Genomic DNA, 111,972 nt, shown 5'->3' with positions numbered 1-111,972 from the left:
TCCGTCGCCCGCTGGATGCGGCGGGAGCTGGGCGCGGCCACCGGATGGGCGCTGCCCGCCGCCGGGGCCGTGGCGGGGCCGGGGGCGGGGCCCGGGGAAGGCGCGGTCGCGGAGCTGCGGCTGCGGATCGACCCGGACGCCGCGGGGAACCGCGGGCCGGAGTCGTACCTGATCGACATCGGGGAGGGCGGGGCGGAGCTGGCGGGCGCGACGGCCGCCGGGCTGTTCTGGGGCGCCCAGACCCTGCGCCAGCTGCTCGGGCCCGACGCGTACCGCAAGGCGCCGCTGCCCGGCCGCAGGTGGAGCCTGCCGTACGCCCGCGTCGCGGACGGCCCCCGCTTCGCCTGGCGCGGGATGATGCTCGACGTCGCCCGGCACTTCATGCCGAAGGACGGCGTGCTGCGCTACATCGACCTGCTCGCCGCCCACAAGCTCAACGTGCTCCACCTGCACCTGACGGACGACCAGGGCTGGAGGATCGAGATCAGGCGGTACCCGCGGCTGACCGAGGTCGGGGCCTGGCGTGCGCGCAGCCGCCGGGGCCACCGGGCCTCGCCGCTGTGGAGCGAGGCCCCGCACGGCGGCTTCTACACGCAGGACGACATCCGCGAGATCGTCGCGTACGCCGCCGAGCGGCACGTCCGGGTGGTCCCGGAGATCGACGTGCCGGGGCACTCGCAGGCCGCGATCGCCGCGTACCCGGAGCTGGGCAACACCGACGTGGTCGACACGGCGGCGCTCGGCGTCTGGGACGACTGGGGGATCTGCGAGAACGTCCTCGCGCCGACCGAGGCCGTGCTGCGCTTCTACGAAGGAGTCTTCGAGGAGCTGCTGGAGCTGTTCCCGGTGGAGGTCTCGCCCTTCGTGCACGTCGGCGGCGACGAGTGCCCCAAGGTGCAGTGGAAGGCCTCCCCGGCCGCACAGGAGCGGATCCGCGAGCTGGGCGTCGACGGGGAGGACGGGCTGCAGTCCTGGTTCGTCCGGCACTTCGACGGCTGGCTCGCCGAGCGCGGGCGGCGCCTCATCGGGTGGGACGAGATCCTGGAGGGCGGGCTCGCGCCGGGCGCGGCCGTGTCCTCGTGGCGCGGCTACGCGGGCGGTGTCGCGGCCGCGGAGGCCGGGCACGACGTGGTGATGTGCCCCGAGCAGCAGGTGTACCTGGACCACCGTCAGGCCGGCGGCGGGGACGAGCCGGTACCCATCGGGTACGTGCGCTCTCTGGAGGACGTGTACCGCTTCGAGCCGGTGCCGCCGAAGCTGTCGCCGGAGGCCGCCGCCCATGTGCTGGGCGCCCAGGCCAACATGTGGACCGAGGTGACGGAGGACCAGGGCCGCGTCGACTACCAGGTGTTCCCGCGGCTGGCGGCCTTCGCCGAGGTGGTGTGGTCGTGGCAGCCGGCGCCCGCGGAGCGGGACTTCGCGTGGTTCGAGGGTCGGATGGCCGCGCACTACCCGCGGTTGGACGCCCTGGGTGTCGGCTACCGGCCTCCGGGCGGTCCGTTGCCGTGGCAGCGCAGGCCGGGAGTGCTCGGGCGCCCGATCGAGGGCGCGCCCCCGAACGTGTGACGCGCGCCGGGTCGGGTCGGCCCGAACGGAAAGGCGACGCCTCCGGAACTCTCGCTGGAATTCCCGCTATACGGGGAAAATCGGGCAATAGGGGAGGGGGCTGTCAAAGGCCGCGTGAGGGGGCCCTCCGTCTCGTACGGGACGCCGCGCGCGGCGGCGGGGCGCCGGGCGGACCCTCGCGCCGAGCGGCCCGGAAGATGTGCCAGAGTTGCCACGTCCCGGCGGTGAGCACGTACCGTACGGCGGACAGGCGTGAGCGCCAGGACCGGGACATCGGGAAGGGGCAGCTGGGTTGACCACGCACGCACCGCACGCACCGCACGCACCTGATTCACCTCAGGGGGCTCAGGGGCAGCAGGCGGCGCAGTCCGTGACGCTGCCGGCCTCGCTCGACGAGGCCGTCGCGGCGCTCACCGCCATGCCCGCCGCCGTCCCCGTCGCGGGCGGCACCGACCTCATGGCCGCGGTCAACGCCGGACTGCTGCGGCCCGCCGCCCTCGTCGGCCTGGGCCGGATCAACGAGATCCGCGGCTGGCAGTACCAGGACGGCCACGCGCTGCTCGGCGCCGGCCTCACCCACGCCCGGATGGGCCGGCCGGACTTCGCCGCCCTGATCCCCGCCCTCGCGGCTGCCGCACGCGCCGCCGGGCCCCCGCAGATCCGCAACGCCGGCACCCTCGGCGGGAACATCGCCACCGCCGCGCCGACCGGGGACGCGCTGCCCGTGCTGGCCGCGCTGGAGGCCGTACTGGTCATCGTCGGCCCGGGCGGACGGCGCGAGATCCCCGTCTCGCACCTGCTGGCCGGGCGGGAGATGCTGCGGCCCGGTGAGCTCATCGGCTTCGTGCGGGTGCCGCTGCTGCACGCCCCGCAGGTGTTCCTCAAGGCCACCGGGCGGACGGGACCCGGGCGTGCGGTGGCGTCCGTGGGCCTCGTGCTGGACCCGGCGCGCCGCGGTGTGCGCTGTGCGATCGGCGCGGTGGCCCCGATGCCGCTGCGGCCGCTGGAGGCCGAGCAGTGGGTGGCCTCGCTGATCGACTGGGACGGCGGGCGGAGCCTGGCCCCCGAGGCGCTGGAGGCCTTCGGCGAGTACGTCGCGGCCGCCTGCGTCCCCGACCAGGGGGAACCGGTGGCTCCCGGCGTACTGCACCTGCGGCGGACGGTGGCCGTACTGGCACGGAGGGCCCTCGGAAGGGCGCTGACCTCATGAGCGAGAACGAGAACGAGAACGTGACCCAGGGGAACGGCACGGCGGGCTGGGGCTGGGAACCGGTCCCGCAGGGCGGCGAGTACGACTCGGACGCCACGGCCTTCGTGAAACTGCCGCAGGACATGCTCGACGCGCTCGGCACCGGTGAGCCGCTCGCGGCTCCCGGGCACGGCTACGTGCCGCCGCCGATGATCGTGCCGCTGGGCTCGGCCAGCACGGACCCGGCGGCCACGGGCACGTGGGCGATCCCGGTGCAGTGGCCTGAGGCGGGCGGCGACGCGTCGGCGTCCGGCGCGGGCTCGGGTACGGGCACGGGTGCGGGCTCCGGTGCGGCTTCCGGTCCGGCGTCCGGGTCCGTGGGCGGCCCGATCCCCGCTTCGATCCCCATCCCGGCATCGGTGGCGGCCGCGTTCGCGGAGCCCGACCCGGAGGCCGAGCCGGCGCACGACCCCGGTGCCACGGCGGAGTGGCGGTTCCCCGAGGGAGTGCACGAGCCCGAGGCGGCTCCCTCGACGACCGGCCAGTGGGCCGTACCGGACTTCGCGCAGCAGCAGGACTACACGCAGCAGGGCGACTACCGCACGGGTGGCGGGCTGGACGCGGACTGGAGCCAGGCCCCGGCGACCCTGCCGGGCGGGGCCCCGGCCCCGTGGGCGTACCTGACGCAGCAGCCGGCCGCAGAACCCGACCAGGGCCAGGGCCCGGGCTCGGGCCGCACGCACGGCCAGGACACCGGCGTCCTGCCGGGCACGGACGAGGCGGCGGCCGCTTCGGCCGCTGCCGCCGCGACGGCGCACGCCGCCGGACGCCTGCTCGGCGGGCCCGGTGTGGGCGCCGCGGGCCGCGGGCCGCGGGTGCTGGGCGGACCCGGCGTGGGCACCGCGCTGCAGGAGGCCGAGCCCGCACACCAGGCGCCGCACGACATCGAGGCCGCGCACGGCCCGGCGGCGACGGTGCACGCGGGGGAGCGGCCGCACCCGGGAGCCGCGGCGCAGGAGCCGCCCGCGGCACCCGGCGGCGTGGACCTCTTCGGCGGAGCGCGGGTCGAGGCGCCGGCCGAGGCGCCGGCCGCGGACGCCGCGCAGCCGGCCGAGCCCGAGCACCCGGCCCGGCCGGGGCACGGCGAACACGGCGAACACGGCGAGCCGTCCGATCTCTTCGGGAACACCGGGCACACCGACCATGTCGCGCACACCGGCCATGCCTCGCATGCCGGTCATGTCGCGCATGCGGAACACGGCGAGCATTCCGACCTGTTCGGGCACTCCGGGCTGTCGGCGCACTCCACTCAATTCGCACACTCCGCGCAGCCCGCCGACACCGACGGGCACGGCTTCGCGGCCTTCGGCCAGGCCCCGGAGCCCGCGTCCGAGCCCGCCCAGGACGGCCGCGCCCCCGAGGCGGAGGCCGCCGCCCCGGCGGACGGCCACGGCTTGGCGGAGCCGGGCCGCACGCCCGCACCGGACCACGCCGACGCCGACGGGTCGGCGCCCGCCGAAGCCGCCCCGGCCCGCGCCGAGGGCCCGGCCGGGTCCACGCCGGAGGCGGACACCGCCGACAGCGCGGCGGAGCTCCCGCCCGAGGAAACCGGCGAAGGGATCCCGGCGGAGGTGCCGGCGTACGAGGAAGAGACCGGGCCCGCCGCCGTCCACCACGAGCACCCGCACGCCTCCTACGTGCTGCGCGTCAACGGCGCCGACCGCCCCGTCACCGGAGCCTGGATCGGGGAATCCCTGCTCTACGTGCTGCGCGAGCGCCTCGGCCTCGCCGGCGCCAAGGACGGCTGCTCGCAGGGCGAGTGCGGCGCCTGCGCCGTGCAGGTCGACGGCCGGCTCGTCGCCTCCTGCCTGGTCCCGGCCGCCACGGCCGCGGGCAGCGAGGTCCGCACCGTCGAGGGCCTCGCGACGGGCGGGGAACTCTCCGACGTTCAGCAGGCGTTGTGCAGGTCGGGCGCGGTGCAGTGCGGATTCTGCGTGCCCGGCATGGCCATGACCATCCACGACCTGCTGGAGGGCAACCACGCCCCCAGCGAGCTGGAGACCCGCCAGGCGCTCTGCGGCAACCTCTGCCGGTGCTCCGGCTACGCGGGCGTCGTCGAGGCCGTGCGCGAGGTCGTGGCCGGGCGGGAGGCCGCCTCGGCCGCCCCCGCGGACGGGGCACAGGCCCCGACGCAGGGGCAGGGGCAGGGGCACGTTCAGGCGCAGGGCGAGGGGGCGCCGGAGCCGCGCATCCCGCACCAGGCAGCGCCCGGCGAGGGCGGCATCCACCACGGAGGCACGGCGTGAGCGGGCAGGACGCGGCGACGGCGACGGCGACATCGGCCGTGAACGCCACGGTGACGGCCATGACGGTCCCGGGGGCCGAGGCCGCCGAACCGCAGGCACCGCGCGGCATCGGAGCCTCCGTGGAGGCCACCGACACCCGCGCCAAGACCGAGGGCACCTTCCCCTACGCCGCCGACCTGTGGGCCGAGGGCCTGCTGTGGGCCGCCGTGCTGCGCTCCCCGCACGCCCACGCCCGGATCCTCTCCATCGACACCAAGGCCGCTGCGGAGATGCCCGGCGTGCGCGCCGTCGTCACCCACGCCGACGTGCCCGGCGCCACCACCCACGGCCGCCGGATCGCCGACCGGCCGGTCTTCGCCCACGACGTCGTGCGCCACCACGGTGAGCCCATCGCCGCCGTCGCCGCCGACCACCCCGACACGGCACGCCTCGCCGCGGCCGCGATCGCCGTCGAGTACGAGCTCCTCGACCCGGTCACCGACCCCGAGCAGTCCTTCGGCGCCCCCGCCCTGCACCCCGACGGCAACCTGATCCGGCACATCCCGCTGCGCTACGGCGACCCGGACGCCACCGGCGAGGTCGTGGTCGAGGGCCTGTACCGGATCGGCCGCCAGGACCCCGCCCCCATCGGCGCCGAGGCCGGACTGGCCGTGCCCCGCCCCGACGGCGGCGTCGAGCTCTACACCGCCTCCACCGACCCGCACACCGACCGCGACCTGGCCGCCGCCTGCTTCGGCCTGGAACCGGACCGCGTACGCGTCGTCGTCACCGGCGTGCCGGGCGCGACGGCCGACCGCGAGGACGCCGCCTTCCAGCTGCCGCTCGGCCTGCTCGCCCTGCGCACGGGCTGCCCGGTGAAGCTGGCCGCCACCCGCGAGGAGTCCTTCCTCGGCCACACCCACCGCCACCCGACCCTGCTGCGCTACCGCCACCACGCGGACGCGGAGGGCCGCCTGGTCAAGGTCGAGGCGCAGATCCTGATGGACGCGGGCGCGTACGCCGACGCCTCCGCGGAATCCCTGGCGGCGGCGGTGGCCTTCGCCTGCGGCCCGTACGTCGTCCCGCACGCCTTCGTCGAGGGCTGGGTCGTGCGCACCAACAACCCGCCGTCGGGCCACGTCCGCGGCGAGGGCGCCATGCAGGTGTGCGCCGCGTACGAGGGCCAGATGGACAAGCTCGCGGCCGCCCTCGGCATCGACGGCGCGGAACTGCGCCTGCGCAACGTCCTGGCGACCGGTGACCTCCTTCCGACCGGCCAGACGGTGACCTGCCCCGCACCGGTGGCGGAACTCCTGCGCTCGGTCCGCGACTTCGAGCTGCCCGCACTCCCCAAGGACGCCCCCGAGGACGAGTGGCTGCTGCCCGGCGGCCCGGAGGGCGCGGGCGAGCCGGGCGCGGTGCGGCGCGGCGTCGGCTACGGGGTCGGCATGGTCCACATGCTCGGCGCGGAGGGCACCGACGAGGTCTCCACCGCGACGGTGAAGGTGGTGGGCGGCGTGGCCACCGTCATCTGCGCCGCGGTCGACACCGGCCAGGGCTTCGGCACGCTGGCCCGCCAGATCGTCCAGGAGGTCCTGGGCGTCGACGAGGTGGCGGTGGCCCCGGTGGACACCGACCAGCCGCCGGCCGGCCCGGCGGCGCACGGCCGCCACACGTGGGTGTCGGGCGGCGCGGTGGAGCGGGCCGCGAAGATGGTCCGCACCCAGCTCCTCCAGCCGATGGCCCACAAGCTGGGCATGTCGACGGAGCTCCTGCAGATCCAGGACGGCCGCATCACCTCGTACGACGGCGCGTTCTCGATGTCGGTCACGGAGGCCATGGCCGGCAAGGAACTCTGGGCGACCGCGCAGTGCCGCCCCCACCCGACGGAACCGCTGGACGCGGACGGCCAGGGCGACGCGTTCGTCGGCCTCGCCTTCTGCGCGATCCGCGCGGTGGTGGACGTGGACATCGAGCTGGGCTCGGTACGGGTGGTGGAGCTCGCGGTGGCCCAGGACGTGGGCCGCATCCTGAACCCCCGCCAGCTGGAGGCCCGTATCGAAGCGGGCGTCACCCAGGGCGTCGGCGCGGCCCTGACGGAGAACCTCCGCACCGTCGCCGGCCTGGTCCGCCACCCCGACCTGACGGGCTACGCCCTGCCGACCGCGCTGGACGCCCCGACGGTCCGCATCGTGAAACTGGTGGAGGAGCGCGACGTGGTGGCCCCGTTCGGCGCGAAGGCGGCGAGCGCGGTCCCGGTGGTGACGACCCCGGCGGCGATCGCCTCGGCAGTCCGCGCGGCCACGGGCCGCCCGGTCAACAGGCTCCCGATCAGGCCGTCCGCGGCGGTGGCGGCGCCCAACTCGTGACCGTCTGACCGGCATTGCACGTGCAACCCGGACTTGGGGCTGTCGGTGCCGATCGCTAAAGTGCTCGGCGAGAGTGTGCGCGCGCACGTGCGAACGGGTGCGAACGGGGACGGGGAGTCGGCGTGGCAGAGGACAGCGGCGGGGTTCTGGCGGTAGGTCTGTCGGGAGATGTCGCGGCATCGATCAGAGCCCAGGCGGACGCGCAGGCGCGTGCCGCGGCGCTGCGGATCGAGTACGACGACATGAAGGCCTATCAGAAGCTGGTGGACGGCCTCCTGACGAAGCTTCAGGAGTCCCCGGCGCACCACGGCACCCTGGCGGACGGCACGATGCCGGCCGGAGTCCTGGGCACGGGCTTCCCTGCGGCCGAGAAGCTCAACAAGTCCTACACCACAGTCCATTCGGAGCTGCAGAAGCTTTCGAAGGGGCTCGCGGTGCAGATCGAGGCCCTGGGCATCGCCGTCCAGTCCGCCGGCAAGGGCTACAGCGAGGTGGACGAGGAGACGAAGCGACGCATGGGTCTCCTGGCCAAGCAGGCCCACGACGAATACGTGCGCGAGCGTGACCCGTACGCGGAGAAGAAGGGCGGCAGCCCGGAGGCGACCGGGAAGAAGGGGGCTGTCTACGGATGAGCGGATTCGAGAGTTACACGCACGCACAGCTCTACGCGATGATCGCGGCGCTTGACGACGAGGCGGTCAGTGCCCGGGGTACGCAGCTCACCGAAGCCGCCAAGACGATCAAGGAGATCGGCGAAAAGCTCAAGAAGCACAAGGTCAAGGGCTGGGAGGGTGAGGCGGCCGAGGCGTTCCAGAACTGGGTGAACCAGGCGGGAAGCGCCACGCTGGTCTTGGCCGACTACAGCGAAGCGGGCGGCAAGTACCTGACGCAGACGGCCCAGATCATGCGCGAGGTCAAGCCGAAGAACGGCACCGGGGACATGCCGAAGTACAGTGCGTCGGCGGAGGCGAGCCTCAAGGAGGACCTCGCCACGTCCCGTGAGTACCACAACGACCCGGACGCGGTGCAGCTCGGGCAGCAGGCGTGGTCGAAGCTGAGCGGAGACCACGCGCGAGCCGTGGACGCGATGAACAAGCTGTCCGGGTCGTACGAGCAGTCGGCTGCGCAGATGGACAAGGCAACGATCCCGACCTTCCCGCCGCCGCCTCAGGTGTTGGTGCCGGACCACAGCTACGCCATGGACGACATGGAGAGGCCTGGAGGAGGCTACGGCGGGGGAGGCGGTGGAGTCAGTTCCTCGTACACCTCTTCGAGTTCAGACTTCGGTCCGCGGTCGGGTGAGGGTTCTTCGCCTGGGTACCAGCCGAGGCCGGACAACACCGTCCCGTCGGTCTCTGCGCCATCGACCCCGGATCGCGATGTGGACGTGCACCTCGACACCGTCGCCACGCTTCCGCCCCCGACCACGCCCCCTGTGACGACCACACCCGGCCTTCCGACGACCACGAACCCGGTGGGTCCTACTCCCGGCCCGTTCGTCCCGCCTGTGACCGTTCCGCCGGTAGGCGGGCTCAAGGGTGGGCCTGCGCCGTTTGCCACCGGCCCCGGTATCGGTCCGTACCCAGGTACAGCCGGTCCCGGTCTTCCCGGCGGCAAGGTGATCGGCACGCCCGGCATGCCCCCGCGTGACGCCGGCATCACTGGTGGCCGACAGGTGACTTCCACCGGCCCGAGCACAGGCATCCCGCGCGGCACGGTCATCGGCGAGGGTTCTCAGGCAGGTCGTCCGATGGGTGGCGGTATGGGCCACGGTGTGGGCGGCCACTACGGAGGCAGCCAGGTAGGCTCCCCGGTCGGCCGCCGACTGGCGTCGGAGCCCGGAGGCGTGGTCGGCGGACGTCAGGCCGGTGCTGTCGGTCACCCGATGGCGGCCGGCCAGCCGTTCACCCAGGGCGGTTCGGGGCTCGTGCGCAACGGCGCGGGCCCTGTGGGGCATGCGGGGTCGCAGACCCCGGGGCGACGTCGGGACAACCAGGGGGGCGAGCGCCCCGACTATCTGACCGAGGACGAAGAGACCTGGCAGGGCACCCGTCGTGTTGTCCCGCCGGTGATCGACTGAGCAGAACGGACGTTGCACGGGATGTACATGCGTAAGGCGACCGCGGCCCTGGTGGGCCTTCTGCTGGCCGGGGTCGCCGCGACCCCGGCTCACGCGGACACCATTCGATCGCAGCAGTGGCATCTCGACGTGATGAAGGCCGAAGATGCCTGGAAGCTCAGTACAGGCAAGGGCGTCACCGTTGCTGTGATCGATTCAGGTGTCAACCGCATCCCGGAGCTCGAAGGGCAAGTTCTCCCAGGCACCGTGTTCCCCGTCGGCGATGCGCCGAGCGGCAGAGACAACGACTACGACGGCCACGGCACGGGCATTTCCGCGATGATCGCTGGTACTGGAAAGCATCCGAGTGGTGACGGCGCTTTTGGGCTCGCTCCTGGGTCCGCGATTCTTCCGATTCGAGTGCCCGATGTGAACGAGGCGGCGAAGGCCCCCTCGATGGTCGCAGCCATCCGGTACGCGGCTGACTCGGAAGCCAAGGTAATCAACATCTCCAAGGCGATCGGAGGGAACCCAGAAGATGACCGTGACCGGGCTGAAGCGGTGAAGTACGCCCTCTCTAAGGGCAAATTGATCTTCGCTGCGGCTGGCAACTACGGGAATTCCACCAACAATCTTCTCTACCCGGCCGCGACTCCCGGAGTGGTGGGTGTGGGAGCTGTGGATGCCAATGGCGAGCCAACCAAAGAGTCGCAGCACGGCCCCCAGGTGGACATGGCTGCACCCGGCATGGACATCGTCACGGCGTGCACTGGGAAGTCAGGGCTTTGCAAGACGCGCGGCACCAGTGACTCCTCCGCCCTCGCGTCCGCCTCAGCCGCCTTGCTGTGGTCCGTCCACCCCGAGTGGACCAACAACCAGGTCCTGCGCGTCCTGCTGAACACCGCGGGCAAGCCGGTCGACGGGTCCCAGCGGAACGACTACGTCGGGTACGGCATCGTCCGGCCCCGGGTCGCGTTGCAGACGCCCGGGGATCCCGGTCCTGCTGACGTCTACCCGTTGCCCGACCTGGCCGCCGCATCCCAGGCGGGGGACAAGCCCGCGTCGACGTCCAAGACCGACGCTCCCCAGGCCGCCGAGGAGGAGAAGAGCGGCAACCCCCTGCTCTGGGTCGGGCTGGGGCTCGGGGCTTGTGTGCTCATCGGTGGGGCCGTGACCGCGGTCGTGGTCCGCCGCAACCGTTGATCTGATCTGCCCGATCCGTACCGACTCGGAGGTCCACGCGATGTCGTTCGACGAAGAATGGTCGGCGGCTCGCGCCACGGCCGCCGCAGGCGTCACCATGCGGCTCAACCAGGCCCCCGCCGACCCCGCCCCCGGCGGTTCCGGCGGTCCCGGCGGCGCCGATCTCGCGCTCGACCAGGACCGGATCGGAGCCGTCGGCTCCGAGGCGTACAAGCTGCACACCCGCCTCCAGACCGACGGCAAGCACGCCGCCACCGCGACCGCCGAAGCCGCCGGGGCCCTCACCAGGGAGGGCTTCGCGAGCGGGGCCGCCCTGCTCAAGGCCGGCAACCTCTGGGAGACCCAGGTGAAGACCCTCGTGGCCGCCTGCGCCACCATCTCCAACGGCCTGAACTACTCGCTCGCCTCCCACGCCAAGGACGAGCAGCAGCTCCACGCGGACTTCACGGCGTCCGCCATCGACAAGTACCTGAAGTAGGCGAGGCGTTCCGCATGCTGACGTACGAGAACGTGATGAACGCGCCCCTGGACAAGCTCCAGACCGCCGTCGCCGACTGGACGGCCATGGCCGGCAAGTTGGACGAGATGGCCGAGGACGCCCGCAACGGCATGAAGGCGAAGTCCGACAAGGCCGAGTGGAGCGGGGTCACCGCCGGGGTGGCGCGCGGGTTCGTCGACAAGACGGCCAAGGAGTTCGAGGACGCGGCCAAGGCGGCCAAGGGGATGCACCTGGTCCTCGCCGACGCGCACGCCACCTTCAAGGCCGCCCAGGACGAACTGAAGAGGCTCGCCGCGGAGGCCCCGGCGGCCGGCTTCCGGATCGACGCCACCGGGCGGGTCGGCGCCGTCCCCCTGCCCACCGAGGCCGAACGGAACGCCGCCCGCCACGACCCCGACTACCAGCAGACCCTCAACGCGAACCGCAACGCCTGGCAGTCCCAGGTCGACCGGGCCGTCGAGAACGCCCAGGACGCCGACGACTCCCTGGTCCGCGTACTGCAGGCGAACGCGACGGACGAACACGACTTCAGCGGACCGAAGTTCACCACCCTCGACGCCGAACAGGCGGCCCGCGCAGCCGGCCTGATGAAGAAGGTCACCGGCCCGGGCGGCACGGCACGCAACGTCGAGGCGCTGCGCGAGCTGGAGGAACTGCTCGACGACAACCGCGAGGACCCCGAGTTCTCGACGGGCCTGTTCCGGACCATCGGCGCCGAAGGCACCCTGCAGATGTACTCCGCGATGTCCCTGGACGCGACGAGCCTGGGCGCCGCCGGCAAGGACCGGGCGCTGATGGTCGCCAACATCCAGAGCGACATGGGCGCCATGCTCGGCCTCGCCACCCACAAGGACGTCCCGGGCCACCTCGACGCGGCCTGGACGACCCAGCTGATGAAAGCCGGGCGCAAGGAGATCGACGTCTTCGGCGGCGTCCGGCAGATCTACGGCTACCAGGCGCTCGGCGCGCTGCTGCGCGAGGGGAAGTACGACACCGAGTTCCTGACCTCGGTCGGCCGGGACATGATCGCCATGGACCGCAAGGACCCGGACGCCTGGGAGTTCCACACGCCGATCGGCCTGGAGACCGTACTGAACCAGGGCCCGGAGGGCGGCCGCGGCTTCTACCCGCTGACCGGGCTCATGGAGGCGCTGGGCAACAACCCGGACGCCGCGACGGCCTTCTTCAACGAGCCGGTCCGGGAGGACACCAACAAGGACGGCATCGTCACGAAGGACGACAAGCCGGTCGGCGGCCAGCACGGCAAGGACCGGGGCATGGTCGACTACATGCTCGACAAGAAGCCGTACATGGACGGCTTCGACATCACCCCGGCCGGTGACCTCCGCCCGGCCCACCAGGCACTCGGCGACGCCCTGATGGCGGCCGTCTCCCACCGCGGCCCCGGCGAGGAGGACGCGCCGCCGGTCGCGCACACCAAGGAGATGGCGGCGGTCATGGAGCGGATCGTCGAGAAGATCGGGGACAAGCCGGAACTGGTCGACGCGAAGCCCGGGGACCCGGACGGCCCGCTGAACGGCCTGTCCGGGCACTTCGGGCAGATGGCGGCCGAATACATGCCGGACATCCAGGCGGCCGCGGACAACACCGGCCGAATGATCAAGGCCAACGGCGTGATGGCCGAGTTCAACAAGGCCGACATGGCAGCGTTCGTCGGCGCAGTGGGCCAGGACCCGGACGCGTACGGAGCCATCACCAACGCCCAGCGGGCGTTCACCACCACACTCATCAACGACGTCATCGCGCACCGTACCGAGTACGAGGAGATCGACGCGGCGATCACGGTCGCCGTCCACCCGGGAGGCCAGATCGCGGGCATCCTCTCCGAGGCCAGGGCCGAGGGGACCTTCGCCGAGAACGGCCACAAGGCGGAGGAGTACGTCAAGGGCGTTGAGGACAACGCCAAGTGGATCAACCGCGCCATCAGCGCGGCGGGCGGCAAGTACCTGGAGATGGTGCCGCTCGCCGGAGACGTCGTGGAATGGCTCCAGGAGGACATCACGGAAAGTGTGGTCGAACGGGCCAAAAAGGATCAGGCGAGCAAGGTGGGCGACGCCGACCACGAGGCTGTGCTCAGTTATACGCAGGCCCAGGTGGAGGCCGGCGAGTCCGCGGCGCAATCCGTCCGCAAGGCCGCCGAGGGCACGGGCATGAACCAGCGGAGCATCGATGCCCTCGCCGGCACGGCCTCGGCGCAGACGGCCAACGCGCACGCTGTGGGCCGCGGTCAGGTCGTCACGTCGAACGGCGGCTCCTGATGGGTTGCGCCCCCGATACCCTGCGCCTGCTCGCAGGGAGCCTGATCGTCGCGGCCGCGCTCGCGGGGTGCGCCGACGAGAAGAAGGCGGCGGCCCCGCAGCTGCCGGAGCGCACCTGCTTCGGCGTCTTCACCCGCTCCGACCTGGAACCGCTGATGGGCCACGGGGACACGGTGACGGTGTCCGGTCCGGCCGACACCCGGCTGAACGCGCAGCGCCGCGCGGCCACGTGCAACGTCGACGTGGACGGCAGGGGGCGCGTCCTCGTCGCGGCCACCCGCCAGCCCCTCGGGCAGAGCTTCTTCTGGCCCCCGACGGACCAGAGTGAACCCGCGCCCGAGCCGCTCGCTCTCGGCGACAAGGGGATCCTGTGGAACACGGGCGCCCGCGTCACCCTCACCTGCAAGGGGGCCGAGGACTCCTTCGAGCTGGAACTGGCAATCAGCGGCTCCGTGGAGCACATGAAACCGGGCACGTCCCGCGCCCTGTTCACCTCGCTCATGACCAAGTACCTGGAGTCCGCCAAGCAGCAGACCCGCTGCGGCTCCTAGCCGGTTCCGCGAAGGCCGAGGCCGCCCGGGGGTGCGCCTGCCCCCGGGCGGCCTCCGCCTCGGCGCCGTGGCCGGGGAGACCGGGCGCACGGCCGTGGCGATGTCCCCGACCGTACGCGGGCGGTCGCGGGACGGGGAAGGAGACGGCCCGGGATGCAACAGGGCTGCCATGCCGCGTTCACGGACGGGCCCGGCCGGCGGGTCCTAGGACCCGGGGACGAGGCCGGGATCGGTCGAACGGACAGGGTCGAAACAGGGCTGCGCACCTTACGCTGGGGCGATGAGCGCCCTCGAACCCCGCGTGCCCCAGAGAACCGCACCCCTGCCGACCCCGCCGCAGGGCGGGGTCATGGGGCCCGCGTACCGGACGCTCAGCATCGGGATCATCTCGGTCGTCTTCCTCATCGCCTTCGAGGCGACCGCCGTAGGCACGGCCATGCCCGTCGCCGCCCGCGAGCTCGACGGGATCGGGCTGTACGCCTTCGCCTTCTCCGCCTACTTCACGACCAGCCTCTTCGGCATGGTCCTGTCCGGGCAGTGGGCCGACCGGCAGGGGCCGCTCAGGCCGCTGACCGTCGGGATCGCCGCCTTCGCCTCGGGGCTCGTGGTCTCCGGGACCGCCGGCGCCATGTGGGTGTTCGTCCTCGGCCGCGCCGTGCAGGGCCTCGGCGGCGGGCTGGTGATCGTCGCGCTGTACGTCGTCGTCAGCCGGGCCTACGAGGAGCGGCTGCGGCCCGCGATCATGGCGGCCTTCGCCGCCAGCTGGGTCGTCCCCTCCATCGTCGGGCCGCTCGCCTCCGGCACGGTCACCGAGCACCTCGGCTGGCGGTGGGTGTTCCTCGGCATACCCGTGCTCGTCGTCGTCCCCCTCGTCGTCGCGCTGCCCGCCATACGGCGCAGCGCCTCCGGTCCCGTGGGCGGCGGGCCCGCGGCCTTCGACCGGCGGCGGATCCGGCTGGCGCTCGGCATCTCCGTCGGCGCGGGCCTGCTCCAGTACGCCGCCCAGGACCTGCGGTGGCTCTCGCTCCTACCGGGCATCGCCGGCGCGGCCCTCCTGGTCCCGGCCGTGCTGGGGCTGCTGCCGCGCGGGACGTACCTGGCCCGGCGCGGGCTGCCGTCCGTGGTGCTGCTGCGCGGGGTGGCCGCGGGGGCGTTCATCGCCGCCGAGAGCTTCGTACCGCTGATGCTGGTCACCCAGCGGGGGCTCAGCCCGACGATGGCCGGCTTCTCCCTCGCGCTGGGCGGCGTGACCTGGGCGGGCGGCTCGTGGGTGCAGTCGCAGGGCCGGACGGCCCCCTACCGGCAACGGCTCATGGTGATCGGCATGGTGCTGGTGGCGCTGGCCATCGCCGCCGCGCCCGCCGTGCTCATCGAGTCCGTCCCCGTGTGGACGCTCGCGCTGGCCTGGGCCGTGGGATGCCTCGGGATGGGCCTGGTCATCGGCTCCACGAGCGTGCTCCTGCTGAAGCTGTCCGCGCCGCAGGAGGTCGGCGCCAACTCCGCCGCCCTGCAGATCTCCGACGCGCTCGCGAACGTCGTGCTGCTCGCCGCCGGGGGCGCCGCCTTCGCCGCCCTCGGCGGCGGAGCGGTCGGGGCCGCGCACGCGGTGACCGCCGGCGGGGCGGGCGCCTCGCACCCCGCCGCCTTCGCGGTCGTGTTCCTGCCGATGGCGTGCGTGGCACTGGTGGGGGCGTGGGTCGCGACCCGGCTGGAGCCCGCGAAGGGCTGAGCCTCCCGCAGAACCCCGGTGCCGCGGCCCCTGACCGGCGGCTACGTTTCCCCCATGAACGAGATCACCATCGGGCTTCCCGGCGCCGAGTGGGCGGAGCTGGCCGATCTGGCCGATGCCACCGGGCGCACGCCCGAAGACGTCGTACGCGAGGCCGTACGGGCCCACCTGCGGGCCGAGCGGGAAAAGGTCGCGGAAGCGGCCGGACGGCTCGCCGAGCAGCACGCCCCCCTCCTGCGGAGGCTCGGCGAGTGAACACCACGAACACCACGAACACCACGAACGCCACCGAGTCCCCGCGGCACCTCACCCTCGCCGAGGTCCTGGACCTGGCGTGCCACGCCTGCCTGGCCCAGGACCAGCCCGTCGAGCTGCGCGCCCCCGGCCTGCTGGAGTCCGCGGTGCACCGGCCCCGGGCGCGCATGTTGGGGACCCCCGCCTACGAGGACACCTACGAGCAGGCCGCCGCGCTGCTCCACGGCATCGCCGCCAACCACCCCCTCGTCGACGGGAACAAGCGCACCGCATGGCTGGCGGCCGCGACCTTCCTGGCGGTCAACGGCATCGATCTCGCCGACGCCGACCAGGAGCTCGCCCACGACCTGGTCATCGACGTGGCGGCCGGGCACGAGACGGAGATCGCCCGGATCGCCGGCCGGCTGCGCTCCCTGTGACGGTTGCGTGTGACGCTCGCCGCACCGCCCGAGGTCACGGGCCTGTCCCTCCCCGAGGGGCGGGCCCGCCCCGGTAAGGTGGCCCGGTTGTCCTACGTACGACCGCCGCCGAGAGCACGAACCGGAGACCGTGACTACTACCGCCTCCCACCATCTCTCACCCGCCTTCCCCGGCCGTGCCCCGTGGGGCACCGCCAGCAAGCTGCGTGCCTGGCAGCAGGGAGCGCTGGACCGCTATATCCAGAACCAGCCCCGGGACTTCCTCGCCGTCGCGACCCCCGGCGCAGGCAAGACCACTTTCGCCCTGACCCTCGCCTCCTGGCTGCTCCACCACCACGTGGTGCAGCAGGTGACCGTCGTCGCGCCCACCGAGCACCTGAAGAAGCAGTGGGCGGAGGCAGCGGCCCGGATAGGCATCCGGCTGGACCCCGAGTACTCGGCGGGTCCGCTCAGCAAGGACTACCACGGCGTCGCCGTCACCTACGCCGGTGTCGGCGTGCGACCCATGCTCCACCGCAACCGCTGCGAGCAGCGCAAGACGCTGGTGATCCTCGACGAGATCCACCACGCCGGCGACTCGAAGTCCTGGGGCGAGGCCTGCCTGGAGGCGTTCGACCCGGCGACCCGGCGGCTCGCGCTGACCGGCACGCCCTTCCGGTCCGACACCAACCCCATCCCGTTCGTGACCTACGAAGAGGGCAACGACGGGATCCGGCGGTCCTCCGCCGACTACACCTACGGCTACGGCAACGCGCTCGGCGACGGCGTCGTCCGGCCGGTCATCTTCCTCTCCTACAGCGGCAACATGCGCTGGCGGACCAAAGCCGGCGACGAGATCGCCGCCCGGCTCGGCGAGCCGATGACCAAGGACGCCATCTCGCAGGCCTGGCGGACGGCCCTGGACCCGCGCGGCGACTGGATGCCCAACGTGCTGCGCGCCGCCGACCAGCGGCTCACCGAGGTCCGCAAGGGCATCCCGGACGCGGGCGGCCTCGTCATCGCCTCCGACCAGGACTCGGCGCGCGCCTACGCCAAGCTCATCAAGGAGATCACCGGGACGAAGGCGACCCTGGTGCTCTCCGACGACACCGGGGCGTCGAAGAACATCGACACCTTCAGCGCGAACGACGACCGCTGGATGGTCGCGGTCCGCATGGTGTCCGAGGGCGTCGACGTACCGCGCCTCGCCGTCGGCGTGTACGCGACGACGATCTCCACCCCGCTGTTCTTCGCCCAGGCCGTCGGACGCTTCGTGCGCTCGCGCAGGCGTGGCGAGACGGCGTCCGTGTTCCTTCCGACCATCCCCTACCTCCTCGGCTTCGCCAACGAGATGGAGGTCGAGCGCGACCACGTCCTCGACAAGCCGAAGAAGCAGGGCGAGGAGGACCCCTACGCCGAGTCCGAGAAGGAGATGGACGAGGCGAACCGGCAGGAGGACGAGGACACCGGCGAGGAGGAGCAGATGTCCTTCGAGGCGCTGGAGTCCGACGCCGTCTTCGACCGGGTCCTCTACGACGGCGCCGAGTTCGGCATGCAGGCGCACCCGGGCAGCGAGGAGGAGCAGGACTACCTCGGCATCCCCGGACTCCTGGAGCCGGACCAGGTCCAGATGCTGCTGCAGAAGCGCCAGTCCCGGCAGATCGCGCACAGCCGGCGCAAGCCCGACTCCGAGGCGGACCTCCTGGAGCTGCCGGCCGACCGGCGGCCCGTGGTTTCCCACAAGGAACTGCTGGAGCTGAGGAAGTCGCTCAACACGATGGTGGGCGCGTACGTCCACCAGAGCGGCAAGCCGCACGGGGTGATCCACACGGAGTTGCGCCGCGTCTGCGGCGGGCCGCCGAGCGCGGAGGCGACGGCGGGGCAGATCCGCGAGCGCATCAAGAAGGTGCAGGAGTGGGCGACCCGTATGCGGTGAGTGCGGTGAGTTCGCCCAGAACGCGTGACGGGGTCCGTGCGGAGGTTCGCACGGACCCCGTGCTCGTCCCGTCATTTCCGCGCCTGTGCGAATCGTTGTCACGAAACGACACTTGAGGCGATCAGGAAACGGCACAAAGGGGTAGCACGCGCCCGGATTCTGGACGAGCCCTTCCGCTGAGCGGACCTGCTCGCTAGATTCCCCGCATCGAACGCACCGTGGCAGCGCCGCCGCGGGAGCGCAGCCGGTGCAATGGCCGCTACCGGCGGCCTCTCCTGTGCGCCGCCGCGGGACCGGCGGCGTGCCACATCGAGAGTCACCGCCGCTCACCGAAAGAGGGAGAGGCGTCGTGACCGCGGAAACCTCCCAGACTCTCGACAGAGGGCTCAGAGTCCTCAAACTGCTCGCCGACACCGACCACGGTCTGACCGTCACCGAGCTCTCCAACCGCCTCGGCGTCAACCGCACGGTCGTCTACCGGCTCCTCGCCACCCTCGAACAGCACGCCCTGGTCCGCCGTGACCTCGGCGGCCGGGCCAGGGTCGGACTCGGGGTCCTGCGACTGGGTCGGCAGGTGCACCCGCTCGTGCGCGAGGCGGCCCTGCCCGCGCTGCGGTCCCTCGCCGAGGACATAGGCGCCACCGCGCACCTGACCCTCGTCGACGGCACCGAGGCGCTCGCCGTCGCCGTCGTGGAGCCGACCTGGACGGACTACCACGTGGCCTACCGGGCCGGTTTCCGCCACCCGCTGGACCGGGGCGCCGCCGGGCGGGCCATCCTGGCCGCCCGTCAGGGCTCCCTCATCGAGCCGGGGTACACGCTGACGCACGGCGAGCTCGAAGCGGGCGCCAGCGGGGCCGCGGCGCCGCTGGTGGGCATCAGCGGGCTGGAGGGCAGCGTCGGCGTCGTCATGCTGGCCGACGCCGTGCCGGAGCGGGTCGGGCCGCGGGTGGTCGACGCGGCGCGCGAGGTCGCCGACGCCCTTCGCTAGGCCGCGGGCCCGGCGGGTCCGAGGGCCTTCCGTTCGCCTGCCGGGTGCGGCGCCGTTGCGGGGGCGCTGCCCCCGGGCCCCCGCGCCTCAAACGCCGGCGGGTCTGATGGGGGGCGGGGGCGGATAGATTGGGCGGGTGCTCTCTCGCCTCACACGTCTGCCGCGTCCCGCCGCCCTGGCCGTCTGCGCCGTGCCCGTGCTCGGGCTGTTCGCCGCAGCGGCGTTCGCGCCGCTGCCCTTCGTGGTCGCCGTGCCCGGGCTGACGGCCGACGTACTGGGCTCCGACCAGGGCAAGCCCGTCATCACCGTCTCCGGGGCGCCCGTCCGGGACACCAAGGGTCAGCTGCGGATGACCACCATCCGGGCCACCGGGCCGTCCTCGACGATGACGCTGCCCGAGCTCGTCGGCCACTGGTTCGAGACCGATGAGGCCGTCCTGCCCCGGGAGGCCGTGTACTCCACCGGCGGAAGCGACGAGGAGATCGAGAAGCACAATCTGGAGGAAATGGCCAAGTCGCAGTCGGCCGCCGCCGACGCCGCCCTCGGCTTCCTCCGCAAGGATCCCAAGGACGTGAAGGTCGAGCTCAACCTCGCCGACGTCGGCGGCCCGAGCGCCGGGCTCCTCTTCTCCCTCGGCATCATCGACAAACTCGACGGCGACGGCAGCGGCGGCGACCTCACCGGCGGCCGCAACATCGCCGGCACGGGCACCATCACCGCCGACGGCAAGGTCGGCGCCGTCGGCGGTGTGGCCCTGAAGACGCAGGCCGCGCGGCGCGACGGGGCCAGCGTGTTCCTCGTACCGAAGGACGAGTGCGCGGACGCGCAGTCGGAGCTGCCGGAGGGGCTGCAGCTGGTGCCCGTCACTTCGCTGACGGATGCGGTGAACGCTCTTCGCGCACTGAACCGGGGAGAGCCGGCCCCGTCCTGCTGACCTCCGGTTCCCGCTCCATCGCGCGCCAGGCCGGGAAGACCAGCGGGGCGAGCGTCGTGAGCAGGTACGTGCCGCCGAAGAGCAGCAGCGCGGTGCCCACCCCGAAGCCGTCGACGAGCAGGCCGGCCGCCAGTCCGCCCATCGGCATGGTCAGCTCGCAGCCCGCGGTGGTCACTCCCGCGACCCGGCTGCGCAGCTCCTCGGGGACCCGCTCGTAGATCACCGTGGACAGGATCGGGTTCAGCATGCCCACGCCCAGGCCGGCCAGCGCCATCGTCACCGCGAGCGGCAGTGTCGTGTCGGTGAGCGCGGCGACCAGGTACCGGGTCGCGCCGGACACCAGGAAGGCCGTCGCGAACACCGCCCGGCGGGGGAACCGCTCGCCCCACATCCCGTAGAGCAGGGCGCCCAGCAGGGCGAAGCCGCCGAAGAGGGAGACCATCAGGCCGATCGTGGTGGCGCCGCCGAGGACGTCCCGGCCGTGCACGGGCAGCAGGACCGAGGACCAGCCCTGGTCCAGGCCGTTGGTCATCATGACCATCACCGTGATGCCCAGCAGCAGCCGGGAGCGGGTCAGGAACGCCCAGCCCTCGGCGAGTTCGGCGCGGTAGGCGGCGAACGAGACCTTGCCCGCGGCCCGTTGCGGCTCGGCGGCCGGGACCCCGCGCAGGAAGGCGGAGACGAGCAGGGCCGACACCCCGAAGGTGGCCGCGTCCAGCAGCAGTACGGTCTCGGCGCCGAACACCGCGATCAGTACGCCGGCCACGGCGGCACCGATCATCCGCGCCCCGCGCGAGACCGCGTCGTAGAGGCTGGCGGCCCGGGCCAGGGTGGTGCCGGCGTGCTCGGCGAGGTTCGGCAGGAGCACGCCCCGGGCGGTCAGCCCCGGGGTGTGCACGAGGCCGCCGAGGGCCATCAGCGCGCACAGCATCCAGAACTCCAACACGCCGAGGTGGTGCAGCAGCGGGATCGCGCCGACCGACAGTCCGCAGATCAGGTCGGAGGCGGCGGAGACCCGGCGGCGGCCGATCCGGTCGATGACCGGTCCGCCGACCAGGGCGGCCACGATGACGGGCAGGGTGGCGCAGAAGGCGACGACCCCGGCCCGGCCGGCACTGCCCGTGGTCTGGAGCACGAACCACGGGACGCCGATGAGCGTGAGCGAACTGCCGGCTGTGGAAACGGTGTTGGCGGCCAGTACGGCGACCAGCGGACGCCGGCCCGTGGGGCGTAAGGCCTGGCTGAGGGCATGGTCGACGGAGGGCACGGCGAACTCCTTCGGGTGCGGTGACAGTCGCGCGGTGTGCCGGTGCGCGGTGCGGTGGCGTGCAGTGCGGTGGCGTGCAGTGCGGTGCAGTGCGGTGAGGTGGTGGTCGCGCGCGGGGCGGCCGGGGCCGCGTGCGGCTGCTACTCCGGCGTGGAGCGCGGGAGGACGTGCGTGTGGATGCGCACGGTCCGGGTGTCCTCCGCCTCGGGCAGGTCCCGGTAGGTGTTGATCACGTCGTGCAGCCGGCCGACCAGTTCCTCGCTCTGCCCGGGCGTCAGCCGCAGGGTGAAGTCGCTGAGGTCGGCGCCGGGTTCCCAGCGGCCCAGCCGGGTCTGGGCCTCGGAGATCCAGGCGGAGACCTCCTGGGTGTGGTTCGTGGCGACGGCCTGCAGGAAGACGGCGGCCGCGCTGCTCGTGGCCGGGTCTGCGTCGTGGATCAGCGATCCGTCGAAGCCGGTGCCCTCGTGCGCGGCCCGCCACCAGCGCTCCCGGCCCTTGCCGTGCCCGACCGCGTCCTCGACGAAGCGGTGCGCGGCGAGTTGGCGCAGGTGGTAGCTGGTGGATCCGCTGGACTCCCCGAAGCGTTCGGCGAGCTGGGAGGCGGTGGCCGGGCCCTTGCGGCGCAGCTCGGCCAGCAGCTGCATCCGCAGGGGGTGGGCGAGGCCGCGCAGGGCGCGGGCGTCGAGCATGCGGAGGGTGGGCTCCACGGGCTCCCGCCCCTCGGCGGGCGTGTTCTCGGGACGGCTCTCGGGACGGCTCTCAGGCATGCCTCGACCCTAGAGATGCAAAGAATTCTCTGCAAGGGTTCCTTTGCATAGGATCGTTTGCATCACTGGGTCCGGGTGTCGTCCTCCGCGGCCTGCTCCACCAGCGGGATGATCCGGAAGGGCACCGGGTTCTCCATCACGATCGCCGTAGAGGCCCTGACGATCCCCTCGAAGCCGACGACGCGGTCGATCACCCGCTGGAGATCGGCGTTCGAGCGGGCCACCAGCCGGCACAGCATGTCCCCGTGCCCGGTGGTGGTGTGCAGCTCCAGCACCTCCGGGACCCCGTCCAGGTGCGCCCGTACATCGGCCCCCTGTCCCTGCTTGATCTCCAGCGTCGCGAAGGCGGTCACGGGATACCCGAGGGCCGTCGGGTCCACCTGCGGGCCGAACCCGCGGATCACCCCGGTGGACTGCAGCCGGTCGAGGCGCGCCTGCACCGTCCCGCGGGCCACGCCCAGCCGGCGCGAGGCCTCCAGCACCCCGATGCGGGGCTCGCGAGCCAGCAGGACGATGAGCCGGCCGTCGAGTTCGTCGATGCCCATGGATGCCTCCGGGTGCCCACGCATGCCCGTGGGTGGTCATAGTGCACAGATGTTTCAGCAATGTTCCGGCCATGCTGCACACTTTGTACAGTCATTCAGGAAACTATTGCGCAGCTTGTGGATCGGCGGGACTCTGCGCTCATGACTGAGTCTCTGGCGAACCTCGAAACCACCCCGCACACCGCGCGTGAGGCAGACCCCTTCCCGGTGAAGGGAATGGACGCGGTCGTCTTCGCCGTCGGCAACGCCAAGCAGGCCGCGCACTACTACTCGACCGCCTTCGGCATGAAGCTCGTCGCGTACTCCGGACCGGAGAACGGCAGCCGCGAGACGGCCAGCTACGTCCTGACCAACGGCTCCGCCCGCTTCGTGCTGACCTCGGTCATCAAGGCGACGAGCGACCACGGCCGCTTCCTCGCCGAGCACGTCACCGAGCACGGTGACGGCGTCATCGACCTCGCCATCGAGGTCCCCGACGTCCGCGCGGCCTACGCGTACGCCGTCGAGCAGGGCGCCCGCGGCCTGGACGAGCCGTACGAGGTCAAGGACGAGCACGGCACGGTCGTCATGGCCGCCATCGCGACCTACGGCCAGACCCGCCACACCCTGGTGCAGCGCGGCGACTACACCGGCCCCTACCTGCCGGGCTACGTGGCCGTCGAGCCGATGGTCGAGGGTCCCGCCAAGCGCACCTTCCAGGCCATCGACCACTGCGTCGGCAACGTGGAACTCGGCCGCATGAACGAGTGGGTCGCCTTCTACAACAAGGTCATGGGCTTCACGAACATGAAGGAGTTCGTGGGCGACGACATCGCGACCGAGTACTCGGCGCTGATGTCCAAGGTGGTCGCGGACGGCACCAAGAAGGTCAAGTTCCCGATCAACGAGCCGGCGATCGCGAAGAAGAAGTCGCAGATCGACGAGTACCTGGAGTTCTACGGCGGCCCCGGCGTCCAGCACATCGCGCTGGCCTCGAACGACATCGTCGCGACCGTCCGCACGATGCGTGCGGCGGGCGTGCAGTTCCTGTCGGTCCCGGACTCCTACTACGACACCCTCGGCGAGTGGGTCGGCGACACCCGGGTGCCGATCGACGAGCTGCGCGAGCTGAAGATCCTCGCCGACCGCGACGAGGACGGCTACCTGCTGCAGATCTTCACCAAGCCGGTGCAGGACCGTCCGACGGTCTTCTTCGAGATCATCGAGCGCCACGGCTCGATGGGCTTCGGCAAGGGCAACTTCAAGGCGCTGTTCGAGGCCATCGAGCGCGAGCAGGAGAAGCGCGGCAACCTCTGACGTCGCGCAGGTGCCTACAGGCCCCCGGCCGTTGCCGGGGGCCTGGGGCGTGCCTTGCCGGACCCGGCCGACGGGATCCGAGGGGCACGGCCCCCAGGCCGCCGTCGGCCCCGGTGCGCGGGGGCGGGCGGGTCGCCGCGTGGTGCCCTCCGGAGGGGAGTGGGCCACAACGCGGCGCACCGCCACCCCGCGCACCGGGCCGCACGGGCGGCCACCCCGAGCCGTACGGCCAGCTGTCCGGCGTCAGCGGGACGGGGACGCCTTCGGCTGCGGCTTGGCCGCCGCGGGCTTCGGCTTCGGCACGGGGTTGGGCTTCGGGAGTTCCGGCTCCACCCACGGCGTGACCGGCTGCAGGTGCTCCGGCCCGCCCGGCGGCGGCTGGCCGATCGCCGCCAGCGCCTCCTTCGCCAGCGGCCCGCGCACCGGCGAGAAGTACGGGTTCGTCCGCAGTGCCTCCTGCAGGTGCCGCCGCGCCCCCGCCTCGTCGCCGAGGGCCCGCTCGATCATCGCCCGGTGATAGGCGAACTCGGCACTGCGCAGCCCCGGCTCCGTCGCCTTCTTCGCGTACTCCAGCGCCGCCGTGTGATCACCCGCCCGGTGCAAGGCCCACCCCAGCGCGTCCGCGGCCTGCATGCTCTTGTGCCGCTCCCACTCCTGCGACAGGCGCCGCACCGCAGCCGCCGGATCCCCGTGGTCCGCCTCGTACAGGCCCAGGACCACGTCGTCGTCCACCCCGTTCGCGCCGTCCCGGACCGCCATCGTCGTCAGCGCCTCGTACTGCGCGCGCGCCTCCTGCTCCCGGCCCAGCGACTCCAGCAGCTCACCCAGCTCCCGGGCCAGCTGCGGCACCGGGGTCCGCCCCAGCGCCATCCGGTAGTCCCGCACCGCCTCCCCGCCGCGCCCCAGCGCCGCCAGCGCCCGCGCCCGGCCCGCCAGGGCCTCCGCCTGCGCCGCATCCGTCCGCAGCGCCCCCTCGTACTGCCGCAGCGCCTCCGCCGGGTCGCCCCGCTCCCACGACAGCTCCCCGAGCCGGAACAGCGCGTACGCCTTCTCCGCCGGGGCCTTCGCCGCGGCCGCCGCCGACTCCATCGACACCACCGCGTCCTCGCGCCAGCCGCGGTCCCGGTACACCTGCGAGGCCCTGACATGGGCCGCCAGCCCCGGCCGCAGCTCCAGCAGCAGCTCCATCGCCTTCTGGGCGCCCTTGTAGTCGCCGAGCCCCGTGTACGCGTCCACGAGCACCGGGTACGCCGTCCACCGCCGCGGCGCCTGCGCCCGTACCAGCTCGCCCCACTTCCTGCCGGTCCCGAAATCCCGCCGGGCATTGGCCAGCGAGCCCATCGCCGTCATCGCGTCGAGGTTGCCCTTCTCCGCGGGGCGCACCTCCAGCGACCGCTTCAGCGCCTTCTCCGCCTTCGGGTACCAGGCCGAGTCCGCGGTCCGCCGCGCCTGTTCGAGGTAGGCGGAGCCGAGCACCGCCCACGAGGCGTCGTCGTCGGCGTGCGAGGCCACCCACTTCTCCCGGTCGGCCACCAGCGCCACCACGTCCGTCGCCGAGGCGGGCGCACCCATGCCCACCGCCGTGGCGGCGCGCTCGCTCGGCCCCGGAGGGCGCGCGTCGTCACCGGTCCGGGCAGGCCGGATCAACAGGGCCCCGGCGATCAGGACCACCGCCACCCCGGCGGCCACGAGCGTCTTGCGGCCGGTGAAGGTCACGGGCGGCGCCGGCGTCTGCGAATCCTCGTCGAAACGGTCCATGGGGTCACTGTGCGTCAATATGAAGAGCGCGCCGAGGTGTCCGAAGACGTGCGCGGGCGTGTTCACACCGATGGCCCCGGCTGCCACGCTGGCCCCATGGATGATGACCTCTCCGCACGTCTGCGAGCGAGCCTCCTCGAAGGGCTCCCCGCCGAGGCCCTGCTCACCGACCCCCAGGTGACCGCCTCCTACGCCACCGACATGGCCAGCTTCTGCGCCGCCGGCACCCCGGCGGTCGTCGTCCTGCCCCGGACCGTCGAACAGGTGCAGCACGTCATGCGGACCGCCACCGCCCTGCGGATCCCCGTGGTCCCGCAGGGCGCCCGTACGGGCCTGTCGGGCGGCGCCAACGCCTCCGACGGCTGCATCGTGCTGTCCCTGGTGAAGATGGACCGGATCCTGGAGGTCAGCGCCGTCGACCGGATCGCCGTCGTCGAACCGGGCGTCGTCAACGCCGTCCTCTCACGAGCCGTCGCCGAACGGGGCCTGTACTACCCGCCCGACCCCTCCAGCTGGGAGCAGTGCACCATCGGCGGCAACATCGGCACCGCCTCGGGCGGCCTGTGCTGCGTCAAGTACGGCGTCACCGCCGAATACGTCCTCGGCCTCGACGTCGTCCTCGCCGACGGGCGCATCCTGCGCACGGGCCGGCGCACCGCCAAGGGCGTCGCCGGATACGACCTCACCCGGCTCTTCGTCGGCTCCGAGGGCAGCCTCGGGATCGTCGTCCAGGCCGTCCTCGCCCTCAAGCCGGCGCCGCCCCGGCAACTCGCCCTGGCCGCCGAGTTCCCCTCCGTGGCCGCCGCCTGCGAGGCCGTCTGCGCCGTCATGGAGGCCGGACTGACCCCCTCCCTGCTGGAACTGATGGACCGCACGACCGTCCACGCCGTCAACGCCCTCGGGAAGATGGGCCTGCCCGAGGCCACCGAGGCGCTGCTGCTCGCCGCCTTCGACACCCCGCACGCCCCCGAGGACCTCGCCGCCGTGGGGGAGTTGTGCACCGCCGCCGGAGCCACCGCCGTCGTGCCCGCCGAGGACCAGGCGGAGTCGGAACTGCTGCTCCAGGCACGCCGGATGGCCTTCCCCGCCCTGGAGGCGCTCCGACCCGCCACGATGATCGACGACGTGTGCGTGCCGCGCTCGCGGCTCGGGGAGATGCTCGACGGGACCGCCGCGATCGCCCGGGCCCAGGGCCTGCTCATCGGCGTCTGCGCGCACGCCGGCGACGGCAACACCCACCCGATCGTCTGCTTCGACCCCGCCGACGAGGACGAGACGCGGCGGGCCCGCGAATCCTTCGGCGAGATCATGGGGCTCGGCCTCTCCCTCGGCGGGACCATCACCGGCGAACACGGGGTCGGCGTCCTGAAGAAGGAATGGCTGGCGCGCGAACTCGGCCCGGTCGGACTGGAGATGCAGCGCGCCGTCAAGCAGGCCTTCGATCCACTGGGGCTCCTCAACCCGGGCAAGCTCTTCTGAGACCCGGGCGAGCTCCTCCGCTATCCGGGCGAGGTCTTCCGGGACCCGGGCGAGCTCTTCCGACCGTACGAGGCGGAGGTGACCGCCGCGCCCGCGGCGGCCGCCCGGTCTGCGGCCGCCGCCCGGGGTCCGGGGGCCGTGCGTCATCACAGGTCCCCGTCCGCCGACTCGTCCGACGGCCACGGGTCGCGCAGCCACAGGTCGTCGGCCGGGGTCGGGGCGAGCAGCTCGGCCAGCGCCGCGTCCAGGCCGAGCCGCTCCGACTCGCTGCCGGGCGGGACGACCCGCAGGGTCCGCTCCAGCCAGGCCGACACGGCGAGGGACGGGGCCTCCAGGAGGGCGTCGCCGTCGGGGGAGCTGAGTGCCATGCAGAGCACGGCCTCGTTGTCGACCTTCGTGGGCCAGATCCGGACGTCACCGTGCCCGCAGGGGCGGAACACCCCCTCGACGAGCAGCTCGCGGGCGAAGGTCCAGTAGACCGGGGTGCTGGAGCCGGTGTGGAAGGTGACGTGGACGGCGTACGGGTCTTCCGTGAGGTAGAGCAGGCGCGCCGGGACGGGGATGCTGCGCTCTGGGGAAAGGACCAGCTTCAGTTCCAGCTCGCGCTCGATGACGGGGTGGTGCATGACTGCCTCACTTCGGTCGGTGCGTGGGGCCGGATGGCACCCCACACCCGCTGAGAGCTCCGATGTGCCCGGGTATGACGCGACTTTCGGCGACGAAAGCGAGATTGGCCGAATCCTGTCGGCTGACCGAAAACAGCCGTGGGGAGTGACGTTCGCTCAATGGCTTGGATTCTCCCGTTACCGGACCTGTCGGGCCACGGTTCTTGGCTATGGTCCTCCCCTTGCACAAGCCTCAAGCCACGATCGGAGTTGGGGACATGACGGCCTCCCCTGGTGACGGCGAGCACGCGGCCCGCGAGGGCTACTACCCGGATCCGTCCATCCCGGGGTACATCCGGTACTGGAACGGCGCGGCCTGGGTCCCGGGTACGAGCCGCCCTGCCCCGGCGGCGCCCGCACCCGTCCCCGTGCCCGTCCCCCTGCCCGCCCCCGCTCCGGTCCGCCCGCTCCCCGCCCCGGCTCCCGTCGCCGCGCCCGCCGTCCGCGCCGACGAGACGGGGCCGGTGTTCCTGGACGAGACCTCCATGACCGAGACGCTGCCGGAACCCGCACCGGCTGCGGAGCCGTCGCCCGCGGCCGCGTCGGCGCCCGTGTGGCAGGCCGACCCCGTGCACCAGGCCGGCTTCGGCGGGCCGCGCGACCGCCGGGTGTCGTGGGGCAGCCCGCAGGAACCCGCGGCCGAGCCGGAGGCCGCACACGCACGCGCAGCCGCCCCCGCTCCGGCACCGTCGCCCGAGCCCGAGCCTGGGCCCGATGCGGAGCCGGGGCAGCCGTCCGCCCGGCCCGCGGGGATCTCCCTGGCCCGTACGCCGTCCTCCGCGGCCGCGCCCGCGCGGCTCCCCGCACCGTCCTCCGCGGGCATCCTGTCGGCGCGCTCCCCGGCCGCGCAGGCCCCTGCGGCTCCGGCCGCCCCGGCATGGCCCGACGCCCCCGGAACGGGCGGCCCCGGCCCCACCGGGGTCACCTCCGCCTGGCCCGAGGCGGCCCCCGCACCCGCCCGCACCCCCGCCGCCGCAACCGCTCCCGCCGCCGTTGCCGCAACCGCTCCTGCTCCTGCTCCTGCTCCTGCTCCTGCTCCCGAGCGTGCCGCCGCTCCCGAGCGGGAGGCCGCGGCCGCGCCCGCCCGCCCCGAGGTGTGGGAGCCCCGGCCCGCGGGAGTCCGCCCGAAGGTTCCCCAGCCCGCCGCGGACCCCGCCCCGGCGGAGCAGAAGCCCGGGGGCTGGGAGCCGCGCGGGTCGCAGGAGGCCCGCACGGGCGCCCGTACCGGCCGCCCCGCCACGCCCCGGGCCGTGTTCGAGCGCATGGCCGAACGGGCCGTGCGCCCCGCCGGGCTGGTACGCCGTACCCTCGCCCGGGCCCTGGACACCCTCGTGTTCGGCGCCGTCGCGGCCGCAGCCGCCCAGCCCCTCCTGCCCGGGGCCGCCGCCCATGTCCAGGCCAAGGTGGACACCGCCCGGGCGAGCGGCCGCACCACCACCGTCTGGCTGCTCGACTCGACCATCGCCGGCAGCCTCGGCCTGGTCTTCGCGGCCGTCCTCCTCTTCGGAGTCCTCTACGAGGTGCTGCCCACCGCCCGCTGGGGCCGCACCCCGGGCAAGAAGCTGCTGGGCGTCCGGGTGCTGGCCACCGCGACCCTGCGACCGCCCTCCTTCGGCGCGGCCCTGCGCCGCTGGCTCGTGTACGCCTTCCTGGGCCTGCCGGGCAGCCTGTGGTGCCTTGTGAACCGCCCCCGCCGGCAGGCCTGGCACGACAAGGCCGCCAAGACGTACGTGGCCCGCTAGGCCGTCTCTTCCGGATCTTGCCGGGCCCGCACCGCCCGGCACCGCACCCGGCCGCGTTGTCGAGGCGCCCGAGTACGTCCAGTACACGGGCGCCCCTCCGCCTTGCGAGGCTTCCCCTGAGCCCTGCGAGCCTGGGGAGACCCCATGGCAGCAGACGCCGCGGTGCCCGCCCTTCGGGCGGCCGGCGCTGCTTCGCGCACACGGCCTGGGCCGTCTCTCCGGAAGAGACGGCCCAGGGGGAGTCCCGGGGTCCCTCCCCCCCCGAATGGACGCCGTCCCGTTGCGGGGGTGGCGGAGCCGGGTTCGACTCGGGCCATGAGTACCGACCAGCCGCCGCCGGGCCAGCCGCCCGAGGAAGACCCGTTCCTCAAGAAGCCCCAGGAACCGACGCCTCCGTCGGGCGGTTCTCCGTACGGACCGCCTCCGCCCGGTAGCGGCGGCCCGCCGCCCCCGGGAGGCCCCGGCCCCGGCGGCGGGGGATATCCGCCCCCTCCGCCCCCGTACGGCGGCGGAGGCGACCCGTACGGCGGTGGCGGCGGCTACGGCATGCCCGACCCGCTGGCCGGCATGCCCCCGCTCGCCGACTTCGGCAAGCGGCTCGCCGCGCGCGTCATCGACGTGGTGATCGTCGCCGTCCCGCTGTTCCTCATCCAGCTGGCCTTCGGCACGAACCGCTACACGGTCGAGACCGACCGGGGCGAGGACGTCAGCGAGGTCTTCACCAAGTCGTACAGCGGCAGCGGTCTGATCATGACCCTGATCTCGATCGTCGCGTACCTCGGCTACGACTGGTGGTTCACCAAGAAGGACGGCCGGACCGTCGGCAAGAAGGCGATGGGCCTGCGCGTCGCCATGCTCAACGACGGATCCGTGCCGAACTCCGGCACGTCCCTGACCCGGGCCGCCGTGCTCTGGCTGCCGACGCTGATCTGCTGCTTCTGCCTCTGGCCGATCGCGCTGATCATCTCGATCCTCGTCGACAAGCCGTACAAACAGGGCCTGCACGACAAGGCCGCCAAGACCGTGGTGGTCCAGGCGACCTAGCGGTCACCGCACACGGGCGCACCTGCGACGCGGGCGGCCTCCCCCGGGGGAGGCCGCCCGCGTCGCGTCGTGCGCGCGGCACGGGTGAAGGCTCAGTGGTGGACGGGGTGTTCCGCCGGCGCCGTCCGCGGCTCGGGCACCCGGGCCTCCGGCGCGCCGGCGCCGCCCGTGCGGGCCGCGTGGCGACCGCGGCGCTTCGGGGCGGGCACGGTGAGGGCGACGAGCAGACCCAGGGCGAGCGCGGCGGCGGAGATGACCGCGACGCCGAGCCCGGTGCTCGTCTGCGAGAGCAGCAGCATGGCGATCGTCGACACGATGACCGTGGCGGACCCGTACGCGAGCTGTGCGGCAGTCGGACGCGGCATGGCGATATCCGTCCTCGGTGAGGGGGAGGGGGAGTCGGCTCAACCAACGTCGCGCGTCAAGTGACTCCATGACGGGATGCCCGGGGCGAGCCCCCGGTAAGCGTGACCTAACACACGGTGCCGAAGCACAGGGGGCGCACGGGATCATTTTTCACGCCCCGCAGGGGGGAGAAAGGGGACGCTACGGACCCGTTCCGGGGTCGGGAAGCGTCCTTCGCCCCGTATGGCAGGGGAACGTCCGGATAGCGGAACTCCCTGACCGCATAGTGCAGTTGTAAGGTTCAAGTCAAGGTCTGTCTTTTCTCGCGTCTCTCCGGTCAAATGTCGTCACTTGAGACGCGCGCCGCGCGGAACCCCCCGCTCCTATGGAGAAGTTCCGAACTCAGACGCTGCGGCCGCGGGAGGGGAACGACATCAAGTGACCAGCAATTCCGCCCGACGGCGTGCGATCCGCGCTGCCGCCGTCACCGTGACCATGGCCGCGTGCGCGACCAGTGCAACCTTCTTCACCGTCACCGCGGCCCAGGCCGAGGGTAAGGCCGCGGCCGCCCCGGTGGCCGACCGGCAGGACCCGACCACTCCTGCCAAGGTCGTCGAGCACGACCTCAAGGGCCCGTTCAGCGAGCAGCAGGCCCAGCAGCGCAAGGCCGCTCTGGACCAGGTGCTCCAGGGCAAGAAGGGCGTCGAGCAGCGCGGCGCCTCGAAGGTCGTCAAGCTGGACGACAAGAAGTACGTCGAGCTCGGCCGCGAGAAGACCGACAAGATCTTCACGATCCTCGTCGAGTTCGGCGACCAGGTCGACAGCACCACCATGCACGACCCGGACGGCCCCGGCCCCAAGCCGGCCGTTCCGAAGTACGGCGGCACCCCCGGTCCGCTGCACAACACGATCGCGCAGCCCGACCGCGCCAAGGACAACAGCACCGCCTGGCGCAAGGACTTCAGCCGTCAGTACTTCCAGGACCTGTACTTCGCCTCCGGTGAGGGCAAGCACTCCCTGAAGACGTACTACGAGAAGACCTCCTCGGGCCGCTACTCGGTCGAGGGCGAGGTCGCCGACTGGGTCAAGGTCCCGTACAACGAGGCCCGCTACGGCTCCAACTTCTGCGGCCAGAGCAACTGCTCCAACGTCTGGGACACCGTCAAGGACGGCGTCACGGCGTGGGTCGAGGCCCAGAAGAAGGCCGGGAAGACCGACGCCGAGATCAAGGCGAAGCTGGCCCAGTACGACCTGTGGGACCGCTACGACTTCGACGGCGACGGCAACTTCAACGAGCCCGACGGCTACATCGACCACTTCCAGATCGTCCACGCGGGCGAGGACGAGTCGGCCGGCGGCGGCGTGCAGGGCCCCGACGCCCTGTGGGCGCACCGCTGGTACGCCTACGGCACCTCCGCGGGCAAGACCGGCCCGGCCGACAACAAGGCCGGCGGCACCCAGATCGGCGACTCCGGCATCTGGGTCGGCGACTACACGATGCAGCCCGAGAACGGCGGCCTCGGTGTCTTCGCCCACGAGTACGGCCACGACCTCGGCCTGCCCGACCTCTACGACACCTCCGGTGGCGGCGAGAACGGCGTCGGCTTCTGGTCCCTGATGTCGGCCGGCTCCTGGCTCGGCACCGGCAAGGACTCCATAGGCGACATGCCGGGCGACATGACCGCCTGGGACAAGCTCCAGCTGGGCTGGCTGAACTACGACACGGCCAAGGCCGCGACGAAGTCCACCCACAAGCTCGGTGTGGCGGAGTTCAACACCAAGGACAAGCAGGCCCTGGTCGTCGAGCTGCCGAAGAAGAAGGTGCAGACGGACGTCGTCGCTCCCGCCGAGGGTTCCACCCAGTGGTGGAGCAACATGGGTGACGACCTCAAGAACACCCTCACCCGCTCCGTCGACCTGACGGGCAAGACGTCCGCCGCCCTGTCCCTCAAGGGCTGGTGGGACATCGAGGCCGACTACGACTACCTCTACACCGAGGTGTCCACGGACGGCGGCGCCAACTGGACCGCCCTCGCCGGCACCGCCGACGGCACGGCCATCCCGGTCGACGCCGCCGGCAGCCCGTCGCTCACCGGTGTCTCGGGCGCCTGGAAGAACCTGAACTTCTCGCTCGACGCCTACGCGGGCAAGAAGGTCGACCTCCGCTTCCGCTACCAGACGGACGGCGGCGCGGGCGGCAAGGGCTTCACGGGCGACGCCCTCACCATCACCGCGGACGGCTCCGCGCTGTTCACCGACGGCGCCGAGAACGGCGACAACGGCTGGACCGGCAAGGGCTTCTCCCGCATCGGCGCCAACTTCACCAAGGAGTACGCGCAGTACTACCTGGCCGAGAACCGCCGCTACGTGTCGTACGACTCCACCCTCAAGGTGGGCCCGTACAACTTCGGCTTCGGCAACACCCGTCCGGACTGGGTCGAGCACTACCCGTACCAGGACGGTCTGCTCATCTGGCAGTGGGACACCAGCCAGAAGGACAACAACACCAGCGTCCACCCGGGCCAGGGTCTGATCCTGCCGATCGACGCCAACGCCAAGCCGATGAAGTGGGCGGACGGCACCCTGCTGCGGAACAAGATCCAGCCGTACGACGCGACGTTCAGCGCGTACTCCACGGACGCGTTCACGCTGCACAAGAACGGCGAGTCGCTGTTCCTGAAGCCGAAGCCCGCGAACCTGGTCTTCGACGACCGCACCCCGGGCAAGTACTACTCCGACGAGAACCCGACCGGATCGGTGAAGGTCACTGACACCAACACCAAGATCAAGATCCTGAAGGAGACCTACGACGGTGAGGTCATGACCGTCGAGGTTGGCCCCTCGAAGAAGTAATTCGGTAAAACTGCAGGTCAAAGCGTGATCGGCCGTCGCCCTCTAGCGGGCGGCGGCCGATCGCGTTTAGATGCCCCGGTACGAGGTTCTTATTGACGGGGGAGATGACCGACATGCCCGGTGGAGGGTTCGTCAGATTGCCAGGCGGCAGCGTGGTCGTTGCGCTCACGCTGCCGAGACCGTCCGGTGAGGGCGGAAATGTCCGCGTGCTGGTGCACGCCGCGAACCGGGCCCGCGCCCTGACCAGGCTGCGGAACCTCGGGATGCGGGCGGTGTACCTGCGGGGCAACGCACAGCCGCCCACACCCGACGAGGTCACGGCCGTCCTGCACCATCCGGACGGCCTGCTGTGGCGCGGCGCACCCGACCGCGCCCAGGAGCTCTGGCACCCCATCCGGGCCCTGCTGGGCACCTGAGGGCGCCGCGGGCCCCGGTTCTAGGGCCGGGGCCCGGCCGTGCCCACGAGGGTCACACCGGCCGCGCGGAGCTCTTCCAGGGCCCGCTCGGTGGTGTGCGGTGCCACGGCCGCCGTCAGGTCCAGCAGCACGCGCGTGGTGAAGCCGGCGCGGGCGGCGTCCAGGGCGGTGGCCTTCACGCAGTGGTCGGTGGCGATGCCGACCACGTCGACCTCGCCGACGTGCCGCTCCCGCAGCCAGGCGGCGAGGCCCTCACCGTTCTCGTCGGCCCCCTCGAAGCCGCTGTACGCGGCCTCGTACGCGCCCTTGTCGAAGACCGCGGCGACCGCACCCGAGGCCACGGCGGGCGCGAAGTTCGGGTGGAACCCGACCCCCTCCGTCCCGGCCACGCAGTGCACCGGCCAGGAGGACTCGTAGTCCGGCTCGGCCGGCGGGTGCGCGAAGTGAGCCCCCGGGTCGATGTGGTGGTCGCGGGTGGCGACGACGTGCCGGTACCCGGCGGTGGCCTGCCCGATCAGCTCGGTGATGGCGGCGGCGACGTCGGCTCCGCCGGTGACCGCGAGGCTGCCGCCCTCGCAGAAGTCGTTCTGTACGTCGACGACGATCAGTGCGCGGTGCATGACGTGTCCCTCTGTTCGTTGTCCTTGTGCGGCGGGCCCTGCGGGGGCTCTTCCCCCACCCCGCCCCTTCCCGAAACGGGGGCTGCGACCCGGACCCCCGACGGCGGGCGGGCCCGCGGGGCTACACGTACTCGGTGGGGATCACGGCCTCGCCCCGCGACAGCTGGGTCGCGCTCAGGGGAAGGGCCGCGCGCGCCGCGCGGTGGCGGTCGCGGGCCGCCTCCAGCGGCTCGCGGGCGACCACCTCGCCCGCCTTGACCAGGTGGGTGAGCAGCTGGTCGTCGGCCAGGGCCGAAGGAACCGGGCCCAGGCCGATCACCTCCGCCTCCGCCACCCCGTCGGCGTCCCGCCGCCGCGCCGCCCACTTGCGGCCGCCGATGGAGGTCTTGCCCCCGGTGGACTTCTTGGCCACCGGGGCCAGCGCCGCCTTCGGGTCCGCCGAGGTGGCCCGCGCCACCAGCTTGTAGACCATCGAGCACGTCGGGTGCCCGCTGCCCGTCACCAGCTGCGTGCCCACGCCGTACGCGTCCACCGGAGCCGCCGCCAGCGAGGCGATGGCGTACTCGTCCAGGTCCGAGGTGACCACGATCTTCGTCGAGGTCGCCCCCAGCTCGTCCAGCTGCTGGCGCACCCGGTGGGCCACCAGCAGCAGGTCCCCGGAGTCGATCCGCACCGCACCCAGGTCGGTGCCCGCCACCTCGACGGCCGTGCGCACCGCCTCGGCCACGTCATAGGTGTCCACCAGGAGCGTGGTGCCGCGCCCCAGCGAGGCGACCTGCGCGGTGAAGGCGTCCCGCTCGCTGTCGTGGACCAGGGTGAAGGCGTGCGCGCTGGTGCCGACGGTGGGGATGCCGTACCGGAAGCCGGCCGCCAGGTCCGAGGTGGAGGCGAAGCCGCCCACGTACGCGGCCCGGGCCGAGGCGACGGCCGCCAGTTCGTGGGTGCGCCGCGCGCCCATCTCGATCAGCGGGCGGTCGCCGGCCGCCGAGGACATCCGGGAGGCGGCCGCCGCGATCGCCGAGTCGTGGTTGAGGATCGACAGGATCACCGTCTCCAGCAGCACGCACTCGGCGAAGCTGCCCTCCACCCGCAGGATCGGCGAGCCGGGGAAGTAGACCTCGCCCTCCGGGTAGCCCCAGATGTCGCCGGAGAAGCGGTACGAGGCCAGCCAGTCCAGCGTTCGCATGTCGACGACGGCCCGCTCGCGCAGGAACTCCAGCACCGCGCCGTCGAAGCGGAAGTTCTCCACCGCGTCCAGCACCCGCCCGGTCCCCGCGACCACCCCGTAGCGGCGCCCCTCGGGGAGCCGCCGGGTGAACACCTCGAAGACAGAGCGGCGGTCGGCGGTGCCGTTGGCCAGCGCGGCCTGCAACATCGTGAGCTCGTAATGGTCCGTGAAGAGCGCTGTCGACGGCACGTCCACCGGCAGGCCCAGGTCCGCAGGGTTCATGCCGGCGATGCTAGCGCACATTTCGTCAGAGTGACGAGATGTGGGTCCCGTTTGTGCAACGGGCCCGTCACGGTGGCAGCATGGGACGAGTGAGTGTTGCTCCCATTGAGATCGAACGCACCGAGTCGGCCGAAGAGACCTTCGCGGTCCCGGAACCTGACGTTCCCTGGGTGACCCTGGTGCACAACGACCCGGTCAACCTCATGAGCTACGTGGCGTACGTGTTCCAGGCGTACTTCGGATACTCGAAGGACGTCGCGCACAAGCTGATGCTCGACGTCCATCACAAGGGGCGGGCGGTCGTATCGAGCGGCTCCCGCGAGGAAATGGAGCGCGACGTGCAGGCCATGCACGGCTACGGCCTGTGGGCGACCCTCTCCCAGGACCGCAACTGATGGGCCGGTCCACCGGGATGTTCGAGTCCCTCACGGGCGGCGGAGCCGCGATCGCGCTGGACGAGATCGAGATCTCCATCCTGCGCTCCCTGGCCGTCCAGATGCTGGAGCTGATCGGCCCCGGCGCCCCCGAGCCCGCCGAGGACGCCGACCCCCTCGCCGCGCTGTTCGCCGAGGGGCCCAGTGAGCCCCCGTCCGACCCGGCGCTGGCCCGGCTCTTCCCCGACGCCTACGGGTCCCCGGACGGCACGGGCGACGAAGGCGTGGACCAGGCCGAGCTGACGGCCCGCGCGGCGGAGTTCCGCCGCTTCACCGAGAACGACCTGCGCGCCCGCAAGCGCGAGGACGCCCTCGCCCTCGTACGGAGCCTGGACACGCTCACCCCGGCCGGCGACGGGGCCGCCGTGCTGGAGCTGACGGGCGAGCTGCCGCTGCGCTGGCTCGGGGGGCTCAACGACCTGCGCCTGACCCTCGCCGCCCGGCTCGACATCACCGAGGACGACGAGAGCGCGGCGCTCTTCCGGCTGCCGGACGACGACCCGCGCAAGCCCATGGTGATGGCCTACCTGTGGCTCGGCGGACTCCAGGAATCCTTGATCGAAACCCTCTGAGGAACCTCAAGGGAAGGCGGCGTTCGCTCAGCGGACGCTCAAATCCGGATAACGATCAGATCACCACCATGCGGTGATCTGTCATGATCACAGACGTTTGTCCGGAAATTTTGATGCCGTGCACCACATTTCTCCCCCTCGGGCGGTCGTAAGCACGTGATAAATCTTCACGACCGCCGAAGGGACGCCACCCATGTCCCCCGGCCCGCTTGAACCGGCAGACCGCCGGCGTGCAACTCCATCCGTATCCGGGGGGATCGAGGACCCGATCCGCAGCCAGTGAAGGCGCGGGTCGGCGTGGAGAAAGGCGCACCAGACATGACCTCAGTGCAGGTCGAGCAGCACGGCAACACGCCCGGCGAGGGCACCCGGGGCGACGGCGGCGAGGGATACCACCGCACGCTCGGCGCCCGCCAGATCCAGATGATCGCGATCGGCGGAGCCATCGGCACCGGCCTCTTCCTGGGCGCCGGCAAGGCGATCTCCAAGGCCGGCCCCAGCCTGATCCTGGCGTACGCGATCGCGGGCCTGGTCATCTTCTTCATCATGCGGGCCCTGGGCGAGCTGCTCATGTACCGGCCCGTCTCCGGCTCCTTCTCGGACTACGCCCGCGAGTTCCTGGGCCCGTTCTGGGGCTATGTGACGGGCTGGACCTACTGGCTGTTCTGGGTGGTCACCGGCATCACGGAAGTGACCGCCGCCGCGCAGTACATGTCGTACTGGACCCACGACAGCTTCCCGCAGTGGGCCTACGCGCTGATCTTCACGGTCATCCTCTACGCCGCCAACCTGATCTCCGTGAAGCTCTTCGGTGAGCTGGAGTTCTGGTTCTCCATGGTCAAGGTCACCGCCATCGTCGGCATGATCCTGATCTGCGCCGGCATCCTCACCATCGGCTTCTCCGACGCCGCCGAGACCGCCTCCGTCACCAACCTGTGGAACGACGGCGGCTTCTTCCCCAAGGGCATCGGCGGCACGCTGATGACCCTGCAGATCGTCATGTTCGCCTTCCTCGCGGTCGAGCTGGTCGGCGTCACCGCCGGCGAGTCCAAGGACCCCGAGAAGACCCTGCCCAAGGCCATCAACACCGTGCCGTGGCGCATCGCCGTCTTCTACGTCGGCGCGCTCATCATGATCCTGTCGGTCGTCCCGTGGACGCACTTCCAGCCGGGCGTCTCGCCCTTCGTCGCCGCCTTCGAGCGCATGGGCCTGGGCATCGGCGCCGCGATCGTCAACTTCGTCGTCCTGACCGCCGCCCTGTCCTCCTGCAACTCCGGCATGTACTCCACCGGCCGCATGCTGCGCGACCTCGCGCTCAACGGCCAGGGCCCGAAGGTCTTCACCAAGCTCACCAAGAGCGGCACCCCGCTCATCGGCACCACCTTCAGCGCCTCGCTGATGCTCGTGGGCGTCTGGATCAACTACGTCGCCCCCGGCAAGGCCTTCGACTACGTCGTCTCCTTCGCCACCATCTCCGGCATGTGGGCCTGGATCATGATCCTCGTCTGCCAGATCCGCTACCGGGCCAAGGCCGACCGCGGCGAGCTGCCCGGCTCGAAGTTCAGGGCTCCGGGCGCCCCGTACACCAGCTGGTTCGCCCTGGCCTTCATCGCCATGGTCATCGTGATGATGGGCGCCGACAAGGACGCCCGCGTCTCGCTCTACTGCGCCCCGCTGTGGGGGATCATCCTGGGCGTCGCCTACCTGGTCATGAAGAACCGCGACCCGCGCGGCGCGGCCTTCACCAAGGCTTCGTAGCAGCGGTTCCCGGCCGCCTGCCACGGCCGGGAACCCTGCCCCCGTGGACACTCTGTCCACCATGCGGGCCCTTCCGTACCACTCCTCGGTACGGAAGGGCCCGTCTGCTTATCCTGTCGCTCATGCTGACCCTCACCCAGGCCCTGTACGACCGGATCGTCGAGCACGCCCGCCAGGACCACCCCGACGAGGCGTGCGGTGTCGTGGCCGGCCCGGCGGGCACCGGCCGCCCCGAGCGGTTCATCCCGATGCTCAACGCGGCCCGCTCGCCCACGTTCTACGAGTTCGACTCGAAGGACCTCCTCAAGCTCTACCGCGAGATGGACGACCGCGACGAGGAGCCGGTGATCGTCTACCACTCGCACACCGCGACCGAGGCCTACCCCTCGCGCACGGACGTCACCTACGCGAACGAGCCCGGCGCCCACTACGTGCTGGTCTCCACCGCCGACAAGGACGGGCTCGGGGAGTTCCAGTTCCGCTCGTACCGCATCGTCGACGGCGTGATCACCGAGGAAGAAGTGCAGGTCGTCGAGGCCTACTGACCACCATGTGAGCGGAGGGCGTCCACGATGCGGGATCACACTCCAAACCGGGGACCGGGAATCGTTAACATGACCGCATGGTTTCCCACGACGTGAGCATCGAGACGCCCGGCAGGCTGCTGCTCGTGGCGCGGCTGCACGTCGACCTGTGCCGACTCGCCAGCGCCATCTGTCCTGCCGCCTGAGCACCGGAGCCCTCTCGCGCGGGGGCCCGCACGAACGCGCGCCCGTCCTCCCACGCACACTTGCCACACCCACGCCCTGACGACTGGAGCCCAGCCATGGCCATCGAGGTCCGCATCCCCACCATCCTCCGCACCTACACCGACGGCGAGAAGGCCGTGAACGGTGAGGGCGCCACGCTCGCCGACCTCTTCGCGGACCTGGAGACCCGGCACAAGGGCATCGAGGAGCGCATTGTCGATGGCGGCCAGCTGCGCCGCTTCGTGAACGTCTACCTCAACGACGAGGACGTCCGCTTCCTCGACGGCATCTCCACCGCCCTCAAGGACGGCGACAACGTCACCATCCTCCCGGCCGTGGCCGGCGGATCGAAGTAATGCGCTACGACTCCCCGCTGGCCGCGGTCGGCAACACGCCGCTGGTCCGGCTGCCCCGGCTGTCGCCGTCGCAGGACGTCCGGATCTGGGCCAAGCTGGAAGACCGCAACCCGACCGGCTCGATCAAGGACCGCCCCGCGCTCCACATGGTCGAGCAGGCCGAGAAGGACGGCCGGCTGTACCCCGGCTGCACCATCCTGGAGCCCACCTCGGGCAACACCGGCATCTCGCTGGCGATGGCGGCCAAGCTCAAGGGCTACCGCATCGTGTGCGTGATGCCGGAGAACACCAGCCAGGAGCGGCGCGACCTGCTGGCCATGTGGGGAGCCGAGATCATCTCGTCGCCGGCCGCCGGCGGCTCCAACACCGCCGTCCGGGTGGCCAAGGAACTGGCCGCGGAGCACCCCGACTGGGTGATGCTCTACCAGTACGGCAACCCGGACAACGCGGGGGCGCACTACGCCACCACCGGCCCGGAGATCCTCGCCGACCTGCCGTCGATCACCCACTTCGTGGCCGGCCTGGGCACCACCGGCACGCTCATGGGCGTCGGCCGCTACCTGCGCGAGAACGTCCCCGGCGTGAAGATCGTCGCGGCCGAGCCGCGCTACGACGACCTCGTGTACGGACTGCGCAACCTCGACGAGGGCTTCGTCCCCGAGCTGTACGACGCCTCCGTGCTCACCACCCGCTTCTCGGTGGGCTCCTCGGACGCGGTCACCCGCACGCGGGAGCTCCTCCAGCAGGAGGGCATCTTCGCGGGCGTCTCCACGGGCGCCGCCCTGCACGCGGCGATCGGCGTCGGCCGCAAGGCGGTGGCCGCGGGCGAGAGCGCCGACATCGTCTTCGTCGTGGCCGACGGAGGCTGGAAGTACCTCTCGACCGGCGTCTACACCGCGGCGACGACGGAAGAGGCCATCGAAGTCCTCCAGGGCCAGCTCTGGGCGTGACGTCGACGGGGCTGGATCGCGCGCAGCGCGATCCAGCCCCGCCGGCGTTTGAGGCGCGGGTCCGGTCAGCGCCCGGGAAACGGCGAAAGGGCGGGGCGGGGAGGAGCTCCGCGCAGCGGCATCCCGCACCCGCCCGCGCAACGGCACGCTAGCCGGACAACCGCTCCGCGAGGATCGCGGCGTGGCTGCAGCCCGGGTCCTTGACCGCGGTCAGCAGGGTCACCGGCCCGTCCCCGATCAGCCCGCGGAGGCGATCCAGCTCCGCCGCCGCCTCCGGCTCCGCCAGCTCCGCCTCGTACCGCTGCCGGAACTCACCGGCCGAGCCCCCGTCGTGGAACCACTTGCGCAGCTCCGTCGACGGGGTGACCGCCTTCGGCCACTCGTCGACCCCCGCCGCCGCCTTCGCCAGACCCCGCGGCCAGAGCCGGTCCACGAGGACCCGCAGCCCGTCCGCCTCCGGCTCCGGCGGCTCGTACACGCGCCGCAAGCGGATCTCCGGCATCACCGACCGCCTCCCAGTCCCTTGACCTCGTCCCACACCGCAGGGTCCAGCATCCCCAGCCGGGCCCGGAACTCCCACAGCGACACCTCGTCCGGCCGGTCCGCCTCCAGGAAGCTGGCCCGGCCCTGAGCCCCCACCGTCCCCGGGGGCAGCGGGATCACCCCGGCCCGCCGGTCGTCGTACTTCGCGGTGATCCACGCGACCCGCGCCCGGTGCTCCCGTACCGGGCCCACGCCCAGGACCAGGCAGGTCCGGCCGTCCGCCAGAGTCCACAGCTCACCCGCCTGCGGGTGCGGCGGCCGGCCGGTCCCGTGCGCGGGCGGGGTCCGGCGGGGGACGCCGAGGCGCCCCCCGGCGATCAGCATCACCAATGCCAGGACCACGACCGCGGCCACCGCGGGCCACCAGGACGTGTCCATGTTTCGACCGTAGCCGCGCGGGAAGACCCCGGCACGGCAACGCCCGTGCCCACCGTCGCTCCCCCGGGTGACAGCGCAGGTGATTCCCCCCACAACGGCCTGCCGCGGAGGAGCGACCGGACGTTTCGCGCCTTACGCTCGACCCACGCACGGCCCGCATTCCGTCCACGGACCGTCCACGGAGGTTCACGCTCCATGAAGCTCACCGTCGTCGGCTGTTCGGGGTCGTTCCCGTCCGCGGAATCGGCCTGTTCGAGCTACCTCGTCGAGGCCGACGGCTTCCGGCTGCTCCTCGACATGGGCAACGGCGCCCTCGGCGATCTCCAGCGCCACTGCGGTCTCTACGACCTCGACGCGATCTTCCTGAGCCATCTGCACGCCGATCACTGCATCGACATGTGCGCGTACTTCGTCGCCCGTTTCTACCGCCACGAGGGCGGCCGCTGCGGCACCATCCCCGTCTTCGGCCCCGAGGGCACCGAGAAGCGCCTGACCACGGCCTACGACGACGTCCCCGACGAGCGCTCGATGAGCGAGGTCTTCGACTTCCGCACCCTGAAGTCCGGGGCCTTCGAGATCGGCCCCTTCCAGGTCCGTACCGAGCGGGTCGCGCACCCCGTCGAGTCCTACGCGATCCGCATCGAGCACGGCGGCCGCTCGCTCACGTACTCCGGGGACACCGGCGTCTGCGCCGAGCTGGGCCGGCTCGCCGAGGGCGTCGACCTCTTCCTCTGCGAGGCCTCCTTCACGCACGGCAAGGAGGACATCCCGGACCTCCACCTCAACGGCCGCGAGGCCGGCGAGTACGCGCGCGGCGGCAACGTCGGGCGGCTCGTCCTCACCCACATCCCGCCGTGGACGGACCCCGCGCAGAACCTCGCCGACGCCCGCGCGGTCTACGACGGCCCGGTCGACCTGGCGTACGCGGGCGCGGTCTACGAGGTCTGAGCGGCCCCCGGGAACACACGCAAGCCCCCGCCCTCCCTTCCGGGAGAGCGGGGGCTTCGTCGTGCGTACGGGTCCTACTTGGCCTCGGCCTTGAGCAGCTCGGCGAGCTCCTCGTCGGACTCGCGGCCCGGGGTGGGCAGGTTCCACTTGACGATCGCGAAGCGGAAGATCACGTAGTAGACGACCGCGAAGCAGAGGCCCACCAGGGCGAGCATCCAGGGCTTCTCGGCGATGCCCAGGTTGAGGAGGAAGTCGACGAGGCCGGCCGAGAAGCCGAAGCCGTCGCGCATGCCCAGGGCCCAGGTGAGCGCCATCGAGACACCGGTCAGCACCGCGTGGATCGCGTACAGCACCGGGGCGATGAACATGAAGGTGAACTCGATCGGCTCGGTCACACCGGTGACGAAGGAGGTGAGCGCGAGGGAGAACATCATGCCGCCGACGACGTTGCGGCGCTCGGGGCGGGCGCAGTGGACGATCGCGAGGCAGGCCGCCGGGAGGGCGAACATCATGATCGGGAAGAAGCCGGTCATGAACTGTCCGGCGGTCGGGTCACCGGCGAGGAAGCGGCCGATGTCACCGTGGACGGCGCCGTTGGCGGTGTCGAACGAACCGGCCTGGAACCACGGGAAGGAGTTCAGCAGGTGGTGCATGCCGATCGGGATGAGCGCGCGGTTGGCGACACCGAAGATGCCCGCGCCGACGGCGCCCGAACCGGTCAGCCACTCACCGAAGTTGTGCAGACCCGTGCCGAGGACCGGCCAGATGAGACCGAAGACGATGCCCGCGACCAGACCCGCCAGGGCGGAGAGGATCGGGACGAGGCGGCGGCCGCCGAAGAAGCCCGCCCAGTCCGGCAGCTTGGTCCGGTAGAACTTCTGGTAGAGCAGCGCGGCGATGATGCCCATCACGACGCCGCCGAGCACACCGGCGTTGACCGGCGCGTCCACCATGACGATCTTGCCGCCGACGACCTTGGCGACCTGCGGCAGGTTGCTGTCGGTGAAGGTGGCGAGGACCTTCTGGAAGACCAGGTAACCGGTGACGGCGGCCAGGGCGGTGGAGCCGTCCGACTTCTTGGCGAAGCCGATCGCGATGCCGACGGCGAACAGCAGCGCCATGTTGTCGAGGATCGCGCCACCGCCGGCGGCCATGTAGCCGGCGATCTTGAGGACGAAGGTCGGGAAGACGTCCTTGTCGCCGAGCATGTCGTCCGCGCCCAGGCGCAGCAGGAGCGCGCCGGCGGGCAGCACGGCTACGGGGAGCATGAGGCTCCGGCCGATGCGCTGCATGACGGCCATCACGCCAGCGCCCTTCTTCTTTTCCGCCGCGGGGGCGGTAGCCGTGGACACAACTTCCTCCAGTGGGCAAGGCGACGCCGACGGGGAAAAGAACGGGGGACGGCGACGTCTCAGAAATGGGGGTACGCGGGCTCGGACAGGCCCGCGTGGTCTACACCAATCGTGGTGTAGACCAGTTGTAGCACGGTGAGGGATAGATAAGGAACCTTCGTTTTCCTGTGGTCTACGCCACACGGAACGGGTGTCGCCGGAGCCGCCCCGGCACCGGTACCTCCGGACAGGACGAAGGCCCTCGGATCCGGGATCCGAGGGCCCTCGGCGGCCGGGCCGAACGGCCCCGCACACCACGCCGGTTACACCTTGGTGTTCTCCGCCTCCATCGCCGCGATCTCCTCGTCCGACTCCCGGCCGGGCGTCGGGATGTCGAACTTCGTGATCGCGAAGCGGAAGATCACGTAGTAGACGAGCGCGAAGCACAGGCCGATCGGGATGATCAGCCAGGGCTTCGTCGCCAGGTTCCAGTTGATGACGTAGTCGATCAGGCCCGCCGAGAAGCTGAAGCCGTCCTTGACGCCCAGCCCCCACGACACCGCCATGGACACACCCGTCAGCACCGCGTGCACCGCGTACAGGGCGGGCGCGACAAAGAGGAAGGAGTACTCCAGCGGCTCGGTGATCCCGGTGACGAACGAGGTCAGCGCCACCGACAGCATCAGACCGCCGACCTCCTTGCGCCGCTGCGGCTTCGCACAGTGCGTGATCGCCAGCGCCGCTGCCGGCAGCGCGAACATCATGATCGGGAAGAAGCCGGTCAGGAACAGGCCCGCGGTCGGGTCGCCGTGCAGGAACATGTTGATGTCGCCGTGGTACGTCTTCCCGTCCGCCGCCGTGTACGACCCGAACTGGAACCAGACCGGCACGTTCAGGAACTGGTGCAGGCCGATCACCAGCAGCGCGCGGTTCGCGACACCGAAGATGCCGCCGCCCCAGGCGCCGAGCCCGCGCAGCCAGTCGGAGAAGCTCTCCAGCGCGTCCCCGACCGGCGGCCAGACCCACAGGCAGAGCGCGGCGAAGGCGATCGCGACGAAGGACATGACGATCGGGACCAGCCGCCGGCCGTTGAAGAAGCCGAGCCAGTCCACCAGCTTCACGCGGTGGTACCGCTGCCAGAAATAGGCCGCCAGCAGCCCCATGACGATGCCGCCGAAGACCCCGGGATTCTGGTACGTGTACGCCACGAAGGTGTCGTTGGGTCCCAGGCAGCCGCCCCCGATGTCCTTGGTCCCCACCGGGCAGGCCTTCTGGAACGCGTGCAGCACCCCCCGGTAGACGAGGAACCCCGCCGCGGCCGCGAGGGCGGTCGAACCGTCCGCCTTCTTCGCCATGCCGATGGCGACGCCGATGCAGAAGAGGAGAGGCAGGCCGAGATCGGGGTCGAGCAGCGCCCCGCCCGCGCCCGCCATCACCTTGGCGACGTCCGTCCACTGCAGGCCGTCCTCACCGAAGACGTCCGGCTGCCCCAGCCGCAGCAGGATGCCCGCCGCGGGCAGTACGGCGATGGGGAGCTGAAGGCTCCGGCCCATCTTCTGCAGCCCCTGGAACAGGTTGTTCCGCCAACTCGGTTGTGGCGCTGCTTTGGAGCTGCTCACGCTCATCCGCGTCCTCCCTGACCGGCCCGTTTTGGCTGCCGCAACACTTGCGGCACACTGGTGTAGACCAGTTGTGGGCAGGTTGCTGCTGATCGTCATCATTCGGCAGGGGCCGGTCATGTGCCTGCATAGATGGGCCAACCGTGCGTTACCGTGACGAAGCGGACCGTGCAGGTGGGTAGCCACGTACTGGCCGCCGAGACTCGTTCTTCGAAACACTCAGGGAGAAACACATGGCCACCAAGGCTGAGAAGATCGTCGCCGGGCTCGGCGGCATCGAGAACATCGAAGAGGTCGAGGGCTGCATCACCCGCCTGCGCACCGAGGTCATCAACCCCGACCTCGTCGACGAGGCCGCCCTCAAGGCCGCCGGCGCCCACGGCGTCGTCCGGATGGGCACCGCGGTCCAGGTCGTCATCGGCACCGACGCCGACCCGATCGCCGCCGACATCGAAGACATGATGTGATCCGGACTCCCTGAGTCCGGGCCCCCGGCCCGAAGCCACGACGGACCCCGTCCCGTAACCCGGACGGGGTCTTCGCGTTCTCGGCCACCCACTAGGCTCGGACCCATGTCTCGCATCGACGGCCGTACGCCCGAACAGCTCCGCCCGGTCACCATCGAACGCGGATGGAGCAAGCACGCCGAGGGCTCCGTCCTCATCTCCTTCGGAGACACCAAGGTCTTCTGCACCGCCTCCTTCACCGAAGGCGTCCCGCGCTGGCGCAAGGGCAGCGGCGAAGGCTGGGTCACCTCCGAGTACTCGATGCTGCCGCGCTCCACCAACACCCGCGGCGACCGCGAATCCGTCCGCGGCAAGATCGGCGGCCGCACGCACGAGATCTCCCGCCTCATCGGCCGCTCGCTGCGCGCCGTCATCGACTACAAGGCCCTCGGCGAGAACACCGTCGTCCTGGACTGCGACGTCCTCCAGGCCGACGGCGGCACCCGCACCGCCGCCATCACCGGCGCCTACGTCGCCCTCGCCGACGCCGTCGCCTGGGGCCAGAAGAAGAAGCTCGTCAAGGCCGGTCGCAAGCCCCTCACCGGCACCGTCGCCGCCGTCAGCGTCGGCATCGTCGACGGCGTCCCGCTCCTCGACCTCTGCTACGAGGAGGACGTGCGCGCCGAGACCGACATGAACGTGGTCTGCACCGGCGACGGCCGCTTCGTCGAGGTCCAGGGCACCGCCGAGGGCGAGCCCTTCGACCGCAAGGAACTCAACGCCCTCCTCGACCTCGCCGCCGGCGGCTGCGCGGACCTCGAGGCCATCCAGCGGGGCGCGCTGGACCTGTAACCGGCAACCGCGGGACGCCCCCCGGCGTCCCTACGGACAACGGGCGCACGGTGTCACCACCGTGCGCCCGCCCCTGTACGCCCACGTCCTCTCGGGAGAACCGTATGAAGCTCCGCATAGCGGCAGTAGCCGTGGCAGCCGTCCTGACCATCCCGGCCCTTTCCGCCTGCGACGCCATCTCCACGGCGATGGACTGCGCGAACACGGCGGTGGCCATCACGGACGGCGCCAACGACCTCCAGCAGGCCGTCTCCCAGGCGGGCAACAGCCCCCAGGACGCCAAGAACGCCCTCGACCAGATCGAGACGAACCTCAAGAAGATCGGCGACCAGACGGACAACGCCGACCTGGGCAAGGCCATCGACTCGATGAACACGGCCGTCAAGAACGTCCGCACCGCCATCGAGAGCGGCAACCCCGCCCCCGACATCAAGCCGGTCGCCGACGCCGCGAGCGAGATCTCCAAGGTCTGCACCCCGGGATAATGGGGGCATGACCTCGACGCCCAGCAGCCTGATCCTCGCGACCCGCAACGCGGGCAAAGTCTCCGAACTGCGCGCCATCCTCGCCGACGCCGGCCTGCCCCACGGGCTGGTCGGCGCGGACGCGTACCCGGAGATCCCCGACGTCAAGGAGACCGGCGTCACCTTCGCCGAGAACGCCCTCCTCAAGGCACACGCCCTGGCCCAGGCCACCGGCCTGCCGGCGGTCGCCGACGACTCGGGCCTGTGCGTGGACGTCCTGCACGGCGCCCCCGGCATCTTCTCCGCCCGCTGGGCCGGCCGCCACGGCGACGACAAGGCCAACCTGGACCTGCTCCTCGCCCAGCTCGGCGACATCGCCGACGAGAACCGCGGAGCCCACTTCTTCTGCGCGGCGGCCCTCGCCCTGCCGGACGGCACCGAACGCGTCGTGGAGGGCCGCCTCCTGGGCACCCTGCGCCACGCCCCCTCGGGCACGGGCGGCTTCGGCTACGACCCGATCCTCCAGCCCCTGGGCGAGTCCCGCACCTGCGCGGAACTGACCCCGGCCGAGAAGAACGCCATCTCCCACCGCGGCCAGGCCTTCCGCGCCCTGGTCCCCTTCATCCGCGCCCTCCTGACCTGACCGCCGGGTCGCCCTGGCGGGTGCCATCGGGCCGTGATCGCGCCGAAGGCCCCGTACGCGACAACTGCGTACGGGGCCTTCGGTGTGGATGTGCGGTTGGGGGGACTCGAACCCCCACGGGTTTTACCCCACTTGGACCTAAACCAAGCGTGACTGCCAATTCCACCACAACCGCGAAATATCGCCCAATTCGGATATTTAGTCCGCCTGTGCTGCACTTAGTCTAAGGGCAGGTCCGCAGCCTTGGGGCGACGGTTTCGGCACCACGTGTCGGTCAGTGAGTGGCAGTTGGGGCACAGGTAGCGGAGGTTCTCGCGTCGGTTGTCGCGCCAGTCCCCACTTATGTGATCGATCTGAAGGGTGATCGGTTGCCCTCGCCACTCCCCGGTGTTGCCGCAGTCGTCGCAGGCGTAGGGGACGCCGATCTCCTGCAGTGCCCGGTGCAGGCGGGGACGGTGAACGCGTGAGGCCCCCTCGGGGAGCACGGTCAGGGTGGTGTCGGCAAGAACCTTCTGTGGGCGTACCGCTTGGGAGGCTGCCCAGGTACGCCGCTTGAAGTGGCTGACGTCGAGTCCGAGCCGGGTGATCAGCCGCCGAACGCGCCGGTGGTTCACATCGTTGACGAGAAGGCCGAGGGCGCGCATGACGTCTGCGTAGCTCAGCGCTGCCGGAACCGCTGCGCGCAGCATGTCCTCGGGAATTCGGATCCGCGCGTTCCTGAAATGGGTGGTGTCTATGCCATGCGCCTTCAGCATCCTTGCGAGGGTGGCGCGGGATCGACTGTCGTCCGGCACGCCCAGGGCGCGAGCCGTGCCGCGCACGCTGTCCGCGGACGCTGCGGCTCCTGCAAGCTCCGCCCTGGTGAACGGGAGCTCGATGCCGATCCGTTGCATGCCGCGGAAATGGCTGATGTCCACACCGGCGGCGGCTATGCGGCGGACGATGTGCGACAGGGTGCCCGTAGCGGGGGGCGCGTCAAGCTTCACGGCAACCTCGCGCAGGGTGGTGGACGTCGCCGCCGCCGCGGCAATGGCCTCGTCGGGGTACTTGCGCCACGGGCTTCGTTTCGCGAAGTGGCTGGTGTCGATCCCGTAGGTGGTGACCTTCTCCTGCAGCGTTCGGCGTCGCCCGCCGCTCTCCTTGAGGTTGAGGCGCCGCATGAGGTCGGCCCAGCCTCTCGATGCGGCGACCGCCGTGGTCAGGGTGCCGCAGTCGTACGGGTCCCTCATGGTGTGCCCCCTCCACATGTCCGGCCGCGTGTGCGGCTCTCGTATGGGGTAACGGGTTCGGCAGGCGGACGGTCACGGGGTGTTTCGTCCGATAAGCGGAGCGGCCCGCCCCGGGTGGGGCGGGCCGCTCCGTGGGGGCAGGGGTGTCAGATGCCCAGGTCCTTGATGATCTTGGCTACGTGGCCCGTCGCCTTCACGTTGTAGAAGGCGTGCTCGACCTTGCCCTCCTCGTCCACGACCACCGTGGAGCGGATGACGCCCGTGACCGTCTTGCCGTACAGCTTCTTCTCGCCGAACGCCCCGTACGCCGTCAGCGTCTCCTTCTCCGGGTCGCCGACCAGGGTGACCTTCAGGTGCTCCTTCTCGCGGAACTTCGCCAGCTTCTCCGGCTTGTCCGGGGAGACGCCGATGACGTCGTAGCCGGCCGTGGCCAGGACGTCCAGGTTGTCCGTGAAGTCGCAGGCCTGCTTCGTGCAGCCCGGCGTCAGGGCGGCCGGGTAGAAGTAGACGATGACCTTGCGGCCCTTGTGGTCGGCGAGCGAGACCTCGTTGCCGTCCGCGTCGGGCAGGGTGAAGGCGGGGGCGGTGTCGCCCGGCTGGAGTCGCTCGCTCATCTGACAGTCTCCTCGGGAGGGGATCGGTACGTCACGAGACTAAGCTGACAGACTGTTCACGGCGGACTACGCCCCCACAGATCACGACCACGACGACGGAGGCAGCGCGGTGTCGGAAGCCAGGACCCCCGCACAGATCGAGGCGGACATCGTCCGCCGCCGCGAGCAGCTCGCCGAGACGCTCGACGAGATCGGCGTGCGCATGCACCCGCAGACGATCATCGGGGACGCGCGGGCCCGGGTCGCCTCGACCGTCGACCAGACCGCGGGGCGGGCCTTCGCCTCCGTGAACCGCCTCGTGACGGACGTGCGGGACGGTCTGCGCCACGAGGACGGGGCCCCGCGCCTGGAGCGCGTCGTGCCCGTCGCGCTGCTCGCGGTCGGTGTCGTCGGGCTGCTCGTGGTCTCGGCGCGCCGCAGGCGCGGATGACCCTGGGCGGTACGGGACGGGCGCGGACAGGTAGGTTCGGGGCGTGAGCGACAACACCACCCACGACAAGCTGCCCATCCGCATGCTGCACGACCGCGTGCTCGTGAAGTCCGACCTGCCCGAGGGTGAGCGGCGCTCCGGCGGCGGCATCCTGATCCCGGCGACGGCCGCCGTGGGCAAGCGGCTGGCCTGGGCCGAGGTCGTCGCGGTCGGGCAGAACGTACGGACCGTCGAGCCCGGGGACCGGGTGCTGTACGACCCCGAGGACCGCGCCGAGGTCGAGGTGCGCGGGGCGACGTACGTGCTGATGCGCGAGCGGGACCTGCACGCCGTGGCCGCGGAGCGGCTGGAGGGGTCGGAGGACTCCACCGGGCTGTACCTCTGAGGTTCTGAGCCTCTGGGTAAGCGCACGGCAGAAGGGCTGGTGGCCGAGGTCACCGGCCCTTTTCGCTGCCTCTTGCTACGGTGGGGGAGAACCCGACGAGACGCGCCGTACCGGGTACGACAAGACGACGCACCCCGTATCGCTCGATGTCTCGGAGGTGCCGTCATGGCCTGGGTTCTTCTTCTCGTCGCCGGTCTGCTCGAAGTCGGCTGGTCGATCGGCATGAAATTCACCGAGGGCTTCACCCGGCTGTGGCCCAGTGTGTTCACGGGTGCCGGGATCGTGGCGAGCATGGTGCTGCTGTCCTACGCGGCGAAGACCCTGCCCATCGGTACGGCGTACGGGGTGTGGGTGGGCATCGGGGCCGCCGGTGCGGCCGTGCTCGGTATGGCGGTGCTGGGTGAGCCCGTCACCGCCGCCCGGATCTTCTTCATCTGTCTGCTGCTGGTCGCCGTGGTGGGGCTGAAGGCGACCTCCGGCCACTGATACCGCTCACTCCAGGAACGCGGACGGCGGGCGGGGGCCTCCGATCGTCCCGCCGCCGTCCCAGCCGCCTCCGCCCGTGCCCCCGCCCGTGCCCGTCCCGCCCTGGCTGCCGGCAGTGGCGCCGCCCTCGTCGCCCTGGCTGGTGCCGCCGTCGTCCTGGCCGCCCTGGGTGCGGCCCCCGGTGTCCCGGCCCCCTTGTGTCTGCCCGCCGGTGTTGCGGCCGCCGTCCTGGCCCCCGTTGTCGCGGCCGCCCTGCGTGCGGCCCCCGTCGCCCTGCCCGCCGTTGTCCTGGCCGCGGGACGGCGGGGTGGGGCGCTGGGGCGGGGTCGGGGTGTCGTCGTCGCCGGGCGTCTCCTGCGGCGGTTCCGACTGCCACGAGGGCGGCGGCGGGGGCTGGGCGGCGCCCGGCTGGAGGTCGAGTTCGAAGTCGACGGGGTCGGTGCCCTCCAGCGCGGTCTTCGTGTACGAGGCCCAGATCCGGGCCGGATAGCCGCCACCGCCGATGCGGGGTTCGCCGAGGGCCCCGTACAGCGACTCCAGGGTGCCGGTGTCCGGGTCCTGGCCCATCATCGCGACCACGCTGACCAGGTTCGGGGTGTAGGCCGCGAACCAGGCGGAACGGTCCAGCTCGCCGGTGCCGGTCTTGCCCGCGGCCGGGTGGCCGGCGGCGAGGGCCGCCGTGCCGGTCCCGTTGTCCACGACGCTGACCAGCATGGACGTGGTGGTGTCGGCGGCCTCGCGGCTGATGGCCTGGACGGGGGTGCGCTCGGGCAGGGGGATCTTGTCGTCGCCCTTCGCGATCTCCTCCAGGAAGGTGTAGGGGGTCCGGCGGCCGTGGTCGGCGAGGGTCGCGTACGCCTGGGTCATGTCGAGGACGCTGGCCTGGAGGGTGCCGAGCGCCATGGCCGGGCCGACCACGAAGTTCGGGGTGTCCTCGGGGATGCCGAGGTCGATGGCGGTCTTCTTGACCCTGGCGGTGCCGACGTCGACGGCCATCTGCGCGTAGACGGCGTTGACGGAGAGGTCGGTGGCGGTGTTGACGGTGATGTTGCCGTAGGAGACCTGGCCCTCGTTCTCCGGGGCGAAGCGGATCCGGCCGCCGACGACGGGGCGCTTGTTGTCGCCGTTGTAGACGGTGTTGGGGGTGATCCTGCGGCCGTCCTGGGTGCGGGAGTCGTTCTCGACGGCGGCCGCGAAGACGAACGGCTTGAAGGTGGAGGCGACCTGGTAGTCGTGCCGGGTCGCGTTGTTCACGTACTGCCTGGTGTAGTCGACGCCGCCGTACATGGCGACGACCTTGCCGGTGGCCGGGTCGATGGAGACCCCGCCGGCCCGGACCACCCGGTCGGCCTTGCGCGCCTCGGGGTCGAGCCTGCTCAGCATCTGGTCGTCGACGGCCTCGACGAAGTCGGCCTGGCGGCGCCGGTCGATGGTGGTCCTGATGCGGTAGCCGCCCTCGGCGAGGGTCTTGTCGTCGAGGATCTCGCGGTCGAGGATGAACTCCTTGATCGCTTCGACGAGGTAGCCGCGCTGGCCGGACAGGCCCGCGGCGGCCCGGACCTTGCCGGGTTCGGGGAACTGCGTGGCCGTGCGCTCGGCGGCGGGCAGCCAGCCCTTCTTGACCATGCCGTCGAGGACGTAGTTCCAGCGGGCGAGGGCGCGGGCGCGGCTCTGCGGGTGGGAGACGACGTCGAAGGCGCTGGGGGAGTTGAGCAGGGTGGCGAGGTAGGCGCCCTCGGCGGTGGTGAGGCTGCTGACGTCCTTGCCGTAGTAGGCCTGGGAAGCGGCCTGGATGCCGTACGCGTTGCGGCCGAAGTAGCTGGTGTTCAGGTAGCCCTCGAGGATGTAGGCCTTGGACTTCTCGCGACCGAGTTTGATCGCGATGAAGAACTCCTTGGCCTTGCGTTTGATCGTCTGTTCCTGGCCCAGGTAGTAGTTCTTGACGTACTGCTGGGTGATCGTCGAGCCGGACTGGGTGCCCTTGCCGGTGGCCGTGTTCCAGGCGGCGCGGATCATCGCCTTGGGGTCCACCGCCCGTTCGGAGTGGAAGTCCCGGTCCTCCGCGGCCAGTACGGCCTCCTGGACGGTCAGCGGGATCTGCGAGAGGGGCACGTTGACCCGGTTGACCTCGCCGTCGCGGGCGATCTGGGAGCCGTCGGAGTAGAGGTAGACGTTGGACTGCGCGGTCGCGGCGGCGTTGGCGGGCGGGATGTCGACCAGCAGGTAACCGGCCACGAGGCCGCCGCCGACCAGGAGGGCGAGGAGCAGTACGGCGCCGAGGACCATGCGCCAGGTGGGGAGGGCGCGGCGCCATCCGGTCCGCCCGCGGCGGGTCTTCTTCCCGGAGCGGTCCGGCTGGTCCGGGTGGCCGGGGCGGCCCGGGCGGTCCGGTCCGCGCTGCCCGTCCTGCCCGTCCTGTCCGCCCCGGCCGCCCGGGCCGCCCGGGCCGCCGCCGGGCGGGGTGTCCGGGTCGCGAGGGGTCCAGCCCGCGGGTGGTGACTGGTCGCTCATCTCCAGGACTCCTCGACGCTGTTCGAAATATCCACTTCTGTACCTCATGGTGTCTACCCGATGGCCGGTGACAACCGCTCCGGACGGGGGTAAATCGGTCGCGTGGCTCGCCCCTCCGCACTAAGCTCGCGCGCTTTGGCCGACGTAGGAACGACGTGGAAAACGGAGGGGATACGGTGCGCCAGAGAGTGGCCCTTTACGGTGCGGTCGCGGCCGGCGGATTCCGGCGCTACGCCACCTACGGGACGGCGACCGCGGCGGGCGTGTTCACCAACACCGTGTTCGGGTTCATCGTCGCGTTCACGTACATCGCGCTGTGGGACCAGCGCCCGGGGCTGGGCGGTTACGACCAGTCCCAGGCCCTCACCTTCGTCTGGGTGAGCCAGTCGCTGCTGGCCGCAGGGGCGTTGATCGGCGGTGGGTTCCAGGAGGAGATCCAGGAGCGGGTCCGCACGGGAGACATCGCCGTCGACCTGTACCGGCCCGCGGACCTCCAGATGTGGTGGCTCGCCGCCGACCTGGGCCGCGCCGCCTTCCAGCTGCTGGGGCGCGGGCTGGTCCCGCTCGCGGCGGGGGCGCTGGCCTTCCGGCTGGCGCTGCCCCCGGACCCGTGGCGCTGGCTGCTGTTCCTGGTCTCCGTCACGCTCGGGCTCGTGGTGAGCTTCGCGCTGCGCTACCTGCTGGGACTGCTGGCCTTCTGGCTGCTGGACGGGGCCGGGATCAACCTGATGGCGACCGTGGTCTCGGTCTTCTTCTCGGGGATGCTGCTGCCCCTGACCGTCTTCCCGGGCGCCTTCGGGGAGTTCGTGCGCGCACTGCCGTGGTCGGCGATGCTCCAGGTGCCGCTGGACGTGCTGCTGGGCGAGCACGCCGGGGCCGGGGCCGCGGCCGGCGCGCTGGGCTTCCAGGCCGGCTGGATCCTCGTACTGCTGGGCATCGGGCGGCTGTTGCAGTCGGCGGCGACGCGGAAGGTGGTGGTCCAGGGTGGCTGAGACGGTCGAGACGGCCGAGACGGCCGAGGCGGTACCGGACGAGCGGGAGTTCGCGGCCCTGGAGGTGCCCCGGGCGCGCGGCCGGGTCCGGGAGGGGCTGCGCGGCTACGGCCTGATCGTGGCCATGTGGATCCGGTCGACGATGACGTACCGGACGTCCTTCGCCCTGTCCACGCTGGGGAACGCGGCGATCACGCTGCTGGACTTCGTCGCGATCTACATCATGTTCACGCACGTGGACGTCCTCGGCGGCTTCACGCTGCCCGAGGTCGCCCTGCTATACGGGTCCTGCTCGGCGTCCCTGGGGCTGGCGGACCTGCTGCTGGGGAACACCGACCGGATCGGCGCCCGGGTCCGCGACGGTTCGCTCGACACCATGCTGGTGCGGCCGGTCCCGCTGCTCGCGCAGGTCGCGGCCGATCGCTTCGCGCTGCGCCGGCTGGGCCGGATCGCGCAGGGGCTGGGGCTGCTGGGCTGGGCGCTCTGGTCGCTGGACGTGGACTGGACGGCGGGGAAGGTGCTGCTGGTGCCGGTGATGGTGCTGGCGGGCGCGGCGATCTTCGCGGCGGTGATGGTGGCCGGGGCGGCCTTCCAGCTCATCGCCGGGGACGCGGCGGAGGTGCAGAACTCCTTCACCTACGGCGGCTGCACGATGCTGCAGTACCCGCCGACGATCTTCGCGACGGAGCTGCTGCGCGCGGTGACCTTCATCGTCCCCCTGGCCTTTGTCAACTGGCTGCCCGCGCTGTACGTGCTGGGGCGGCCCGATCCGCTGGGACTGCCGGGGTGGGCGGCGTTCCTGAGCCCGCTGGTGGCCTTCGCGGTGTTCGTGCCCGCGTCGCTGGCCTGGCGCGCGGGAGTCCGTTCGTACCGGAGCACGGGGAGCTGAGCCGTGGTGGATGATGCGCTGATCTCGCTGGACGGGGTCGAGAAGGTCTTCGACGTACGGCGCCGGGTGGGGCTGATGCGCCGGGAGAAACGCCAGGTCAGGGCGGTGGACGGGATCAGCTTCGCGGTCGCGCGGGGCGAGATGGTCGGCTACATCGGGCCCAACGGGGCCGGGAAGTCCACCACGATCAAGATGCTGACCGGGATCCTCACCCCGAGCGGCGGCCGGCTGCGGGTCGCGGGCATCGATCCGGCGCGGGAGCGGGTCCGTCTCGCACAGCGGATCGGAGTGGTCTTCGGGCAGCGCACCACGCTGTGGTGGGACCTGCCGCTGAAGGACTCGTACGGGCTGATGCGGCGGATGTACCGGGTGCCGCGGGCGCGGTTCGAGGAGAACCTGGAGCGGTGCGTGGACCGCCTGGACCTGGCCGAGCTGCTCGACGTGCCGGTACGGCAGCTGTCGCTGGGGCAGCGGATGCGCGGGGACATCGCGGCGGCGCTGCTGCACGATCCGGACGTGCTGTACCTGGACGAGCCGACGATCGGGCTCGACGTGGTGAGCAAGGCGAAGGTACGGGGCTTCCTGAGGCAGTTGAACGAGGAGCGCGGCACGACGGTGCTGCTGACCACGCACGACCTGCAGGACATCGAGCAGCTCTGCGAGCGGGTGATGGTGATCGACCACGGGCGGCTGATGTACGACGGCGCGCTGGGCGGGCTGCACACGGCGGGGTCGGTGGGGGAGAGCGAGCGGACGCTGGTGGTGGACCTGGAGCGGGAGCTGGGGCCGATCAGCGTGCCGGGGGCGCGCGTGGTGAAGGTGGAGGGCCCCCGGCAGTGGCTGGCGTTCCCGGCGGGGGCGTCGGCCGCGCCGCTGGTGTCGGCGGTGGCTGCGCGGTACCCGCTGGTGGACCTGTCGGTGCGGGAGCCGGACATCGAGGACGTGATCGCGCGGATGTACGCGGGGCGGGGCTGACGGTCGGGGGCAGGCCGGTCCTCGGGGACGCTCTCAGGGTTCGCTCGGGGGCGGTCTCAGGGGCCCGGACCATACAACTCCCGCACGGCGGTGCATAGTCTGGTGCGCATGAGTGACGAGCGGCCGGAGAAGCCGTTGCCGGAGTTGAGGGCGTCGGATGCCGACCGGGACCGGGTGGTGGAGCGTCTGCGGGACGCCGTCGCCGAGGGCCGGCTCGACATGGAGGAGTTCGAGGAGCGGCTGGAGGCGGCGTACAAGTCCCGTACGTACGCGGAGCTGGAACCGCTGACGGCCGACCTGCCGGCGGCCACGGGCGCGGCGGCGCTCGCGCCGGCGGCGGCGCCGGGGGGCGCCGCCTGGCCGGGCCGGATCGGCGGGACGGGCTCGTCGGCGCTGGCCGTCGCGGTGATGTCGGGCTTCCAGCGCAAGGGCCGGTGGACGGTCCCGGCGCGTTTCGACGCGGTGGCGTTCTGGGGCGGCGGCGAGCTGGACCTGCGCGAGGCGGACTTCGCGCAGCGCGAGGTGGTGATCAACTGCGTCGCGATCATGGGCGGCATCGAGATCACGGTGCCGCCGGGGGTGGACGTGGACGTGCGGGGCTTCGGCTTCATGGGCGCGTTCGACCAGCGGGACAGCCCGGGCCCGACGGAGCCGGGCGCTCCGCGGGTGGTGGTGACGGGTTTCGCCTTCTGGGGCGGCGTGGAAGTCAAGATCAAGAAGCCCAAGCGCCCCCTGGACGGCCCGTCCCTCCACAAAAACCCCTGACCCCCGGGCCCCGACCGGTCACCACGGCGCGCCCCTCCGGCACCTGCCGGGGCGGCCGGGTACCGCGGGGCGGGATGGCGCGGTGCGGCTTCCGCCGGGGCCGGCTGGTTGCCGCGGGGCGGGATGGCGCGGTTGGGCTCCCGCCGGGGTGGCCGAACACCGCGGGGCGGCTTCGGTGCGGCGCGGCACCTGCCGGGGTGGCCGGGTACCGCGGGGCGGGATGGCGCGGTGCGGCTTCCGCCGGGGCCGGCTGGTTGCCGCGGGGCGGGATGGCGCGGTTGGGCTCCCGCCGGGGTGGCCGGGTACCGCGGGGCGGGATGGGTCGGGTGGGGCGGTGCCCCGCCGGAGTATCTCCTCGGCTCGGCGCGTGCGGCTGTGTCGCGGCCAGGCGGCCTGGGTCGCGCGCTCGTCCTGCGGGGACACTCCGCCGTGTCCCCACCCCACGCCGGTGCTCCGCTACCCCTGCCCGTGCGGGGGACCTGCCTGTACTGCGTGCTCCGGGCCGGGGCGTATGGCTTTCCGGAACCGGGCTCGTACGGCTGGAGTGGGGACGGGGAGGGGTGTCCCCGCAGGACGAGCGCGCAACCACCGCCCACAGCCGAGAGGTGCCCGCCTGGCGCGAGCCGAGGAGATACCCCTCGGCGGCACCGCGACCCACCCGCACGGTGAACGGAACCCTGCCCGGCATCCCGGACCAACCCGCACGAGCAGCAAGGCAGAGGCCCGTGGCGGCCGAACCCCGCCGCAGAGCGCCATCGCCGTGCCGGGCCCACCCGAACCCCACCCGTGCGGGTACGGAACGAGGGGCCTGGTCCACCCGAACCACCACCCTCTCGGGATCGGGGCGGCGGGGCTCCGGGGCGAGCAGCCCCAGGCCGTACCCCACTGTGGAGTGGCACCGCCTGGGCCGGGTCCCCCGAACCACCACCTCCCGCGGGAGCGGGGCGGCGGGGGCCGGGGCGGGTGGCCCCGGGCTGTACCCCGACGCGAAGCGCCACCCGTGCGGGTACGGAATGAGGTGCCTGGTCCACCCGAACCGCCACCCTCGCGGGAGCGAAAGGGCGGGCAGCCCTGGGCCGAACCCCGCCGCGGAGCGGGTCGGCGGGTGCGGGACCGGCCGGACTGCTGCCCCCGCGGGAGCGGAAGGGCGTGGCGGGAACTCCACCGGCCTCCCAGGAGTCGGATGCTATGCAGACAAAACCGGCGCCCCCGGGGGAAGGCAGGAGACGTGGAAAACAGCAGTACAGCCAGCGGCGCAGCCGGAGGTGCGGCCCCGCCGGCGCCACCACCGCCATCGCCCCCCGTCCGCGGAGCGTTCGTGTTCAACGCCGCCGACGAGGAACGCCGCCGCGGCGTCCGCCGGATGAAGGCCACCGCGACCGGCCTGCTGCTCCTGGTCGCGCTGGTGTACGTACTGGCCAAGTACGCCCAGCACGCCTGGGGCGCCGGCGGCTGGGCCGGCTACGTGGCCGCCGCCGCGGAGGCCGGCATGGTCGGCGCGCTCGCGGACTGGTTCGCCGTCACCGCGCTCTTCAAGCGGCCGCTCGGCCTGCCCATCCCGCACACCGCGATCATCCCGACCAAGAAGGACCAGCTCGGCGTCACCCTCGGCGAGTTCGTCGGCGAGAACTTCCTCTCCTCCGACGTGGTCCGGGCCCGCCTCCACTCCCTCGGCATCGGCGGCCGCCTCGGCGCCTGGCTCGCCGAGCCCGCGCACGCCGACCGCGTCACGGCCGAACTGGCCACGGCTCTGCGCGGCGCGCTGACCGTCCTGCGCGACTCCGATGTCCAGGCCGTGGTCGGCGAGGCCATCACCCGGCGCGCCGAGAGCGCCGAGATCGCGCCGGGCATCGGCAAGACCCTGCAGAAGGTCGTCGCCGACGGCGGTCACCGCCGCGGCGTCGACCTCATCTGCGCCAAGGCGCACGACTGGCTGGTCACCCACGGGGACTCGATCACGGATGCCGTCCAGGGCGGAGCCCCCGGCTGGACCCCGAGGTTCGTGGACCGCAAGGTCGGGGAGCGCGTCTACAAGGAGCTGCTCCGCTTCGTCACGGAGATGCGGGACATGCCGGAGCACCCGGCGCGCGCGGCGGTGGACCGCTTTCTGCGGGACTTCGCGGCCGACCTCCAGTCGGACACGGCGACGCGCGCGAAGGTGGAACGCCTCAAGTCCGAGATCCTGGCGCGCGACGAGGTTCAGGACGTCATCGCCTCCGCCTGGTCCGCGATCCGTTCGATGATCATCTCGGCGGCGGAGGACGAGCAGAGCGAACTGCGCCTGCGCGTCCGCTCCTCCCTGATGTCCCTGGGCGCGCGCCTGGCCACCGACGGGCGCCTGCAGGCGAAGGTGGAGGGCTGGATCGAGGGTGCGGTCGTCTACGTGGTCACCACCTACCGGAGGGAGATCACCTCGCTGATCACCGACACGGTGGCGGCGTGGGACGCCGAGCACACCTCCCGCAAGATCGAGGCCCACATCGGCCGCGACCTGCAGTTCATCCGGATCAACGGCACGGTGGTCGGCGCCCTGGCGGGCCTGTTGATCTATACGGTCTCCCGCGCCTTCGGAGCGTAGGACGTGCCGACGGGCCTCGGGAGTCTCGGGAGCGGCAGCTCCAGCTGGGCGTGTCCGCGGGCCGTGACCTCCGGCGGGGCGGGGCGGGCGGCGCCCAGGGCGAGGAGCGCGCGCAGGGCGGCGATCAGGTCCGCCGGCTCCTCCCGCAGGATCCCGGGCGTCGTGCTGACCACCAGGACGCCGCGGGCTTCCATGCGCAGTCTCCGGCGCAGCGTCGCCTGCCAGGCGTCGCGCGTGTAGTGGTACTCGGCGGAGTCGATCTCCAGTGCCACGCCCTCCTCGGGCCAGTACGCGTCCGGGCTGGCGAGGAAGGATCCGTCGGGTCCGTGGAGCCGGGCGTTCCAGAGCGGAGCGGGCAGGTCCGTGGCCGACAGGGCGTCGCGGGCGCGGCCCTCGGCGATCGACCGGACCCCGGCGACCAGCTCGGCGGCCGCCGTCCGGACGGCCGGGCGGCGCTGGACGCGGCCGGCGCGCAGTTCGGCGTGCAGGTCGTGCGGGTGGCACCAGCCGCCCTGGACGACGTTCGCGAGGACGGAGCGTACGAGGTCGGGGTCGTCGGTGCGGGCGGCGAAGTCGGTGGCCGCGCGGACGGGGCGGGTGCTGGGCACTCCGGCGATGGTGATGGTGGCGGGCCAGCGGGCGGTCGAGGCGGGTCGGACGCGGCCGGTGGCCGCGACCGAGCGCGGGGCGCGGACGAGGACGTCGAGGGGTTCGGGCGGCGCGTCGCGGATGCCGAGGAGCGCGAGGGCGGCGCCGCCGGTGAGCGCGGCCGCGGTCCCGGAGAGCGGGTCCGCGGCGGGCGGGGCGGCGTACAGGACGGCGGAGAGGGCCTGCTGCCGGGTATCGGGTGGGCCGGTCTGCAGGAGGTACACCCGTGGGAGGAGCCGCTGCCAGGGTCCTCCGCGGCGGCTGCGGCCGCTGATGGTGGCGGCCGGGATGCCGGCCTGCCGGAGCTGGTGGTGGGTGGCCATGTTCAGCTGGCGTTGGGCGATACGAGCGGTCATGCCCCCGGTATGCCCGGGCGGTGGGCGGCCGACGCTCAGGCCGAGGGGTGGTTCGGGGCGAGGAAGACGACGACGCCGTTCTCGGTGCCGGGCAGCGGCTTGACCTCGTGCCAGCCGAGCCGGTGGTAGGTGGCCACGGTGTCGGTGGCCACCCGGGCGGTCAGCAGCCAGGCCCGGTCGTCCGGGGCGTCGGCGGTGATCTCGGCGAGCAGGGCGCGCCCGGTGCCGTGCCCGCGCGCGTGCGGGCGTACGGCGAGCTCGTCGATCTCCAGGGCCCCGATGAGCAGCTCCCGTACGCGCTGTCGGCCGAGCTGCGCGGCGACCTGTCCGTAGGCCCGGCCCGTGGGGAAGACGCGGGGGGTCAGCCAGGCGGTGGCGAATCCGTCGACGCCGAGGGGCGACTGCGCGAAGGCGGTACGGAAGCCGGTGCGGCGGCTGTCGGCCTGCAGGCGGACGGCGAACTGGCGAATGGTTTCTTCATCTTCGTTCCACGGCGGGGCGGAGAAGACCTCGCCGTAGGTGTCGGCCAGTTCGTCCGTGAGGTCGAGGACGGCCGGTCCGTAACAGATCACGTTTGCAGCTCCTTGGGCCGGCTTGGGTGGCTTGGGTCGGATCGCCCCTATCGAAGACCGAATCTACGCCCGGTGCGTTCCCTGGAGGGGAGGTCCACAGATCCGGAGGGTGTGCGACAAATCCGACTTCCGTACGGTGTTGCGGGCCACCCGTATCGGCCCGCCCGGCGCGGCGTTGAGCCCGGTGTGCGCAACAGCCTCCTGAGCAGAGCCCTGATGGGTGTCGCCGCCTGCGCGGTGGCGTTCTTCGTGATCCTGGGGGTCATGGCGGTGCTCCCGCGGGCCCTCCAGGACGCGCTGCCCGACAACGTCCTGGGCGGGGCCGCCGTCGTACTGGCGGTGGCGGCCGCGCGCAGGTTCGCCCGCCGGGCGCGTTAGCCTCGTTCGGTGACGTTCGAACGGCAGGAGGCCCCCACGATGGCGCAGTTCCCCACATCGGTCGTAGCCGCAGGCGGCCTGGTCGGCGGATACGCCGCCGCCCGCTGGACCGGCAAGCGGCCCCTCGGCGGCGTGGTCCTCGCAGCGGCCGGCACCCTGGCGGCCCGCGAGTGGCACCGCCGCACGTCGCCGACGACGACGGCGCTGCTGGGCGCGGCCTACGTCGCCGCGTTCGCGGGCTCGCACCCCCTGGCGAAGAAGATCGGCGCCTGGCCGGCGGTCTTCACGGCGGCAGCCGCCATGGCCGCCACCACCTACGCCACGGCGGACCGCTAGCCCGGCCGGCCGGTCGAACCCCGCCTTGCCGAAGCCGAGGACCATCGCCGAGGTCCTGCCCGGTGGACGGTGCACAGGACGCCGGGAGCGGGTTCACCCGCAGGGCGTCAGCGCTCCCGGGGCGGCATTGCCTGCAGTCTGCTCAGGGCGACCTTGCGTGCCACCGCGTCCGGGGACTCGTGTTCCCAGAACCGCAGCACCGTCCACCCGGCGCTCTCCAGGTGGGCGGTCGTTTCGCGGTCTCTGGACATGTTCTTCTCGAGTTTGGCCCGCCACCATTCGGCATTGGCCTTCGGTCGCGTCGCGTGCTCGGGGCAGCCGTGCCAGAAGCACCCGTCGAGAAAGACGGCGATCCTCGCGCGGGTGAAGGCGATGTCGATCGTGCGACGACGCATGCCGGGCACCGGCAGATTCACGCGATACCGCAGCCCGGCCGCGTGAAGGAGACTGCGAACCGCAACTTCCTGCGCGGTGTCGCGCGAAGCCTGTCGGCTCATGCGCGCCGAGACAGCGGCGGAGGAAGGGACGGCACCAGGCATGCACGCATGATGCCAGTCCCCTCGGACACACGATCAGGCGATCTGGTGGCACTCCGAGTACGGCTTGCCCGAGGTGCACCAGCAGGGGGCCGTGGGGGTGGGGGGCCAGGGGGTGGCCTTGCCGCGGGCCGCGAGGGTCGTGGCGTATTCGGCCAGGAGGCTGGGGGAGGCCGGGGAGGTCTTCTCGGAGGCCGCGAAGGCCTCGTACGAGGGGACGCTGGCCGTGACGATGCCGAGGTTGGTGGTGCCCGAGGCGGCCAGGGCGCGCAGGGAGGTCTCGATCTCCCGCAGGTGGGCCTCGTGCGAGGCGTACTCCGAGCCGAGCGTCGGGTAGCTGGTCAGCAGCTCGGACAGTTCGCGCTGCGGCCAGTGGAGGATCGCCACCGGGAACGGGCGGGACAGGGCCGCGCGGCGGTCGCCCAGTTCGGCGCGCAGGCGGGCGATCTCGGCGCGCAGCTCGGCGGGGTCGTCGGAGCCCAGGGCCCAGATGCGCTTCGGGTCGTGGAGCTCGTCGAGCGGGATCGGGCCGATGTGGCGGGTGTCGGCGACCATGTCCCAGTCGTCGTGCGGGCGTCCCAGGAGCCGGCGCACGCGGTGGCGGCCCGTCAGGAGGGCGGTCGTGGCCGGGGTGAGCGGGGTCGAGTCCGCGATCAGGAGCGCGGCGGCCTGGGTGAAGCAGTCCTCCGAGTCCTCCAACTCGTCGTGGGCCTCCAGGGCTTCCGCGATGACCTCCCACGGGGCCGGGTCCTTGGGGGAGGCGGCGCGGATGCCCGCGATGAGGGCGCGGGCCTCGGCCTCGTGGCCGTACTCCCAGAGGTTCGCCGCCTGGAGGGCCTTGATCAGGTGGGGGTCGGACGGTGAGGAGGACAGGAGCTGGTCGTACAGGGCGCTCGCCCGGTCCCGTTCGTCGGCCAGTTCGAGGTGGGCCGCGGCCTGGAGGAGCAAGGGCTCCTGGTCCTCGGGGTAGCGGGTCGCCGTGCGGATGAGGCGCTCGGCTTCGGCGATGTGCTCGGCAGGCGTGTCGGGGCGCATGGTTCACACCGTACTGCCGCTGGTCAGTTGACGGGGGAGGACTTAGGGTGCCGCCCGTGCGGGATCACATACCTGTGGTGGTTCAGGGGAGGGGCCGGCGGGCGCGCCGGGCCGGTCTCGTGGGGGTCCTGTGGGCGACCGCCGAGCTGACCGTCACCGTGGGCGTGGTGGTGATGTTGCTGGTGGTGCACCAGGTGTGGTGGACCAACCGGCAGGCCGCCGCCGCGGCGCAGAAGCAGGTCCGGTCCCTTGAGCAGTCCTGGGCGCTGGAGGGGGCCTCGGTCCCGGAGGGGGCCTCGGTCCCGGAAGGGGTCTCGGTCCCGGAGGGGGTCTCTGGGGAGGATCCGCCCTCCTCCGGTGTTCCTGTTTCTTCGCCCGGTCCCTCCGCTTCCTCCGCGCCCGTGCCGGCTCCTTCCGAGCGGGCGGCCGGGGTGTACGCCGTCCTGCGCATTCCGCGTCTCGGTCTCGTCGTCCCCGTCGCGCAGGGCATCGACAAGCGGGCCGTCCTCGACAAGGGGTACGTGGGGCAGTACCCCGGGACCGCCGGACCCGGAGAGCGGGGGAACTTCGCGCTGGCCGGACACCGCAACACCCACGGCGAGCCGTTCCGGTACATCAACCGGCTGCGGGCGGGCGAGGAGCTGATCGTCGACATGCGGGGGCGCAGGTACACATACGTGGTGGGGAAGATCCTGACCGAGACGACCGAGCGGGACACCGGGGTGATCGCGCCGGTGCCGCGGAGCGTGGTGAAGCCGGGGCACGGGTACTCCGAACCCGGCGCCTACATCACCCTGACCACCTGCACGCCCGAGTACAGCTCGAAGTACCGGCTGGTGGTCTGGGGGACCCTCAGGTCGTGACCGGTCGTGACCGCCCTCCGCCGTTGTCGGCGGGGCCGGTTACCATCGATCGGGAACAGCGTAGGGAGAGGAGGAGGTTCGCGTGGGTCGGTCACGACGCTTCGACGTCACGTTCACGTCCGCCGCCACCCGGATCGCCGCGGTCCTCTCCGTGCTGCTCCCGCTGGTGCTGGTCGGGGGAGCCCTCGGCCTGTTCGCCGGGGAGAGCGGGCTGGGCGCCGTGGTGGTCGCCCTCGCCGCGACCGTCGCCGCCGTCTCCGTGGGCGCCGAGGCCCTGGCCGCCGCCGCACGGCTCGTACGGCCCGTGCCGCCGCACCGCATACGCACCGCGATCCGTGATCGCGAGCAGCGCACGGCTTTCCTGCCGCAGCGCGATCCCGACGCCTCGGGCCGGTCGCGGCCCAGGGCGCCCGGCCGTCTCGTCCCGACGGCCGCGTAGGGGCGCGCAGTTCTCCTCGCCTTCTGCTGACTGATCACTGTTGTCGCCCCTCGTGGGTCGTCACGCCGAAATGCACTTCTTTCGACGTTCGACGAGTCCCTTCGGAGGGCCCACGTGTCCGTTTTCACCCACCTTGTTGCCGAGTTGGGCCGGTTCCTGGAGCCGGTGCTGGCCAAGTCCGCGACCGCTGCCGCGATCGTGCTGTTCACCGTGCTCGTACGGCTCGCCCTGCACCCGCTGAGCAGGGCCGCCTTCCGCGGTGCGACCCCGATGGCCGGCTGCCTGCCGCTGCTGCTCCAGCTGCCGGTGTTCTTCCTCATGTACCAGGCGTTCACCTCGGGGAACGAGCTGCTGAGCCACCGGCTGTTCGCCGCGCCGCTGGGGGCCCGGTGGACCGACGCGCTCGGGGAGGGCGGCCCGTTCGGGGCGCAGGGGCTGGTGTTCCTCGCGCTGTTCGGGGCGATCGCGGTGGTGGCCGCCTGGAGTGCCGTGCGCGGGCGCCGGTCGGCGGCGGCCGCCGCGGCAGCCGCTGCCGCCGCCCCGAAGAAGCCGGTGAAGAAGGCCGGTGCCGGCGTTGCGGCCGGGGTCGGGGCCACCGGTCTGCCCGAGTTGAGTGCCGAGCAGCAGGAGGCCATGCGCAAGCTGGGCGGCGTACTGCCCCTGCTCTCCTTCGGGACGCTCGTCACCGCCGCCGTCGTGCCGCTGGCCGCCGGGCTCTACCTGCTCACCACCACCGCCTGGTCGGTGGCGGAGCGGGTCTGGCTGGAGCACCGCAAGGCGCGCGTCGCGGCACGCGCCGCCGCCACCGCCGCTTCCACCACCACCGCCACCGCCACCACCACCGACCGGCCGGCCGACGGAGCAGCGCGTTCCAGTCTGTGAACAGGGTCTTGCGGATTGGGTGGACATCTTGGAGGATCGACCAATCCTCCGATGGCCGCAACCCATCGTCCGGCCCGGGGCATGCCCATGGGCCGAACCACCCACGACCACGGGAGAATGCCCATGAAGCTGCTGCGTGTCGGACCGGTCGGGTCGGAGCGCCCCGCGCTGCTCGACCACGACGGGACCCTGCGGGACCTGTCCGGCCTGATCACGGATGTGGACGGCGCGCTGCTCGCCGACGACTCCGTGCTGTCCCGGGTGCGGGACGCGGCCGAGTCCGGTGAGCTTGCGGTCCTGGACGCCGAAGGGCTGCGCATCGGTGCGCCGGTCGGCCGCATCGGCAAGATCGTGGGCATCGGGCTGAACTACTTCGGGCACGCGGCGGAGATCGGCGCGGAGCCGCCGGCCGAGCCGATCCTCTTCCTGAAAGCCGCGGACACCGTGGTCGGCCCCGACGACACCGTCCTGATCCCGCGCGGCAGCGTCAAGACCGACTGGGAGGCCGAGCTCGGCGTCGTCATCGGCAGCACCGCCCGCTACCTGGACTCCGCGGAGCAGGGCCTGGCGCACGTCGCCGGCTACGTGCTGGTCAACGACGTGTCGGAGCGCGAGTTCCAGATCGAGCGCGGCGGCACCTGGGACAAGGGCAAGAACTGCGAGACCTTCACCCCGCTCGGACCGTGGCTGGTCACCGCCGACGAGATCCCGGACCCGCAGGTCCTGGACGTGAAGCTGTGGGTCAACGGCGGGCTCAAGCAGGACGGCAGCACCTCTGACCAGATCTTCCCGGTCGGCGAGGTCGTCCGGTACCTGAGCCGGTTCATGACCCTGTACCCGGGCGACGTCATCGTCACCGGCACGCCGGCCGGTGTGGCGATGGGCCAGCCGGAGCCCAAGCCGTATCTGCGGGCCGGTGACGTCGTGGAGCTGGAGATCGAGGGGCTCGGCCGTCAGCGCCAGGAGTTCAAGAGCGCGTAGCCGCCCCGGTGCGGGGGACGGTACGGCAGGAGTGAGGGACGGGCGGGGCCGCCATCGTGGCTGCCCCGCCCGTCCCGCTTCCGCGTTGCGGGGACGTCACGCGGCCCCGGGCCCGGCGGTGGCGGCAAGTTCCACCGCCACGCCCTCCTGGGACGACATGCGGGCCGCCTCCAGTACGTCGAGGCAGTGCGCGGCCTCGTGCGCCGTGACCGGGGCGGGCCCGCCCGTGCGCAGGGCGTCCGCCACCGCCGCGTAGTACGCCGGGTAGTCGCCCTGCTCGGTCGGCACCGGGGCTCCGCCGCCGGTCAGCGGGGACTCGCCCGAGCCCACCCGCCCCCACAGGTGTGGGGGCTCCTCGCCCCAGGGCAGCCGCCCGTCCGGCCGCAGCCCCTCGCGCAGGGCGCCCTCCTGCGGATCCAGGCCGTACTTCACGTAGCCGGCCCGTGAGCCGAGCACGCGGAACCGCGGTCCGAGCTGGGCGGTGGTCGCGCTGACGTAGAGGTGCGAGCGCACCCCGCCGGCGTGGGTGAGGGCGATGAAGGTGTCGTCGTCCGTCTCGGCGCCCGGGCGGCGCGCGTCGGTCTCCGCGTAGACCCGTACGGCGGGCCCGAACAGCACGAGTGCCTGGTCGACGACGTGGCTGCCGAGGTCGTACAGCAGACCGCCGATCTCCTCCGGGGCGCCCGACTCGCGCCAGCCGCCCTTCAGCTGCGGGCGCCAGCGCTCGAAGCGGGACTCGAAGCGCTGGATCTCCCCGAGTTCGTCGTCGGCGAGGAGGCGGCGCAGGGTGAGGAAGTCGTTGTCCCAGCGGCGGTTCTGGAAGACGGAGAGGAAGGTTCCGCGCCGGTCCGCCAGGGCGGCGAGCGCCCGGGCCTCGGCGGCGGTGGCGGCGAGCGGCTTGTCCACGACCACCGGGATGCCGGCTTCGAGGGCGATGGTCGCGAGCGGGACGTGCGTCTTGTTGGGCGACGCGATCACGACGAGGTCGAGGTCGCGCTCCCACAGCTCGTCGGCGGTGGGGACGGTGCGGACGTCGGGGAACTCCGCGCGGGCCTGGGCCTGCCGGTCCGGGTCGGAGGTGACGACCGTGTCGAGGACGAGTCCGTCCGTGGCGGCCACAAGGGGGGCATGGAAGACGGAACCGGCGAGTCCGTAGCCGATGACGCCGACGCGAAGTGGTGCAGTGGAGGCGGGGGTGCTCATGGGGACCACTTTGGCAACAGTGTTGCCGAAGTGCAAGGAAGGTGGACAATGGGCCTGTGAACAGGGGTAGCGGGAGCGGGAACCGCGGGAGCGGGAACAGCGGCCACAGGGACGTCTACGGCCGGCGCGGCGGGGTGAACCTGCCGGCGCTGCGCGGCCACAACGACGCGCTGGTGCTGGACCTGCTGCGCGCCGCCGGACCGGCCGGCCTCGGCCGCACGGAACTCGCCGCCCGTACGGGGCTCACCCCGCAGGCCGTCAGCAAGATCACGGCACGGCTCGGCGCGGACGGCCTGGTCGCGGAGGCGGGCCGCGCCGCGTCCACCGGCGGCAAGCCGCGCACCCTGCTGAGGCTGGTGCCGGATGCGCGGCACGCCGTCGGAGTGCACCTGGACCGCGACGAGCTCCTGGCGGTACGGGTGGACCTGGCGGGGCGCGTCGTCGCCGAGAGCGGCGGCCCGCTCGACTTCGGGGCCGGACCGGAGGCGGCGGTCGAGGCCGTCGTACGGGCGGTCGCGCGGGTCGGCGACCCGTCGGGGCCGCCGCTCCTGGGCGTCGGGGTCGCCGCGCCGGGGCCGCTCGACCACCGGGCCGGGGTGATGGGGCGGGTGACGGGCTTCCCGAGCTGGAAGGACTTTCCGCTGAGGGGGGTGCTGGAGGGGCGGCTGGGCCTGCCGGTGCTGCTGGACAAGGACACGAACGCCGGTGCGGCCGCGGCCGCCGGGGCGTGGCTGCGGGCGACTTGGCCGGATGCGGATGCGGATGCGGATGCGGATGCGGATGTGCATGCGGGCGCGGGCGCGTATGCCGGGCGCGGCGTGGGCGTCGGGCCGGATGCGGAGGGCGCCGAGGGCGCGCAGGTGTATGCCGGGGGTGGGGCCCGTACGTGTGTGTACCTGCACATCGGGACCGGGCTCGGCGCGGGACTGTGGCTGGGCGGCGGTGTCTACCGGGGTGCCCGCTCGGCGGCGGGGGAGTTCGGTCACCAGGTGCTCCTGCTGGACGGCCCGCGGTGCCGGTGCGGGGCGCGCGGCTGCGTCGAGGCGCTGTGCCTGGAGGCCGTGGCTCGGGGCGATGTTCCCGAGGCGGCACGGATCGTGGGCGAGGCCGCGGCGAACCTGGTGGCGTTGCTGGACGTGGACCGTGTGCTGCTCGGCGGGCGTGTGGTGGCGGCGGCGCCGGACGTCTTCGTGGCCGGTGTGGGAGCCGTTCTCGCGGCCCGCGCGCTGGATCCGGCCCGGCCGGTGGTCGCCCTGGCGGGGGCGGGTGTGGCGGAGGGGGCGGCGGAGATGGCGCTGACGCCGGTGTTCGGGCGCGGGTAGCTGCCCCCCGGGCCCCCGCGCCTCGAATGCCCGCGGGGCTGGATGGTGCGGCGCGGCTGGATGTGGTCAGTGGGGCTGGATGTGGTCAGGGGCTGGATGTGGCCAGTGGGGCTGGTCGGGCTGGTGGGGTGGGGGTTGACGCCTGCACCGTTCGGGCGTAAACCGGAACGACTCAGGCGTGGTGTGCGGTGACGGTTCGCGCATGCGTGGGAGGGTGCGGGCAGGCCGGGGTGATTGTCACCTCGTCCGACCATCGTCCTGTCCGGCGAGCAGCGAAGGCCTTCCATGCGACTGCGCAAAGCCCTTGCCCTCACCGCCTTCCTCTCCGCCGTGTTGGCCGTCACCACCGCACCCAGCGCCGGCGCGGACATCGGCACCGGCGGCGGCGCCCGCCCCGCACCCGCGATGCCGTCCCGGGTCCAGGCCACCTGCGGGGACGGCAAGAGTTCCGCCTTCCCCATCGGGGCGCGCATCCGCGGCGGCCCGGCGGTGTACCGCACCGGCGGCGAGCCGCAGACGTGGTACCTGGACCTGACCAACACCACCGACTCCGAGTGCACGGCCATCCACCCCGTCGTGGTCCTCACCGACAAGGCCCGCACCCTGCGCCCCGCCCACCTGCGGATGGAGTTCGACGCCCCGAGCGGCACCCTGCCCGCCGGCCTCGAACGCAGCGACCGCGACGAGATCATCGCCGTCTTCGACGGCGGCGACGCCTTCCCCGGCTTCACCGTCGGCCCCGGCGGCACCCGCACCGTCAAGGTCTCCCTCGCCTTCGCCCCCGACGCCCCCACCGGTGAGGTCGTCGCCGACGCCGCCCTCGTCCAGCGCAAGGGCGACGACGGGGACTGGATCGGTGAGGCGGGCGGCTACCGCTTCTCCGTCGAGCAGTCCGAGGACTCCGTCGAGGGCGGTTCCCTCGCCCACACCGGTCCCCGCGAGTGGGTGTACGGCGCGGGCGCCGTGGCCGCCCTCGCCGCGGGCGGCGGCCTGCTGCTGGGGGCCCGCAGGCTCCGCATCCGCGCCCGCGCGCACTGACCCCGCCCGCGCCCGCAGTCCCGTACGGCGGTCGCGGCCGGCCCGCATAGAGTCCCGTTGTGGAAAAGAACCTCCAGGGTCACCGCCCCGGCTCGCCCGTGCGGTCCGGCATCCCCGAGCACGGCCGCATCCCCAAGTACTACGCCGTCAAGGCCCGGATCGCCGAGGTCCTCGACGAGCTCGGCGAGGGCGGGACGCTGCCCACCGAGCGGGATCTGGCCGAGCGGTACGAGGTGTCCCGCGAGACCGTCCGGCAGGCCCTGCGCGAGCTGCTGCTGGAGGGCCGACTGCGCCGCTCCGGCCGCGGGACCGTCGTCGCCGGGCCCAAACTGGAACAGCCGCTCTCCCTCGCCAGCTACACCGAGGGCGTGCGCCGCCAGGGCCGCCGGCCGGGCCGGCAGCTGATCGGGCTGGAGCAGTTCCCCTGCCCGCCCGACCTCGCGTCCGGCATCGGGGCCGAGCCCGGCGAGCCCGTCTGGCACCTGGAGCGGGTCCTGCTCGCCGACGACGAGCGCGTCGGCCTGGAGAGCACGTACGTCCGGGTGGCCCGCGCCCCCCGCCTGAACACCGATTTCCAGCCGGACTCCTCCTTCTACGGCTATCTCCGCGACAGCCTCGGCATCTCTTTCGGCGAGGCCGACGAGAAGCTGGAGACCGTGCTCGCCACCCCCCGCGAGGCCTTGCTGATCGGCACCCCGCCGGCCCTTCCCATGCTGCTCATCCACCGTTTCTCGTGGGACCGGGAGGGCAGGCCCCTGGAGCGGGTGCGTTCGCTCTACCGTGGTGACCGGTTCAGTTTCACGACTCGCCTGCGGGCCGAATAGCCCGGCGGTAACCCCCGTACCAACCGAAAAGGGGCGTAGTGAAGTCACAAAAAGATAACGGGTCTAGTCCAAACGTCGAGGGCTGTTCACCGGCGCGTCGCCGGGCCGACCCACCCGGGTCACGGTCCGCGCCCACCGTTGGCGGCGTGAGAGTCATAGTCGTCGGAGGCGGCGTGGTCGGCACCATGCACGCCTGGCAAGCAGTCGAACGCGGCCACGAGGTCGTCCAGATCGAGCGTGAGGCCGAGGCGCGCGGCGCCTCACTGCGCAATTTCGGCCAGATCTGGGTCAGCGGGCGGGCCGGGGGAGAGGAGCTCGACACCGCCCTGCGGGCCCGCGAGCTCTGGGAGCGCATCGGCTCGGAGGTGCCCGGGCTGGGCTTCCGCGCCATCGGCTCCCTCACCCCCGTCCGCAACGCCCTCGAGTACGCCGTCGCCGAGGCGGCCCTGGCCCGCCCGGACGCCGCCGCCCGCGGCTACGAACTGGTCGGCGCCGACGAGGCGCGCAGGATCAACCCGGCCCTGCGCGGCGACTTCGAAGCCGCCCTGTGGTGCCGGCGGGACGCGGCGGTCGAACCGCGCACCGCCCAACTGCACCTGCGTGCGGCCCTGCAGGCCAGGGCCGGCGGCCGCTACACCTTCCTCCCCGGCCGCGAGGTCCGCGTGGTCACCGGCCCCGGCGCCGTCCGTGACGACCACGGCGACGTGCACCGCGGCGACGCGGTGATCCTCGCCACCGGCGCCTGGCTCTCCGGGCTGGTCCGCGAACTGGCCCCGGACCTGCCCGTGCGCCGGGTCCGGCTCCAGATGATGCAGACCGCCCCGCTCGGCGAGGAGCTCACCACCTCCGTCGCGGACGCCGACAGCTTCCGCTACTACCCCGCCTACCGGTCCGCGGCCCTCGACGAGCTGAACGCCGGCCAGGCCCAGGCGCCGACCGCCGCCGCGCACAAGATGCAACTGCTGATGGTCCAGCGCCGCGACGGCGGGCTGACCATCGGCGACACCCACGAATACGAGCACCCCTTCGCCTTCGACACCCTCGAGGACCCCTACGAGCACCTCACCGAGGTCGTCGAGTCCTTCCTGGGCCGCTCCCTGCCGAAGATCAGGCACCGCTGGGCGGGCGTGTACGCGCAGTGCACGGACACCTCCCGCGTCGTCCACCGCCAGCAGGTCGCCGACGGCGTCTGGCTGGTGACCGGACCCGGCGGGCGCGGCATGACCTGCTCGCCCGCCATAGCCGAGACCACCGCGAACGAACTGGGCTGGTAACTCCGATGACCGACACCACCATCAACACCGCCTCCGGCACCCCCGACCCCCGCCGGCTGGTCGTCCTCGACATGGCCGGCACCACCGTCGCCGACGGCGGCCTCGTCGAGCGCGCCTTCGGGCGGGCCGCCGAGCGCCTCGGCGTAGAGCCCGGCACCCCCGACCACGCCGAGAAGCTCCGGTACGTACTCGCCACCATGGGCGAGTCCAAGATCTCCGTCTTCCGCCACCTCTTCGGCACGGAGGAACGCGCCCGGCGCGCCAACTCCGCCTTCGAGGAGGCGTACGCGCAGCTCGTCGACGGCGGCCTCGTCACCCCCGTCCCCGGCGCCCGCGCCGTGATCGAGGAGCTCCGCGCCGACGGCCGGACCGTCGCCCTGACCACCGGCTTCGCCCGCGTCACCCAGGACGCCATCCTCGACGCCCTCGGCTGGCAGGACCTCGCCGACCTCACCCTCTGCCCCGCCGACGCGGGCGGCCGCGGCCGCCCCTACCCCGACATGGTGCTGACCGCGTTCCTGCGCACCGGCGCCGTGGCCGACGTGACCGACGTCGTGGTCGTCGGCGACACCGCCTACGACATGCTCAGCGGGCGGCGCGCCGGCGCCGGCACGGTGGCGGGCGTCCTCACCGGCGCCCACGACCGCGCCACGCTGACGCGCAGCGGCGCGACCCACGTCCTCGACTCCGTCACCGAACTCCCCCACCTCCTCGCGGAGTCGGCGTGAGCGGCATCCGCTTCGACGGGGTCAGCGTCGCCTACGACGGCAACACCGTCCTGGACCGCCTCGACCTGACCGTGGAGCCGGGCGAGGTGATGGCGCTCCTCGGCCCCTCCGGCTCGGGCAAGACCACCGCCCTGCGCGCGGTCGCCGGCTTCGTACGCCCCGTCGCGGGCCGGGTGCTCATCGGCGGCCGGGACGTCACCACGCTCCCGCCGCACAAGCGCGGCATCGGCATGGTCGTCCAGCAGTACGCCCTCTTCCCGCACATGCGGGTCGAGGACAACGTCGCCTTCGGCCTCAGGGCCCAGAAGGCGCCGAAGGCCGAGATACCCGGCCGGGTCGCCGAGGCCCTGGAGATGACGGGCATGGCGGCCTACGCCCGGCGCTACCCGCGCGAGCTGTCGGGCGGCCAGCAGCAGCGCGTCGCCATCGCCCGCGCCCTCGCCATCCGCCCCGGCGTGCTCCTGCTGGACGAACCCCTGTCCGCCCTCGACGCGCAACTGCGCTCAGGGATGCTCGCCGAACTGGCCCGGCTGCACCGCGAACTGCCCGACGTGTCCATCCTGTACGTCACCCACGACCAGGTGGAGGCCCTGACCCTGGCCGACCGGATCGCCGTCATGGACCGGGCCCGGCTCCAGGACTGCGGGACACCCCAGGAGCTGTACCGGGCCCCGCGTACGGAGTTCACCGCGTCCTTCGTCGGCAACGCGAACCTGCTCCCGGTCACCGTGGCCGAGGGCGGCGCGGTCTTCGAGGGCCGCGCGCTGGCCCTCGACCGCGGGCGCGCGGCGCCGGGCGCCTCGGCCACCCTGTGCGTACGTCCGCACCTGCTCGGCCTCGGCGCCGGCCCGAACGCGCTGAGCGGCACCATCGCCGAGGTGCAGTGGCGGGGCTCGACGCACCGGCTGTACGTGGACGTCGACGGCCACCGGGTGAAGGCGGACCTCCCCGAACTGCGGGAGACGCCCGCGCTGGGGGACCGGGTCACCCTGCACTTCGAGCCGCGCGACGCCGTGCTGCTGGCGGCAGGGGTGACCCGTGCCTGACGCCTCGCGGCGATCCCTGCCGCCCCCACCACCGCCCACCGCGCCCGACGCAGCCCCGGCCTCCGGGCCGGAGGGCGCCCGTGGGTCAGCCATGGGGACCGGGCCGACGGGCCCGGACCCGATCGGCGCCGCCGCATCCGCGCGGCGCAACGGGGGCCCGGGAGTTCCCGCCCCCGGCCGCCCGTCCGGTGCGGCACCGGACCACCGCCTGGAGGGCCCGGCCTCCGGCACGGCAGGGGGCACCGCGGCCCCGGAACGGGCACGGAAGGGATGGGCGGTGCCGCGCAGCCTATGGGTGCTGCCGCCCGTGGCCGTGCTCGCGCTGCTGTTCCTCTACCCCCTCGCGCTGGTCGTCCAGCAGTCCCTCACCCCCGACGGCGGCGATGGCGCCTTCGACGCCTACGCCCGCGTCTTCGGGTCGCGGGCCTTCCACGACGCCCTCGGCACCACCGTCCTGCTGGCCGTCGGGGCCACGCTCGGCTGCCTGATCCTCGGGTTCGCGCTCGCGCTGATCATCGCCTTCGTGCCGTTCCCCGGAGCCCGCGCCGTCGCGAAGTTCATCGACGTCTTCCTCTCCTTCCCCTCCTTCCTCATCACCCTCGCCCTCCTCTTCCTCTACGGCACCGTCGGCATGGCCAACGGCCTCGTCACGGAGTTCACGGGCGCCGCCGAGGGGCCCTTCCGCTTCCTCACCACCCCCTGGGGCGTCCTCCTCGCGGAGATCACGTACTTCACGCCCTTCGTGATCCGCCCGCTCCTCGCCGCGTTCTCCCAGCTGGACACCGCCCAGTTGGAGGTCGCCGCCGGTCTCGGTGCCCGCCCCGCCCGCATCGTCCGGCAGGTGATCCTGCCCGAGGCCCTCCCGGCCCTCGGCGCCGGCGGCAGCCTCGTCCTCGTCATGTGCCTCAACGAGTTCGGGATCGTCCTGTTCACCGGCGCCAAGGACGTCACGACCCTGCCGATGCTCATCTACGGCAAGGCCATCCTCGAATCCGACTACCCGGCCGCCTGCGTGGTCGCCGTCGTCAACATCGCGATCTCCGTCGGCCTGTTCGGCCTCTACCGGGTGGTGAGCAAGCGTGCTGGTGCATAGCAAGGCCGGCCGCTGGGCCGCCTGGAGCCTCTTCGGCCTCCTCTTCCTGCCGCTCTTCGCGCTGCCCCTGCTCGTCGTGGTCGCCGCGTCCTTCGCCACCCACTGGTCCGGCGCCCTGCCGTCCGGCCCGACCGCCGAGAACTACGCCGCAGCCGTGCGCGGCGAATCCGTCCAGGCCCTCACCACCAGCCTGGTCACCGCCGTCACCGCCAGCCTGCTCGCGCTCACCGTCGGGACCTGGGCCGCGCTGGCCGGGGCGGCGCTGAAGAAGCGGGGCAAGCGGCTCCTGGACGCGCTGTTCATGCTGCCCGTCGCCGTGCCGTCCGTGGTCGTCGGCCTCGCCGTGCTCGTCGCCTTCAGCCGCCCGCCCGTCCTGCTCAACGGCACGGCCTCGATCGTGGTCCTGGCCCACACCGTCCTCGTCACGGCTTTCGCCCACCAGTCCGTGACGGCCGCGATCGTCCGGCTCGACCCCGCCTACGAGCAGGCGGCGGCCTCCCTCGGAGCCCGCCCCGCGTACGTGCTGTGGCGGGTCCGGCTCCCCCTCCTGCTGCCGTCCCTCACGGCCGCCGCCGGCCTCTGCTTCGCCCTGTCCATGGGCGAGCTCAGCGCCACGATGATGCTCTACCCGCCGGACTGGATGCCCCTCCCGGTCCGCATCTTCACCGCCACCGACCGCGGTTCGCTCTTCAGCGGCTCCGCCGTCGCGGTGGTCCTGATGGCCACCACCCTGCTGGTCCTGCTGGCCGTCTCCCGCGTCCGCACCAGGGCCTCGTACCGCTGACCCCGCCGACCCCGCTGCTCCCCTGATCACCGCACCGCTGACTCCCTTTCCCCGTAAGGAAGTTCCATGCCCAGAATCCGCGTGCTCCGCGGCGCCGCCGCCGTCGCCGGAAGCCTCGCCCTCGCCGCCTCCCTCACCGCCTGCGGCGGCTCCTCCCCGGCCGACCCGGCCGGCTCCAAGGGCGCCGAGAAGGTCGTCACCGTCTACAGCGCCGACGGCCTCAAGAGCGAGAAGGGCGACGGCTGGTACGACCGGGTCTTCGCCGACTTCACCAAGAAGACCGGCATCGAGGTCAAGTACGTCGAGGGCGGCTCGGGCGAGATGGTCCAGCGCGCCGTCCGGGAGAGGACCAACACCCAGGCCGACGTGCTGATCACCCTGCCGCCCTTCATCCAGCAGGCCGACGGCAAGGGCCTGCTCCAGTCCTACGTGCCCCAGGGCGCCGACAAGGTCAACGGCGCGGACAAGTCCACCGGAGGCAAGTGGACCTCGGTCGTCAACAACTACTTCGGCTTCGTCTACAACAAGAAGGAGCTCGCCGAGGAGCCCAAGACCTGGGAGGAGCTGCTCGACGCCCGCTACAAGGGCAAGCTGCAGTACTCCACGCCCGGCGTCGCGGGCGACGGCACCGCCGTTCTCATCAAGTCGATGCACGACTTCGGCGGCAAGGAGTCGGCGATGGAGTACCTGAAGAAGCTCCAGGCCAACAACGTCGGCCCGTCCTCCTCCACCAGCAAGCTCGCGCCCAAGACCGACAAGGGCGAGCTGCTCGTCGCCAACGGCGACGTGCAGATGAACTTCGCGCAGTCCAAGTCCATGCCGAACCTGGGCATCTGGTTCCCCGCGAAGGAAGGCGGCCGGCCCACCACCTTCGCCCTGCCGTACGCGGCGGGCCTGGTCGCCAAGGCCCCGCACTCCGAGAACGGCAAGAAGCTCCTCGACCACCTGCTGAGTGAGGAGGCGCAGAGGCTGGTCAGCGAGGTGGGCGGCGGCTTCCCGGCCCGCAGCGACGTCAAGCCCACCGACGCCAACGCCGTCGAACTCACCAGGCTCATGACGGGTGTCGAGGTGTTCGAGCCGGACTGGGCGGACATCGACAAGAACCTCACCGCCTACGTCGACGCGTGGAAGTCGGCAACCGGAAGCTGACTGGTTGCTTCCAGGCCACCCTCCCGGCCACTGCGACCGGCAGAGTGACTGATGCATAACGGGTCTGGACCGAAGACCGCACCTTCGGTCCGGGCCCGGCGCATGTCCCCAGCGCCATTCCCACGATCACTCCCGGAGGAGTTCGTGTCCCCTGCCGTCCCTGCCGGACGCACCCTCGCCGTGGCCGCCACCGCCACCGCCCTGCTCGCCGCCGCCCTCGGCGCCCACACCGCCCCCGCCGCCGCGGCGGCCACCACCGCCAAGGTCCTCGTCATCGGCGTCGACGGTGCGGTCCTCGACCGCGTCAAGGCCGCCAACGCCCCCCACCTGCAGGGCCTGATGGCCCAGGGTCTGACCGCCCGCAGCACCCTCTACGCGGGCCCGATGGCCGCCACCTCCTCCGGCCCCGGCTGGTCCACCATCGCCACCGGGGTCTGGCCCGACAAGCACGGCGTGAGGGACAACTCCTTCATCGGCAAGAACTACGCCGCGCACCCGGACTTCCTCACCCGCATCGAGAACGCCAAGCCGGCTCTCCACACGTACGCGGCCGCCGACTGGGAGCCGATCACCTCCACCGACCAGAACGGCCCGATCTTCTCCGCCAAGGTCGACAAGCGCCTCTCCCTCAAGGGCGACCGCGACGGCTACCGCAACGAGGACCCGAAGGTGGCCGCCGCGGCCGCCACGGAACTGCGTACCCAGAACCCGGACGCAGCCTTCGTCTACCTCGGCGAGATCGACGCCGCCGGCCACTCCGACGGCGCCGCCAGCCAGCAGTACCTCGACGCCGTCGCCCGCGTCGACGCCCTGGTCGGCCAGCTCCTCACCGCCGTACAGAACCGCCCGACGTACGGCCAGGAGAACTGGAAGGTCCTGGTCACCACCGACCACGGCCACGTCCCCACCGGCGGCCACGGCGGCTCGACCATCGCCGAGCGCGGCACCTTCGTCATCGCCAAGGGCGCCGGGATCCCCGCCGGTTCGGTCCGCGACGACGTCAAACTGGCCGACGTGGCCGCGACCGCCCTCGCCCAGCTCGGCGTCGCCGCCCCCGGTATCGACGGCGTCCCGCTGGGCTCCCCGGACAGCGACCCCTTCGACACCGTACGCCCGGCCCTCCAGGCCCGCGTGGACGAGACGGGCATCCCGGCCGGGGTGAAGGGCTTCACGCACACCCCGCCCCCCGGCTGGTCGGTGGACAACTCGAAGATGGGCACGGGCGGTGTCACCGAGTGGGCCGGCTGGGCGTTCGCGACCGACGAGTTCTGGACCCAGTCGCAGCGCGACCAGTGGCGCGAGCTGAACGTCCGCTCCCGTGACGTCTTCGCCGTCGCCGACTCCGACGAGTGGGACGACAAGGCCCACACCGGCACCTTCGACTCCACCCTCGTCACCCCCAAGTGGCCGGTCGCGGGCGGCACTACGCGCACCCTCGCCTTCCAGACGCACTACCGCCACGAGGCCGGTCAGACCGCGCAGGTCCTCGTCTCCTACAACGGCGCGGCCCCGGCGGTGGTGAAGACGTACACCGCCGACGCCGTCGCCAAGGCCGACTCCATCGCCCTCCAGGTCCCGGCCGGTGCCACCGACGTCCAGGTCCGCTTCCGCTACAGCGGCAACAACAACTGGTTCTGGACCGTCGACAACGTCCGCCTCGGCTGATCGTCCGGCCCCCGCCCCAGGACCCCCGCCCCGGGCCCCCGGCGTCCGGGCTGTGGACGGCAAGGACGTCCACAGCCCGGCCCGGATAGGGTGGTACAGACCAGAGGCAGCAGGTCAGCGAGAGCGGAGAACAGTCCAGTGGCAGAGCGCAAGCCGATCGAATCCTGGCTCACCGACATGGACGGGGTCCTCATCCACGAGGGCACCCCGATTCCGGGCGCCGATGCCTTCATCAAGCGGCTGCGCGACTCCGGCAAGCCCTTCCTGGTACTGACCAACAACTCCATCTACACCCCGCGCGACCTCAAGGCCCGCCTGTCCCGCATGGGTCTGGACGTTCCCGTCGAGAACATCTGGACCTCCGCCCTGGCCACCGCGAAGTTCCTCGACGACCAGCGCCCGGGCGGCACGGCGTACGTCATCGGCGAGGCCGGTCTGACGACCGCCCTGCACGACATCGGCTACGTCCTCACCGACCACGAGCCCGACTACGTGGTCCTGGGCGAGACCCGCACCTACAGCTTCGAGGCCATGACCAAGGCGGTCCGCCTGATCAACGCCGGGGCGCGCTTCATCTGCACCAACCCCGACGAGACCGGCCCCTCCACCGAGGGCCCCCTCCCGGCCACCGGCGCCGTCGCCGCCCTGATCACCAAGGCGACCGGCAAGCAGCCTTACTTCGCGGGCAAGCCGAACCCCCTGATGATGCGTACGGGCCTCAACGCCATCGGCGCGCACTCGGAGACCAGCGCGATGATCGGCGACCGGATGGACACCGACGTACTGGCCGGCCTGGAGGCGGGCATGCAGACCTTCCTCGTCCTGACCGGTCTGACCAGCGAGCGGGACACCGAGAAGTTCCCCTACCGCCCGACCAAGACGGTCGCCTCCATCGCGGACCTGGTCGACCTGGTCTGACGTACGGCCGTCCGGGCGTACCGCGTTTGGGGCGTACGGCTGACACGTACGGCGCCGCTCCGGATGCGGAGCGGCGCGCCGCGCGTGAATCTCCTTGTCGAGGAGGTTCACCATGCGCAGTGTTCCGATCGCTGTCCGCACCGCCGCCGTGGCCGCCGCCCTGGCGGCGTTCTCCGCGGTGACCGTCGTGTCCGCGCCCACAGCCCTCGCGGGCGAGGAGGACCGGGGCGACCGCGGCAGCATCGCGGTCGACCCGAACCCGGCCAACCCGGGCGCGCAGGTCAAGCTGCGGGTCCACGGCTGCGAGGGCAACAAGGGGGCGGCCAAGTCCTCCGTCTTCGTGTCGGACGCCGACCTCTACGGGCGGGACGGCGGGCGCCGCAGCCCGCTCTACGGCGACGCGATGATCAGCTCGCACGCCTCACCGGGCTGGCACGCCGTCCGGGTGTACTGCGACGGCGACGAGAAGTTCACCGGCTCCGTGCAGATCTCCGCCTACCGCCACCCCTCCCACCACGCATCGCCGATCTGGCCGGTCCACGCGGGCGGCGGCGGTATGGCGGACCGCCCGGCCGAGGCCCCCGGCCTGCTCACCGCGGCGAAGAAGGAGCACACCGGCGGCGACGGCCCGGGGCTGCCCCACACCGTGATCGGCGCCGTGCTCGCCGCGGTGGCCACGCTGGCCGTCGCGGGCCGGGCGCTGGCCCTGCGCCGTCGGCGCAGCGGCGAATGAGGCGGGCGCCGCGTGAGCGAGCAGTGGCGGACGGACGGGGCCAAGGCCTCCGCCGGGGGCCGGATGCTGACCTTCGCGGCCTGGTCGGTGCTGGTGCTGGGCCTGTGGCTGTGGGGCCGTGAGCTGACCGTGGCGCCGGCCCCGCTCTCCGGGCAGGCCGGCGGGGCGCTGAGCGCGGGACTGCCGGCCGCGCACGCGCCCGTCGCGGGATCGCTGCCGCAGCGCGTCGACGTCCCGTCCATAGGCATCCAGGCCCCGGTGGTCTCCCGGGGCCTGGACAAGGACGGGGCGATCGATCCGCCGCCGTACGACAGCCCGGGCACGGTGGGCTGGTGGGGGCAGGGCGTCCAGCCGGGTGCGGCGGGGACGGCGCTGATGGTGGGGCACGTGGACACGCGCTCCAAGCCGGCTGTCTTCTACGGCCTGAGCTCGGCGCAGCCGGGTGACAAGGTGCGGGTGGTGCGGGCGGACGGTTCCGTCGCCGAGTTCACGATCGAGGACGTACGGGTCTACGAGCGGGCGGCCTTCGACGCGCACAAGGCGTACGGTCCCCGCGTGCGGGGCCGCGCGGAACTGCGGCTGGTGACCTGCGGGGGAACGTACGACAAGGCGGCCAAGGAGTACACGGCGAATGTGGTGGTCTCCGCCTACCTGACGGGCGTGGGAGTCCGCCCCGGGACGACGACGGTCTAGGGGTTCTCCGGCGTGCGCGTCACCCGGAGAACGAAGAAGCCCCTCACAGCTTTCGCTGTGAGGGGCTTCCTCCGTCTGTGCGCCGCCAGGGACTCGAACCCCGGACCCGCTGATTAAGAGTCAGCTGCTCTAACCAACTGAGCTAGCGGCGCTTGCTGACAGGGAAAACTCTACCCCACCTCTGCGGTGCTCGTGACCAGCCACGCCCGCCCTGTCCGATTAACCCATGTTTGGGCAGTTTATCGTGCACGATATGTCTGCGCCGACCGCATCTGATGCTTTATCAGGTGTGGTCCCGGTCGACCACTGGAACAGCAGGGGAGTGGACGGAACCGCATGACGATGCAGCCCCCGACGCATGTGCAGATGCCGATGCCCGCTTTCGAGGAGTACGAGCCCGCGGGCGACTGCGTGTGCCGGGGATGCGCCCAGCGCCGCCGTGCCCTCGCCCGTGCCAGCGCCATACCGCTCCGGGACGGCGGTCACCCCGCCGCGCGCGGCGCACGCCGGGCCCTGGTCCTGGCCACCGCCGCCGGAGTGGTCCTCGGCGGCGGCACCGGGACCGCCGTGGCCCTGAGCACGCCGGCCGCCGGGCCGGTGGCCGGCGACGACCCCGGCAGCCCGCAGGGCGGCCGCACCCCCCTGCACGGACCGCAGGGCAAGCCGGGCAGCCCCGGAGCCCCGGGCCGGCCCGGGGTCGTGAAGCGGATCGACCGCACGACGATCATCAACAGGGCGAAGCTGTGGCTGGACGCGGAGGTCCCCTACAGCATGTCCGCGTACTGGTCGGACGGCTACCGGCAGGACTGCTCCGGCTACGTCTCCATGGCCTGGAACCTCGGCTCGAACGAGTGGACCGGCAGCCTCGACAAGTTCGCCACCAAGATCACGAAGGACCAGCTGCTGCCGGGGGACATGCTGCTCTTCCACAACCCGGCGGACCCCAACAACGGCTCGCACGTGGTCCTCTTCGGCGGCTGGGTCGACGAGACGCGCACCCACTACGTCGCCTACGAGCAGACGCGCCCCACGACGCGGAGGCTGGCCACGCCCTACGGGTACTGGGCCAACTCGGCGAAGTACGTCCCCTACCGGTTCAACGGGGTGACGGGCGGCATCGTCCCCGAGGTCCCGGGCGCCGTGCCCGCCCCCGAACCGCCGGCGGCGGGCCCGAAGCCGGGCGACGCCCCCAAGGCCTTCCCGGGCGCGGCCAAGTTCGCCCCGGGCGCCGTCAACGACCACGTGGCCCAGCTGGGCCGGATGCTGATCGAGCGGGGCGCGTACCGCTTCTACCCCAAGGGGGTGGCCGACCGGACGTGGAGCGACCACGACCGGCTCGCCACCCAGGCGTTCCAGCGCGCGCAGGGCTGGACGGGCGCCGACGCCGACGGCGTCCCCGGCGCGCACACCTGGCGCCTGCTCGTCGACAAGCAGGGCAAGAACATCGCGCCGCTGGTGGGCGCGGCGCCCGGCCCGGGCGGCGTACGGGCCTACCCGGGGGCCGCGGTGTTCCGCCCGGGGCAGTCGCACCCTGCCGTCGAGGCCCTCGGCCGGCAGCTGGTGAAGAAGGGCTTCGGCAAGTACTACACGTCCGGCCCGGGCGCCCGCTGGGGCGAGGCCGACCGCCGCAACGTCGAGGCCTTCCAGCGCGCGCAGGGCTGGCGCGGGGCCGCGGCCAACGGCTACCCGGGCCCGGAAACCTGGCGCCGGCTGTTCGCATGACGGAGGTAACGATGTTTCCCACGCGCACCACCTCGACGACGGGCACCCTCCGCGTACCGGCCGCGCCCTCGCCCGCCCCGACCTCCTTCGGCTGGGCCACCACCACCCCGACGCTGTCCCTCCGCACCCCACCCGCTCCGGCCCCGCCGACGCACGCCGAGCCCCCCACCCCGGCCGCGGAGGCTCCGCCGCGGCCGACGCCCCCGGCCGCTGAGGCTTCGCCCTGGGCAGCGGACCTGGGGGCCGAGCGGTGTGCCCCGACCCCGGCCGCCGAGGCCTCGTCGTGGGCGGCGCCCCCGAGCGCCGTGCCTTGCACCCCGGCCCCGGCCGCTGAGGCTTCGCCCTGGGCAGCGGACCTGGGGGCCGAGCGGTGTGCCCCGACCCCGGCCGCCGAGGCCTCGTCGTGGGCGGCGCCCCCGAGCGCCGTGCCTTGCGCCCCGGCCCCGGCCGCTGAGGCTTCGCCCTGGGCAGCGGACCGGGAAGCCGAGCCCCCCGCCCCGGCGCCGGCCGCGGAGGCCTCGCCGCGGGCGGACGGCCTGGGGGCCGTGCCCGGCTCCGGCCCGTCGCCCGTACCGGTCCCGGCCGCGGAAGCGGCGCCCTGGGCGGCGGAGCCGCCGACCAGGCCCGCCCGGCAGCCGGCGCCGCCGGAGGCCCCGTTCGGGTTCGGTCCGCCGGCGCCGCCGGCCCGGCTCGCCGCATCGGCTCCCGCCGGTTCGCCCCCGCCCCCTGCGGGGTACCTGGGTGCCGAGCCGACTGCCCCGGCGGCCGCACCCGCCTCCATCCCGCCGTCCGCGGCATCGGCGGCCCCGGCCGGATACGGGTCGCCGGCGGAGCCGAAGGGCGCCCCGGCGGGTGAACCGGAGACAGTTCCCGCCGCTCTTACGGCGCCCGCGGCGGCACCGAGCACCGCGCCGGAGGAACCGGGTGACGGGGCGGCTCCCGCGGTGGGGGCCCCGCGCGCCGTACCGCTCGGCACGTACGCCCCGCCCCGGGCGGCAGAGCCGCCGACCGGGCCCGCCGTTCCGGCGCCTGCCGGTGAGGCTGGGCCCCTGGCGGCGGAGCCCGAGGCCGTTCCCGCGCCGGTTTCGGCCGTGCCGACGGCGTTCGCCGGGTACGTTGCGTCCCGCGCGGCGGAGCCGCTGGAGCCCCGGATCCCGTACGGCTCGCCGGCCGCCACGGCGGGGAACGCGCCCGTCGCCCGCTCGGTGGAGCCCGAGGCCGTTCCCGCCTCCGGCCCGGCGGCAGCGGCGGTGCCCGCGGCGCGGGGGGAGTCCGAGCCCGAGCCCGATCACGCCTGGGCCGACTTCGAGTCCGGCAGCCCGGACATCCCGCACCCGCACCCGCGGCACGAGGACGACGAACCGCACGAGGAACCCGACACCGCGCCGAACTCCGGCGTGCCCGGCCCCGGCCCCGGCGTCGCCGAGATCGTCGCCCAGGCGGTGGCGCGCGCCATGGAGGACGACGACACGCAGGACCTCCCGCACGTCTGCGCCCCCCACCGCGGCACCGCCGTCACCGAGGTACCGGTGAGCCTCCCGTTCCGGGCCGCGTCGACCACGCTCCTGCCGAAGCGCGAGCCCGCCGCCACGCCCAGGCCCGCGCGTCCCGCGCGTCCCGCCCCCGGCCGCCGGGTCCCCCGCGGGGACGACCGCCTCCGCGAGCACCGCGGTCCGGTGCTGCCCGGCTGGGTCGGCGTGGCCGTCGGCGGCCTCGCCCTGGCCGGCTGCACGGCAGTGCTCTGGCGGGCCGGGGCCGTCCCCGACGCCTTCGCGGCCGCGTTCGGCGCGGCCCCCCGCGCCTACCACGGCCTGCGCGCCACCCACTGGCCGCCGCTCGCCTTCCTCGGCATCGTCGCCCTCGTGGCGCTCGGCGGCCTCGGCCGGGCCCGTACCGGCCACGCCTGGGTGCTCACCCTCTTCGGCCGCTACCGCGGCACGGTCCGCCGCACCGGCCTGACCTGGGTCAGCCCCCTCCTGCTGCGCCGCCGGGTCGACGTACGCCTGCGCCACTGGCGCAGCGACCCGATGCCCGCCGTCGACTCCGGCGGTCTCGCCCTCCAGGTCGTCGTCCAGGTCGTCTGGCAGGTCAAGGACACCGCCCGGGCCACACTCGCCGTCGCGGACCACACCGAGTACCTCGCCGAGCAGGTCGAGTCGGCCATGGCCCGGGTCCTGTCCCAGCTCCCGGCGGACGCCTTCCACGAGGACGCCCCGACCCTGCGCGACGCCGAGGCCGTCGGGGACGCGCTGACCCGGATGCTGGCGGCCGAGACCGAGGCGGTCGGGATCGAGGTGTTCTCGGCCCAGCCGACCCGGATCGAGTACGCGGCCGAGGTCGCCGAGGCCATGCGCCGCCGCCGGGTCGCCGCGATCGACGCCAAGCACCGGGACACCGTGCTGACCTCGGTCGTGGACGCTGTGGACGACACCGTCCACCGGCTGACCTCGCGCGGACTCGTCGAGCTCGACGACTACGAGCGCAAGGTCCTCGTGAAGGACCTCACGGTCGCCTTCTACACGGGCCGCACCGAATAGCGGGACACGCGTCACGCACGCATCACCACGGGAAACGGGTGGCCGGAAGCGACCGGACCACCCGTTTCCTCATTGGTATGGACATGGCCAACTCTCGTCAATAATCTGGGACTTGGTCTAGACCTAATCCCCACACACGCGCGCGCTCTCACGGAACTCCCCCCACGTTCAAGGAGCATCATGCGTAACGTCCGCATGCCCGGACGGGCCGGCGTCGCCGCGCTCGGCCTCGGCCTCGTCGCCGGAATCACCCTCATCGGCGCCCCCAGCGCCAGCAGTCACGGCTACACCGACACCCCCATCAGCCGCCAGAAGCTCTGCGCCAACAAGGCCGTGTCCGACTGTGGCGCGATCCAGTGGGAGCCGCAGAGCGTCGAGGGCTTCAAGGGCTTCCCGGCCGCAGGCCCCGCCGACGGCAAGATATGTGCCGGAGGCCTCCCGCAGTTCGCCGAGCTCGACAACCCCCGCGGCGGCGCCTGGCCCACCACCAAGGTGACCAGCGGCCAGAGCTACGCCTTCCGGTGGCAGTTCACCGCCAACCACTCCACCACCGACTTCAAGTACTACGTCACCAAGAACGGCTGGACCGGCACCAAAGCCCTCACCCGCGCCGACCTCGAACCCCAGCCCTTCCTCACCGTCGCCTACAACGGCGCCCGCCCCGCCATGACCACCGTCCACCAGGGCGCCATGCCGAGCGGCAAGTCGGGCCGGCACCTGATCCTGGCGGTCTGGACCGTCAACGACACCCCGATGGCCTTCTACGCCTGCTCGGACGTTCAATTCTGACGGTACGCCAGCTACCCTCCGGCGGCATGCGGACGACGACAGCACCCGAAACCGTCGCGGAGCTCATAGCGCGCCAATGGGGCGACCACCGGCCCGGGCTGAAACACGAGGAAGGTGTCCTCACCCACCACCGGACCGCCCAGGAAGCCGCCGCACGCGCCGCGCTCCTCGTCGACCTCATGCCCGCGGAGGCCGAGCCGCACCTCGGGGTCCTGCTCGACAACACCCCCGAGTTCCCGTTCTGGCTCGGCGCGGCGGCCCTGGCCGGGGCCGCCGTCGCCGGGATCAACCCCACCCGGCGCGGCCCCGAACTGGCCCGCGACATCCTGCACACCGACTGCCGGCTCCTGATCACCGAGCCCGCCCACCTGCCCCTCCTGCGCGGCCTGGACCTGCCCGGCGTACGGGTCCTGGTGACCGGCACCGAGGAGTACGAGGCCCTGCTCGCGCCCTATGCCGCCGCAAAGCCCGGCGAGGCCGCACTGCGCGCCCCCGGCCCCGACTCCCGCCTCCTCCTCTACTTCACCTCCGGCTCCACCGGCGCCCCCAAGGCCGCGATCTGCAGCCAGGGCCGCCTCGCCGCCGCCGGGGCCTCACTGGCGCGCCAGTTCTCCGTCGGGCCGGACGACGTCCACTACGTCTGCATGCCCCTCTTCCACGGCAACGCCGTCATCGCCGACTGGCTCCCCGCACTCGTCGGGGGCGCCGCGGTCGCGCTGCGCCGGCGCTTCTCCGCCTCGGCGTTCCTGGACGACGTACAGGCCCACGGCGCCACCTACTTCACCTACGTCGGCCGGGCCATCCAGTACCTCCTGGCCACCGAACCCCGCCCGGACGACCGAGACCACCGCCTGAGGCTCGGCTTCGGCACCGAGGCGGGGGCGGTGGACGCGGCACGCTTCGCGACCCGCTTCGGGGTCCGCCTGGTGGAGGGCTACGGAGCCACGGAGGGCGGCGCCTCCGTCCAGCGGACCCCCGACACCCCGCCGGGCGCCCTGGGCAGGGCGGGCGCCGGGGACGACCTGGCGGTGATCGACCCGGAGACGGGCGCCGAATGCCCTCCGGCCGTCCTGGACGGTGACGGCCGCCTCCTCAACGGCACGGCCGCCATCGGCGAACTCGTCAACCGGGGCCGCAGCCTGTTCGAGGGCTACTGGCGCAACCCGGACGCGGAGGCCGACCGCACCCGCGACGGCTGGTACTGGACGGGCGACCTCTTCTTCCGCGACGCGGCGGGCTTCCTCTACTTCGCGGGCCGCACCGACGACCGGCTCAGAGTCGACAGTGAGAACCTCGCCGCGGCCGTGATCGAGAACATCCTGGCCCGCTGGCCGGACGCGGCCGCGGTGGCCGTGTACGGCGTCCCGGACGAGGTGGCCGGAGACCAGGTGATGGCGGCCCTGTCCCTCCGGGACGGCGCCGTGTTCTCCCCGGAGGCCTTCGAGGCCTTCCTCGCCCGCCAGCCGGACCTGGGCACGAAGATGGCCCCGCGCTACGTCCGCATCGTCCCGGAGATGCCGGTCACCGCGACGAACAAGGTCCACCGCGTGGCCCTCCGCCGCGCCGGCTTCCGCTGCGAAGACCCGGTCTGGCACCGTACCCCTGCCGGGGGCTACACGGTTCTGACCCCGTCGGCCCGGTCCGCCCTCCTCGCCACCTACGAGGCCCAGGGCCGCCTCGGCCTCCTGCATCACTAGGCGCACACCGCCGTTGTGGGGGCGCTGCCCCCGAACCCCCGCGCCTCAATCGCCGGCAAGGCTGAAAGTTCCAGCCTCGCCGGCGCTTGAGGCGCGGGTGCGGAGCGCCGTGTCGTGACCGGGTCCGGACAGCGCCCGGGAAACGGCCCGCGCAGCGGGGATCGGAACCGCCCGCCGGGGCCCGGGGGTAGGGCCGGCCCTACCCCCGCCCCGCCCCCTGGGCCCATGGCTCCGCCGGCCGGCACACGGTTAGCGTGCCGTATGGACGATCTCGCCCGTACCCCGTGGCAGGCCCTGGCCCGCGGCCGTTACCTCCGCTCCGCCTGGCCCTGGCGCGCCGCCGGGTACCTCGCCGGCAGTGCCCTCACCGGCCCGCCCCTCCTCCTCGGCCTCGTCCTGCTTGCCGCCGCCGGCGTCATCGCCTTCCCCCTGCTCGCCCTCCTCGGCCTCGCCGGACTCCCCACCGGCGCCGTCGAGCGCCGCCGCCTGCGCATCGTCGACGCCGACCCCGCCCCCACCCCCCACCGCACGCCCACCGGGCCCGGCCTCCTCGCCTGGGCCCGGCTGCGCTACCGCGAGCAGGCCACCTGGCGGGAGCTCGCCTACGCCGTCCTGCACGGCTTCGTCCTCTGGTGGGTCGATCTCGCCGCCGTAGCGGCCCTCCTCGGCCTGCCCGTCCTCCTGCTCACCACCCCGCTCCAGCTCGCCCTCGCCGTCGACGGCGAGGTCAAGGTGCTCAAGCTCTGCCTGGTCGCCTCCTGGCCCGCCGCCTTTGCGCTCGCCGCCGCCGGAGCCGTGCTCCTGCCCGTACTCCTCCACCTCCTCGGCGCCCTCGCCGGCGCCCGCGCCGCCCTGACCCGTGCCCTCCTCGCACCCCGCGAGCGCGAGCTCCGCGCCCGGCTCGGCGAGGTCACCCTTTCCCGCGCCCGGCTCGTCGCCGCCTTCGAGGCCGAGCGCCGCCGAATCGAGCGCGACCTCCACGACGGCGCCCAGCAGCGGCTCGTCGCCCTCACCATGACCCTCGGCCTGGCCCGCCTCGACGCCCCGGCCGGCCCGCTCGCCGAGCGGCTGGCCACCGCCCACGCGGAGGCCGGCCGGGTCCTCGCCGAGCTGCGCGAACTCATCCACGGCATCCACCCCCAGGTGCTTACCGACTACGGCCTCGCCGACGCCCTCGCCGACATCGCCGAGCGCTCCGCCGTCCCCGTCGCCGCCGACCTGTCCGCCGCCCTGCCGCGCCTGCCCGAGTCCGTCGAGGCCGCCGCGTACTTCGCCGTCTGCGAGGCCCTCGCCAACATCGGCCGGCACAGCGGCGCCGGCCGTGCCGCCCTCACCGCCCGGCACACCGGCGATGCGCTCCTGATCGACGTGAGCGACGACGGCCGCGGCGGCGCCGATCCGGCCGCAGGCTCCGGACTGACCGGACTGGCCGACCGGATCGCGGTCCTCGATGGCACACTGACGATCACCAGCCCGCCCGGCGGCCCCACCGTCCTGAGCCTGGAGATCCCGTGCCCGGTGAGCCCTTGAAGATCGTCCTGGCCGAGGACGGGGTCCTGCTCCGCGAGGGGCTCGTCGGTCTGCTGACGCGTTTCGGCCACGAGGTGGCCGCCGCCGTCGGGGACGCGGACGCGCTCCGCACCGCCGTCGCCGCCCACGACCCGGACGTCGTCGTGACCGACGTACGGATGCCCCCGGGCTTCGGCGACGAGGGGCTGCGCGCCGCCGTGGAGCTGCGCACGGCCCGCCCGGCCCTGCCCGTCCTCGTGCTCAGCCAGTACGTGCAGCGCTCGTACGCGGCCGACCTGCTGGACTCCGGCGACGGCAGCGGCGTCGGCTACCTCCTCAAGGACCGGGTCGGCCATGTGGAGCAGTTCCTCGACGCGGTGGGCACGGTGGCCCGCGGCGGCACCGTGGTCGACCCGGAGGTCGTACGCCAGCTGCTGCGCCGGCGGCGCGATCCGCTGGCCGCGCTGACCCCGCGCGAACGGGAGGTGCTGGGCCTGGTCGCGGAGGGGAGGTCCAACGGATCCATCGCCCGGGAGCTGGTGGTTTCCGAGGCGGCCGTGGGCAAACACATCGGGAACATCCTGGGAAAGCTGGACCTGCCGCCCGCCGAGGACTCCCACCGCCGGGTGCTGGCGGTCCTCGCGTACCTGCGCGGGTAATGGTTTGGAGCACCCCTGGGGACCGGGTAGTATTTTCTCTGTCAGCAGGCGCCGCTAGCTCAGTTGGTTAGAGCAGCTGACTCTTAATCAGCGGGTCCGGGGTTCGAGTCCCTGGCGGCGCACCTGTCCTTCGGGCGGTTTCCGGTTCACCGGGAACCGCCCGAAGTGTTTTCCGGGCCGCGAGGACCGCGAGGGGCCCGGCCGCCCCGCGCGAACCCCGCTAGAGGGTGAGCGACAGCAGCAGCGGCGCGGCCTTCCGGTTCAGGGTGTCGGCCGCGGCCCGCAGCCGGTGAGCGTGCTCGACCGGCATCGACAGCGCCAGGCACCCGACCGAGGCTCCCGCCGTGATCGGGACCGCCGCGCAGACCGTGCCCACGGCGTACTCCTGCAGGTCGAGCATGGGGACGGTGGCAGGCTGGGAGTCCAGCTTGGAGAAGAGGATCCGCTCGTTCACGATCGTCTTCGACGTGAGCCGGGCGATCTTGTGGCGGGACAGGTGGTCGCGCCGCCCGTTCAGGTCGAGCTGGGTGAGCAGGCACTTGCCGACCGCGCTGGCGTGCGCCGCGGAACGGAAGTCGACCCATTCGTGGACCTTCGGGGTGCGCGGGCTGTCCGCGAACTGCGTGATCCGGACCTCGCCGTCCACGTACCGGCTGATGTAGACGGCCGCGCCGACCGAGTCGCGCAGCCGGTCGAGGGTCTCCTGGAGCTTGTCGGTGAGGGCCTGCTGGCGGTCGGTGCCGGACCCGAGCAGGACGAGGGAATCCCCTATGGCGTACGCGCCGTCCGCCACCTGCAGGACGTATCCCTCCCGGCGCAGCATGAGCAGCATCGGGGCGAGATGGACTGCGGGCAGGCCGGTCTCACGCGCGATCTGCACGTCGGTCACACCACCGGTGTGCCGTGCGATCGTTTCGAGTACGCGCAGTGCGTACTGCACCGAGTGGAACGGCGCGGTCGGCTCGGGCTTCAGCGCCACGGTTTCCCCCTAGCAGGTTGTTACCGCTTGCCCTACCACGATAGCCATCAAGAGGCCCATGTGGAGCGCCTGTTGGGGAGATTGATGGCTCGATCACGCCGGTCTGCCTCGATCTAAGCCGCTGGCATATGCCATGGTCATGCGCACGACCCTGCCCTGTCGGGAATGCCGAGCGGTCTCTCACGGTTCGAGTTCTTCGTACGGTTTCGCACGGACCTCGTGCGGGCGTGGAGCACGGGACGGGAGCGACGATGAGTGACACCGGGGACGCGAGCGGCGGGGTGAACGGGCTGCCCGACGGCCGGACCGGCGGGGCGCGGGAGGACCGTACCGGTACCGGTGGCGGCATCCGGGGCACCGCCCTCGGCCGGGCGCCCGTGCCGCTGTCCGTCCTGGACCTCGTCACCGTCGGGGCCGGCAGCACCGCGTACGACTCCCTGCGCACCAGCGTGGCCATATCCCGCCTTGCCGAATCCCGCGGCTACCACCGCCACTGGGTCGCCGAGCACCACTCCATGCCGGGCGTCGCCAGTTCCTCGCCTGCCGTGATCCTGGCCCACCTCGCCGCGCACACCTCCCGCATCCGGCTCGGTTCCGGCGGCGTGATGCTGCCCAACCACGCCCCGCTCGCCGTGGCCGAGCAGTTCGGCACCCTGGAGGCGCTCGCCCCGGGGCGGATCGACCTCGGACTCGGCCGGGCCCCCGGCACCGACGGCCGCACCGCCGCCGCGCTCCGCGGGCCCGGACGCCTCGAAGAGGGCGCGGACGACTTCCCGCGCCGGCTCGCGGAGCTCACCCGCTTCCTCGACGACGACTTCCCCGACGGGCACCCCTACGCCCGCGTGCACGCCGTGCCCGGCCCGGTGCAGGGCCCGGTCGGACGGCCGCCGCTGTGGCTGCTGGGCTCCTCCGGCTTCAGCGCGCGACTCGCGGGCGAGCTCGGCCTGCCCTTCGCCTACGCCCACCACTTCTCCGCGGCCGGCACCCTGCCCGCGCTCGACCTCTACCGCGAGAGCTTCCGCCCCTCCGCCGTGCTGGACGCCCCCTACGCCGTCATCGGGGTCTCGGCGCTCGCCGCCGACACCGACGAGGAGGCCCGCGCCCAGGTGCTCACGGGCGCGCTGTCGATGCTGCGGCTGCGCACCGGGCGCCCCGGGCTGGTGCCCACGCCCGAGGAGGCGGCGGCGTACCCCTACACCCCGCTGGAGCGGGAGTTCGTGGACGGCTGGCTCGCCAACATCGTCCACGGCACCCCGGACGCGGTCGCCGACGGGCTCGACGGGCTCGCCAAGCGCACCGGCGCGGACGAGTTGATGCTGACCGCCAACGCCCACAGCGGGGCCGCGCGACTGCGCTCGTACGGTCTGATCGCAGATGCGTACGGCATGCCGACGGCGGTGCCCGAGGCCGACTGACCGCAGGAGAACGGGGTTTGGCTGGTTTGTTGCCGAAACCTTGCCGGACCGTGTCTCAAGGGAGCCTTAAACCGCTCGTCACCCGGGGTGGCGAGCGGTTTCTGATGTGCGCTCAGGTCTCTGACTTGGGCAAATGGCGCGGGAGTGGTCTAGTCCTTCTTTGGTCCGAACCATTGACGCGGGGCTGGAGTGATCGCTATCACTTCTCTCACCCGAACCTCCCGCTCTCTCCTCCCAGCCCCCCGGAGGCAGTTCATGCACATCCGTAAACCCCTCGCAGCGGCCGCCGCCACGGCCGCGCTGGCAGCCGGAGCGCTTGCCTCCTTCGCGGGACTCGGCACCGCCCAGGCCGCCGACGCCGCGGCCGGAGCCGCCGCGGGCGGCGTCCGCATCGCCTACTACGACCAGTGGAGCGTGTACGGGAACGCCTTCTACCCCAAGCACCTCGACACCCGGGGCATAGCGAGCAAGCTGGACGTCATCAACTACTCGTTCGGCAACATCCACCCCACCGAGCTCACCTGTTTCGAGGCGAACAAGGCGGCCGGCGACGACAACAACCCCAACGCCGGTGACGGCGCGGGCGACAGCTACGCCGACTACCAGAAGTCCTTCAGCGCGGCCGACAGCGTGGACGGCGTCGCCGACACGTGGAACCAGCCGATCGTGGGCGTCTTCAACCAGTTCAAGGAACTGAAGGCCAAGTACCCCCACCTGAAGATCAACATCTCGCTGGGCGGCTGGACGTACTCCAAGTTCTTCCACGACGCGGCCAAGACCGACGCCTCCCGGAAGAAGCTCGTCGCCTCCTGCATCAAGCAGTACATCAAGGGCGACCTCCCGGTGGAGGGCGGCTTCGGCGGCGCCGGCACCGCGGCCGGCATCTTCGACGGCATCGACATCGACTGGGAGTACCCGGGCTCGGCCGGCGGCCACCTGGGCAACCACTACGGCCCCGAGGACAAGCAGAACTTCACCCTGCTGCTCCAGGAGTTCCGCAAGCAGCTCGACGCCGAGGGCGCGGCCAACGGCGGCAAGAAGTACATGCTGACCGCGGCCCTCCCGGCCGGCCAGGACAAGATCAAGTACATCGAGACCGACAAGATCGGCCAGTACTTGGACTACGCCAACATCATGACGTACGACATGCACGGCGCCTGGGACGGCGACGGGCCCACGTACCACCAGTCCCCGCTGTACCCGTCCGCGGCCGACCCGACCGACCCGATCGCGCCCGGCACCGAGAAGTACAGCATCGACAACGCCATCGACTCCTGGATCGACGGCAACCCGGCCTACGGCATCACCGGCGGCTTCCCCGCCAACAAGCTGACCCTGGGCTACGAGTTCTACTACCGCGGCTGGAAGGGCGTCCCGGCCGGGACGACCAACGGCCTCGCCCAGAGCGCGACCGGCGGATCCGGCGCGCGACCGCTCAGCCAGCAGGCGGGCATCGCGCACTACAAGGAGCTCGGCGGCATCGTCGACAACCCGGCGACCACCTTCTGGGACGACCAGTCGAAGTCCTCGTACTTCTACAAGGACGGCGAGTTCTTCACCGGCCTGAACCAGAAGTCCATCCAGGCCCGGGTCGACTACGGCAAGCAGCGCGGCCTGGCCGGCGCGATGATGTACTCCCTGCTCGGCCTGGACAACAACGTCACGCTGCTGAACCAGATCTCCGACGCCCTGGGCGGCACCACGGTCCCGCCGACCACGCCCCCCACGACGCCGCCGACCACCCCGCCGACGACGCCTCCCACGACCCCGCCGACCACGGGCTGCGGCTCGACCCCGGCCTACGTCGCAGGCACGATCTACACCGCCGGCAACGAGGTCTCCCACAACGGCCGCAAGTACAAGGCCCAGTGGTGGACGCAGAACGAGACGCCGGGCACCACCGGTGAATGGGGTGTCTGGAAGGACCTCGGCGCCTGCTGATCTCCCCCCACCCCGCGCCGAGCGACGCCTCCGCCCCACCCCTCCCGGGTGGGGCGGAGGTGTGTGACATGGTTGCCGCATTCCGGACACCGGGCCGTAGTGCTGTCGCTACTCTCGGCCACAAGCCCGTTTCCCGCTTGGGGGTGCCGTTCCATGGTCCTGGCCCGCGACATCGATCCCAGCGCCTCGCCGCTGGACTACTACAGCTACGAGCTGCGCCGCCTGAGAGAGGAAGCGGCCCTGAAGCAGTCCCAGCTGGGCGCGATCATCTTCTGCACGGGCTCCCTGATCGGCATGGTGGAAAACGGCCGCCGCGTCCCGACCCGGGATTTCTCGGAGCGGCTGGACGCCGCCCTCGGTACGGACGGCCACTTTTCCCGCCTGGTAGGCCTTGTCCTGCGGAGTGTCCTGCCGACGTGGTTCCAGGCGTACGCCGAAATGGAGGCCCGAGCGGCGTACATCTCCGCTTACCAGCCCCAGCTGGTGCACGGGCTGCTCCAGACGGAGGCGTACGCGCGAGCTGTGCTGGCCAGCGGGCTGCCGGACCAGCTCGAAGAGCTGGTCGCGGCCCGAATGGAGCGCCATCGCATCCTGCGGCGGGAGAAGCCGCCGATGGTCTGGGTGGTGCTCGACGAGGGGGTGCTCCACCGGGAGATCGGCGGTCGAGAGGCGATGCGCGAGCAACTCGCCCACCTGCTGAGCTTCCGTGAGAACCGGTGGGTGCAGATCCAGGTGCTTCCCAACTCGGCCGGCGAACATGCTGGCCTCATCGGGGCGTTCAACGCGATGCGTTTCGCCAGCGACCCGGACCTTGTCTACACCGAGGACCTCATCTCGGGCCACACGACGGCCAACCCTGACACAGTCAGGGAAGCCGCCCTTCGTTACGCTCACTTGCAGGCCGCCGCACTCTCTGTCGAAGACTCGGCGGCGTTGATCACGCGGGTCATGGAGGAGCGGTATGCGGAGCAACCAGAACCCGACGGGCGCCTTGTGGCGTAAGTCCAGCTACAGCGGTAACACCGGCGGCGACTGCGTCGAGTGCGCACCCCTCGGCGGCGCCACCTGGCGCAAGGCTTCGTACAGCAGCACCAACGGCGGCGAGTGCGTCGAGGTGGCCGCGCAGCCCTGTCGGGTCGCGGTGCGGGATTCCAAGAATCCCGGCGGGCCCATCTTCACCGTCGGGGTGGCGGCCTTCGCCGCCTTCGTCCGGAGCGTCTGACTTACAGCCAGCCCTGCTGGGCGGCCTTGAGGCCCGCTTCGAAGCGGCTCGTGGCGTGGAGGCGTTCCATCAGCGCGGACATCTGCCGCCTGACGGTCCGCAGCGACACCCCGAGCCGCTTGCCGGCGGCCTCGTCCGTCATGCCGGAGGCCAGCAGTTTCAGCAGTTCCAGTTCGGCCGCGCTCGGGCGGGAGTCGTCCGTACGGCAGCGGTCCGCGCCCAGCGGTACGGCGGCCCCCCACGTCTGCTCGAACAGGGTGACCAGGGACGCCACGATCCCCGGGGCGCTGGTGCACAGGGCGCCCAGGCGCGAGTTCGCCGGGTCGATGGGGACCACCGCGACGCGGCGGTCGAAGACCAGCAGGCGGGGCGGGAGCAGCGGGCTCGTGCGGACCTGGCCGCCCTGTTCGGTGAGCCAGCGGGCGTAGGCCAGGGTCGTCGGGTCGTTGCGGGCGCTGTCCTGGTAGACCGAGCGCATCTCGATGCCGCGGGCCAGCGCGCGTTCGTCGAGCGGCCGGGAGGACTCAAGGCTCGCCTCGGACAGCGCGCCGCCCGGCAGGATCGCCAGGCACTCCCGGTCCAGCCCGTGGGCGAGCTCTTCCAGCCGGCTCTGGATGGCGTCCATGCCCACGAGCCGTTCCGCGCCGTCGACCTCCGTGTTCGGGCGGAGCTCGGCGAACTCGGAGACGACCTGCGCGGCCGCCGCCTTGCTGCGGGCCAGCTCCTCCTGCTGCCGGGCCAGTTCCTCCTCCTGGCGGCGCAGCAGCAGCTCCAGGCCCAGTTCCGGCCGCACCGCCCGCAGGGCGCCCGGGCTGTCCCGGGACGGTCTGAGGAGGTCCAGGTCGACCAGCCGGTCCAGGCCGTCGCGGAGCTGCGTCTCGGTCAGGCCGAGCCGGGCGGCCAGCTCGGCGACCCCTCCCGAAGGGTCGGCCAGCATCCCCCGGTACACGGTCTCCACATCGGTCCCGAGCCCCAGTGCCTGCAGCAAGTCCCCGCCCCCCAGCGCTACTTCGGCCGCCCCGCCGGGCCGCCGCCACCGCGATCGTAGGCGATGCCTGGCACCAAGGTGCCAGGCCTTTTGGTGCCAGGCGGAAAGCCTTCTGCGCCGCTCGCCGGCGCAGCAACATGGTGATCACCGGAACGGCGGGGACGAGAGTCCCCGGCTCAGGCCAGAGCCTCAAGGACGATCCGGGACAGCGCGCAGCACACCGCACCGAACGGACCGCCACCCAGCACCTGACTTCGGGGGAAACCATGTCCCGCACCGCCCGCCTCGCCGCTGTCGCCGCCGCCTTCGCCGCCCTCTGCGCCGCCGCCGTCACCGCCACCCCGGCGCCCGCCCCCGCCGATGGCGGTCACGTCAGCGCCAGCATCAACTGGGACGCGCCCCCGGTCGACGTCGACGCCAGCATCAACTGGGACTAGCCGGCGTGCGCATCGTCCGGGCCGCCCTCTCCGGCCCCCGCCAGGAGCCGGACCGCCCCGGCGGGCTCGCGCTTCTCTCCGACCTGATCTGGGCCCACGCCGAGGCCGCCCACGGGCTTGAACACGTCCGGGCCAGGCCCGCCGGCCAGGGCGTCGACCTCTACCTCTTCCTGCGTGCCGTCTCCGAGACGGCCGCCCTGGACCAGGCCCGCGCGCTCCTCGACGGAGCCCGCGCCCCCCTGCGCGCCCACGGCTACCGCACCGCCGAACCACGGCGCTCACGCCCCCACGAAGGAACACCGTGACCACCACCCTCAGCCGGGCCGCCCGCAACACCGCGGTCGCCGCCCTGTCCGGCGCCCTCGGAGCCGGACTCCTCACCGCCGCGGCCGTCGCCGCCGCCCCCGCGGCGAGCGCCGCGACCACCTGCAGCGGGACCGCCTCGCTCTACGGCGTCCTCCCCGACGGCCGCCTCACCTTCAGCGCCATCACGCCCGCCACCGGCGACCTGAAGAAGGTGGTGGTCGGAGCGGACCTGGGCTTCGAGCCCAAGGCGATGGCCACCCTGAACTTCAACACCGTCCTGGTCACGTCGACGACCGGCGCCCTCTACCGCCTCGACGTGCTCACCAACAACACCTCCCTCGTCCTGGAACGCCCGCCCGTCAAGCTCTTCGACAGCGGCTGGACCCACGACAAGCTCACCTACGACGGGCACGGCCACCTGTACGGGACGGCCGGGGGAATGCTGCTCCAGTACCTGGTCTCGCAGCCCAAGCCGACCGGATCGGCGCACATCGGGCAGCGCAAGGAGATCGGCACCGGCTTCGTCCTGAAGACCCTCACGGCCGCCGGGGACGACCGGCTGCTCGCCACCACCGCGGCCGGCGCCCTGTACTCGTACAAGATCAACGCCGATGGCGGCTGGGACCGTGACGACCTCAAGGCGTCCGGCTGGTCGGCCTTCGACCAGGTCGTCTCGCCCGGCGGCGGCCTCTACTACGGCCGGATCGCCACCACCGGCGCCATGTACTGGTACAAGGACGCCAACCCGGCCGACGGCTCCGGCGCCGACATCTCCTACCACAACGACAGTCCCGTCAACACGGGCGGCTGGACGCAGCAGTTGCTCTCCGCGCAGCCGGCGACCTTCAGCTGCACCACCACCGCGGACCCCCTCGACGGCCGGGACATCCCCGCAGTGAAGGCGGCCGGGCGCGACCTGATGAACCAGCACGACGGCGGCGCCTGGAACAGCTCCACCCAGTGGAACTGCCTGGAGCAGCTCTGGGACAAGGAGAGCGGCTGGCGCTACTGGGCCGACAACCCGAGCTCCACCGCCTACGGCATCCCGCAGGCCCTGCCCGGCTCCAAGATGGACGCCTTCGGCGACGACTGGCGCACGAACCCCGTCACCCAGATCAAGTGGGGCCTGTCCTACATCGACGGCCGGTACGGCACGCCCTGCGGCGCCTGGAACCACTTCCAGAACAACAACTGGTACTGAGCCGCGGTCCCTTCCGCGCCGTACCTCGCGCTCGTCCTCCTCCCGACCTCCCCGGCCCGACGCGCGTACGTCAGGGCTGCCCGAAACCGGAGACACCCATGCTCTCGACGTCCCTCAAGCGCCGCCTCGCCGCCACCCTCGCCGTCGGCGCCACCACCCTCGGCCTGGTCACCGTCACCTCGGCCCCGGCCCAGGCCGCGGCCATCTGCGGCGGTGACGTGTCCGTCTACGGCACCCTCCCGGACGGACGCCTCACCTATACGGCGATATCCCCCAACACCGGAGACCGCGTCAAGACGCTGATCGGCGCGAACCTCGGCTTCACGCCCAAGGCGATGGCCACCCTCAACTTCAACACCGTCCTGGTCACGTCGACGGCCGGCGAGCTGTACCGCGTCGACATCCAGACCAACGGCACCGCCCTGGCCCTGGCCGGCGTCACGAAGATCTGGGACAGCGGCTGGACCTTCGACAAGATGACCTACGACGGCGCGGGCCACCTCTACGGCACCGTCGCCGGCCAGCTCCACCGGTACAACGTCTCCCAGGCCAAGCCCAGCGGGCCCGCCCACATCGCCAAGCACGTCGTGATCGACGAGGGCTTCGTCCTGAAGACCCTGGCCGCCGCCGGCGACGACGTCCTCGTCGCCAGCACGGCCGACGGCCGGCTGCTGTCGTACCAGATCAACGGCGTCGGGGACTGGGAGAGCTCGGAGCTCAAGGGCAGCGGCTGGTCCGCGGTCGACAGCCTGGTCTCGCCCGGCGGCGGGCTCTACTACGGCCGGACGAACGGCGGGATGTACTGGTACCACGACGCCGACCCCACCGACGGCAAGGGCGACGACATCGCCTACCACCCCGGCGACCCGGTCGACGCGAGCGGCTGGACGCAGACCCTGCTCTCCGCCTTCGCCAACGACTGCACCTACCGCCCGCCGGCCCCGCCCACCCCCACCCCCTCCACCAAGGGCGGCCAGATCGCCCGCAGCGAGATCATGAGCCGCGCCCTGAACTGGCTCGGCCGGGACATCCCCTACAGCCAGAGCGCGTACGCCTCCGACCCGGACGGCGACCACACCTACCGCACCGACTGCTCGGGCTTCGTCTCCATGGCCTGGCACGCCTCCACCAGCTACACGACCGCCAGCCTGCCGAGCGTGAGCGCCACCATCTCCAAGTCCGACCTGCAGCCCGGTGACGCGCTGAACACCTCGGACGGGCACGTGGTGCTCTTCGAGAAGTGGATCGACAAGGGCGCCGGGAAGTTCTCCTACATCCACGAGTCCAACCCGAACGACGACATGATGCGCGGCCAGGACTACCTCAACGGCGGCACCGACGGCCGCATCGCCGGCCACGCCGCCTCCGGCTACGTCGCCCTGCGCTACGACAAGACCGTCAACGGCTAGCGGCCGACCTGCCGCGGCCCCTCCGGGCCACAGCCCCGCACCCCTCGTCAGACCAGGGGGTGCGGGGCCGGCTCGTCGGGCTGGGAGGCCGCCGCCGCCTCCACCCGGCGCCCGATCATGCGGGCGATCACGTCCGGGGCCACCGCGCGGGAGTACAGCCAGCCCTGGCCCGTGTCGCAGCCGACGCGGCGGAGCCGTGCGGCCTGTCCCGCGGTCTCCACGCATTCCGCGGTCACCGTGAGGCCCAGCCGGTGGGCGAGCTGGACCAGGGCCTCGACGATGGTCTCGTCGGCCGGGTTCGGGTGCGCGCCCTCGTCGTAGCGGAAGCCCTTGACGAAGGAGCCGTCCAGCTTCAGCACCGAGACCGGCAGCCGGCTGAGGTAGGCCAGGTTCGAGTAGCCGGTGCCGAAGTCGTCGATGGCGATGCGGACGCCCATGTCGCTCAGCGCCTGCAGGGCCTGGAGCGGCCTTCCGGCCGAGCCCATCACCGCCGACTCGGTCAGCTCCAGCTGGAGCAGCTGCGGTGCCAGGCCCGTCTCGGCGAGGATCTCCGCGACGTCGCCCACCAGGTCGGAGTCCCACACCTGCCGCACGGCGACGTTGACGGACACGAAGACCGGGGTGTCGCTGGGCTGTTCGATCTGCCAGCGGCGTGCCTGCCGGCACGCGGTCCGCAGGACCCACTGCCCCAGCTGGACGATGGACCCGTCCTCCTCGGCGATGCCGATGAACCGATTCGGCGTCAGCGTGCCGAACTGCGGGTGCCGCCAGCGCACCAGTGCCTCGACGCCGCGCAGCGCACCGCTCTCCAGGTCCACCAGCGGCTGGTACTCCAAGGCGAACTCGCCCCGCTCCACGGCCGGCCGCAGCGTCGACGACAGCGCCTGGCGGGTCATGCGGTGTGCGTTGCGCTCCGGGTCGAAGAGGGTCCAGCGGGCCTTGCCGTCCGCCTTGGCCCAGTACAGGGTCGTGTCGGCGGCCTGCATCAGACCCGTCGCCGAGGTGCCGTCCGTGGCCCGCTCCACCACGCCGATGGACGCGGAGACCGACAGCCGCTGCCCGGCCAGGTCGAAGGGCTCCTGCACGGCGGCCAGTACGCTGCGCGCCAGGTCCGCGAGCTGCTCGGTGCCGGTGGAGTCCTCCACGAGCAGGGCGAACTCGTCGCCGCCGAGCCGTGCGACCAGGTGCCCGCCCGTACGGCCGTAGCCGGACTGGTCGGCGCACTGGGTCAGCCGGGAGGCGACGGCCGTCAGCAGCCGGTCGCCGACGCGGTGGCCGAGGGTGTCGTTGACGGCCTTGAAGCCGTCGAGGTCCAGGTAGCACAGGCCGATCCGGCCGGTGCCGCCGCCGTGCTCGTACGAGGACGCCTCCAGGGCGGCGGAGAGCCGCTCGAAGAACAGCGCCCGGTTGGGCAGCCGCGTGACCGGGTCGTGCATCTGGAGGTGCCGCAGGCGGGCCTGGAGGTCGCGCCGGTCACTGATGTCGGCGACGGACAGCAGGACGTTCCCGGTGCCCGGTACGGGCCCCAGGGTGACCTCGGTCCACAGTGAGTGCCCGTCGGGGTGCTTGAGGCGGCGGGTGCAGCGCAGCCGTGCCTGCCGACCGCGCAGGACCTCCTGGTAGGCGGCCCAGGTGCGGGCCTCCGCGGCCAGGTCGACCAGGTCGGCGGCGCAGCGGTGGACGAGCAGGTGGGGTTCGCTGCCCAGCAGGCTGGCAAAGGCCTGATTGGCCGTCACCACGTAGCCCTCGCGGTCGACGACCGCCATGGCGAGGTGCGCCGCGTTGAAGGCGGCCCGGTAGTCGCGCAGCTCGGACTCGGCGCGATGAGACACCGATGGCACTGACGGCACTGCCGGCACTGCCGGGTGACGCTCCGTAATGGCCGATCGGATGCTGTCGGCCGCCGAACCGGTTCCTTCTGAGGTTCCGCTCACCGTTGGCCCCGCAGTGTTCGTGAGTGTCCGTGCAGGAAAGTGTGCCGATCATAGAGGCTGCCGGGAGGCCCTATCCAGCGGCGTCACCGGTTGAGACGCGGGAGTTCGGCGTGATGACGGATCGTCGGACCAAGATCGCTTGATCGTTTCTGCGCGGCAATGAGCGGGACGGGGCCTCTGCTGATCCCGGGTGATCGGTCGTGACGTTCTGTAGGCATCCGCGTGAAGTCCGGGGGTCACCGGCTTGCCTCGCCCCTCACTCGTGCGGGGCACTGGAACTGGGCATTAGTAAGACAATCGCCTCAAGGTGGCTAAACAGGTACTAATCCACCACCGGAGGTCGATGTGACGCGACAGCAGACACCCGGGGGAGTGGACCGCTCTCGCGTCCGAAGTACCGCCGCGGCGCTCACATCCCTGACGGCGCTCGCCGCCATGTCGCTCGTCGCGGGTCCCGCGGTGGCCGACTCGGGCGCCGGGCCCTGCGCGCTGACCCGTACCGGGGCGCACCACTCCCTGGGGCTGGACACCTGGAACGGCGCCTACCCCAAGCCCGAACGCACCCTCGACGCGGTGATGGTCTTCCTCTCCTTCCCCGACCACCAGGGCACCCTGACGCCCGAACTGCTCACCCGCGACTACTTCCCCGCCACCAGCGACTTCTTCGAGCAGGCCTCGTACGGGCGGTTCCGCCTGGTCCCGCACCCGCAGAAGCAGTGGATCCAGATGCCCCTTCCGTCCACCGCGTACGGGATAAAGCGTGACTGGGCCCCCGGCGACCGGGCCGCCTACCTGCGCGACGCGGTCGCCGCCGCCGACGCCCGGGTGGACTTCGGGAAGTACGACGTCGTCTACTTCGTCGCCGACCCGGACGCGCCCGGGGTGGACTCCGACGCCACGAAGGTCGTCAACTTCGACCGCCCGATCGTCGCGGACGGTGCGGAACTGCGCCGGATCGTCACCGTCTTCGAGCGCCACCCGCCGGACCGCAACGTGCTGGCCCACGAGACCGGGCACGTCTTCGACCTGCCGGACCTCTACCACCGGCCCACGGACGGCAAGGGTGACTGGGACACCTACGTCGGGGACTGGGATGTCATGGGCAGCCAGTTCGGGATGTCCCCGGACCTCTTCGCCTGGCACAAGTGGAAGCTCGGCTGGCTGGACGCCTCCCAGGTGGACTGCGTGCAGTCGGGCTCGTCGCTGCACACCCTGCAGCCGCTCGGGCAGGCCCCGCCGAGCGGCGGCACGGGCGGTACCCGGCTCGCTGTCGTCCGTACGGGGCCCGGCAGCGCCATCGCCGTCGAGGCGCGGGGCTCGACCGGCAACGACGGCGACACCTGCACCGAAGGAGTCCTCGTCTACCGGGTGCGCAACGAGGCGGCGTCGGGCGGCGGTCCCATCGAGGTGCTGGACGCGCACCCCCGGACGGAGGCGTGCTGGGACCGCTCGGTGTACCCGCCGCTGGCGGACGCGCCCCTGGAGGTGGGCGAGACGTACACGGTGCCGGGCGAGCGCATCACCATCGAGGTGGCCGACCGCACCCGGTCCGGCGCGTACACGGTGAAGATCACGACATGACGGTGTGACGGCACACGAAGAAGGCCCCCCACTCACGTGGGGGGCCTTCTTCCGTCTGTGCGCCGCCAGGGACTCGAACCCCGGACCCGCTGATTAAGAGTCAGCTGCTCTAACCAACTGAGCTAGCGGCGCTTGCTGACGAGGAAGACATTAGCAGGAGGATCGGCGGAACGAAAAATCGATATCCCCAGGTCCCGTCGCTGCGGCGGTGCGGGCCGCCCGCACGAAGGCCCAGAGCAGGGCCTCGGGCCCGGGGAGCCAGGGCTCCCGGGCGTCGGGGGCCACGAGCCACCGCGACGGGCCGGGGGAGGCGGCCAGCGGGGGCACGGTGACGGCGTCGCCCCGGCCGTGGCACAGGGGCGCCGGAGCGCTGCGGGAGGCCCCCCACTCCTCCCACGCCAGCAGGGCGGGCAGCCGGTGGGCGGTTCCGGGGGCGGCGAAGAGCAGCATCCGGCCGCGGTGCACGGCCACCGGGCCGGAGCCGGGGCCCTCGGCCCAGAGCAGGTCCAGAACGCGGCGTCCGAGGACCAGGGGGACGTTGACGACGTCGAAGGCGCTCCCGCAGGGCAGCGTCGCCGGCAGCCCCGGCCGGGCCTCCCACAGCGCGAGGGTGCGGCGGGGCTGTGCGGAGGCCGAGGCGAGCCAGGCGGCCCCCTGCGGCGTGACGTGCGTGGCGGGCGCGGTGCGCGTGCGCTCGCCGGGCGCGTGGAGGGCGGTGCATCCGTGGGCCGTCGTCAGCGTCGTCATATGCCAAGGTCTACCCGCCGTAGCGATCCGAACCCCCGGAGTTACCGAAAACTCGGACAGGGTGAGTAGGTCTGGAGTACATTGCCCCCGCATATGACAGTCGCTGTCGGGCAGGGTCAGGTCAGGTCGGCGCGGCCCCGCTGGAGGGTCACGCCGAATTCGATCATCTTGAGGGCGTAGTCCTCGGTCCACTCCGCCTGCTCGGCGATGGCCCCCGGGGTGAGCCGGTCGAAGCGCCGCGGATCCGCCAGCTGCGCCGCGGCCAGGGCCTGGAACTCCACCGCCCGCTCCTGCGCCGCCCGGAAGGCCAGCGTCAGCTCGGTCGCGCGGGCCAGCAGCTCGCGCGGGTCCTCGATCGACTCCAGGTCGAAGAAGTGCTCCGGATCCGCCACGGCCTCCGAGGGCTCGAAGAGCAGCGGCGCCGGCCGCAGCCGTCGCTCGGTCCGCTCGGGCTCTGCCATTCCTGTCCTCCTGCTGCGCGTGCGAAATCCTTCCGGGCCACCGTCCATTGTCCAACGCCCCGCAAGAGCGCGCCCCGACGGGTTGGAACACCTGTACGGCCGATGGGGCGCGGGAGCAGGCGGGCGGATCGAGTGGCGGCGGAGTCGCTCAGGTGATCGGCCGTCAGTCGTGCCGCCCGGGAAAACCACCCGGCCGGGGGCCGGTCAGGCGGTGACGACGGCTTCCGCCGCGAGCTCCGCCTCGCGCTTCGCGGCCAGCTCGGCCACGTCGGCCAGTACGGCGGCCAGCTCGCCCGCGAGGGTCTCGGGGGCCTCGAAGCCCTCGGCTCCGATCAGCTTCGGGATGCCCGGGATCGCGACGGAATGCTCGGCGGGCAGCATGCCGAGGCGGGTCAGGACCGGGAGCAGCATCTCGGCGGCCGGGGCGCCGCCGGTGGGGCCGGCGCTGTAGCTGACGATGCCGACCGGCTTGCCCTTCCACTCGTTGTAGAGGAAGTCGATGGCGTTCTTGAAGGGGGCGGTGAAGCCGCCGTTGTACATCGGCAGGACGAAGAGGAAGGCGTCGGCGGAGTCGACCAGGGCGCTCCAGTCGCGGGTGTGCTGGTGGGCGTAGTTCCCGGTGGAGGCGTACTCGGGCTCGTCCAGGAAGGGCAGTGCGATCTCGGCGAGGTCGACGGGGGTGACCTCGAAGCCGCCGTGGTCGCGGGCCTGGCCGACGACCCACCGGGCGAGCGGGCGGCCGGAGGAGGTGGGGCGGGTGGCGGCGGAGACGACGTGCAGGCGGGTCATGGAAGCGGCTCCCGGTCGGTGCGGTTGTTGATGTGTCACCTATCAAAGCGACAGGTGAGTGACGTGTCAACAAGGTAGATGATGTGTCACCGATCTGGCTAAAGTGGAAGCCATGACCCCCTCATCCGAGCCCCGCTGGCTCACCGAGGCCGAGCAGGACGCCTGGTACGCGTGGCGGCGGATGTTCCCGCTGGTCAACGCCGAGATCGCACGCGACCTGGGCCAGGACAGCGGGCTCTCGGAAGCCGACTACGACGTGCTGTCCGTGCTCGGCTCCACGGACGGCCACCGCATGCGGATCAGCGCACTGGCCGAGCTGATGCAGTGGTCCCGCAGCCGGCTGTCCCACCAGCTCACGCGCATGGAACAGCGCGGCATCGTCCGCCGGGAGGACGTCGCGACCGACGGCCGGGGCGCCGAGGTGGTCCTCACCGAAACGGGCGTGGCGGCGATCACCGGCGCTGCCCCGCTCCACGTGGACTCCGTACGCCGCCACCTGATCGACGTCCTGACCCCGGAGCAGCTCCGCGCCCTGGCCGAAGTGGGCGAGGTGCTCCGCGACCGGTTCGCAGCCCCCCGCAAAGGCCGGGACTGAACCGGTCGCCGTCGCCTCCTACGGCCGCCAGGCCACCCGGTGCTCCGCCAGGTGCGCCAGGACGGAGTGGTTCGCCTCCCAGCCGTCCGGGAACTTCACCGTCACACCCAGCTGCACCGGCTCCGTCGACGGATGGTCGTCCAGCAGCTCCGCTATGCCCGCCCGGGCCACCACCACGCAGGCGTGCCGGTGCCGGGAGGCCAGCACGCACAGCCGGCCCGTCTCCAGGTGGAAGGCCGTCGCGTCGGGGCGCCCCGACAGCGGGTGCAGCACCACCGTGAGGTCGTACTCGCGGCCCTGCAGCCGGTTCGCCGTGTCCACCGTGACCCCCGAGACCCCGAGCGAGGCCAGCGCCGCGCGGACCGCGGCCGCCTGGTCGCGGTGGGCCGTACCGACCGCGATCCGGTCGGCCGTCAGCGCCACCGGGCCCGAGGACTGCTCGTCGGAGGTCACCGCACCGCGGTCCAGGGCCCGGCGCACCACCAGGGCCACCGCGCCGACCGCCTCCGGGTCGGTGCGCGGCGTGTGCCGCGCGGGCAGCTCCAGCAGGCCCCAGCCCGCCTCGGCGGCCTCGTCCAGCACCCGGTCCGGGCCCGACCCGTCCGAGGACACCCCGTACGAGAGCTTCCGGTCGCCCGGACCCGTACCGCTACGGAACTGCGTGTACGGGTAGAACGCGCGGGAGACCAGCGGCGCAGCCGTCGCAGGGAGCCGCCAGGACACCGGCAGCCGGTGCTGCGGCAGCTGCGGGTTGTGCGCGAGCAGCGTGCTCACCGCCGACGCCGACGGGTCGTAGGACAGCCCCGCCCACTGTTCCGCCCCGACCACGCTGAACGGGTCCAGCTGGCCCGGGTCGCCCACGAACAGCGCCCGCTCGAACAGCCCGGCCACGGCCAGCAGCGCGTCGGAGCGCATCTGGTACGCCTCGTCGACGATGGCGTGCTGCCACGGCTCGACGTCCTTCACGAAGGCCCACTTCGCCGCCGTGGAGATGGTGATCGGCAGCTCCGCGAGGTCCCCCGGCCTGGCCGAGAGGGTCACCGACGGCAGATCCCGCAGCGCCGGATCGTAGGAGTCCCCCTCACTGCTGTGCAGCCGGCCGACCCTCAGCTCCGGATCCTTGTCGGCCAGCCGCAGCACCAGGTCGTCGACCTGCGCGTTCGTCTGCGCCACCACCATCAGCCGGCGCCCCGCCGCGGCCAGCTCCCGGGACGCGCGCACCACGAGCGTGGACTTCCCGGCCCCCGGCGGGGAGTCCACGACGACACCCCGCTCGGTGCCGTGCAGGGTGTCGTGCAGAATCGCGGCGGTCGCCCGGGCGGCCGCGGCACCCGGGTCGAAGGCGGCGGGCGCGGACACAGGGGTCACAGGATGTCCTCGTCGGTGACGGCGTCGGGAAGGTGGACGGCGGCCCCGGACCCCGGCGGGCCGCCATGGGTCCACGGCGTCTGCTCCGGGTCCGGGAGCTTCGGACCGCCGCGCGCGTCGTGCTCGAAGAGCGTCCAGCACACGCGCTCGCCCCTCTCCGGCACGGAACCGGGCTCCGGGTCCCTGCCGCGCCCCATCTTGTCGAGGAGCCGCAGCACCACCCGGCCGTCCTCGTCGAAACGGACGAACTGCGCGCTCTGCGGCCGCCCGTCCAGCGAGCGGTACACCTTCGGTGCGCCGCCGTCCGCGAGCTGCGGCCGGTCCTGCGTGGACACCGTCACCAGCGGCCGCGGACTCGGCCGCTTCGACTCCGTCCACTCCATCACCACCTCGGTGACCTCGCCCGCGAACGCCTCGCCCGACAGCCGGCGCCCCGCCATGACCAGCGGGTCGTCCAGCGCCTCCTGCGCGTCGAGGCGCACCTGCTCCGTCTCCCGCGTGGCCAGCTTCTGCGCCGCCGTCACCGCGTCGTCGCGGCGCGGCTGCGGCGGCTCACCCGCCCGTACCCGGTCCCGGTGGCCCGTGTACGACCAGCGGTCGCGCGTCCAGCGCTCCTCCGCCCGCTCGCCCGGCGGCAGCCCGCGGACCAGGTCGATCGCCTCCCACGTCGCCCACCAGGTGTTCGACATCTGGTCCACGACCAGCCGGCGCACCGCCCGCTCGGCCGTGCGGACCTCGCGATCGTCGCCCCCGGGCCCGGCCGCCAGGGCCGCGCGCGCCGCGTCGTAGCGGGCGATGGCCGGCGCCAGCAGCTTGTTGTCGAAGGCAGGATCGGTCGCCGGACCGGCCGGCGGGCACAGCAACTGGCCGTGCTCGTCGCGGCCCAGCTCCGCACGCAGGGCCGCCTCGGCCCCCGAACCTCCCGCGGGCGGGGCGATCCAGGCCATGAGCGCGCCCAGGTGCTGGTCCTCCAGATTGCTCTGACCCGTCGCCCAGTGCCGGGACAGCAGGTCCGTCGCCGACAGCAGCATCGAGGAGCCGGGCACCCGCGCCCGCTCGCCGAGGTGCGTGAACCAGCGGCCCAGCAACGGCACCCTCGACGGTGCCGGATAGGGATTGTCCGGATCCTCCTCCGCGGTGCGCCGGAACCGCATCGACCGCCCCAGCAGGCGTACGTACTCGATGCCCGCCCGGCTCGGCACGATCAGCTGCGGGGCGTCCACGCACAGCTCGGTCTCCACCTTGACCCGCTTGCCCGTCTCCGGGTCGGTCTCGCTGCGCTCGGCCGGCTCCACCTCGTCGGCGTACGCGTCGATGTGCGCCAGCACATGGACCGCCAGGTCGGCCAGGAACGCCCACCGCAGGTCCCGGTCGCGGGGCTGGGGTATCACGAAGACCCGCGGCTCGTTCGGATCGGTGCCGACCAGCGCGCCCAGCGGGGCTCCGGCCTCACCGGCCGTGGTCAGCGGCACGAGGACCAGCGGCTTGTCGCTCAGGTGGCGGTGGCGCACCGTCGCGAGCGGCTGGGCGCGGCCGGCGCGGACGGCCTCCAGCCGGGCCAGGGTGCTCAGCAGGGGCATTCGGGGGACTCCGGGACGTGCGGACGGGGAAGGGCGGCGACCGACTCCAGCGCCTCGGCGCGCAGCAGGGCCGCGCGGTGCAGGGCGGCGGCGGTGGGATCATCGGCGCAGCCGGCGCCGGCGGCCGCCGCGAGGGCCTCCTCGACGGTGGTCAGCGCGCCCAGCTCACCCCGTACGGACCGGCCCAGCGCCGTCACCTCGTCGGCGGCACGGGCCCGCTCCCGGCAGTGGAAGGCCAGCTCGCAGGCGGCCAGGCACTCGGGCGCGTAGGCCGCCTCCACCGCGGACACCGCCTCGGCCAGCTCCTCGGCGGTCCGCTCCGGGTCGAAGCTGAGCCCCTCGGGCAGCGCGGCGGCCAGCTCCTCGACCCGGGTCAGCCGGTCCAGCTGGCGGCGGGTCACCGAGCGCTCGCGGCGGATGTCGACGGGGGCGGCGGTCGGCAGGTTGGAGAAGTCCTTCGGGCAGACCAGCAGCACGGTGTGCCCGACCTCGGCGCCGGCCAGCTTCCCGGCGATCCGCTCCAGGGCCAGGACGTAGACGGCGGCCTGGCGGGCCGCCGCGCCCACCTTCGCCGCGTCCGCGGCCGCGTCGATCATGGGGAACGACTTGATCTCCACCACCGTCCAGCGGCCGTCGGGGTGCACGACGACGGCGTCCGGCTCCAGGTACGCCGGGGTACCGGCCACCTCCAGGGCCAGCATCGGGTGGTCCAGCAGGGTCCAGTCCTTCGCCGAGGTGGCCTCGCGCAGGGCGAGGGCGGTCCGGGCGGCACGGCCCTCGGGCCCGGCGGCCGTCAGGTCGGGGACGAGGGCTCCGGCCCCGGGCGGCTCGGCGGCCGTGTCGAGGTGCGCGTGCACCAGCCGCAGCAGCTCGGCTCCGCCGTCGCCCTTGACCTTCGCCTCGAAGGAGTTCCCGCGGACGATGGCGAACTGCGACTGGCCGAAGGCGGCGGGCGAGCCGAGGGCCGTGGCGAGGGCGTTCTTGTCCACACCGGCGCCGTCGAGCAGTGCGCGTCTGCCGCAGCCGGGGTTGGCGGCGAGGGCCGCGAGCGCCCGGGCGTCGAGCGGACGGGGCGGCACGGCCGGGCCTCGCAGGCCGGCGAGCCGCTGCCGCAGCGTGGTCGGCTGCGCGGGGCTGCTGGGCGGGTAAGAGCTCACCCGCGGAAGTGTCCCATCCGCCACTGACAATCGTGTGCGGAGCGCGGAAACGGGCCGGTGGGAGAGGCGGTCGGGGGCGTGATGGATGATGGGCGCACGAGGAAACGCACCGATCGGGAGATTCGCATGGCCCCCCGCATCCTGCTGGCCCGGCACGGCCAGACGGCGTGGTCCCAGCTCGGCAAGCACACCGGACGCACGGATGTGCCGCTGCTGGAGGAAGGCAGGCAGGGCGCGAAACTGCTCGGCGAACGCCTGGCCCGCGACCCGTGGCGGGGCCTGCCCGGCCTGGAGGTGCGCACCAGCCCGCTGCTGCGCGCGAGCGAGAGCTGCGACCTGGCGGGCTTCGGCGCCCGGGCCGAGCCGTGGGACGCGCTGCTGGAGTGGGACTACGGCGACTACGAGGGCATGACCCCGGCCGAGATCCAGGCAGTCCGGCCGGGCTGGCTGATCTGGCGCGACGGGGTCCCGGGCGGCGAGTCCGTCGCCGACGTCTCGGCGCGCGCCGACGAGGTGGTGGCGTGGGCGCGCTCGGCGGAGCGCGACGTTCTCGTCTTCGCCCACGGGCACATCCTGCGCACCCTGGCCGCGCGCTGGCTGGGCTTCGAAGCCTCCTTCGGCGCCCGGATCCGCCTGGAGCCGACGTCCCTCTCGGTCCTGGGCTGGGCGTACGGGGCGCCGGCGCTGGAACGCTGGAACGACACGGGCCACCTCGACGCCGATCCGCTCCCGCGGGGGTAGCAGTCCGGGTGGTCCCGGCCCCCGCCGTACCGCTCCGCGGCGGGGTACGCCTGGGCCTCTCGCCCCGGCCGACGGGCCCGGCCCCCGCCGTTCCGCTCGCGCGGGGCGGGGTCCGGTGTCGTGCGGGCCCCTCGCGGGGGGCGTTGCGGGATCCGGGCACTGTGGGGCGGGGTCGCGGTGCGGTTCCCCCCGCGGGGCGGGCGGATCCAGGCATGGTGCGGTTTCCCTCGCGGGAGCGGGGCGGGGTACGGGCCCGTTACGGGCGGGTCCGCGGCGTTGTCAGTACGGCGGGATCCATTCCCCGTGGGGCGGGGTCGCGGGGCCG

General features: G+C 72.5%; 105 protein-coding genes, 4 tRNA genes, 2 pseudogenes and 1 riboswitch (1 of these 112 only partly in view). Of the genes and pseudogenes, 79 read left to right on the top strand and 32 right to left on the bottom strand.

Going from position 1 to position 111,972, the window contains the following annotated elements; translation table 11 throughout:
• From E6U81_RS22890 to E6U81_RS22815, 16 genes are all read left to right on the top strand, one after another.
• Positions 1 to 1,566, top strand: the 3' portion of a protein-coding gene (locus E6U81_RS22890; RefSeq protein WP_136231950.1) for a beta-N-acetylhexosaminidase. It extends 117 nt beyond the left edge of the window; only the last 1,566 of its 1,683 coding nucleotides appear in the window; its start codon lies off the left edge, out of view; the stop codon is at positions 1,564 to 1,566.
• Positions 1,567 to 1,936: 370 nt separating this feature from the next.
• On the top strand, positions 1,937 to 2,776 hold the full coding sequence (locus E6U81_RS22885) for an FAD binding domain-containing protein (RefSeq protein WP_031152408.1): 840 nt from the start codon (positions 1,937 to 1,939) through the stop codon (positions 2,774 to 2,776).
• Positions 2,773 to 5,061 carry a 2Fe-2S iron-sulfur cluster-binding protein gene (locus E6U81_RS41755; protein WP_136231949.1) on the top strand — a complete coding sequence of 763 codons (2,289 nt, stop codon included), beginning with the start codon at positions 2,773 to 2,775 and terminating at the stop codon, positions 5,059 to 5,061. Before E6U81_RS22885 ends, E6U81_RS41755 begins: the two co-directional genes overlap by 4 nt.
• Before the next feature lie 59 nt (positions 5,062 to 5,120).
• Positions 5,121 to 7,409, top strand: a complete 2,289-nt coding sequence (locus tag E6U81_RS22875; RefSeq protein ID WP_136232001.1) for a xanthine dehydrogenase family protein molybdopterin-binding subunit — start codon at positions 5,121 to 5,123, stop codon at positions 7,407 to 7,409.
• A gap of 122 nt (positions 7,410 to 7,531) precedes the next feature.
• Positions 7,532 to 8,041 (top strand): hypothetical protein, encoded by a 510-nt coding sequence (locus tag E6U81_RS22870; RefSeq protein ID WP_240803959.1) that lies wholly within the window; start codon positions 7,532 to 7,534, stop codon positions 8,039 to 8,041.
• Entirely contained in the window at positions 8,038 to 9,489 is a 1,452-nt protein-coding gene (locus E6U81_RS22865; protein ID WP_136231948.1) for a WXG100 family type VII secretion target, read from the top strand. The genes E6U81_RS22870 and E6U81_RS22865 overlap by 4 nt, the downstream gene beginning before the upstream one ends.
• Positions 9,490 to 9,510: 21 nt before the next feature.
• Entirely contained in the window at positions 9,511 to 10,671 is a 1,161-nt protein-coding gene (mycP, locus tag E6U81_RS22860) for a type VII secretion-associated serine protease mycosin (protein ID WP_168714708.1), read from the top strand.
• 40 nt (positions 10,672 to 10,711) lie between these two features.
• Positions 10,712 to 11,149 (top strand): hypothetical protein, encoded by a 438-nt coding sequence (locus tag E6U81_RS22855; protein WP_136231946.1) that lies wholly within the window; start codon positions 10,712 to 10,714, stop codon positions 11,147 to 11,149.
• A 14-nt stretch (positions 11,150 to 11,163) separates the two neighbouring features.
• A complete protein-coding gene (locus tag E6U81_RS22850; protein WP_136231945.1) occupies positions 11,164 to 13,449 on the top strand; it encodes a hypothetical protein in 2,286 nt (761 codons plus the stop codon).
• Positions 13,449 to 14,000, top strand: a complete 552-nt coding sequence (locus E6U81_RS22845) for a hypothetical protein (protein WP_136231944.1) — start codon at positions 13,449 to 13,451, stop codon at positions 13,998 to 14,000. Before E6U81_RS22850 ends, E6U81_RS22845 begins: the two co-directional genes overlap by 1 nt.
• A 280-nt stretch (positions 14,001 to 14,280) precedes the next feature.
• Entirely contained in the window at positions 14,281 to 15,729 is a 1,449-nt protein-coding gene (locus tag E6U81_RS22840) for an MFS transporter (protein WP_136231943.1), read from the top strand.
• 54 nt (positions 15,730 to 15,783) lie between these two features.
• The gene (locus tag E6U81_RS22835) at positions 15,784 to 15,984 is read left to right on the top strand and encodes a hypothetical protein (protein WP_136231942.1); all 201 of its coding nucleotides are present in this window, start codon (positions 15,784 to 15,786) and stop codon (positions 15,982 to 15,984) included.
• Positions 15,981 to 16,403, top strand: coding sequence for a type II toxin-antitoxin system death-on-curing family toxin (locus tag E6U81_RS22830; protein ID WP_136231941.1), 423 nt, complete (start codon positions 15,981 to 15,983; stop codon positions 16,401 to 16,403). Before E6U81_RS22835 ends, E6U81_RS22830 begins: the two co-directional genes overlap by 4 nt.
• A gap of 130 nt (positions 16,404 to 16,533) precedes the next feature.
• Positions 16,534 to 18,318, top strand: a complete 1,785-nt coding sequence (locus E6U81_RS22825) for a DEAD/DEAH box helicase (RefSeq protein ID WP_136231940.1) — start codon at positions 16,534 to 16,536, stop codon at positions 18,316 to 18,318.
• A 349-nt stretch (positions 18,319 to 18,667) separates the two neighbouring features.
• Positions 18,668 to 19,309 (top strand): helix-turn-helix domain-containing protein, encoded by a 642-nt coding sequence (locus E6U81_RS22820; protein WP_030662724.1) that lies wholly within the window; start codon positions 18,668 to 18,670, stop codon positions 19,307 to 19,309.
• Between the two features lie 136 nt (positions 19,310 to 19,445).
• The gene (locus E6U81_RS22815; protein WP_136231939.1) at positions 19,446 to 20,243 is read left to right on the top strand and encodes a S16 family serine protease; all 798 of its coding nucleotides are present in this window, start codon (positions 19,446 to 19,448) and stop codon (positions 20,241 to 20,243) included.
• Here the strand turns inward: E6U81_RS22815 and E6U81_RS22810 are convergent.
• From E6U81_RS22810 to E6U81_RS22800, 3 genes are all read right to left on the bottom strand, one after another.
• Positions 20,173 to 21,453, bottom strand: coding sequence for an MFS transporter (locus E6U81_RS22810; RefSeq protein ID WP_206310003.1), 1,281 nt, complete (start codon positions 21,451 to 21,453; stop codon positions 20,173 to 20,175). The genes E6U81_RS22815 and E6U81_RS22810 overlap by 71 nt on opposite strands.
• Positions 21,454 to 21,650: 197 nt before the next feature.
• Positions 21,651 to 22,277, bottom strand: coding sequence for a helix-turn-helix domain-containing protein (locus tag E6U81_RS22805; RefSeq protein WP_136231937.1), 627 nt, complete (start codon positions 22,275 to 22,277; stop codon positions 21,651 to 21,653).
• Positions 22,278 to 22,339: 62 nt separating this feature from the next.
• On the bottom strand, positions 22,340 to 22,822 hold the full coding sequence (locus E6U81_RS22800; RefSeq protein ID WP_136231936.1) for an Lrp/AsnC family transcriptional regulator: 483 nt from the start codon (positions 22,820 to 22,822) through the stop codon (positions 22,340 to 22,342).
• A 141-nt stretch (positions 22,823 to 22,963) separates the two neighbouring features.
• Here E6U81_RS22800 and hppD point away from each other — a divergent pair, with 141 nt between their 5' ends.
• Entirely contained in the window at positions 22,964 to 24,118 is a 1,155-nt protein-coding gene (gene hppD / locus E6U81_RS22795; RefSeq protein ID WP_136231935.1) for a 4-hydroxyphenylpyruvate dioxygenase, read from the top strand.
• Between the two features lie 243 nt (positions 24,119 to 24,361).
• On the opposite strand, the gene E6U81_RS41750 is transcribed toward hppD, so the two are convergent.
• Positions 24,362 to 25,876, bottom strand: a complete 1,515-nt coding sequence (locus E6U81_RS41750) for a tetratricopeptide repeat protein (protein ID WP_276615818.1) — start codon at positions 25,874 to 25,876, stop codon at positions 24,362 to 24,364.
• A gap of 96 nt (positions 25,877 to 25,972) precedes the next feature.
• On the opposite strand from E6U81_RS41750, the gene E6U81_RS22785 reads away from it, so the two are divergent.
• Positions 25,973 to 27,355 (top strand): FAD-linked oxidase C-terminal domain-containing protein, encoded by a 1,383-nt coding sequence (locus E6U81_RS22785; protein ID WP_136231934.1) that lies wholly within the window; start codon positions 25,973 to 25,975, stop codon positions 27,353 to 27,355.
• Between the two features lie 146 nt (positions 27,356 to 27,501).
• Here E6U81_RS22785 and E6U81_RS22780 read toward each other — a convergent pair whose 3' ends face one another.
• On the bottom strand, positions 27,502 to 27,981 hold the full coding sequence (locus E6U81_RS22780) for an SsgA family sporulation/cell division regulator (RefSeq protein WP_031152378.1): 480 nt from the start codon (positions 27,979 to 27,981) through the stop codon (positions 27,502 to 27,504).
• Between the two features lie 257 nt (positions 27,982 to 28,238).
• Between E6U81_RS22780 and E6U81_RS22775 the strand changes: the two genes are divergently transcribed.
• Both E6U81_RS22775 and E6U81_RS22770 read left to right on the top strand, forming a co-directional pair.
• Complete coding sequence (locus tag E6U81_RS22775; RefSeq protein WP_136231933.1) at positions 28,239 to 29,762, top strand: RDD family protein; 1,524 nt, start codon at positions 28,239 to 28,241, stop codon at positions 29,760 to 29,762.
• 315 nt (positions 29,763 to 30,077) lie between these two features.
• Positions 30,078 to 30,806, top strand: a complete 729-nt coding sequence (locus tag E6U81_RS22770) for an RDD family protein (RefSeq protein WP_136231932.1) — start codon at positions 30,078 to 30,080, stop codon at positions 30,804 to 30,806.
• A 92-nt stretch (positions 30,807 to 30,898) separates the two neighbouring features.
• On the opposite strand, the gene E6U81_RS22765 is transcribed toward E6U81_RS22770, so the two are convergent.
• The gene (locus tag E6U81_RS22765) at positions 30,899 to 31,171 is read right to left on the bottom strand and encodes a hypothetical protein (RefSeq protein ID WP_136231931.1); all 273 of its coding nucleotides are present in this window, start codon (positions 31,169 to 31,171) and stop codon (positions 30,899 to 30,901) included.
• Positions 31,172 to 31,646: 475 nt separating this feature from the next.
• Between E6U81_RS22765 and E6U81_RS22760 the strand changes: the two genes are divergently transcribed.
• Positions 31,647 to 34,004, top strand: coding sequence for an immune inhibitor A domain-containing protein (locus E6U81_RS22760; protein WP_136231998.1), 2,358 nt, complete (start codon positions 31,647 to 31,649; stop codon positions 34,002 to 34,004).
• A 113-nt stretch (positions 34,005 to 34,117) separates the two neighbouring features.
• Positions 34,118 to 34,420: a hypothetical protein gene (locus E6U81_RS22755; protein ID WP_030825287.1), complete on the top strand. Its 303-nt coding sequence runs from the start codon at positions 34,118 to 34,120 to the stop codon at positions 34,418 to 34,420.
• Between the two features lie 20 nt (positions 34,421 to 34,440).
• Here E6U81_RS22755 and E6U81_RS22750 read toward each other — a convergent pair whose 3' ends face one another.
• Both E6U81_RS22750 and E6U81_RS22745 read right to left on the bottom strand, forming a co-directional pair.
• On the bottom strand, positions 34,441 to 35,040 hold the full coding sequence (locus tag E6U81_RS22750; protein WP_136231930.1) for a nicotinamidase: 600 nt from the start codon (positions 35,038 to 35,040) through the stop codon (positions 34,441 to 34,443).
• A gap of 121 nt (positions 35,041 to 35,161) precedes the next feature.
• Positions 35,162 to 36,490, bottom strand: coding sequence for a nicotinate phosphoribosyltransferase (locus tag E6U81_RS22745; RefSeq protein ID WP_136231929.1), 1,329 nt, complete (start codon positions 36,488 to 36,490; stop codon positions 35,162 to 35,164).
• Between the two features lie 80 nt (positions 36,491 to 36,570).
• Here E6U81_RS22745 and clpS point away from each other — a divergent pair, with 80 nt between their 5' ends.
• The 7 genes from clpS (at position 36,571) to E6U81_RS22715 (ending at position 41,309) form a co-directional block, all read left to right on the top strand.
• Positions 36,571 to 36,885, top strand: coding sequence for an ATP-dependent Clp protease adapter ClpS (gene clpS, locus E6U81_RS22740; protein ID WP_030662673.1), 315 nt, complete (start codon positions 36,571 to 36,573; stop codon positions 36,883 to 36,885).
• Complete coding sequence (locus tag E6U81_RS22735; RefSeq protein ID WP_136231928.1) at positions 36,885 to 37,496, top strand: DUF2017 domain-containing protein; 612 nt, start codon at positions 36,885 to 36,887, stop codon at positions 37,494 to 37,496. The genes clpS and E6U81_RS22735 overlap by 1 nt, the downstream gene beginning before the upstream one ends.
• A gap of 318 nt (positions 37,497 to 37,814) precedes the next feature.
• A complete protein-coding gene (locus E6U81_RS22730; RefSeq protein WP_136231927.1) occupies positions 37,815 to 39,254 on the top strand; it encodes an amino acid permease in 1,440 nt (479 codons plus the stop codon).
• Between the two features lie 122 nt (positions 39,255 to 39,376).
• Complete coding sequence (locus E6U81_RS22725; protein WP_136231926.1) at positions 39,377 to 39,799, top strand: M67 family metallopeptidase; 423 nt, start codon at positions 39,377 to 39,379, stop codon at positions 39,797 to 39,799.
• A 77-nt stretch (positions 39,800 to 39,876) separates the two neighbouring features.
• Positions 39,877 to 39,984, top strand: a complete 108-nt coding sequence (locus E6U81_RS41960) for a putative leader peptide (RefSeq protein ID WP_311736929.1) — start codon at positions 39,877 to 39,879, stop codon at positions 39,982 to 39,984.
• Between the two features lie 96 nt (positions 39,985 to 40,080).
• The gene (locus tag E6U81_RS22720; protein WP_030662661.1) at positions 40,081 to 40,359 is read left to right on the top strand and encodes a MoaD/ThiS family protein; all 279 of its coding nucleotides are present in this window, start codon (positions 40,081 to 40,083) and stop codon (positions 40,357 to 40,359) included.
• Entirely contained in the window at positions 40,359 to 41,309 is a 951-nt protein-coding gene (locus E6U81_RS22715) for a cysteine synthase (RefSeq protein ID WP_136231925.1), read from the top strand. The genes E6U81_RS22720 and E6U81_RS22715 overlap by 1 nt, the downstream gene beginning before the upstream one ends.
• 148 nt (positions 41,310 to 41,457) lie before the next feature.
• Here the strand turns inward: E6U81_RS22715 and E6U81_RS22710 are convergent, their stop codons facing one another.
• Together E6U81_RS22710 and E6U81_RS22705 are read right to left on the bottom strand one after the other, a co-directional pair.
• Positions 41,458 to 41,811, bottom strand: coding sequence for a DUF488 family protein (locus E6U81_RS22710; protein ID WP_136231924.1), 354 nt, complete (start codon positions 41,809 to 41,811; stop codon positions 41,458 to 41,460).
• Entirely contained in the window at positions 41,811 to 42,230 is a 420-nt protein-coding gene (locus E6U81_RS22705; protein ID WP_136231923.1) for a hypothetical protein, read from the bottom strand. The genes E6U81_RS22710 and E6U81_RS22705 overlap by 1 nt, the downstream gene beginning before the upstream one ends.
• Before the next feature lie 195 nt (positions 42,231 to 42,425).
• Here E6U81_RS22705 and E6U81_RS22700 point away from each other — a divergent pair, with 195 nt between their 5' ends.
• A complete protein-coding gene (locus E6U81_RS22700) occupies positions 42,426 to 43,178 on the top strand; it encodes an MBL fold metallo-hydrolase (protein WP_136231922.1) in 753 nt (250 codons plus the stop codon).
• A 74-nt stretch (positions 43,179 to 43,252) separates the two neighbouring features.
• On the opposite strand, the gene E6U81_RS22695 is transcribed toward E6U81_RS22700, so the two are convergent.
• A complete protein-coding gene (locus E6U81_RS22695) occupies positions 43,253 to 44,479 on the bottom strand; it encodes a PTS transporter subunit EIIC (RefSeq protein ID WP_206310002.1) in 1,227 nt (408 codons plus the stop codon).
• A gap of 353 nt (positions 44,480 to 44,832) precedes the next feature.
• Positions 44,833 to 46,134, bottom strand: coding sequence for a PTS transporter subunit EIIC (locus E6U81_RS22690; RefSeq protein ID WP_136231920.1), 1,302 nt, complete (start codon positions 46,132 to 46,134; stop codon positions 44,833 to 44,835).
• Between the two features lie 218 nt (positions 46,135 to 46,352).
• On the opposite strand from E6U81_RS22690, the pseudogene E6U81_RS22685 reads away from it, so the two are divergent.
• From E6U81_RS22685 to rdgB, 4 genes and pseudogenes are all read left to right on the top strand, one after another.
• Positions 46,353 to 46,595 (top strand): annotated as a pseudogene (locus E6U81_RS22685) (PTS glucose/sucrose transporter subunit IIB); the annotation flags it as partial.
• Between the two features lie 105 nt (positions 46,596 to 46,700).
• A complete protein-coding gene (gene rph, locus E6U81_RS22680; protein WP_136231919.1) occupies positions 46,701 to 47,426 on the top strand; it encodes a ribonuclease PH in 726 nt (241 codons plus the stop codon).
• A 104-nt stretch (positions 47,427 to 47,530) separates the two neighbouring features.
• Complete coding sequence (locus tag E6U81_RS22675; RefSeq protein ID WP_136231918.1) at positions 47,531 to 47,911, top strand: hypothetical protein; 381 nt, start codon at positions 47,531 to 47,533, stop codon at positions 47,909 to 47,911.
• A gap of 7 nt (positions 47,912 to 47,918) precedes the next feature.
• Positions 47,919 to 48,533, top strand: a complete 615-nt coding sequence (gene rdgB / locus E6U81_RS22670; protein WP_136231917.1) for an RdgB/HAM1 family non-canonical purine NTP pyrophosphatase — start codon at positions 47,919 to 47,921, stop codon at positions 48,531 to 48,533.
• A 91-nt stretch (positions 48,534 to 48,624) separates the two neighbouring features.
• Here rdgB and E6U81_RS22665 read toward each other — a convergent pair.
• The 3 genes from E6U81_RS22665 to bcp form a co-directional block, all read right to left on the bottom strand.
• A tRNA-Leu gene (locus tag E6U81_RS22665) sits at positions 48,625 to 48,708 on the bottom strand.
• A gap of 43 nt (positions 48,709 to 48,751) precedes the next feature.
• Positions 48,752 to 49,762: an HNH endonuclease gene (locus E6U81_RS22660; RefSeq protein ID WP_136231916.1), complete on the bottom strand. Its 1,011-nt coding sequence runs from the start codon at positions 49,760 to 49,762 to the stop codon at positions 48,752 to 48,754.
• 146 nt (positions 49,763 to 49,908) lie between these two features.
• Positions 49,909 to 50,376, bottom strand: a complete 468-nt coding sequence (bcp, locus tag E6U81_RS22655) for a thioredoxin-dependent thiol peroxidase (RefSeq protein ID WP_031152330.1) — start codon at positions 50,374 to 50,376, stop codon at positions 49,909 to 49,911.
• Positions 50,377 to 50,485: 109 nt separating this feature from the next.
• Between bcp and E6U81_RS22650 the strand changes: the two genes are divergently transcribed.
• The 3 genes from E6U81_RS22650 (at position 50,486) to E6U81_RS22640 (ending at position 51,677) form a co-directional block, all read left to right on the top strand.
• Entirely contained in the window at positions 50,486 to 50,806 is a 321-nt protein-coding gene (locus E6U81_RS22650) for a DUF3618 domain-containing protein (RefSeq protein WP_136231915.1), read from the top strand.
• 43 nt (positions 50,807 to 50,849) lie between these two features.
• The gene (locus tag E6U81_RS22645) at positions 50,850 to 51,191 is read left to right on the top strand and encodes a co-chaperone GroES (RefSeq protein ID WP_031152325.1); all 342 of its coding nucleotides are present in this window, start codon (positions 50,850 to 50,852) and stop codon (positions 51,189 to 51,191) included.
• A 64-nt stretch (positions 51,192 to 51,255) separates the two neighbouring features.
• A riboswitch (guanidine-III (ykkC-III) riboswitch) is annotated at positions 51,256 to 51,325 on the top strand.
• Positions 51,326 to 51,356: 31 nt separating this feature from the next.
• Positions 51,357 to 51,677, top strand: a complete 321-nt coding sequence (locus tag E6U81_RS22640; protein ID WP_030158619.1) for a multidrug efflux SMR transporter — start codon at positions 51,357 to 51,359, stop codon at positions 51,675 to 51,677.
• 6 nt (positions 51,678 to 51,683) lie between these two features.
• Here the strand turns inward: E6U81_RS22640 and E6U81_RS22635 are convergent, their stop codons facing one another.
• A complete protein-coding gene (locus E6U81_RS22635) occupies positions 51,684 to 53,963 on the bottom strand; it encodes a transglycosylase domain-containing protein (protein WP_206310001.1) in 2,280 nt (759 codons plus the stop codon).
• A 413-nt stretch (positions 53,964 to 54,376) separates the two neighbouring features.
• Here E6U81_RS22635 and E6U81_RS22630 point away from each other — a divergent pair, with 413 nt between their 5' ends.
• The 5 genes from E6U81_RS22630 (at position 54,377) to E6U81_RS22610 (ending at position 60,387) form a co-directional block, all read left to right on the top strand.
• Positions 54,377 to 55,180, top strand: coding sequence for an ABC-2 family transporter protein (locus E6U81_RS22630; protein WP_136231913.1), 804 nt, complete (start codon positions 54,377 to 54,379; stop codon positions 55,178 to 55,180).
• A gap of 58 nt (positions 55,181 to 55,238) precedes the next feature.
• Complete coding sequence (locus E6U81_RS22625) at positions 55,239 to 56,069, top strand: ABC transporter permease (protein WP_240803964.1); 831 nt, start codon at positions 55,239 to 55,241, stop codon at positions 56,067 to 56,069.
• A gap of 3 nt (positions 56,070 to 56,072) precedes the next feature.
• A complete protein-coding gene (locus E6U81_RS22620; protein WP_136231912.1) occupies positions 56,073 to 57,044 on the top strand; it encodes an ATP-binding cassette domain-containing protein in 972 nt (323 codons plus the stop codon).
• A gap of 108 nt (positions 57,045 to 57,152) precedes the next feature.
• On the top strand, positions 57,153 to 57,809 hold the full coding sequence (locus E6U81_RS22615; protein WP_136231911.1) for a DUF1707 domain-containing protein: 657 nt from the start codon (positions 57,153 to 57,155) through the stop codon (positions 57,807 to 57,809).
• Positions 57,810 to 58,992: 1,183 nt separating this feature from the next.
• Positions 58,993 to 60,387 (top strand): DUF445 domain-containing protein, encoded by a 1,395-nt coding sequence (locus E6U81_RS22610; RefSeq protein ID WP_136231910.1) that lies wholly within the window; start codon positions 58,993 to 58,995, stop codon positions 60,385 to 60,387.
• On the opposite strand, the gene E6U81_RS22605 is transcribed toward E6U81_RS22610, so the two are convergent.
• Positions 60,357 to 61,391, bottom strand: coding sequence for a hypothetical protein (locus E6U81_RS22605; protein WP_136231909.1), 1,035 nt, complete (start codon positions 61,389 to 61,391; stop codon positions 60,357 to 60,359). The genes E6U81_RS22610 and E6U81_RS22605 overlap by 31 nt on opposite strands.
• A gap of 35 nt (positions 61,392 to 61,426) precedes the next feature.
• Positions 61,427 to 61,963 carry a GNAT family N-acetyltransferase gene (locus E6U81_RS22600; RefSeq protein ID WP_240803958.1) on the bottom strand — a complete coding sequence of 179 codons (537 nt, stop codon included), beginning with the start codon at positions 61,961 to 61,963 and terminating at the stop codon, positions 61,427 to 61,429.
• Positions 61,964 to 62,149: 186 nt separating this feature from the next.
• On the opposite strand from E6U81_RS22600, the gene E6U81_RS22595 reads away from it, so the two are divergent.
• Positions 62,150 to 62,341 carry a hypothetical protein gene (locus E6U81_RS22595; RefSeq protein ID WP_136231908.1) on the top strand — a complete coding sequence of 64 codons (192 nt, stop codon included), beginning with the start codon at positions 62,150 to 62,152 and terminating at the stop codon, positions 62,339 to 62,341.
• A gap of 39 nt (positions 62,342 to 62,380) precedes the next feature.
• Positions 62,381 to 62,677: a hypothetical protein gene (locus tag E6U81_RS22590; RefSeq protein ID WP_136231995.1), complete on the top strand. Its 297-nt coding sequence runs from the start codon at positions 62,381 to 62,383 to the stop codon at positions 62,675 to 62,677.
• 107 nt (positions 62,678 to 62,784) lie between these two features.
• Here E6U81_RS22590 and E6U81_RS22585 read toward each other — a convergent pair whose 3' ends face one another.
• Together E6U81_RS22585 and E6U81_RS22580 are read right to left on the bottom strand one after the other, a co-directional pair.
• A complete protein-coding gene (locus E6U81_RS22585) occupies positions 62,785 to 63,216 on the bottom strand; it encodes a very short patch repair endonuclease (protein ID WP_206309997.1) in 432 nt (143 codons plus the stop codon).
• Between the two features lie 33 nt (positions 63,217 to 63,249).
• Complete coding sequence (locus tag E6U81_RS22580; protein ID WP_136231907.1) at positions 63,250 to 64,248, bottom strand: SEC-C metal-binding domain-containing protein; 999 nt, start codon at positions 64,246 to 64,248, stop codon at positions 63,250 to 63,252.
• A gap of 77 nt (positions 64,249 to 64,325) precedes the next feature.
• Here E6U81_RS22580 and E6U81_RS22575 point away from each other — a divergent pair, with 77 nt between their 5' ends.
• The 4 genes from E6U81_RS22575 to E6U81_RS22560 all read left to right on the top strand — a co-directional run bounded on the left by E6U81_RS22575 (position 64,326) and on the right by E6U81_RS22560 (position 67,413).
• Entirely contained in the window at positions 64,326 to 65,111 is a 786-nt protein-coding gene (locus tag E6U81_RS22575; protein WP_346766164.1) for a class E sortase, read from the top strand.
• Between the two features lie 151 nt (positions 65,112 to 65,262).
• Positions 65,263 to 65,550 carry a DUF6412 domain-containing protein gene (locus tag E6U81_RS22570; protein ID WP_240803963.1) on the top strand — a complete coding sequence of 96 codons (288 nt, stop codon included), beginning with the start codon at positions 65,263 to 65,265 and terminating at the stop codon, positions 65,548 to 65,550.
• A 114-nt stretch (positions 65,551 to 65,664) separates the two neighbouring features.
• Positions 65,665 to 66,432 (top strand): YidC/Oxa1 family membrane protein insertase, encoded by a 768-nt coding sequence (locus tag E6U81_RS22565; protein ID WP_136231904.1) that lies wholly within the window; start codon positions 65,665 to 65,667, stop codon positions 66,430 to 66,432.
• A gap of 123 nt (positions 66,433 to 66,555) precedes the next feature.
• Positions 66,556 to 67,413, top strand: a complete 858-nt coding sequence (locus E6U81_RS22560) for a fumarylacetoacetate hydrolase family protein (protein ID WP_136231903.1) — start codon at positions 66,556 to 66,558, stop codon at positions 67,411 to 67,413.
• Between the two features lie 96 nt (positions 67,414 to 67,509).
• Here E6U81_RS22560 and E6U81_RS22555 read toward each other — a convergent pair whose 3' ends face one another.
• Positions 67,510 to 68,616: a Gfo/Idh/MocA family oxidoreductase gene (locus E6U81_RS22555; protein WP_136231902.1), complete on the bottom strand. Its 1,107-nt coding sequence runs from the start codon at positions 68,614 to 68,616 to the stop codon at positions 67,510 to 67,512.
• Between the two features lie 134 nt (positions 68,617 to 68,750).
• Between E6U81_RS22555 and E6U81_RS22550 the strand changes: the two genes are divergently transcribed.
• From E6U81_RS22550 to E6U81_RS22485, 13 genes are all read left to right on the top strand, one after another.
• Positions 68,751 to 69,938: an ROK family transcriptional regulator gene (locus tag E6U81_RS22550; protein WP_240803962.1), complete on the top strand. Its 1,188-nt coding sequence runs from the start codon at positions 68,751 to 68,753 to the stop codon at positions 69,936 to 69,938.
• 285 nt (positions 69,939 to 70,223) lie between these two features.
• A complete protein-coding gene (locus E6U81_RS22545; protein ID WP_136231900.1) occupies positions 70,224 to 70,976 on the top strand; it encodes a hypothetical protein in 753 nt (250 codons plus the stop codon).
• A gap of 59 nt (positions 70,977 to 71,035) precedes the next feature.
• Complete coding sequence (locus E6U81_RS22540; RefSeq protein WP_136231899.1) at positions 71,036 to 71,800, top strand: GntR family transcriptional regulator; 765 nt, start codon at positions 71,036 to 71,038, stop codon at positions 71,798 to 71,800.
• 146 nt (positions 71,801 to 71,946) lie between these two features.
• On the top strand, positions 71,947 to 73,074 hold the full coding sequence (locus E6U81_RS22535) for a TIGR03364 family FAD-dependent oxidoreductase (RefSeq protein ID WP_136231898.1): 1,128 nt from the start codon (positions 71,947 to 71,949) through the stop codon (positions 73,072 to 73,074).
• Positions 73,075 to 73,079: 5 nt separating this feature from the next.
• Complete coding sequence (locus tag E6U81_RS22530) at positions 73,080 to 73,802, top strand: phosphonatase-like hydrolase (RefSeq protein WP_136231897.1); 723 nt, start codon at positions 73,080 to 73,082, stop codon at positions 73,800 to 73,802.
• Positions 73,799 to 74,848: an ABC transporter ATP-binding protein gene (locus E6U81_RS22525; RefSeq protein WP_136231896.1), complete on the top strand. Its 1,050-nt coding sequence runs from the start codon at positions 73,799 to 73,801 to the stop codon at positions 74,846 to 74,848. Before E6U81_RS22530 ends, E6U81_RS22525 begins: the two co-directional genes overlap by 4 nt.
• A gap of 277 nt (positions 74,849 to 75,125) precedes the next feature.
• Entirely contained in the window at positions 75,126 to 75,941 is an 816-nt protein-coding gene (locus tag E6U81_RS22520; RefSeq protein WP_240803956.1) for a 2-aminoethylphosphonate ABC transporter permease subunit, read from the top strand.
• Complete coding sequence (locus E6U81_RS22515) at positions 75,928 to 76,725, top strand: ABC transporter permease subunit (RefSeq protein ID WP_136231895.1); 798 nt, start codon at positions 75,928 to 75,930, stop codon at positions 76,723 to 76,725. The genes E6U81_RS22520 and E6U81_RS22515 overlap by 14 nt, the downstream gene beginning before the upstream one ends.
• A gap of 66 nt (positions 76,726 to 76,791) precedes the next feature.
• Positions 76,792 to 77,874, top strand: coding sequence for a 2-aminoethylphosphonate ABC transporter substrate-binding protein (locus tag E6U81_RS22510; RefSeq protein WP_136231894.1), 1,083 nt, complete (start codon positions 76,792 to 76,794; stop codon positions 77,872 to 77,874).
• A gap of 144 nt (positions 77,875 to 78,018) precedes the next feature.
• Positions 78,019 to 79,539 carry an alkaline phosphatase family protein gene (locus E6U81_RS22500; RefSeq protein ID WP_240803955.1) on the top strand — a complete coding sequence of 507 codons (1,521 nt, stop codon included), beginning with the start codon at positions 78,019 to 78,021 and terminating at the stop codon, positions 79,537 to 79,539.
• A gap of 138 nt (positions 79,540 to 79,677) precedes the next feature.
• Complete coding sequence (locus tag E6U81_RS22495; protein WP_136231893.1) at positions 79,678 to 80,457, top strand: HAD-IIA family hydrolase; 780 nt, start codon at positions 79,678 to 79,680, stop codon at positions 80,455 to 80,457.
• Positions 80,458 to 80,569: 112 nt separating this feature from the next.
• A complete protein-coding gene (locus E6U81_RS22490) occupies positions 80,570 to 81,190 on the top strand; it encodes a hypothetical protein (RefSeq protein ID WP_240803954.1) in 621 nt (206 codons plus the stop codon).
• Between the two features lie 63 nt (positions 81,191 to 81,253).
• Complete coding sequence (locus E6U81_RS22485) at positions 81,254 to 81,883, top strand: class F sortase (RefSeq protein WP_136231990.1); 630 nt, start codon at positions 81,254 to 81,256, stop codon at positions 81,881 to 81,883.
• Between the two features lie 78 nt (positions 81,884 to 81,961).
• Here E6U81_RS22485 and E6U81_RS22480 read toward each other — a convergent pair.
• Positions 81,962 to 82,035: transfer RNA gene (locus E6U81_RS22480), tRNA-Lys, on the bottom strand.
• A 214-nt stretch (positions 82,036 to 82,249) separates the two neighbouring features.
• On the opposite strand from E6U81_RS22480, the gene E6U81_RS22475 reads away from it, so the two are divergent.
• The 7 genes from E6U81_RS22475 (at position 82,250) to E6U81_RS22445 (ending at position 90,918) form a co-directional block, all read left to right on the top strand.
• Positions 82,250 to 83,605: a peptidoglycan-binding protein gene (locus E6U81_RS22475; RefSeq protein WP_136231989.1), complete on the top strand. Its 1,356-nt coding sequence runs from the start codon at positions 82,250 to 82,252 to the stop codon at positions 83,603 to 83,605.
• Positions 83,606 to 84,696: 1,091 nt separating this feature from the next.
• Positions 84,697 to 86,142, top strand: coding sequence for an SPFH domain-containing protein (locus tag E6U81_RS22470; protein ID WP_240803953.1), 1,446 nt, complete (start codon positions 84,697 to 84,699; stop codon positions 86,140 to 86,142).
• A 195-nt stretch (positions 86,143 to 86,337) separates the two neighbouring features.
• Complete coding sequence (locus E6U81_RS22465; RefSeq protein ID WP_136231987.1) at positions 86,338 to 86,931, top strand: lytic polysaccharide monooxygenase; 594 nt, start codon at positions 86,338 to 86,340, stop codon at positions 86,929 to 86,931.
• Positions 86,932 to 86,957: 26 nt separating this feature from the next.
• Positions 86,958 to 88,628: a long-chain-fatty-acid--CoA ligase gene (locus E6U81_RS22460; RefSeq protein ID WP_136231892.1), complete on the top strand. Its 1,671-nt coding sequence runs from the start codon at positions 86,958 to 86,960 to the stop codon at positions 88,626 to 88,628.
• Between the two features lie 261 nt (positions 88,629 to 88,889).
• Positions 88,890 to 90,158, top strand: a complete 1,269-nt coding sequence (locus E6U81_RS22455; RefSeq protein ID WP_136231891.1) for a sensor domain-containing protein — start codon at positions 88,890 to 88,892, stop codon at positions 90,156 to 90,158.
• Positions 90,140 to 90,796 carry a response regulator transcription factor gene (locus E6U81_RS22450; protein ID WP_136231890.1) on the top strand — a complete coding sequence of 219 codons (657 nt, stop codon included), beginning with the start codon at positions 90,140 to 90,142 and terminating at the stop codon, positions 90,794 to 90,796. The genes E6U81_RS22455 and E6U81_RS22450 overlap by 19 nt, the downstream gene beginning before the upstream one ends.
• Positions 90,797 to 90,844: 48 nt before the next feature.
• Positions 90,845 to 90,918, top strand: a tRNA-Lys gene (locus E6U81_RS22445).
• Between the two features lie 98 nt (positions 90,919 to 91,016).
• Here the strand turns inward: E6U81_RS22445 and E6U81_RS22440 are convergent.
• Positions 91,017 to 91,775, bottom strand: a complete 759-nt coding sequence (locus tag E6U81_RS22440) for an IclR family transcriptional regulator C-terminal domain-containing protein (RefSeq protein WP_030665996.1) — start codon at positions 91,773 to 91,775, stop codon at positions 91,017 to 91,019.
• Positions 91,776 to 92,026: 251 nt separating this feature from the next.
• Between E6U81_RS22440 and E6U81_RS22435 the strand changes: the two genes are divergently transcribed.
• The 4 genes from E6U81_RS22435 to E6U81_RS22420 all read left to right on the top strand — a co-directional run bounded on the left by E6U81_RS22435 (position 92,027) and on the right by E6U81_RS22420 (position 96,353).
• On the top strand, positions 92,027 to 93,190 hold the full coding sequence (locus tag E6U81_RS22435) for an LLM class flavin-dependent oxidoreductase (protein ID WP_136231889.1): 1,164 nt from the start codon (positions 92,027 to 92,029) through the stop codon (positions 93,188 to 93,190).
• Between the two features lie 255 nt (positions 93,191 to 93,445).
• A complete protein-coding gene (locus E6U81_RS22430; protein WP_136231888.1) occupies positions 93,446 to 95,131 on the top strand; it encodes a glycosyl hydrolase family 18 protein in 1,686 nt (561 codons plus the stop codon).
• A gap of 153 nt (positions 95,132 to 95,284) precedes the next feature.
• A complete protein-coding gene (locus E6U81_RS22425) occupies positions 95,285 to 96,133 on the top strand; it encodes a helix-turn-helix transcriptional regulator (protein WP_136231887.1) in 849 nt (282 codons plus the stop codon).
• On the top strand, positions 96,093 to 96,353 hold the full coding sequence (locus tag E6U81_RS22420; protein WP_136231886.1) for a DUF397 domain-containing protein: 261 nt from the start codon (positions 96,093 to 96,095) through the stop codon (positions 96,351 to 96,353). Before E6U81_RS22425 ends, E6U81_RS22420 begins: the two co-directional genes overlap by 41 nt.
• A 1-nt stretch (position 96,354) precedes the next feature.
• Here the strand turns inward: E6U81_RS22420 and E6U81_RS22415 are convergent, their stop codons facing one another.
• Positions 96,355 to 97,341, bottom strand: a complete 987-nt coding sequence (locus E6U81_RS22415; RefSeq protein WP_136231885.1) for a LuxR C-terminal-related transcriptional regulator — start codon at positions 97,339 to 97,341, stop codon at positions 96,355 to 96,357.
• Between the two features lie 266 nt (positions 97,342 to 97,607).
• Between E6U81_RS22415 and E6U81_RS39955 the strand changes: the two genes are divergently transcribed.
• From E6U81_RS39955 to E6U81_RS22400, 4 genes are all read left to right on the top strand, one after another.
• Entirely contained in the window at positions 97,608 to 97,778 is a 171-nt protein-coding gene (locus tag E6U81_RS39955) for a hypothetical protein (RefSeq protein WP_168714706.1), read from the top strand.
• Between the two features lie 5 nt (positions 97,779 to 97,783).
• Entirely contained in the window at positions 97,784 to 98,083 is a 300-nt protein-coding gene (locus E6U81_RS22410) for a hypothetical protein (RefSeq protein WP_136231884.1), read from the top strand.
• Complete coding sequence (locus E6U81_RS22405; protein WP_240803952.1) at positions 98,080 to 99,285, top strand: peptidase S1 and S6; 1,206 nt, start codon at positions 98,080 to 98,082, stop codon at positions 99,283 to 99,285. The genes E6U81_RS22410 and E6U81_RS22405 overlap by 4 nt, the downstream gene beginning before the upstream one ends.
• A 98-nt stretch (positions 99,286 to 99,383) precedes the next feature.
• Positions 99,384 to 100,694: a hypothetical protein gene (locus tag E6U81_RS22400; protein WP_136231883.1), complete on the top strand. Its 1,311-nt coding sequence runs from the start codon at positions 99,384 to 99,386 to the stop codon at positions 100,692 to 100,694.
• A 47-nt stretch (positions 100,695 to 100,741) separates the two neighbouring features.
• Here the strand turns inward: E6U81_RS22400 and E6U81_RS22395 are convergent, their stop codons facing one another.
• Positions 100,742 to 102,526, bottom strand: coding sequence for an EAL domain-containing protein (locus tag E6U81_RS22395; RefSeq protein ID WP_240803951.1), 1,785 nt, complete (start codon positions 102,524 to 102,526; stop codon positions 100,742 to 100,744).
• 447 nt (positions 102,527 to 102,973) lie between these two features.
• Here E6U81_RS22395 and E6U81_RS22390 point away from each other — a divergent pair, with 447 nt between their 5' ends.
• Positions 102,974 to 104,209 (top strand): M6 family metalloprotease domain-containing protein, encoded by a 1,236-nt coding sequence (locus E6U81_RS22390; RefSeq protein WP_136231881.1) that lies wholly within the window; start codon positions 102,974 to 102,976, stop codon positions 104,207 to 104,209.
• Between the two features lie 58 nt (positions 104,210 to 104,267).
• On the opposite strand, the gene E6U81_RS22385 is transcribed toward E6U81_RS22390, so the two are convergent.
• From E6U81_RS22385 to E6U81_RS22370, 4 genes and pseudogenes are all read right to left on the bottom strand, one after another.
• Positions 104,268 to 104,341 (bottom strand) — tRNA-Lys (locus E6U81_RS22385).
• A pseudogene (locus E6U81_RS22380) lies at positions 104,332 to 104,956 on the bottom strand (bifunctional DNA primase/polymerase). Before E6U81_RS22380 ends, E6U81_RS22385 begins: the two are co-directional and overlap by 10 nt.
• 116 nt (positions 104,957 to 105,072) lie before the next feature.
• The gene (locus E6U81_RS22375) at positions 105,073 to 105,417 is read right to left on the bottom strand and encodes a hypothetical protein (RefSeq protein WP_136231879.1); all 345 of its coding nucleotides are present in this window, start codon (positions 105,415 to 105,417) and stop codon (positions 105,073 to 105,075) included.
• Between the two features lie 204 nt (positions 105,418 to 105,621).
• Positions 105,622 to 106,206 carry an NAD(P)H-dependent oxidoreductase gene (locus E6U81_RS22370; protein ID WP_136231878.1) on the bottom strand — a complete coding sequence of 195 codons (585 nt, stop codon included), beginning with the start codon at positions 106,204 to 106,206 and terminating at the stop codon, positions 105,622 to 105,624.
• A gap of 112 nt (positions 106,207 to 106,318) precedes the next feature.
• Here E6U81_RS22370 and E6U81_RS22365 point away from each other — a divergent pair, with 112 nt between their 5' ends.
• Complete coding sequence (locus E6U81_RS22365; protein ID WP_136231877.1) at positions 106,319 to 106,801, top strand: MarR family winged helix-turn-helix transcriptional regulator; 483 nt, start codon at positions 106,319 to 106,321, stop codon at positions 106,799 to 106,801.
• Positions 106,802 to 106,819: 18 nt separating this feature from the next.
• Here E6U81_RS22365 and E6U81_RS22360 read toward each other — a convergent pair whose 3' ends face one another.
• Genes E6U81_RS22360 through E6U81_RS22350 form a run of 3 tightly spaced genes read right to left on the bottom strand, consistent with a single transcriptional unit; the run spans position 106,820 to position 110,906 of the window.
• Positions 106,820 to 108,160, bottom strand: a complete 1,341-nt coding sequence (locus E6U81_RS22360; protein ID WP_136231985.1) for an AAA domain-containing protein — start codon at positions 108,158 to 108,160, stop codon at positions 106,820 to 106,822.
• A 5-nt stretch (positions 108,161 to 108,165) separates the two neighbouring features.
• Positions 108,166 to 109,749, bottom strand: a complete 1,584-nt coding sequence (locus E6U81_RS22355) for a hypothetical protein (RefSeq protein WP_136231876.1) — start codon at positions 109,747 to 109,749, stop codon at positions 108,166 to 108,168.
• Positions 109,737 to 110,906: a hypothetical protein gene (locus E6U81_RS22350; RefSeq protein ID WP_136231875.1), complete on the bottom strand. Its 1,170-nt coding sequence runs from the start codon at positions 110,904 to 110,906 to the stop codon at positions 109,737 to 109,739. The genes E6U81_RS22355 and E6U81_RS22350 overlap by 13 nt, the downstream gene beginning before the upstream one ends.
• Positions 110,907 to 111,032: 126 nt before the next feature.
• Here E6U81_RS22350 and E6U81_RS22345 point away from each other — a divergent pair, with 126 nt between their 5' ends.
• A complete protein-coding gene (locus E6U81_RS22345; protein ID WP_136231874.1) occupies positions 111,033 to 111,647 on the top strand; it encodes a histidine phosphatase family protein in 615 nt (204 codons plus the stop codon).
• Positions 111,648 to 111,972 lie beyond the last annotated feature (325 nt).

Origin of the sequence: Streptomyces sp. A0592, from assembly GCF_004795115.1 — a bacterium.
Taxonomy (GTDB): Bacteria; Actinomycetota; Actinomycetes; order Streptomycetales; family Streptomycetaceae; genus Streptomyces; species Streptomyces erythrochromogenes.
This window is presented reverse-complemented; position numbering and strand designations above follow the sequence as displayed.

Bases quoted from the DNA above. Each gene is read 5' to 3' on its own strand.
- E6U81_RS41755 (WP_136231949.1), top strand. From the start codon at position 2,773: ATGAGCGAGAACGAGAACGAGAACGTGACCCAGGGGAACGGCACGGCG.
- E6U81_RS22875 (WP_136232001.1), top strand. From the start codon at position 5,121: ATGACGGTCCCGGGGGCCGAGGCCGCCGAACCGCAGGCACCGCGCGGC.
- E6U81_RS22865 (WP_136231948.1), top strand. From the start codon at position 8,038: ATGAGCGGATTCGAGAGTTACACGCACGCACAGCTCTACGCGATGATC.
- mycP (WP_168714708.1), top strand. From the start codon at position 9,511: ATGTACATGCGTAAGGCGACCGCGGCCCTGGTGGGCCTTCTGCTGGCC.
- E6U81_RS22855 (WP_136231946.1), top strand. From the start codon at position 10,712: ATGTCGTTCGACGAAGAATGGTCGGCGGCTCGCGCCACGGCCGCCGCA.
- E6U81_RS22850 (WP_136231945.1), top strand. From the start codon at position 11,164: ATGCTGACGTACGAGAACGTGATGAACGCGCCCCTGGACAAGCTCCAG.
- E6U81_RS22845 (WP_136231944.1), top strand. From the start codon at position 13,449: ATGGGTTGCGCCCCCGATACCCTGCGCCTGCTCGCAGGGAGCCTGATC.
- E6U81_RS22840 (WP_136231943.1), top strand. From the start codon at position 14,281: ATGAGCGCCCTCGAACCCCGCGTGCCCCAGAGAACCGCACCCCTGCCG.
- E6U81_RS22835 (WP_136231942.1), top strand. From the start codon at position 15,784: ATGAACGAGATCACCATCGGGCTTCCCGGCGCCGAGTGGGCGGAGCTG.
- E6U81_RS22805 (WP_136231937.1), bottom strand. From the start codon at position 22,277: ATGCCTGAGAGCCGTCCCGAGAGCCGTCCCGAGAACACGCCCGCCGAG.
- E6U81_RS22800 (WP_136231936.1), bottom strand. From the start codon at position 22,822: ATGGGCATCGACGAACTCGACGGCCGGCTCATCGTCCTGCTGGCTCGC.
- hppD (WP_136231935.1), top strand. From the start codon at position 22,964: ATGACTGAGTCTCTGGCGAACCTCGAAACCACCCCGCACACCGCGCGT.
- E6U81_RS41750 (WP_276615818.1), bottom strand. From the start codon at position 25,876: ATGGACCGTTTCGACGAGGATTCGCAGACGCCGGCGCCGCCCGTGACC.
- E6U81_RS22785 (WP_136231934.1), top strand. From the start codon at position 25,973: ATGGATGATGACCTCTCCGCACGTCTGCGAGCGAGCCTCCTCGAAGGG.
- E6U81_RS22780 (WP_031152378.1), bottom strand. From the start codon at position 27,981: ATGCACCACCCCGTCATCGAGCGCGAGCTGGAACTGAAGCTGGTCCTT.
- E6U81_RS22775 (WP_136231933.1), top strand. From the start codon at position 28,239: ATGACGGCCTCCCCTGGTGACGGCGAGCACGCGGCCCGCGAGGGCTAC.
- E6U81_RS22770 (WP_136231932.1), top strand. From the start codon at position 30,078: ATGAGTACCGACCAGCCGCCGCCGGGCCAGCCGCCCGAGGAAGACCCG.
- E6U81_RS22765 (WP_136231931.1), bottom strand. From the start codon at position 31,171: ATGCCGCGTCCGACTGCCGCACAGCTCGCGTACGGGTCCGCCACGGTC.
- E6U81_RS22760 (WP_136231998.1), top strand. From the start codon at position 31,647: ATGGCCGCGTGCGCGACCAGTGCAACCTTCTTCACCGTCACCGCGGCC.
- E6U81_RS22755 (WP_030825287.1), top strand. From the start codon at position 34,118: ATGCCCGGTGGAGGGTTCGTCAGATTGCCAGGCGGCAGCGTGGTCGTT.
- E6U81_RS22750 (WP_136231930.1), bottom strand. From the start codon at position 35,040: ATGCACCGCGCACTGATCGTCGTCGACGTACAGAACGACTTCTGCGAG.
- E6U81_RS22745 (WP_136231929.1), bottom strand. From the start codon at position 36,490: ATGAACCCTGCGGACCTGGGCCTGCCGGTGGACGTGCCGTCGACAGCG.
- clpS (WP_030662673.1), top strand. From the start codon at position 36,571: ATGGGACGAGTGAGTGTTGCTCCCATTGAGATCGAACGCACCGAGTCG.
- E6U81_RS22735 (WP_136231928.1), top strand. From the start codon at position 36,885: ATGGGCCGGTCCACCGGGATGTTCGAGTCCCTCACGGGCGGCGGAGCC.
- E6U81_RS22730 (WP_136231927.1), top strand. From the start codon at position 37,815: ATGACCTCAGTGCAGGTCGAGCAGCACGGCAACACGCCCGGCGAGGGC.
- E6U81_RS22725 (WP_136231926.1), top strand. From the start codon at position 39,377: ATGCTGACCCTCACCCAGGCCCTGTACGACCGGATCGTCGAGCACGCC.
- E6U81_RS41960 (WP_311736929.1), top strand. From the start codon at position 39,877: ATGGTTTCCCACGACGTGAGCATCGAGACGCCCGGCAGGCTGCTGCTC.
- E6U81_RS22720 (WP_030662661.1), top strand. From the start codon at position 40,081: ATGGCCATCGAGGTCCGCATCCCCACCATCCTCCGCACCTACACCGAC.
- E6U81_RS22715 (WP_136231925.1), top strand. From the start codon at position 40,359: ATGCGCTACGACTCCCCGCTGGCCGCGGTCGGCAACACGCCGCTGGTC.
- E6U81_RS22710 (WP_136231924.1), bottom strand. From the start codon at position 41,811: ATGCCGGAGATCCGCTTGCGGCGCGTGTACGAGCCGCCGGAGCCGGAG.
- E6U81_RS22705 (WP_136231923.1), bottom strand. From the start codon at position 42,230: ATGGACACGTCCTGGTGGCCCGCGGTGGCCGCGGTCGTGGTCCTGGCA.
- E6U81_RS22700 (WP_136231922.1), top strand. From the start codon at position 42,426: ATGAAGCTCACCGTCGTCGGCTGTTCGGGGTCGTTCCCGTCCGCGGAA.
- E6U81_RS22695 (WP_206310002.1), bottom strand. From the start codon at position 44,479: ATGGCCGTCATGCAGCGCATCGGCCGGAGCCTCATGCTCCCCGTAGCC.
- E6U81_RS22690 (WP_136231920.1), bottom strand. From the start codon at position 46,134: ATGAGCGTGAGCAGCTCCAAAGCAGCGCCACAACCGAGTTGGCGGAAC.
- rph (WP_136231919.1), top strand. From the start codon at position 46,701: ATGTCTCGCATCGACGGCCGTACGCCCGAACAGCTCCGCCCGGTCACC.
- E6U81_RS22675 (WP_136231918.1), top strand. From the start codon at position 47,531: ATGAAGCTCCGCATAGCGGCAGTAGCCGTGGCAGCCGTCCTGACCATC.
- rdgB (WP_136231917.1), top strand. From the start codon at position 47,919: ATGACCTCGACGCCCAGCAGCCTGATCCTCGCGACCCGCAACGCGGGC.
- E6U81_RS22660 (WP_136231916.1), bottom strand. From the start codon at position 49,762: ATGAGGGACCCGTACGACTGCGGCACCCTGACCACGGCGGTCGCCGCA.
- bcp (WP_031152330.1), bottom strand. From the start codon at position 50,376: ATGAGCGAGCGACTCCAGCCGGGCGACACCGCCCCCGCCTTCACCCTG.
- E6U81_RS22640 (WP_030158619.1), top strand. From the start codon at position 51,357: ATGGCCTGGGTTCTTCTTCTCGTCGCCGGTCTGCTCGAAGTCGGCTGG.
- E6U81_RS22635 (WP_206310001.1), bottom strand. From the start codon at position 53,963: ATGGTCCTCGGCGCCGTACTGCTCCTCGCCCTCCTGGTCGGCGGCGGC.
- E6U81_RS22615 (WP_136231911.1), top strand. From the start codon at position 57,153: ATGAGTGACGAGCGGCCGGAGAAGCCGTTGCCGGAGTTGAGGGCGTCG.
- E6U81_RS22610 (WP_136231910.1), top strand. From the start codon at position 58,993: ATGCTATGCAGACAAAACCGGCGCCCCCGGGGGAAGGCAGGAGACGTG.
- E6U81_RS22605 (WP_136231909.1), bottom strand. From the start codon at position 61,391: ATGACCGCTCGTATCGCCCAACGCCAGCTGAACATGGCCACCCACCAC.
- E6U81_RS22590 (WP_136231995.1), top strand. From the start codon at position 62,381: ATGGCGCAGTTCCCCACATCGGTCGTAGCCGCAGGCGGCCTGGTCGGC.
- E6U81_RS22585 (WP_206309997.1), bottom strand. From the start codon at position 63,216: ATGCCTGGTGCCGTCCCTTCCTCCGCCGCTGTCTCGGCGCGCATGAGC.
- E6U81_RS22580 (WP_136231907.1), bottom strand. From the start codon at position 64,248: ATGCGCCCCGACACGCCTGCCGAGCACATCGCCGAAGCCGAGCGCCTC.
- E6U81_RS22560 (WP_136231903.1), top strand. From the start codon at position 66,556: ATGAAGCTGCTGCGTGTCGGACCGGTCGGGTCGGAGCGCCCCGCGCTG.
- E6U81_RS22555 (WP_136231902.1), bottom strand. From the start codon at position 68,616: ATGAGCACCCCCGCCTCCACTGCACCACTTCGCGTCGGCGTCATCGGC.
- E6U81_RS22545 (WP_136231900.1), top strand. From the start codon at position 70,224: ATGCGACTGCGCAAAGCCCTTGCCCTCACCGCCTTCCTCTCCGCCGTG.
- E6U81_RS22530 (WP_136231897.1), top strand. From the start codon at position 73,080: ATGACCGACACCACCATCAACACCGCCTCCGGCACCCCCGACCCCCGC.
- E6U81_RS22510 (WP_136231894.1), top strand. From the start codon at position 76,792: ATGCCCAGAATCCGCGTGCTCCGCGGCGCCGCCGCCGTCGCCGGAAGC.
- E6U81_RS22490 (WP_240803954.1), top strand. From the start codon at position 80,570: ATGCGCAGTGTTCCGATCGCTGTCCGCACCGCCGCCGTGGCCGCCGCC.
- E6U81_RS22485 (WP_136231990.1), top strand. From the start codon at position 81,254: ATGCTGACCTTCGCGGCCTGGTCGGTGCTGGTGCTGGGCCTGTGGCTG.
- E6U81_RS22475 (WP_136231989.1), top strand. From the start codon at position 82,250: ATGCCGATGCCCGCTTTCGAGGAGTACGAGCCCGCGGGCGACTGCGTG.
- E6U81_RS22465 (WP_136231987.1), top strand. From the start codon at position 86,338: ATGCCCGGACGGGCCGGCGTCGCCGCGCTCGGCCTCGGCCTCGTCGCC.
- E6U81_RS22460 (WP_136231892.1), top strand. From the start codon at position 86,958: ATGCGGACGACGACAGCACCCGAAACCGTCGCGGAGCTCATAGCGCGC.
- E6U81_RS22455 (WP_136231891.1), top strand. From the start codon at position 88,890: ATGGACGATCTCGCCCGTACCCCGTGGCAGGCCCTGGCCCGCGGCCGT.
- E6U81_RS22435 (WP_136231889.1), top strand. From the start codon at position 92,027: ATGAGTGACACCGGGGACGCGAGCGGCGGGGTGAACGGGCTGCCCGAC.
- E6U81_RS22430 (WP_136231888.1), top strand. From the start codon at position 93,446: ATGCACATCCGTAAACCCCTCGCAGCGGCCGCCGCCACGGCCGCGCTG.
- E6U81_RS22425 (WP_136231887.1), top strand. From the start codon at position 95,285: ATGGTCCTGGCCCGCGACATCGATCCCAGCGCCTCGCCGCTGGACTAC.
- E6U81_RS22420 (WP_136231886.1), top strand. From the start codon at position 96,093: ATGCGGAGCAACCAGAACCCGACGGGCGCCTTGTGGCGTAAGTCCAGC.
- E6U81_RS39955 (WP_168714706.1), top strand. From the start codon at position 97,608: ATGTCCCGCACCGCCCGCCTCGCCGCTGTCGCCGCCGCCTTCGCCGCC.
- E6U81_RS22400 (WP_136231883.1), top strand. From the start codon at position 99,384: ATGCTCTCGACGTCCCTCAAGCGCCGCCTCGCCGCCACCCTCGCCGTC.
- E6U81_RS22375 (WP_136231879.1), bottom strand. From the start codon at position 105,417: ATGGCAGAGCCCGAGCGGACCGAGCGACGGCTGCGGCCGGCGCCGCTG.
- E6U81_RS22370 (WP_136231878.1), bottom strand. From the start codon at position 106,206: ATGACCCGCCTGCACGTCGTCTCCGCCGCCACCCGCCCCACCTCCTCC.
- E6U81_RS22365 (WP_136231877.1), top strand. From the start codon at position 106,319: ATGACCCCCTCATCCGAGCCCCGCTGGCTCACCGAGGCCGAGCAGGAC.
- E6U81_RS22355 (WP_136231876.1), bottom strand. From the start codon at position 109,749: ATGCCCCTGCTGAGCACCCTGGCCCGGCTGGAGGCCGTCCGCGCCGGC.
- E6U81_RS22345 (WP_136231874.1), top strand. From the start codon at position 111,033: ATGGCCCCCCGCATCCTGCTGGCCCGGCACGGCCAGACGGCGTGGTCC.